Origin of the sequence: Corynebacterium poyangense, assembly GCF_014522205.1 — a bacterium.
Taxonomy (GTDB): domain Bacteria; phylum Actinomycetota; class Actinomycetes; order Mycobacteriales; family Mycobacteriaceae; genus Corynebacterium; species Corynebacterium poyangense.
Map to the genome: position 1 here is coordinate 1,613,768 of NZ_CP046884.1, position 115,343 is coordinate 1,729,110.

General features: G+C 52.9%; 104 protein-coding genes, 3 pseudogenes and 1 riboswitch (1 of these 108 cut by a window edge). Of the genes and pseudogenes, 33 read left to right on the plus strand and 74 right to left on the minus strand.

All coding sequences use genetic code 11. The features are described 5' to 3' along the window. Positions 1 to 131: 131 nt before the first annotated feature. From lgt to GP475_RS07600, 10 genes are all read right to left on the minus strand, one after another. Positions 132 to 1,094, minus strand: a complete 963-nt coding sequence (gene lgt / locus GP475_RS07555) for a prolipoprotein diacylglyceryl transferase (protein ID WP_187973822.1) — start codon at positions 1,092 to 1,094, stop codon at positions 132 to 134. A 33-nt stretch (positions 1,095 to 1,127) separates the two neighbouring features. After that, on the minus strand, positions 1,128 to 1,943 hold the full coding sequence (locus GP475_RS07560; RefSeq protein ID WP_187973823.1) for an indole-3-glycerol phosphate synthase TrpC: 816 nt from the start codon (positions 1,941 to 1,943) through the stop codon (positions 1,128 to 1,130). A gap of 110 nt (positions 1,944 to 2,053) precedes the next feature. Beyond that, positions 2,054 to 2,716 carry a TIGR02234 family membrane protein gene (locus tag GP475_RS07565; RefSeq protein ID WP_187973824.1) on the minus strand — a complete coding sequence of 221 codons (663 nt, stop codon included), beginning with the start codon at positions 2,714 to 2,716 and terminating at the stop codon, positions 2,054 to 2,056. A gap of 23 nt (positions 2,717 to 2,739) precedes the next feature. Beyond that, the gene (gene hisI, locus GP475_RS07570) at positions 2,740 to 3,102 is read right to left on the minus strand and encodes a phosphoribosyl-AMP cyclohydrolase (RefSeq protein ID WP_187973825.1); all 363 of its coding nucleotides are present in this window, start codon (positions 3,100 to 3,102) and stop codon (positions 2,740 to 2,742) included. Next, on the minus strand, positions 3,099 to 3,875 hold the full coding sequence (hisF, locus tag GP475_RS07575) for an imidazole glycerol phosphate synthase subunit HisF (protein ID WP_187973826.1): 777 nt from the start codon (positions 3,873 to 3,875) through the stop codon (positions 3,099 to 3,101). The genes hisI and hisF overlap by 4 nt, the downstream gene beginning before the upstream one ends. A gap of 46 nt (positions 3,876 to 3,921) precedes the next feature. After that, positions 3,922 to 4,710 (minus strand): inositol monophosphatase family protein, encoded by a 789-nt coding sequence (locus GP475_RS07580; protein WP_187973827.1) that lies wholly within the window; start codon positions 4,708 to 4,710, stop codon positions 3,922 to 3,924. A 10-nt stretch (positions 4,711 to 4,720) separates the two neighbouring features. Next, a complete protein-coding gene (priA, locus tag GP475_RS07585) occupies positions 4,721 to 5,479 on the minus strand; it encodes a bifunctional 1-(5-phosphoribosyl)-5-((5-phosphoribosylamino)methylideneamino)imidazole-4-carboxamide isomerase/phosphoribosylanthranilate isomerase PriA (protein ID WP_187973828.1) in 759 nt (252 codons plus the stop codon). A gap of 28 nt (positions 5,480 to 5,507) precedes the next feature. Further along, on the minus strand, positions 5,508 to 6,143 hold the full coding sequence (gene hisH, locus GP475_RS07590; protein WP_187973829.1) for an imidazole glycerol phosphate synthase subunit HisH: 636 nt from the start codon (positions 6,141 to 6,143) through the stop codon (positions 5,508 to 5,510). 39 nt (positions 6,144 to 6,182) lie between these two features. Beyond that, positions 6,183 to 7,613, minus strand: a complete 1,431-nt coding sequence (locus GP475_RS07595; RefSeq protein ID WP_187973830.1) for an MFS transporter — start codon at positions 7,611 to 7,613, stop codon at positions 6,183 to 6,185. A gap of 374 nt (positions 7,614 to 7,987) precedes the next feature. Continuing rightward, positions 7,988 to 9,529: an MBL fold metallo-hydrolase gene (locus tag GP475_RS07600; RefSeq protein WP_187973831.1), complete on the minus strand. Its 1,542-nt coding sequence runs from the start codon at positions 9,527 to 9,529 to the stop codon at positions 7,988 to 7,990. Between the two features lie 123 nt (positions 9,530 to 9,652). Here GP475_RS07600 and GP475_RS07605 point away from each other — a divergent pair, with 123 nt between their 5' ends. After that, positions 9,653 to 10,456 (plus strand): MerR family transcriptional regulator, encoded by an 804-nt coding sequence (locus GP475_RS07605; protein ID WP_187973832.1) that lies wholly within the window; start codon positions 9,653 to 9,655, stop codon positions 10,454 to 10,456. A 245-nt stretch (positions 10,457 to 10,701) separates the two neighbouring features. Here the strand turns inward: GP475_RS07605 and GP475_RS12355 are convergent, their stop codons facing one another. The 7 genes and pseudogenes from GP475_RS12355 to GP475_RS07625 all read right to left on the minus strand — a co-directional run bounded on the left by GP475_RS12355 (position 10,702) and on the right by GP475_RS07625 (position 14,455). Continuing rightward, the gene (locus GP475_RS12355; RefSeq protein ID WP_223144700.1) at positions 10,702 to 11,148 is read right to left on the minus strand and encodes a hypothetical protein; all 447 of its coding nucleotides are present in this window, start codon (positions 11,146 to 11,148) and stop codon (positions 10,702 to 10,704) included. Between the two features lie 45 nt (positions 11,149 to 11,193). After that, positions 11,194 to 11,397, minus strand: a pseudogene (locus tag GP475_RS12670) (zinc ribbon domain-containing protein); the annotation flags it as partial. Positions 11,398 to 11,416: 19 nt separating this feature from the next. Then, a pseudogene (locus GP475_RS12675) lies at positions 11,417 to 12,115 on the minus strand (recombinase family protein); the annotation flags it as partial. Between the two features lie 40 nt (positions 12,116 to 12,155). Continuing rightward, positions 12,156 to 13,091 (minus strand): site-specific DNA-methyltransferase, encoded by a 936-nt coding sequence (locus tag GP475_RS07615; RefSeq protein WP_187973833.1) that lies wholly within the window; start codon positions 13,089 to 13,091, stop codon positions 12,156 to 12,158. Further along, on the minus strand, positions 13,088 to 13,369 hold the full coding sequence (locus GP475_RS12365; RefSeq protein WP_223144645.1) for a hypothetical protein: 282 nt from the start codon (positions 13,367 to 13,369) through the stop codon (positions 13,088 to 13,090). Before GP475_RS12365 ends, GP475_RS07615 begins: the two co-directional genes overlap by 4 nt. 32 nt (positions 13,370 to 13,401) lie before the next feature. After that, a pseudogene (locus GP475_RS12370) lies at positions 13,402 to 13,848 on the minus strand (S-adenosylmethionine synthetase N-terminal domain-containing protein); the annotation flags it as partial. Between the two features lie 34 nt (positions 13,849 to 13,882). After that, complete coding sequence (locus GP475_RS07625) at positions 13,883 to 14,455, minus strand: terminase (RefSeq protein ID WP_187973834.1); 573 nt, start codon at positions 14,453 to 14,455, stop codon at positions 13,883 to 13,885. Between the two features lie 190 nt (positions 14,456 to 14,645). Between GP475_RS07625 and GP475_RS07630 the strand changes: the two genes are divergently transcribed. Next, positions 14,646 to 14,933: a type II toxin-antitoxin system RelB/DinJ family antitoxin gene (locus GP475_RS07630; protein WP_187973835.1), complete on the plus strand. Its 288-nt coding sequence runs from the start codon at positions 14,646 to 14,648 to the stop codon at positions 14,931 to 14,933. 2 nt (positions 14,934 to 14,935) lie between these two features. After that, the gene (locus GP475_RS07635; protein WP_224400536.1) at positions 14,936 to 15,310 is read left to right on the plus strand and encodes a type II toxin-antitoxin system YafQ family toxin; all 375 of its coding nucleotides are present in this window, start codon (positions 14,936 to 14,938) and stop codon (positions 15,308 to 15,310) included. On the opposite strand, the gene GP475_RS12510 is transcribed toward GP475_RS07635, so the two are convergent. From GP475_RS12510 to GP475_RS07670, 7 genes are all read right to left on the minus strand, one after another. After that, positions 15,223 to 15,411 carry an HNH endonuclease gene (locus GP475_RS12510; RefSeq protein ID WP_224400598.1) on the minus strand — a complete coding sequence of 63 codons (189 nt, stop codon included), beginning with the start codon at positions 15,409 to 15,411 and terminating at the stop codon, positions 15,223 to 15,225. The two genes, GP475_RS07635 and GP475_RS12510, sit on opposite strands and share 88 nt — an antisense overlap. A gap of 270 nt (positions 15,412 to 15,681) precedes the next feature. Further along, the gene (locus GP475_RS07645; RefSeq protein ID WP_187973836.1) at positions 15,682 to 15,879 is read right to left on the minus strand and encodes a hypothetical protein; all 198 of its coding nucleotides are present in this window, start codon (positions 15,877 to 15,879) and stop codon (positions 15,682 to 15,684) included. 391 nt (positions 15,880 to 16,270) lie between these two features. Then, a complete protein-coding gene (gene hisB, locus GP475_RS07650; protein WP_187973837.1) occupies positions 16,271 to 16,891 on the minus strand; it encodes an imidazoleglycerol-phosphate dehydratase HisB in 621 nt (206 codons plus the stop codon). Positions 16,892 to 16,908: 17 nt separating this feature from the next. After that, positions 16,909 to 18,018, minus strand: a complete 1,110-nt coding sequence (locus tag GP475_RS07655) for a histidinol-phosphate transaminase (RefSeq protein ID WP_187973838.1) — start codon at positions 18,016 to 18,018, stop codon at positions 16,909 to 16,911. Continuing rightward, positions 18,018 to 19,349, minus strand: a complete 1,332-nt coding sequence (gene hisD, locus GP475_RS07660) for a histidinol dehydrogenase (RefSeq protein WP_187973839.1) — start codon at positions 19,347 to 19,349, stop codon at positions 18,018 to 18,020. The genes GP475_RS07655 and hisD overlap by 1 nt, the downstream gene beginning before the upstream one ends. 100 nt (positions 19,350 to 19,449) lie before the next feature. After that, positions 19,450 to 19,950 carry a hypothetical protein gene (locus GP475_RS07665; RefSeq protein WP_187973840.1) on the minus strand — a complete coding sequence of 167 codons (501 nt, stop codon included), beginning with the start codon at positions 19,948 to 19,950 and terminating at the stop codon, positions 19,450 to 19,452. An 11-nt stretch (positions 19,951 to 19,961) separates the two neighbouring features. Then, positions 19,962 to 20,624, minus strand: coding sequence for a hypothetical protein (locus GP475_RS07670; protein ID WP_187973841.1), 663 nt, complete (start codon positions 20,622 to 20,624; stop codon positions 19,962 to 19,964). A 144-nt stretch (positions 20,625 to 20,768) separates the two neighbouring features. On the opposite strand from GP475_RS07670, the gene GP475_RS07675 reads away from it, so the two are divergent. From GP475_RS07675 to GP475_RS07700, 6 genes are all read left to right on the plus strand, one after another. Continuing rightward, complete coding sequence (locus GP475_RS07675; protein WP_187973842.1) at positions 20,769 to 21,356, plus strand: TetR/AcrR family transcriptional regulator; 588 nt, start codon at positions 20,769 to 20,771, stop codon at positions 21,354 to 21,356. A gap of 23 nt (positions 21,357 to 21,379) precedes the next feature. Then, entirely contained in the window at positions 21,380 to 23,575 is a 2,196-nt protein-coding gene (gene glgX, locus GP475_RS07680; RefSeq protein ID WP_187973843.1) for a glycogen debranching protein GlgX, read from the plus strand. A 71-nt stretch (positions 23,576 to 23,646) separates the two neighbouring features. Further along, positions 23,647 to 25,080, plus strand: coding sequence for an exonuclease domain-containing protein (locus GP475_RS07685; RefSeq protein ID WP_187973844.1), 1,434 nt, complete (start codon positions 23,647 to 23,649; stop codon positions 25,078 to 25,080). Between the two features lie 53 nt (positions 25,081 to 25,133). Further along, entirely contained in the window at positions 25,134 to 25,730 is a 597-nt protein-coding gene (locus GP475_RS07690; RefSeq protein WP_187973845.1) for a hypothetical protein, read from the plus strand. 38 nt (positions 25,731 to 25,768) lie between these two features. After that, positions 25,769 to 28,234, plus strand: a complete 2,466-nt coding sequence (gene treY / locus GP475_RS07695; RefSeq protein ID WP_187973846.1) for a malto-oligosyltrehalose synthase — start codon at positions 25,769 to 25,771, stop codon at positions 28,232 to 28,234. Further along, positions 28,227 to 29,249, plus strand: a complete 1,023-nt coding sequence (locus GP475_RS07700; protein WP_187973847.1) for a GTP pyrophosphokinase — start codon at positions 28,227 to 28,229, stop codon at positions 29,247 to 29,249. The genes treY and GP475_RS07700 overlap by 8 nt, the downstream gene beginning before the upstream one ends. A gap of 202 nt (positions 29,250 to 29,451) precedes the next feature. Here GP475_RS07700 and GP475_RS07705 read toward each other — a convergent pair whose 3' ends face one another. From GP475_RS07705 to GP475_RS07715, 3 genes are read right to left on the minus strand one after another with little or no spacing between them, the layout of a single operon-like run. Continuing rightward, complete coding sequence (locus GP475_RS07705; protein ID WP_187973848.1) at positions 29,452 to 29,841, minus strand: RNA-binding S4 domain-containing protein; 390 nt, start codon at positions 29,839 to 29,841, stop codon at positions 29,452 to 29,454. A gap of 19 nt (positions 29,842 to 29,860) precedes the next feature. Next, positions 29,861 to 30,085 carry a hypothetical protein gene (locus GP475_RS07710; RefSeq protein WP_187973849.1) on the minus strand — a complete coding sequence of 75 codons (225 nt, stop codon included), beginning with the start codon at positions 30,083 to 30,085 and terminating at the stop codon, positions 29,861 to 29,863. A 10-nt stretch (positions 30,086 to 30,095) separates the two neighbouring features. Next, complete coding sequence (locus tag GP475_RS07715; RefSeq protein ID WP_187973850.1) at positions 30,096 to 30,749, minus strand: YigZ family protein; 654 nt, start codon at positions 30,747 to 30,749, stop codon at positions 30,096 to 30,098. A 51-nt stretch (positions 30,750 to 30,800) separates the two neighbouring features. Here GP475_RS07715 and treZ point away from each other — a divergent pair, with 51 nt between their 5' ends. Next, positions 30,801 to 32,546, plus strand: a complete 1,746-nt coding sequence (gene treZ, locus GP475_RS07720) for a malto-oligosyltrehalose trehalohydrolase (RefSeq protein WP_187973851.1) — start codon at positions 30,801 to 30,803, stop codon at positions 32,544 to 32,546. Here treZ and ilvA read toward each other — a convergent pair. Further along, positions 32,543 to 33,820 (minus strand): threonine ammonia-lyase IlvA, encoded by a 1,278-nt coding sequence (gene ilvA / locus GP475_RS07725; protein WP_187973852.1) that lies wholly within the window; start codon positions 33,818 to 33,820, stop codon positions 32,543 to 32,545. The genes treZ and ilvA overlap by 4 nt on opposite strands. Positions 33,821 to 33,980: 160 nt before the next feature. Here ilvA and GP475_RS07730 point away from each other — a divergent pair, with 160 nt between their 5' ends. Beyond that, on the plus strand, positions 33,981 to 34,658 hold the full coding sequence (locus GP475_RS07730) for a YoaK family protein (RefSeq protein ID WP_187973853.1): 678 nt from the start codon (positions 33,981 to 33,983) through the stop codon (positions 34,656 to 34,658). 53 nt (positions 34,659 to 34,711) lie between these two features. Here the strand turns inward: GP475_RS07730 and GP475_RS07735 are convergent, their stop codons facing one another. Next, entirely contained in the window at positions 34,712 to 35,917 is a 1,206-nt protein-coding gene (locus tag GP475_RS07735; RefSeq protein ID WP_187973854.1) for a cobalamin-independent methionine synthase II family protein, read from the minus strand. Positions 35,918 to 36,026: 109 nt separating this feature from the next. Continuing rightward, positions 36,027 to 39,590, minus strand: a complete 3,564-nt coding sequence (gene dnaE / locus GP475_RS07740) for a DNA polymerase III subunit alpha (protein ID WP_187973855.1) — start codon at positions 39,588 to 39,590, stop codon at positions 36,027 to 36,029. A 61-nt stretch (positions 39,591 to 39,651) separates the two neighbouring features. Between dnaE and rarD the strand changes: the two genes are divergently transcribed. After that, positions 39,652 to 40,521, plus strand: a complete 870-nt coding sequence (gene rarD, locus GP475_RS07745) for an EamA family transporter RarD (protein ID WP_187973856.1) — start codon at positions 39,652 to 39,654, stop codon at positions 40,519 to 40,521. Here rarD and GP475_RS07750 read toward each other — a convergent pair. The 3 genes from GP475_RS07750 to lspA are packed head-to-tail and all read right to left on the minus strand — an operon-like array spanning position 40,460 to position 42,481. After that, positions 40,460 to 41,068 carry a hypothetical protein gene (locus GP475_RS07750; RefSeq protein ID WP_187973857.1) on the minus strand — a complete coding sequence of 203 codons (609 nt, stop codon included), beginning with the start codon at positions 41,066 to 41,068 and terminating at the stop codon, positions 40,460 to 40,462. The genes rarD and GP475_RS07750 overlap by 62 nt on opposite strands. Continuing rightward, positions 41,065 to 41,991, minus strand: a complete 927-nt coding sequence (locus tag GP475_RS07755; protein ID WP_187973858.1) for an RluA family pseudouridine synthase — start codon at positions 41,989 to 41,991, stop codon at positions 41,065 to 41,067. Before GP475_RS07755 ends, GP475_RS07750 begins: the two co-directional genes overlap by 4 nt. After that, a complete protein-coding gene (gene lspA, locus GP475_RS07760; protein WP_187975852.1) occupies positions 41,981 to 42,481 on the minus strand; it encodes a signal peptidase II in 501 nt (166 codons plus the stop codon). Before lspA ends, GP475_RS07755 begins: the two co-directional genes overlap by 11 nt. A 133-nt stretch (positions 42,482 to 42,614) precedes the next feature. Here lspA and GP475_RS07765 point away from each other — a divergent pair, with 133 nt between their 5' ends. Together GP475_RS07765 and GP475_RS07770 are read left to right on the plus strand one after the other, a co-directional pair. Then, entirely contained in the window at positions 42,615 to 43,550 is a 936-nt protein-coding gene (locus GP475_RS07765; RefSeq protein ID WP_187973859.1) for a DUF6263 family protein, read from the plus strand. 59 nt (positions 43,551 to 43,609) lie between these two features. Further along, a complete protein-coding gene (locus tag GP475_RS07770) occupies positions 43,610 to 45,244 on the plus strand; it encodes an ABC-F family ATP-binding cassette domain-containing protein (protein ID WP_187973860.1) in 1,635 nt (544 codons plus the stop codon). Here GP475_RS07770 and GP475_RS07775 read toward each other — a convergent pair. Together GP475_RS07775 and GP475_RS07780 are read right to left on the minus strand one after the other, a co-directional pair. Then, positions 45,241 to 45,864, minus strand: a complete 624-nt coding sequence (locus GP475_RS07775; protein WP_187973861.1) for a hypothetical protein — start codon at positions 45,862 to 45,864, stop codon at positions 45,241 to 45,243. The two genes, GP475_RS07770 and GP475_RS07775, sit on opposite strands and share 4 nt — an antisense overlap. Before the next feature lie 269 nt (positions 45,865 to 46,133). Next, a complete protein-coding gene (locus GP475_RS07780) occupies positions 46,134 to 47,528 on the minus strand; it encodes a DNA polymerase IV (protein WP_187973862.1) in 1,395 nt (464 codons plus the stop codon). A gap of 271 nt (positions 47,529 to 47,799) precedes the next feature. Here GP475_RS07780 and GP475_RS07785 point away from each other — a divergent pair, with 271 nt between their 5' ends. Next, positions 47,800 to 48,030: a hypothetical protein gene (locus GP475_RS07785; RefSeq protein ID WP_187973863.1), complete on the plus strand. Its 231-nt coding sequence runs from the start codon at positions 47,800 to 47,802 to the stop codon at positions 48,028 to 48,030. Here the strand turns inward: GP475_RS07785 and ileS are convergent. The 22 genes from ileS to GP475_RS07895 all read right to left on the minus strand — a co-directional run bounded on the left by ileS (position 48,019) and on the right by GP475_RS07895 (position 73,189). Further along, positions 48,019 to 51,228 (minus strand): isoleucine--tRNA ligase, encoded by a 3,210-nt coding sequence (gene ileS / locus GP475_RS07790; RefSeq protein ID WP_187973864.1) that lies wholly within the window; start codon positions 51,226 to 51,228, stop codon positions 48,019 to 48,021. The two genes, GP475_RS07785 and ileS, sit on opposite strands and share 12 nt — an antisense overlap. Before the next feature lie 296 nt (positions 51,229 to 51,524). Continuing rightward, positions 51,525 to 51,689, minus strand: coding sequence for a hypothetical protein (locus tag GP475_RS07795; protein ID WP_187973865.1), 165 nt, complete (start codon positions 51,687 to 51,689; stop codon positions 51,525 to 51,527). Between the two features lie 86 nt (positions 51,690 to 51,775). Beyond that, entirely contained in the window at positions 51,776 to 52,717 is a 942-nt protein-coding gene (wag31, locus tag GP475_RS07800) for a DivIVA-like cell division protein Wag31 (RefSeq protein ID WP_187973866.1), read from the minus strand. Positions 52,718 to 52,877: 160 nt separating this feature from the next. Then, positions 52,878 to 53,174, minus strand: coding sequence for a YggT family protein (locus tag GP475_RS07805; RefSeq protein WP_187973867.1), 297 nt, complete (start codon positions 53,172 to 53,174; stop codon positions 52,878 to 52,880). Positions 53,175 to 53,303: 129 nt separating this feature from the next. Further along, positions 53,304 to 53,744 (minus strand): cell division protein SepF, encoded by a 441-nt coding sequence (locus tag GP475_RS07810; protein ID WP_187973868.1) that lies wholly within the window; start codon positions 53,742 to 53,744, stop codon positions 53,304 to 53,306. A 74-nt stretch (positions 53,745 to 53,818) separates the two neighbouring features. Continuing rightward, positions 53,819 to 54,529 carry a YggS family pyridoxal phosphate-dependent enzyme gene (locus GP475_RS07815; RefSeq protein ID WP_187973869.1) on the minus strand — a complete coding sequence of 237 codons (711 nt, stop codon included), beginning with the start codon at positions 54,527 to 54,529 and terminating at the stop codon, positions 53,819 to 53,821. Between the two features lie 4 nt (positions 54,530 to 54,533). Next, positions 54,534 to 55,262, minus strand: a complete 729-nt coding sequence (gene pgeF, locus GP475_RS07820; RefSeq protein WP_187973870.1) for a peptidoglycan editing factor PgeF — start codon at positions 55,260 to 55,262, stop codon at positions 54,534 to 54,536. A gap of 9 nt (positions 55,263 to 55,271) precedes the next feature. Continuing rightward, a complete protein-coding gene (ftsZ, locus tag GP475_RS07825) occupies positions 55,272 to 56,552 on the minus strand; it encodes a cell division protein FtsZ (RefSeq protein WP_187973871.1) in 1,281 nt (426 codons plus the stop codon). 178 nt (positions 56,553 to 56,730) lie between these two features. Further along, on the minus strand, positions 56,731 to 57,414 hold the full coding sequence (locus GP475_RS07830) for a cell division protein FtsQ/DivIB (protein WP_187973872.1): 684 nt from the start codon (positions 57,412 to 57,414) through the stop codon (positions 56,731 to 56,733). Further along, complete coding sequence (murC, locus tag GP475_RS07835) at positions 57,414 to 58,799, minus strand: UDP-N-acetylmuramate--L-alanine ligase (protein ID WP_223144694.1); 1,386 nt, start codon at positions 58,797 to 58,799, stop codon at positions 57,414 to 57,416. The genes GP475_RS07830 and murC overlap by 1 nt, the downstream gene beginning before the upstream one ends. A gap of 135 nt (positions 58,800 to 58,934) precedes the next feature. Next, positions 58,935 to 60,029: an undecaprenyldiphospho-muramoylpentapeptide beta-N-acetylglucosaminyltransferase gene (gene murG, locus GP475_RS07840; RefSeq protein WP_187973873.1), complete on the minus strand. Its 1,095-nt coding sequence runs from the start codon at positions 60,027 to 60,029 to the stop codon at positions 58,935 to 58,937. Continuing rightward, complete coding sequence (locus GP475_RS07845) at positions 60,026 to 61,477, minus strand: peptidoglycan glycosyltransferase FtsW (RefSeq protein WP_316932476.1); 1,452 nt, start codon at positions 61,475 to 61,477, stop codon at positions 60,026 to 60,028. The genes murG and GP475_RS07845 overlap by 4 nt, the downstream gene beginning before the upstream one ends. 3 nt (positions 61,478 to 61,480) lie before the next feature. Continuing rightward, the gene (gene murD, locus GP475_RS07850; RefSeq protein ID WP_187973874.1) at positions 61,481 to 62,881 is read right to left on the minus strand and encodes a UDP-N-acetylmuramoyl-L-alanine--D-glutamate ligase; all 1,401 of its coding nucleotides are present in this window, start codon (positions 62,879 to 62,881) and stop codon (positions 61,481 to 61,483) included. Then, the gene (mraY, locus tag GP475_RS07855) at positions 62,865 to 63,986 is read right to left on the minus strand and encodes a phospho-N-acetylmuramoyl-pentapeptide-transferase (RefSeq protein WP_187973875.1); all 1,122 of its coding nucleotides are present in this window, start codon (positions 63,984 to 63,986) and stop codon (positions 62,865 to 62,867) included. The genes murD and mraY overlap by 17 nt, the downstream gene beginning before the upstream one ends. 38 nt (positions 63,987 to 64,024) lie before the next feature. Next, positions 64,025 to 65,563, minus strand: coding sequence for a UDP-N-acetylmuramoyl-tripeptide--D-alanyl-D-alanine ligase (locus GP475_RS07860; RefSeq protein ID WP_187973876.1), 1,539 nt, complete (start codon positions 65,561 to 65,563; stop codon positions 64,025 to 64,027). 3 nt (positions 65,564 to 65,566) lie between these two features. After that, positions 65,567 to 67,087: a UDP-N-acetylmuramoyl-L-alanyl-D-glutamate--2,6-diaminopimelate ligase gene (locus tag GP475_RS07865; RefSeq protein ID WP_187973877.1), complete on the minus strand. Its 1,521-nt coding sequence runs from the start codon at positions 67,085 to 67,087 to the stop codon at positions 65,567 to 65,569. Between the two features lie 44 nt (positions 67,088 to 67,131). Next, complete coding sequence (locus GP475_RS07870; protein WP_187973878.1) at positions 67,132 to 69,132, minus strand: peptidoglycan D,D-transpeptidase FtsI family protein; 2,001 nt, start codon at positions 69,130 to 69,132, stop codon at positions 67,132 to 67,134. A gap of 18 nt (positions 69,133 to 69,150) precedes the next feature. After that, the gene (locus GP475_RS07875) at positions 69,151 to 69,981 is read right to left on the minus strand and encodes a hypothetical protein (RefSeq protein WP_187973879.1); all 831 of its coding nucleotides are present in this window, start codon (positions 69,979 to 69,981) and stop codon (positions 69,151 to 69,153) included. Positions 69,982 to 69,983: 2 nt separating this feature from the next. Next, complete coding sequence (rsmH, locus tag GP475_RS07880) at positions 69,984 to 70,988, minus strand: 16S rRNA (cytosine(1402)-N(4))-methyltransferase RsmH (protein WP_224400567.1); 1,005 nt, start codon at positions 70,986 to 70,988, stop codon at positions 69,984 to 69,986. A gap of 154 nt (positions 70,989 to 71,142) precedes the next feature. Further along, the gene (gene mraZ, locus GP475_RS07885) at positions 71,143 to 71,577 is read right to left on the minus strand and encodes a division/cell wall cluster transcriptional repressor MraZ (protein WP_187973880.1); all 435 of its coding nucleotides are present in this window, start codon (positions 71,575 to 71,577) and stop codon (positions 71,143 to 71,145) included. Between the two features lie 575 nt (positions 71,578 to 72,152). Beyond that, a complete protein-coding gene (locus GP475_RS07890) occupies positions 72,153 to 72,548 on the minus strand; it encodes a DUF3040 domain-containing protein (protein ID WP_187973881.1) in 396 nt (131 codons plus the stop codon). Between the two features lie 164 nt (positions 72,549 to 72,712). After that, positions 72,713 to 73,189 (minus strand): SAV_6107 family HEPN domain-containing protein, encoded by a 477-nt coding sequence (locus GP475_RS07895; protein WP_187973882.1) that lies wholly within the window; start codon positions 73,187 to 73,189, stop codon positions 72,713 to 72,715. 133 nt (positions 73,190 to 73,322) lie between these two features. On the opposite strand from GP475_RS07895, the gene GP475_RS07900 reads away from it, so the two are divergent. The 3 genes from GP475_RS07900 to GP475_RS07910 are packed head-to-tail and all read left to right on the plus strand — an operon-like array spanning position 73,323 to position 76,518. After that, positions 73,323 to 73,904 carry a GNAT family N-acetyltransferase gene (locus tag GP475_RS07900; RefSeq protein WP_187973883.1) on the plus strand — a complete coding sequence of 194 codons (582 nt, stop codon included), beginning with the start codon at positions 73,323 to 73,325 and terminating at the stop codon, positions 73,902 to 73,904. A gap of 44 nt (positions 73,905 to 73,948) precedes the next feature. Continuing rightward, positions 73,949 to 75,025 (plus strand): polyprenyl synthetase family protein, encoded by a 1,077-nt coding sequence (locus GP475_RS07905; RefSeq protein WP_187973884.1) that lies wholly within the window; start codon positions 73,949 to 73,951, stop codon positions 75,023 to 75,025. Positions 75,026 to 75,027: 2 nt separating this feature from the next. Continuing rightward, on the plus strand, positions 75,028 to 76,518 hold the full coding sequence (locus tag GP475_RS07910) for an alpha-(1->6)-mannopyranosyltransferase A (RefSeq protein WP_187973885.1): 1,491 nt from the start codon (positions 75,028 to 75,030) through the stop codon (positions 76,516 to 76,518). A 3-nt stretch (positions 76,519 to 76,521) separates the two neighbouring features. On the opposite strand, the gene GP475_RS07915 is transcribed toward GP475_RS07910, so the two are convergent. Further along, positions 76,522 to 76,872, minus strand: a complete 351-nt coding sequence (locus GP475_RS07915) for an Rv2175c family DNA-binding protein (RefSeq protein ID WP_394367430.1) — start codon at positions 76,870 to 76,872, stop codon at positions 76,522 to 76,524. Between the two features lie 92 nt (positions 76,873 to 76,964). Here GP475_RS07915 and GP475_RS07920 point away from each other — a divergent pair, with 92 nt between their 5' ends. Continuing rightward, on the plus strand, positions 76,965 to 79,208 hold the full coding sequence (locus tag GP475_RS07920) for a protein kinase domain-containing protein (protein WP_187973887.1): 2,244 nt from the start codon (positions 76,965 to 76,967) through the stop codon (positions 79,206 to 79,208). Between the two features lie 14 nt (positions 79,209 to 79,222). Here GP475_RS07920 and GP475_RS07925 read toward each other — a convergent pair whose 3' ends face one another. Together GP475_RS07925 and GP475_RS07930 are read right to left on the minus strand one after the other, a co-directional pair. After that, the gene (locus GP475_RS07925; RefSeq protein ID WP_187975856.1) at positions 79,223 to 80,611 is read right to left on the minus strand and encodes a class II 3-deoxy-7-phosphoheptulonate synthase; all 1,389 of its coding nucleotides are present in this window, start codon (positions 80,609 to 80,611) and stop codon (positions 79,223 to 79,225) included. 76 nt (positions 80,612 to 80,687) lie between these two features. Next, positions 80,688 to 81,182 carry a polyadenylate-specific 3'-exoribonuclease AS gene (locus GP475_RS07930; protein WP_187975857.1) on the minus strand — a complete coding sequence of 165 codons (495 nt, stop codon included), beginning with the start codon at positions 81,180 to 81,182 and terminating at the stop codon, positions 80,688 to 80,690. Positions 81,183 to 81,597: 415 nt separating this feature from the next. Here GP475_RS07930 and GP475_RS07935 point away from each other — a divergent pair, with 415 nt between their 5' ends. After that, positions 81,598 to 82,329 (plus strand): glycosyltransferase 87 family protein, encoded by a 732-nt coding sequence (locus tag GP475_RS07935; RefSeq protein WP_262485261.1) that lies wholly within the window; start codon positions 81,598 to 81,600, stop codon positions 82,327 to 82,329. Positions 82,330 to 82,535: 206 nt separating this feature from the next. Here the strand turns inward: GP475_RS07935 and GP475_RS07940 are convergent, their stop codons facing one another. From GP475_RS07940 to ctaC, 11 genes are all read right to left on the minus strand, one after another. Beyond that, the gene (locus GP475_RS07940) at positions 82,536 to 83,276 is read right to left on the minus strand and encodes a lysophospholipid acyltransferase family protein (protein ID WP_187975859.1); all 741 of its coding nucleotides are present in this window, start codon (positions 83,274 to 83,276) and stop codon (positions 82,536 to 82,538) included. Between the two features lie 18 nt (positions 83,277 to 83,294). Next, positions 83,295 to 84,287: an ROK family glucokinase gene (locus tag GP475_RS07945; protein WP_187973888.1), complete on the minus strand. Its 993-nt coding sequence runs from the start codon at positions 84,285 to 84,287 to the stop codon at positions 83,295 to 83,297. A 129-nt stretch (positions 84,288 to 84,416) separates the two neighbouring features. Next, positions 84,417 to 85,544 (minus strand): glycosyltransferase family 4 protein, encoded by a 1,128-nt coding sequence (locus tag GP475_RS07950; protein ID WP_187973889.1) that lies wholly within the window; start codon positions 85,542 to 85,544, stop codon positions 84,417 to 84,419. Between the two features lie 22 nt (positions 85,545 to 85,566). Continuing rightward, positions 85,567 to 86,622 (minus strand): C40 family peptidase, encoded by a 1,056-nt coding sequence (locus GP475_RS07955; RefSeq protein ID WP_224400574.1) that lies wholly within the window; start codon positions 86,620 to 86,622, stop codon positions 85,567 to 85,569. A gap of 215 nt (positions 86,623 to 86,837) precedes the next feature. Further along, positions 86,838 to 87,452, minus strand: a complete 615-nt coding sequence (locus GP475_RS07960; RefSeq protein ID WP_187973890.1) for a C40 family peptidase — start codon at positions 87,450 to 87,452, stop codon at positions 86,838 to 86,840. 12 nt (positions 87,453 to 87,464) lie between these two features. Then, positions 87,465 to 87,641, minus strand: a riboswitch (cyclic di-AMP (ydaO/yuaA leader). A gap of 520 nt (positions 87,642 to 88,161) precedes the next feature. Next, entirely contained in the window at positions 88,162 to 89,790 is a 1,629-nt protein-coding gene (gene qcrB / locus GP475_RS07965; protein ID WP_187973891.1) for a cytochrome bc1 complex cytochrome b subunit, read from the minus strand. Continuing rightward, positions 89,790 to 91,022, minus strand: coding sequence for a cytochrome bc1 complex Rieske iron-sulfur subunit (qcrA, locus tag GP475_RS07970; RefSeq protein ID WP_187973892.1), 1,233 nt, complete (start codon positions 91,020 to 91,022; stop codon positions 89,790 to 89,792). The genes qcrB and qcrA overlap by 1 nt, the downstream gene beginning before the upstream one ends. After that, positions 91,019 to 91,912 (minus strand): cytochrome bc1 complex diheme cytochrome c subunit, encoded by an 894-nt coding sequence (qcrC, locus tag GP475_RS07975; RefSeq protein ID WP_187973893.1) that lies wholly within the window; start codon positions 91,910 to 91,912, stop codon positions 91,019 to 91,021. Before qcrC ends, qcrA begins: the two co-directional genes overlap by 4 nt. Before the next feature lie 63 nt (positions 91,913 to 91,975). Beyond that, complete coding sequence (ctaE, locus tag GP475_RS07980; protein ID WP_187973894.1) at positions 91,976 to 92,590, minus strand: aa3-type cytochrome oxidase subunit III; 615 nt, start codon at positions 92,588 to 92,590, stop codon at positions 91,976 to 91,978. A 478-nt stretch (positions 92,591 to 93,068) separates the two neighbouring features. Beyond that, positions 93,069 to 93,500, minus strand: a complete 432-nt coding sequence (gene ctaF, locus GP475_RS07985; RefSeq protein WP_187973895.1) for an aa3-type cytochrome oxidase subunit IV — start codon at positions 93,498 to 93,500, stop codon at positions 93,069 to 93,071. A gap of 22 nt (positions 93,501 to 93,522) precedes the next feature. Next, the gene (gene ctaC / locus GP475_RS07990) at positions 93,523 to 94,617 is read right to left on the minus strand and encodes an aa3-type cytochrome oxidase subunit II (RefSeq protein ID WP_187973896.1); all 1,095 of its coding nucleotides are present in this window, start codon (positions 94,615 to 94,617) and stop codon (positions 93,523 to 93,525) included. 354 nt (positions 94,618 to 94,971) lie between these two features. On the opposite strand from ctaC, the gene asnB reads away from it, so the two are divergent. Further along, positions 94,972 to 96,894 carry an asparagine synthase (glutamine-hydrolyzing) gene (gene asnB, locus GP475_RS07995; RefSeq protein ID WP_187973897.1) on the plus strand — a complete coding sequence of 641 codons (1,923 nt, stop codon included), beginning with the start codon at positions 94,972 to 94,974 and terminating at the stop codon, positions 96,892 to 96,894. 144 nt (positions 96,895 to 97,038) lie between these two features. Here the strand turns inward: asnB and GP475_RS08000 are convergent, their stop codons facing one another. Further along, a complete protein-coding gene (locus tag GP475_RS08000; RefSeq protein WP_187973898.1) occupies positions 97,039 to 97,383 on the minus strand; it encodes a HesB/IscA family protein in 345 nt (114 codons plus the stop codon). 139 nt (positions 97,384 to 97,522) lie between these two features. Here GP475_RS08000 and GP475_RS08005 point away from each other — a divergent pair, with 139 nt between their 5' ends. Together GP475_RS08005 and GP475_RS08010 are read left to right on the plus strand one after the other, a co-directional pair. Further along, a complete protein-coding gene (locus GP475_RS08005; RefSeq protein ID WP_187973899.1) occupies positions 97,523 to 98,257 on the plus strand; it encodes a DUF3043 domain-containing protein in 735 nt (244 codons plus the stop codon). 2 nt (positions 98,258 to 98,259) lie between these two features. Continuing rightward, entirely contained in the window at positions 98,260 to 99,276 is a 1,017-nt protein-coding gene (locus tag GP475_RS08010) for a nicotinate-nucleotide--dimethylbenzimidazole phosphoribosyltransferase (RefSeq protein WP_187973900.1), read from the plus strand. Positions 99,277 to 99,318: 42 nt separating this feature from the next. Here GP475_RS08010 and GP475_RS08015 read toward each other — a convergent pair whose 3' ends face one another. Beyond that, a complete protein-coding gene (locus GP475_RS08015; protein WP_187973901.1) occupies positions 99,319 to 100,431 on the minus strand; it encodes a branched-chain amino acid aminotransferase in 1,113 nt (370 codons plus the stop codon). A 137-nt stretch (positions 100,432 to 100,568) separates the two neighbouring features. Here GP475_RS08015 and GP475_RS08020 point away from each other — a divergent pair, with 137 nt between their 5' ends. The 9 genes from GP475_RS08020 to GP475_RS08060 all read left to right on the plus strand — a co-directional run bounded on the left by GP475_RS08020 (position 100,569) and on the right by GP475_RS08060 (position 113,486). After that, the gene (locus tag GP475_RS08020; protein WP_187973902.1) at positions 100,569 to 102,062 is read left to right on the plus strand and encodes a leucyl aminopeptidase; all 1,494 of its coding nucleotides are present in this window, start codon (positions 100,569 to 100,571) and stop codon (positions 102,060 to 102,062) included. Positions 102,063 to 102,233: 171 nt separating this feature from the next. Beyond that, positions 102,234 to 104,240: a 2-oxoglutarate dehydrogenase, E2 component, dihydrolipoamide succinyltransferase gene (gene sucB / locus GP475_RS08025; RefSeq protein WP_187973903.1), complete on the plus strand. Its 2,007-nt coding sequence runs from the start codon at positions 102,234 to 102,236 to the stop codon at positions 104,238 to 104,240. Between the two features lie 284 nt (positions 104,241 to 104,524). Beyond that, the gene (gene gcvP, locus GP475_RS08030) at positions 104,525 to 107,302 is read left to right on the plus strand and encodes an aminomethyl-transferring glycine dehydrogenase (RefSeq protein WP_394367431.1); all 2,778 of its coding nucleotides are present in this window, start codon (positions 104,525 to 104,527) and stop codon (positions 107,300 to 107,302) included. Between the two features lie 28 nt (positions 107,303 to 107,330). Then, a complete protein-coding gene (gene gcvT / locus GP475_RS08035; protein WP_187973905.1) occupies positions 107,331 to 108,443 on the plus strand; it encodes a glycine cleavage system aminomethyltransferase GcvT in 1,113 nt (370 codons plus the stop codon). 44 nt (positions 108,444 to 108,487) lie between these two features. After that, positions 108,488 to 108,880: a glycine cleavage system protein GcvH gene (gene gcvH, locus GP475_RS08040; protein ID WP_187973906.1), complete on the plus strand. Its 393-nt coding sequence runs from the start codon at positions 108,488 to 108,490 to the stop codon at positions 108,878 to 108,880. A gap of 144 nt (positions 108,881 to 109,024) precedes the next feature. Then, positions 109,025 to 109,783 carry a lipoyl(octanoyl) transferase LipB gene (gene lipB / locus GP475_RS08045; RefSeq protein ID WP_187973907.1) on the plus strand — a complete coding sequence of 253 codons (759 nt, stop codon included), beginning with the start codon at positions 109,025 to 109,027 and terminating at the stop codon, positions 109,781 to 109,783. A 64-nt stretch (positions 109,784 to 109,847) separates the two neighbouring features. Then, positions 109,848 to 110,915: a lipoyl synthase gene (lipA, locus tag GP475_RS08050; RefSeq protein ID WP_187973908.1), complete on the plus strand. Its 1,068-nt coding sequence runs from the start codon at positions 109,848 to 109,850 to the stop codon at positions 110,913 to 110,915. Between the two features lie 28 nt (positions 110,916 to 110,943). Then, positions 110,944 to 111,741 carry a DUF4191 domain-containing protein gene (locus GP475_RS08055; RefSeq protein ID WP_187973909.1) on the plus strand — a complete coding sequence of 266 codons (798 nt, stop codon included), beginning with the start codon at positions 110,944 to 110,946 and terminating at the stop codon, positions 111,739 to 111,741. 125 nt (positions 111,742 to 111,866) lie between these two features. Further along, the gene (locus GP475_RS08060) at positions 111,867 to 113,486 is read left to right on the plus strand and encodes an aspartate:alanine exchanger family transporter (protein WP_187975861.1); all 1,620 of its coding nucleotides are present in this window, start codon (positions 111,867 to 111,869) and stop codon (positions 113,484 to 113,486) included. A 6-nt stretch (positions 113,487 to 113,492) separates the two neighbouring features. Here the strand turns inward: GP475_RS08060 and GP475_RS08065 are convergent, their stop codons facing one another. Continuing rightward, positions 113,493 to 113,969: an RDD family protein gene (locus GP475_RS08065; protein ID WP_187973910.1), complete on the minus strand. Its 477-nt coding sequence runs from the start codon at positions 113,967 to 113,969 to the stop codon at positions 113,493 to 113,495. Between the two features lie 132 nt (positions 113,970 to 114,101). Here GP475_RS08065 and glnA point away from each other — a divergent pair, with 132 nt between their 5' ends. Further along, positions 114,102 to 115,343, plus strand: partial view of a type I glutamate--ammonia ligase gene (glnA, locus tag GP475_RS08070; protein ID WP_187973911.1) — the 5' portion only. Its footprint extends 195 nt past the window's final position; only the first 1,242 of its 1,437 coding nucleotides appear in the window; the start codon lies at positions 114,102 to 114,104; the stop codon falls past the right edge of the window.

The window sequence follows — 115,343 nt, forward strand, 5'->3', positions numbered from 1 at the left end:
AAATTCATCACCCTTGTTACTTCATTCGACATCAAACCGGCATTCTCTGCCCGATTATGTTGGCTTTCGCCCGTTCGGGAACGAATCTTAGGGGATTTTCCACGTGATCCCGAATGAGCACGCTTCAAAGGCTACGCGCCTTCGTGCTTATCCTCTATTCGAACCGGAGAAGAATCACTATTTTCTTCACCCACCTGGGCTTTTTCAGATGAATCAATGACCTTCGCCCTATTTTCCCCTCCAGTGACCTGTTGCTCACTTTCTCGTCCCCGAGCTAAAAGCAGGAAGACAATTACCGCCCCGATAAACACCACTGCCGACACAATGGTGTTAATCCGAAGCCCCATCACCATGGTTGCCTCATCAGAACGCATTCCTTCCACCACAAACCGACCGGCGGTATAGAGCGCTACGTACAAGGCGAAAACCCGACCATGCCCTAAGCGATAATGGCGATCTGCCCAGAGGAGAATAAAGAACACTAAAACATTCCATAGCAGTTCATAAAGGAAGGTGGGGTGGACCGTCGTTAATACCTCACCGGTGGAATGACCAGTCAAAGGAGCTATCCGACCATGCGCATCGACTCGCTGGTATATCTCTAAAGCCCACGGAACATTCGTGGGACGACCATAAAGTTCTTGATTAAACCAATTTCCTAGCCGCCCGATGCCTTGGGCCAGAATAATGCCGGGGGCAATGGCGTCTGCGAACGGGGCAAGTGGAAGGTTTTTTCTTCGGAAAAAGATCCACGTCCCCACTCCACCAAGAGCCACGGCACCCCAAATCCCCAAGCCACCGTTGGTGATTTTGAGTGCATCAATAGGGTGTGCGCCGGGACCGAAATATTTAGGATAGTCCGTGATGACGTGGTACAGTCGCCCGCCGATGATGCCGCAGGGGATAGCGACTATAGCAGCATCCCACACGACGTTGGGGTTGCCTCCACGAGCGACATAACGACGAACAGTGATCCACAAAGCAACGACAATCCCAGCAATGATGCAGAGGGCATAGGCCCGGATGGGAATAGGCCCCAGATACCAAACTCCCTGGGGTGGAGAGGGAATAGCAGCTAAGTTTTGAAGATGCACTCCCCTAGTGTGCCTTACATTACGCAGGTACCGCTAATTCTCGGTGCCGATAGCCGGATGCTGACCGGCTGCCACCATTTCTCGGGTCAAGGAGCCAGGCGTCCTGGTGGTAGACATCCCGCGACTGACTATCACAGCATCTGCCCCAAGCCGGGCACACGCTACGACATGAGCTGGAGTTGTCACCCCACTTAACACCACAATCGGTTGATTCCCACGCCGGACCAACGGTATCAATTGGAAAATCAATTCTCGGTCTATCGAAGCCTTGCCCCACAGCTGAGGATTGATACCGATAATCCCGGTTCCTAGTGACACCGCCAATTCGGCTTCTTTGGGGTTACGGACTTCAAGAACCGGAGTCATTCCCAGGGATCCAATTCGATCTACCAAGGATTCACTGTGCCGAGTAAGTAGAAGCCCTAAGGATACAGTGAGCATATCTGCACCATAGAAGCGAGCTTCATGAATTTGATAGGGGTCAATAATGACATCCCGACACAACAGAGGAATATTGACGGCACCTTTGGCTCGTCGCATATCCTCATGGGACCCACAAAATGGCGGCAAATCAGTGTGACACGAAAGCGCCGCAGCACCGCTAGCTTCGCACTCTTGGGCGATGCTCTTGATCCCGGTGTATTCCCACGGGTCACTGCCTTGTGGCTGGCAACATTGCAGCTCGGTAATAATAGAACACCCCGGCGCCAGGAGAGGTGAGGTCGGATCCAAGGGCGCCGGGGTTTGTGCTGCTAATTCTTTAATCTCAGGAAAAGGAAGGGCGGCTTCCCGCAGCGAAACTCGGCGACGCACTTGCGCCACGAGGTAGTCTACGACCACCGGTACCATCAGCCCTCACCTCGCTTTCTTCCACCATCCCACACCCCTGCGGAAAGTGAATTAGAGCACGACGCTCCTTGTAGCTGTATAGGTTATCCGGAAAGCAAGCAAGAAAGAAATCAGCAGGAACGTGAATCCGCATCTGTGGGATCGATATCTGCATCCAAGGCGTCCCACATCACCCGGTCGGAATCAGAGTTTTCGGCTAATTCTTGCTGGATAGTGTGTTCTCGTTGTTGTTTTCGTTGATATTTATCCGGGGATGCGGAATCAGATCCAGGCCTAATCATCAACAGCACCCCAGCAAACAAGGCGAGAGCACATCCTCCTAGGGCAACACCTGGCCATAGCGGATGAAGCTGCATGTCGGTGAGCTGGGCCCATTGTGACAAGCTCACTGGGTCGGTCAGCCGGGCATTATTGGCCCCGGAGGTCAAAATAGATCGAGCCCGCTCCGGGTCTCCGCCGGTTAATAACAGGTGCATCGGCGCCCAGGAAGCACCCACGGCAGCAAGAGCAGCAACCAACCCGATGATGCGTCGACCCCATCGGCGCAACACCAAAGCGGCAATACATCCAGCAATGAGCACCAAGGCAAGAGCAGTCATCTCGGTAGACCAGGATGCGCCAACCAGATTTTCATGGTGCTCTCCGGATTTGTCATCAAAGGCTGAAATACTGACCCAGGCCATCCGAGAGCTGAGCCAAATCACTAAAGCTGATATTCCTAAAAGAAGAGCGGCAAAACGGGCCCGAGTTTTATCCTCTTGTGCCTTGTCCACGTCAGTTTTCCCTTTTAAATCTGTCACAGTAGCTGGTCACCATCGAAACATGTCCGCGTCCCCGTGTGACACGCTGCGCCTTGTTGATGCACCTTGACCAAGACGGTATCCCCGTCACAATCCAGCCGTACCTCAGTCACCTCTTGGGTATGCCCGGAGGTCAACCCTTTAATCCAGTATTCTCCGCGAGACCTGGACCAATAGGTTCCCCGTCGAGTAGCCAGAGTAAACGCCAAGGCATGACAATCCATCCACGCCATCATCAGCACTTCAGATTCTTGATCGGCTGATTGCACAATAGCTGGCACAAGTCCAGCCTCATTAAATTTCACGCGTTCCTGAAACTGGGGGTCTAAATCATAGTCAGCTGGGTTATCTGAACTCACGTGCGCACCTCATATCCACCCTTACTCAGTGCCTGTTTTACCTCAGAAATTGCTACTTCCCCAAAGTGGAAAATACTGGCCGCCAGCACTGCATCAGCTCCAGCTGCTACCGCCGGAACAAAATGCTCTGCATGTCCAGCCCCACCCGAAGCAATAATAGGAACATCCACCGCCGCGGCAACTTTATCAATGAGTTCGACATCAAATCCTGTCTTTGTGCCGTCCCCATCCATAGAGTTAAGGAGGATCTCCCCCACCCCAAGTTCCTGACCACGGCGAGCCCACTCAATGGCGTCTATCCCAGCACTTCGGGTGCCACCATGAGTGGTTACCTCAAAGCCTGAAGGCTGGGGTTCGGCTCCGTCTGGAACACGTCGGGCATCAACGCTTAACACCACGCATTGGGCACCGAACCGCCGGGAAAGCTCACCGAGAAGTTCGGGCCGAGCAATTGCTGCTGTATTGACGGAAACTTTGTCTGCGCCTGCGCGAAGAAGTTGGTCAACGTCTGCTTCGGTACGCACACCTCCACCCACAGTCAGGGGGATAAATACTTGCTCGGCTGTGCGTCGAACTACCTCCAACATCGTGCCTCGGCCGTGTCGCGAAGCAGTAACGTCTAAAAAGGTAAGTTCATCAGCTCCCTCTTTGTCGTAGCGTTTGGCTAATTCCACCGGGTCACCGGCGTCTCGGAGATTTTCAAAATTAACCCCTTTGACAACACGACCATCATCGACATCGAGACACGGTATGACACGAACTGCCACAGCCATGAGGCAACCGTCCTTCCAAAACAGGGAACCAGGTGAGAGAGGCTTCTTAGGTGGGTAGGTTTCTACTCATGGTAGCCATGATGGCGGAGTGAGCTTGAGGGGACCCCACTACACAGCTATCGGAGTGAATAGTCCAGGGTTGTCCGCTGGTGTCAGTGACGTATCCTCCAATAGCGCGATTAAGCACGACGCCCGCAGCGTTATCCCAAATATGGGGTGAAAAGGATACCGCACCGCCGAAGATTCCTTGAGCGCTAAAAGCTAGGTCTACCCCCACTGATCCGGTGATTCGAGGGCGCAAGTAGGTATCCGCTAATTCTGAAAGGAGACCCTGGCGAACCATGGAGGGGAATTTTGAGGCGGCGGGGGACGATACTGAAGAAAATCCCACCTGCCCAACTAGGGTGGAAGGGCGAGACTCCGGGCGGAAAGGTGAGCCGTTGATGAGGAGCGGACTGCCGCGGTAGGCGCTCAGGCGTCGCCCAAGAGTGGGCAGAGATGTGATACCAATGACCGGTTTTTGGTCGATAATAAGACTCATCAAAATAGCGCATAAGGGGTTGCCAGCAGCATAGTTAGAGGTTCCATCAACCGGATCAACTACCCAGACCGCTTGATGGTTGAGGCTGCCGCCTTGTTCTTCTCCGAAAACCGGGATTCCGGTGAGTTGATTCAGCCGGGTGCGGAGGAGTTCTTCAATATGAACGTCAACGTCGGTAGCAAAATCCCCGGGCGCCTTAAAGGTAGTGGGATCTGCCCCTAACCCATCAAGGAAAATATGTTCTGCCTCGGTACAGATTTCCTCCGCCTGAGAAAGCAACTGTGACAGATCCATTGTCTAACCCCTAGCCCTGGGTGTGGGGACGCGTCTGAGTCTCAACGGCGGCTAAGGCTTCTGCCAGGGTGAACTTATGCTCATAGAGAGCTTTACCAATAATGACGGAATCAATCCCCTCATCGTGGTAGCGAGAAACCTCACGGACATCTTCCAGGGTGGAGATCCCACCAGAGGCTGTTACCTGGGCATCAGTTGCTGCGGAAACTTCCCTCAGCAAGTCAATATTAGGGCCGGTCAGTGTGCCGTCTCGTGACACATCAGTAACAACGAAACGGCGGCAGCCGGCAGCATCTAACCGCTCTAATACTTCCCACACATCTCCCCCATCAGATACCCAACCATTGCCCCTGGCACGCCACTCTCCGTTTTCTTGGCGAAGAGCTAAATCCACGGCCACTTGATCCCCGTATTCCTTCAGAACCCGGGCAATCCACTCTGGTTTTTCTAATGCCGCGGTACCGATATTTACTCGGGCGGCACCTGTTGCCAAGGCCCGTTCCAGAGACTGATCATCCCGGATTCCTCCGGTCAATTCCACCTTAATATCCAGGTTACGAGTGATTTCTGCCATGAGCTCATGGTTAGAACCACGGTTAAACGCAGCATCCAAATCGACGAAATGCAGCCACGCAGCACCTTGGTCTTGCCACTCCTGGGCAGCTTCCATGGGAGAACCATAAACCTTTTCGGTCCCAGCCTCCCCCTGATCAAGGCGAACCGCTTGGCCACGTACAACATCCACCGCAGGAAGAAGAGTAAAGCTCATGGCTGTTAAGTGTAATCGGAACTACGCCTTAAAGTGTTCGCACCCAGTTTTCTAGCAGGGCTAAACCTGCGTCCCCAGACTTTTCAGGGTGAAACTGGGTAGCCCACAAGGGCCCGTTTTCAATGGCCGCAATAAACCGATCTGATTCATGATCAGCCCAGCTCACCAAGGGTGGTGTGGTAGGCCCATCGGTCGGAAAATCCCACTTCCGAACCCCATAGGAGTGCACGAAATAAAATCTTTCACCGGGAGACAACCCTTGAAACAGCTCCGAATTTTCTGGATGCTCAACGGTATTCCATCCCATGTGGGGCAAAGTCTTAGCCGCTAGACGTTCCACCACACCCGGCCATTCGCCGCAACCTGCGGCGGTGGAGCCGTGTTCTACTCCTCGTTCAAAAAGTACTTGCATCCCTACGCAGATGCCGAAAACCGGGCGATCTCCAGCTAGGCGTTCACCAATCATTCGGGGCCCGTGTACTCGTTTGAGCCCATTCATGCAAGCCTCAAAAGCTCCCACCCCGGGTACTAATAGCCCATCAGCGTTAAGAACAGTGTGCGGATCAGCAGTCAACGTGACCTGTGCTCCGACCTTTTCCAAGGCGCGGTGGGCAGATCTTAAATTCCCAGATCCATAATCGAGGAGGGCAACGGTGGAGCTCATGGCCGAAAGTTTAGTGGGTTAGGGTTCTTGACCCAACAGTTAGCCCTCATCCTGGTTCGGCGGAGTCACCGCGCCACGATTCTTCCAGCCGGGCCGAGGTGGGCGTCGGACTAATAACTTGGTCACCTCTACTGGGCGCGTTGCTACCCGTCGAGCTTTCCGGACCCCATAGACGGCTTTGCGCGCTACCGGCACCTGGCGCAGCCGGGCCCGCATATTTGAATGCTCCGTAATACGGTGCCTACCAACAACATGGTCCGCGATGGTGATGACAAGCCCCAAGGCAATAATCGCTGCTCCTAGGGTGTAAGCCCCGCTATAGCTCAACGAGGCCGCCACCACCCCAAGGAGGACGGAACCAATGCCGGTACCGGCATCATAAGAGATGTTCCACAAGGTCGAGGCATCGGAAACTCGTGATCGCGGCAACCGGAAGAACATAGAAAGCAGCGCCTCGTTTTGCACCATACCGAAGGCGCCGCCAAATAACACTGCTGCTAAAACCAGGAGCCATAAGGGCCAGTTCCAGGCGAGGACGGCTGCTATCAATAACGTCCCGAGCAAAGAAGCCAGCTGGGAGGGAATCATGGTTAATCCGGGCATTCCGCGACGATCTGCAACCATGCCGGAAAGGAAACGAAAAACCATCATCGACGCCCCGAGGATGGAGAGCATGAGCCCGCCGATGATGGAGCCGGACACCGGATCCACTTGGTTTACCGCGATGGGGAGAAAAGACGATACTGCCCCGAATGTCATTGAGAGGGAGGTTACTGCCAGGGCAGGAACCGTGATCAGTTTCCAGGTGGCTGGTGGAGGAACCTCCTGTTCATCCATATGTTGATATTGCGAGGGTGTAGTTGGTGGGGTGGGGCGAAGCCGGGGGATGGACAGACACATGAGAGCCGAAATCAAGGCCACTGCTGCTGCGAGCAGGTAGACGACGTGGAAACCAAAGTTTCGGCTGACGCTTAAACCGATGGGGAGAAAGAGCATTTGAGACAAGCCCACTGCCACGCCGAGTAGGCCGGAGGCTTTTCCTAGCCATCGCAGCGGAACAAGTTCCGCGATCAATGCTGATTGGGCCACAGTCAAAGCTCCGAAGCCAACACCACGGAGGGCTGAAAAACCTAAGACGTTCCAGGGGTCAAGTCCCAAGAGGTGACCTAGGGCTGGAAAACCGAGCATAAAAGCAGACCCCACCATCACCGGGTTATACCCCATAGCGCGCAGCATGGTGGGGGTGAGTATCTGGGTCAACACAGTCGCTGCCATAAATACTCCCGTAGCCGAACCAGCAAGAGACTCTGATTCCCCGGCATCCACCACAGCCAGGGGAATAACGGGAAGAAGCAAAGCGTAGCTACCGAAAGCGGCAGCCACCGCTATCAGCGTGGCAATAAAACCAGGACTCTGCCATACGCTGTTGATCTGATTGATCTTCTCCGGTGTCAGAGCCCGTGGCGCCACTTAGGTCATCACTCCCATCAACAAAACAATTGCCAAGGCTAAAAAGGCGGCCGCTAGGATTGCCGTCGCTATGCTCAGCGCCTTCCTATCAGCCTGATACAGTGACCAGCTTCCGCCCACGAGGAGCCCAGCGATAAGAAAAGCAACCTAGATCAACCACGGTGGGTTTGCCGCACCCTGAGCCGCCGAATCCTGAGCCACTATAGCAAGCTGGTTCCATTTTCCTACTGTTAAGAATACAATCTAACGCCTACTGGCTGTCGTACGAAAATCTTGCTAGCCGTGCGAAAAGCTGACTGCTCCCGTGTGGTCGGCAGTTCAGATGGCTGGGTATAGAGAATTATTTTAAATGTTCGGGGCACATATTCCTTTGCTTAGTTATCTTTCCGGGTTCTAAACACAGGAAATCCTGGCAGGTACTCGTTCATACCCAAATACTTGACATGCCGTTCCTGTATTCGCTGTTTTCCTGCTTCGATATAGGCCAGCACTTCGCTATGCGTCAGCACCTTTTCGTGTACGGTGGTGACCTTACTCACTTGCAACTCGTACCGCTCCAGATTATCCAGATAGCTATCTGGCCAGAACTGCCAATCGAATCCTGCAGTTGCGATATCGCTGTCCATAAAAATCTGCTGCTGTGGAAGGTAGGCAAAAACAGCATCCGCCATATGGCTATTTGAAATCACACGGTAAATATCTAGGATCGTTTTGGAATCCTCAAGCCTTATGTGCTCGTCAATCGGGACAAACTCAAAGTTACGGTCTGTGGTGGGCGTAATGATATCTTCAAAATCCGGTGTCTCGCGTTGCGCCATCTCGCGCAGGATACCTTCGTTTTCACGATTCGCATAGATACGAAGCCCTTGGGCCACCGCTGCCCTAAATCCGCCTGTGTGGTCAAAATGATGATGAGAAATGATAAGGTCGGTTGCTTTCTTCCCTGGGACGAGCGTATTGGCCAAATCGATGATGGCTTTTGCCTGGGTCTGATTCCAATATAGTTCAAAGAGAGTGAGATGGTCGTCAAACTCAATGACCGTTGTACCTCCTATTCCCGCAATTCGCCATACGCCGTCGTCAACCCGTTCAACGCTCAAAGGCGGCAAAAACTCCTGGGGAATATCCGCGCTGGCGATATGTTCTGGGGCCTGGACGCTTTTGACGTCTCGGTTTACTCGGTAGCCATCGACATAGACCTTAAAATATACGATGTCTCGAAAGTTTATTTTGGTGCTGTATCCCATGGGGAAATGCAGGTCATCAAAGGGCATGTAGCCGGTAAACGTCGTCGTAAATGTCACTTCTCCCAAATTGGTCTGCGCGGTATTCCATTTAATCTGTTCAGGAAGGAGCGAACGTTTATCCACTAAAAATTTCAGCTTATCTCCAGCGGCCGTAGCCAACGCTAATTCTACCAAATCTGTCTTTTCCTGAATATGCTCAACTGTCAGCTTATGATTTAGCAGTTCATGTAAGACGACCACCGGGTTTGTAAGTGACCATAAGCGCCTGATTCTTCTTCCATCGACTGTGAGTGGATCCTGTAAAAACTCAGCAACTCGTTTCATCGTGCCATCGGGCAAAATATCGTAGGCAATCTCGCCATCCAATACTTGGTTAAGAGGGTAGAAGGCATGTCCGAACTCAGCAGCAAAGGGAAACAGCATGTTGCGCCGCTCTTTCATCTGGAAGGTGTCCTCTTTGAAGTTCCAATTCCGTTGCAATTCATTTGCCGCCATATACTTTTGTGGGGCGTCTGGTGAAGCGGAGATGTTACCTCCACCCCACATATAGGCATACTGTCCATAACCAAACATCTGCAAGGATGTCATCTCTTTGATACTGTTTGCGCCACCTAGTTTTTCTGCTACTTTTTCTACAAAAGTCATAGCATTTTCTATTGTTAAGTTCATTGTCGTACTCCTCGTCATCTTTTTTATGGTTGAACATACGCTATCGTTGCCTCCGCAAAGGTGCGCTTACAACAATTGCTTTCTTGTGTTATCGTAAACCTTACTATTATAGGAAGGTCAAAAATGGAAATCGAAGAACGAGATTATCTGACGATTGGCGAATTTGGGTCTTTGCGTAATGTCGACAGTAAAGCACTTCGGTACTACGAACGGGTGGGGGCACTGATACCTGCGTATATTGATCCGCATACCCAGTACCGCTACTACACGGTGAGCCAGCTAGTTGATCTGGACACGATTTTGCTGTGCCTAGAAATGGGTATTCCGCTCAAAGGAACATCCAAATACCGAGGTAAAGATGGGGTATTAGCTGTCAAAAAACTCTTTGAGGATGGGAAACGGATTACGCAAGACAAAATTGAAAAATACAAAACGACTCTGATGCGACTTCAATATGCTCTTGATTGCATTAGCAACAATGACAGGTACAAAGATCGACATGACTATTACGTTCGGCGCATCAACCGACGATATATTCTTAAAAAACCGTTGGAGGATCCAAAGGATTTCGCCAGTTTTTCAAAACAATCGCTTGCCCTCTTTACGCAGGCAAAAGAACGGGGCTTTGACTCAGGATACACTTTCCCAATCGGCATTTTGCTCGAGCGAGGGCTCCAATCATCAATTAATGCCAGTATTTTCTTGGAGGTACTCAATCCGCCAACCGATGATGAGCGGATTTTTGTCCTGAAGGAAAAGGAATACTACTGCTATCAAGAATCTCAGACCGCATTATTCTATTCTCATAACGTATACGAAAGCATATTGGCAGAACAAGAAGACGCCGATTTGGTAGTCATCACCAATATGACACTAGATACTTATAGGCATGACATCTTCCCCATCGAGGTACAGATTTCGACCTAAACCTATCACGAACATAAAACGTGTACCATCCAACAAAATTAGCACTATTTTTAGGAGAAATGCTCATAAGAATTCACCAGCTTAGCGCCTGCGGCAAGCCATGTGTAGTCTAACGCCTACCGACTGCCGTGAAAATCTTGAGCACCGTACGAAAACGGGAAAAGCGCTAGCAGATCAGGGTTTACGAGCATGAGAAAAGCCGGCCGCTTATGTGCAGCCAACCTCGGTCGTTTTAAGTTTTGCCTCTAGATTTCCATTCCGTTTTTAAACGTCACGCGGATGTCGTCTTTGGCGTAGACGGTGACGTGTTCGACCAATGCGTAGAACAGTATGGGGTCGAACTCGGCGAGCAGGTGGTCTTGTTGTTCGAGCCGTTTAAGGAATGCGTCGACTTGGTAGCGTTTGTGCTCGAGTTCTACGAGTTGCTGTTCTGCCTTTTTGGCTTCGCATTCTTGGGTTTCGTAGGTGGCAGCCAGTTGTTGGTAGCAGGTCTCGTAGGTGTCTTGGTCTTGGCTGATGCGTGCGTTGGATTCGATGAGGTCTTTCAGGCAGGTTTCGGTGACTTGTAGTTCACCTTGGGCTTTTGCCAGATCGGCTCGTGCTTTATCGACGTCGAATAGTGTGTCGCCCACCTCCCTGAAGTGGCTGATGATTTCATTTTTGTTTTCAAGCACTCGGTTGATGGCGTTCACAACGATGGTTTTGAGTTTTTCGTCAGAGACGTGGGGTGTTTTACAGCCGAGTTTCTTACCACGGTATCTGTTCGAGCACTGCCAATAGTCCTTTTCGTATTTGCTTCCTGCATGCCAAATTACTGCTCCGTAGAATCCACCACAGTTGCCGCAGCGGATTTTGCAGGAGAAAAGCTTGTTCGGTTTTGCGTCCGTAGCTTTTGCGCAGCTCGATGTAGCGTTGTACCTCGTCCCAGATCTCAGGATCAATGATGGCTTCGTGCTTGTTTTTCACGTAGTATTGCGGAATTTCACCTTCGTTGATCTTCTTCTCTTTGGTCAGGAAGTTCACGGTGAAGGACTTCTGTAAGAGTGCATCGCCTTTGCATTTCTCATTAGTGAGGATGGACTTAACGGCTCCTTGACACCAGTTAGATTTACCGCTGGCTGTACGGACGCCCTCTTCGTTGAGGATGGTGGCGATGCAGTAGAAACCTTTACCTTCAAGGTAGAGCGCGTAGATGTGTTTCACGATCTCGGCTTGTTCTTTGTTGAGGATAAGTTCGCCTTTGGGTCCTCGGTCGTATCCGAGGAAGCGTCGAAAGGGAACGGTGACTTTTCCGTCTGCGAAGCGTTTACGCTGTCCCCATGTGCAGTTTTCAGAGATGGAGCGGGATTCTTCTTGGGCAAGGCTGCTCATGATGGTGATGAGCAGTTCGCCTTTAGAGTCAAACGTCCAGATATTTTCTTTCTCGAAGAAGCACTCGCATCCTCTTTCTTTGAGCTGACGGATGGTAGTGAGACTGTCGACGGTATTGCGTGCGAAACGCGACACGGATTTGGTGACGATGAGGTCTATTTTGCCGTCGAGAGCGTCAGCGATCATGCGTTTGAAGCCTTCGCGGCGTTTGGTGTTCGTGCCAGTGATGCCCTCGTCTGTGTAGATTCCGACAAACTCCCAGTCCTCTCTGGATTGGATGTAATTTTGGTAGTAGTCGACTTGCGCTTCGTAACTGGTGTACTGCTCGTCAGAGTCGGTGGACTCGCGCGTAGGCGGCGACCTTGCGTCGTTTTACGGCGTTGATGGGTGACTTGGTGAAGAGCTTGATTTTGAACTTCCAGTCGGTGCGCATCAAGGGTGCGCGCTCTTTGCGCCAAATATGGCCTGCTCCGAGCTTGAAGCCGGCATCTTCAAAGGCATCCAAAAAGATGCGCGATTTGCTTGTGGCATAAAACTCGTAAATCGACGCATCTTTAGCCATTGCCTGTTTGAAGCAGGTGAAGACCTTGAGTAAGAACTCGTAGGCTTGTTTGTCATCAAGGTCGTCGTTTCGGATCTTGCCCGATGCGGACTCAAGATTGACGAAATAGGGCGCATCAGTACACACCAGATTCACCTTTATATCCCCAAGTAAGGTCTGGTAGGTCTCGGGCAGCGTGGAGTCTGCGCAGATGACCTTGTGTTTGCCTATCTGCCACACATCACCGTTTCTGGTAATGGCAGGCTTTTCAAGCTCCTCGCTCTCATCGAAACCATCATCCGTGGCTTCTGTACCAAGGTCGAATAAAGCAGAAAGCTCGGCATCATCAAAGCCCATAAGCGACAGGTCAAAGTCTGCGCCTTGTAGGGCTTCGATCTCAATGCGCAGCAGTTCTTCGTCCCAGCCCGCATCAAGGGCAAGGCGGTTATCTGCAAGAATGTAGGCTTTCTTTTGCGCCTCGGTGAGATAGTCAGCGATCACGCAGGGCACCTCAGTGATACCTTCTTCTTTGGCGGCTTGTACACGTCCGTGACCAACGAGGATGTTTTTGTCCTTGTCGATGATGACCGGCGAGACAAAGCCGAACTCTCGAAGCGAGGCACGCAGTTTCAAAACCTGCTCCGGCGAATGCGTGCGGGCATTATTCACATACGGAACTAGCTCGGAAATAGAGATCAGCTGCATGTCTTTGGTCGTGTTCATCGGATCAACCCCCATTCGGCAAACTGCTCAAAACCGCCCAGACGGTTGATGTAGTCGCGGGCGATCGCAACAATCTCAGCGTAGGGTTTGCCGTCAACCTCGGTGTCTCCAATAGCACAGCAAAGCTGCTGCACTTCACCGGTCTCTTGCGCTTTCAGGTGTGCGTAGATGTTGACCGACACATCAGCCTTGGAGAGGTCTTTGCCATGCAAACCACCACCGGTTACGGCGCGTCCCATATCTGAGCCGAGTTTTCGGTTGGTCGCTCCGGTATCCACATCCGTGCCACCGGCCCAATCACCCAGCGGATTCACGACAGCACCGGGAAATCCGAGCGAAGTTTTTCTGTGTTGGCGCAGGATTGGCAAATAATCAGCTTGTCGCCATCGAGGATGAACTTGCCGTCACTGGGATAGATAGCGTAAAGGTCGCGGGCAATACGCGCGAGTTTTTCTTCCTCAGCATTCACCGGAACACCGGTGAAGATGCCGTTATCACCACAGCGAAACTCGTCGGCTTGATTCGCCGCCAAATAGATATCTTGAGCGACCTGCTCGATATGCACAGACACATTCCCAGCAATACGCTTGACCACAGCATCAATCTCTGCCGTGTCGATATGTGTGTTGGTTTCCATGATTACATGACAGCTCCCATGCCCGATCAACACTTCAACCGCAATCTTCGGATCTGTCTCAGCTTTATAGGCCAGATCAACAATGGCACCGGCGATGCGGTCAGCGATTTTATCGGGATAAGCGGGATTTACTTTTCAAACATAAGCGTTCACCTCATTTCTTGGTTTGCAAAAGCCGTTCCATCAAGTCATCGGCTGGTGTTGAACCGTCGTAAGAGACGATGGAGTTTTGTTTGACGATGTCGAAAATCTCGTACCACAGCACGTTGGCTTGTTTTTGAAAGCTTTGACTCATCGTCACAAACGGACTGGTCACCACCCCGCCCGTAGCGGGGTGTTTTCCGAGCAAGCCAAAGTGCGAGATGGCGTTTTCACACTGGATATAGCGGGCGAAGTTTTGTGCATACGCCTCAATCAGCCGAGGAGATACCAGATGCGAACAACCTCGCCCATGCAGCCAAGCCCATGTTTCTCGGTAGAGCTCATCGGCACCAAGCGGTGTGCCGTCTTTCTGCTTCGCCGACAAATACTCAGAAGGCTCAGGCATATCTGCACCCTCTAAATCCGCACCCTCGCCAATGTCAGAACCCACAAGGAGGGTCACATCGGGCAAGGTGGGATCAAGCACTTCAGCGGGTTTACCTTCGGCGATCTTATCGATTAAGGGTTTTGGCTTTGTTCCGGCACGGGTGCGCCTGCCGCCACGGTGTGTTCCGTCTTGTGCCATGAGCGTTTCCTCCTTTCTGTAGGCATTGTGGGGTTAATCGGGTGTTTGAATCCGCGTTTTTGCACGCGAAACCCCGGCACCGTTCCCCGAGGACCACATGGTAGAGATTTGACCTCCCCCCTAACACATCAAAAATGATTGCATTTGTTTCACTTTTGCGTTACAATACGAGCAATAGGAGGTGGCTAAGATGGCTAAAACAGCAAATATCAATCTCAGGATCGAACCTCAGGTCAAACGGGATGCTGAAGCAGTTTTTGAAAGCTTTGGAATCTCTGTTACCGATGCGATCAACATCTTTTTGCATCAGTCCATCATGGAGCAGGGCTTTCCGTTTGCGATTCAGCGTCCCCGATACAACGCAGAGACCGAAGCAGCTCTGCAAGAAGCGCGCGATATTCTCTCCGGAAAGATTCCGGCTAAGTCCTATGGTTCGGCCAGAGAGCTCTTCGCTGACTTGGATCTGGAAGCTGAATAATCATGTTAGAGCTTCGCACGACTTCCAAGTTTCGCAAGGACTACAAGCGCATCAAGAAACGCGGCTATGATTTGGCTTTGCTTGAAGCGGTTCTGGAAAAGCTTCTCAACCAAGAACCCTTAGAAACAAAGTATAAAGACCATGCCCTAACCGGTTCTTACGCAGGGTTTAGAGAATGTCATATCCAGCCTGACTGGCTTTTATCTATGCGATCGAAAAAGACCAGCTCGTTCTTGTTGCTGCCGGCACGGGTACGCACGCAGATCTATTCAACACGTAAGCCAAAAAGTCACTCGGAAACGGGTGGCTTTTTGTTATGCCTGCGATCACCCACCTGGGCGGTAATTCTCGAATGGCACTCGTGGCATAAGGCCTGATGGTTTGCTTCATCGTGGCTGCCACCCCACGAGAGTGGCACCTTGTGGTGCACCTCGGTAGCTTTCGTATATCTGCCTTGCTCCAGACAGAGCTCACACATCGGGTGTGCGGCAATGTAGCGGTCACGGATGCGTTTCCACGCCGTCCGTATTTGCGTTTGGCATTCTTGTCTCCGCCGTAGCGTTCGTAGTCTTGGTTGTATTTTTCAAATGCTCTTCGCAAAACCTGCCCTCAGTGAGACGCGGGCATCCTGGATACGAACACGGCCTCTTGGGTTTCCTTGACATGTCCGCCTCCTTTCCTTTGGACATAAAAAAGACCTCGCAAGAACGTATGCTTGCGAGGTCTTAGTCTTTAGTTTTATCGCTGATTATATCAGTATCAACTGGTGGTGGACATTCTCGGACATCTTGGGGCGAAATTGCTGGCTCGGTAAAAGAATCGGGTCATCCGGCATCACGACGTGAAGAAGTGCTCGTCCGTGCCAGCGTCGAGCGGTTCGCTCATCGACGTAGAGTACCGTGCCGATATCTTCCCAGGTTCTGCCTTGCAGGTAGCGATACGACAAGGTCAGTCGCTCATCGGGGTTTTCAACTGTTATTTTTAATTCTCAGACAAATTCTATGAGTTTGTTCAGTCTTATGGAAGGGCGTTTTCTAATAATTCTGAGACTAGATAAAAAGAGCTTTACGATGAGTCGTACCGTATAGAAACACTTGAACCTTTTAACGTCACCCCACACAATTTAACGCCCACTACGAGCCGTACAAAAAAGCCGAGCTTGAACAACCAGACTCGGCTTTTACTCTCTTATTTCACATGCGGTTATCCCCGCTGAGACTTCTGTCAACACACTCTTCATGCGGCTAACCCCCTTGATAACAGGCTATTTTCGCCCTCGAAGCACATTTCTGAACCGCCGTTAGATTGTATAGAGTGTGGACGTGCCTTCTCATGGCTTATAGTGACCCCTTCGTGGAAGGGATTCCAGTTACTTTCTCATCACGCTGTACAGCTTGGGACAGCGCCCTAGCCACTGCTTTGTACTCCGCCTCAGTAATGTGGTGCGGGTCCCGGCCATAATGGCACAATACATGCAAGGTAATGCGTGAATTCAGAGCTAAGGTTTCGAAGAAGTGCTGGTTGATGACGGTCGCATAATGCCCGCCAATAATAGCGGTTCTCATCTCATCCGGTTCCCCACGCATCACGCAATAGGGGCGCCCGGAAATATCAACAATTGCTTCCGCCAGGCTTTCATCCATGGGTAATTGTTGGGACCCAAAGCGCCGAATACCAGACTTATCTCCCAGCGCTTCCAGCAAGGCCTGCCCTAGCACAATAGCGGTGTCTTCCACAGTGTGGTGGGCATCAACGTCAATGTCACCGTCGGCATGGATCTTTAAATCAAAATTCCCGTGTACCCCGAAAGCAGTAAGCATGTGATCGAAAAAGGGTAAACCGGTTTTGATGTCTACTTTGCCGGAACCGTCAAGATTAAGTTCGACGCTGATAGCGGATTCACTGGTAGCTCGGGTGGCTTGTCCGATCCGCTCAGTGGTGTTTGTGGGAGAAGTCATGACTTGGTGTTCCTCTCTCAGAGATTCTTGGCCGCAATGTCGTGGGCAGCCGCCAAAAATGCATCATTTTCCTCGGCTAGACCGATGGTGACTCGTAGGTATCCTTTCACCCCTACATCCCGGATGAGGATTCCGCGGTCCAAAAATTCTTGCCAGACTGCGTGTTGATCGTGGAATACACCGAAGAACAGGAAATTAGAGTGGCTTTCGGTGAGTTGATAACCATAGCTGCGCAACGCAGCAGAGACTCGTTCTCGTTCGGAAACCAGTTCAGCAACAGTAGCTAGGGTGTCAGCGCTGTGGCGAAGCGCAACGATAGCGACCGCTTGCGATATGGCGGAAAGATGATAAGGCAAACGGACCAGCATTACCGCCTCGACAAAAGCCGGGGCAGCGACGAAGTACCCTAATCTTCCGCCGGCAAAGTCAAAAGCTTTAGACATGGTGCGTGACACCACTAGTTTCGTGGGAAACTCCACGAGAAGTTCACATGCGCTGGGGGTATCGGCAAATTCTTGATAAGCCTCATCAACAATGACTATCCCCGGTGCTGCTGAGATAATTCTTCGTATGTCCTGAATATCAGTGATATTGCCGGTAGGATTATTAGGGCTGGTAACCATAATGATATCCGGCTGTTCTTGGTCAATGGCAGCCAAAGCAGCGTCCATGTCAAGATCAAAGTCTTTATTTCGGGGGCAATTAACGAAAGTGGTCTGCGTGCCAGCGGACAAAATGGGGTGCATCGAATAGCTGGGTTGGAAACCCAACACTTTTCGGCCCGGTCCTCCGAAGGCCTGAAGAAGTTGCTGCAGCACTTCATTAGAACCGTTAGCAGCCCATAGGTTTTCTCGACTGAACTCGATGCCGGTTTGTTCGCTGATATAGCGAGCTAATTCAGCACGAAGCTCCACACAGTCTCGTTCTGGATAGCGGTTTAAGCTAGAAGCGAGTTCCTCAACCTTTGATACCAGATCAGCGCTCAATGCCGGCGAGGGAGAATGCGGGTTTTCATTGGTGTTGAGTTGTACCGGAACCTGTAGTTGAGGTGCCCCGTAAGCTGATTGTCCGCGAAGTTCCTCGCGTAGTGGAAGTTGAGCTAAAGAAATATCAGCGGCAATAGTCACTAGTTCTTCTCCTGGGCGGTAGGTAGTTCTTCAAAACGAGCACGCACTGATTCACCATGTGCTGGAAGGCGTTCCTCATCCGCTAAAGTCACGACCGTCGGCGCAATCTCGGCAAGAGCATCACGGTCATAGTTAATGAGGTGGATTGCCCGGAGGAATGTCCTCGTGTTGAGCCCAGAATTAAACCGCGCCGTCCCGGACGTAGGTAGAACGTGGTTGGAACCAGCCGCATAATCCCCTAAGGGGACGGGCGAATAGGGCCCCACAAAGATAGCTCCCGCATTGTGGATGCGTCGGGCTACATCCTCTGCTTGGCGCATATAGATTTCTAAGTGTTCTGCGGCATAAGCATTAGCTGCGGCGATCATCGCCTCAGCATCATCAACCAGGACAATTCCTGATTGCCGCCCGGTCAGTGCCTGGGCTACCCGCTCATGGTTTTGAGTCTCCTGGTATCGCAGCGCAATTTCTTTATTAACACTTTCTGCCAACTCAACGGAATCCGTGATTAATACTGACGCTGCCATCTCATCATGCTCAGCTTGGCTGATCAGATCATAAGCTACCGCTACCGGATCAGCAGTGTCATCGGCAATAATTGCGATTTCTGTGGGGCCAGCTTCAGCATCAATGCCCACCACCCCATTGACGATGCGCTTTGCCGCGGTCACAAAAATATTGCCCGGCCCGGTGATTTTATCCACTGGCGCTAAATCTGCTGCGTCATCCCCATAGGCCAAAAGAGCAATAGCTTGCGCTCCCCCGGTAGCCCAGACTTCTTCAACCCCAAGCAAGGAACACGTGGCCAAGATGGTGGGGTGCGGCCAACCGCCGAACTCCTTTTGTGGCGGCGACGCCACCACCATGCCTGGTACTCCCGCTTCCTGGGCTGGTACCACATTCATGATGACGCTGGAAGGGTAAACTGCTTGTCCCCCAGGAACATATAACCCTACTCGCGCTATCGGCTGAAAGACTTCAGTGACGACGGCACCTGCTGCTAATTCCGTTCGATGCTCTTTCGGCATCTGATCCGCGTGGACTTTCCGCACCCGAGCAATCGCTTCTACTAGAGCTTGTTTCACTGCCGGTTGAAGCTCTGCGGCACATCGATCCATCACCTCGCGCGGCACCCGCAAGGAATCGGGCCGGACCTGATCGAATTGTTCGCCGAAAGCTAAAGCAGCCTCCGCGCCACGCTCCTGTACTTCAGTAACAATAGGCATGACAGTAGGCACCATTGAGGTCACGTCAACCCCTCCTCGGGGTAAAGCGCGACGTAGTTCACTGACCGAAGGGTGGCGTCCCCGAAGATCAATCAGATTAAGCATGGTGGATAAAACTCCCGATCCAAGGTGTATTCGCTCAACGTAAGTGCTCCCCTATTGTAAAAGGCGGCTTGGATCCGGACTAGACCAGGTGGTCCAATACTTAACTATGTGCCGAGGGGAGACTGCGGGGGGCGGGCTCAAGAAGAAGACCGGACCAATAGCTCAATGCCGCAATAAAGGGCGCGCCAAGGTGCGCACCTAATCCGGGAGATGCTGCGGGAAGGAGCAGAACGTCTTCGCCTTCGGGGATGGAGTTGAAGTCACCGAGGGGATATCTCAGGTGGCCGAAAAAGTCGCCAGCGAGAACGAAGATGTATCCACCGAGGAAAGTGAGCACTACCAGCCAGCACATCAGTGCCAAACTTGGACGTGCCCGGGAAAAGGTGATGAAGGTTACCACTCCTGCGATGAGGATGCTAAGGCCGGTGAAGCCCAAGAAACCAAGGAATTCCGGGCTTGATCCGACGGTGCTATGAATAGCAATACCGTCAGCCTCGCGAGTACCGTGCAGCGGCGGCCGGAGCACAAGGCCCCAGATAATCCCGCCAATAAGGTAGGCGCTAAAAACACCGGCGAGGCTCAACGAGAATGGACGCAACACAGAGATAGACACTAATTACAGAAAGTCCATTTTCCGTTTTCTCGTTGGAAACGCATGGTGGAGGTGTGGGTTTGACCATTACCTGACGCAGAGGTCACCACCGCCGATGCGGTATCTCCTTTGACGCGCACATCATCAATAGCTCGAATTCCAGATCCCTGGAATCCCGGCATTTGATTGATCGGGATATCGGGAACTTCACCCCGGTCAAAAGCAGCATCTCCACCATTTTCGGCGACCACGCGCTGGCAGGCGTTCACCAGCATGTACTCGGCGAACTCCCGTGAAGTGTTGACCTTGTACTGCCCGTAGAGTAGATCTTCAATGGCCTTGCGATCTTCCGGAGAAGCTGGGCTTCCATCAACGGGTTCGACCGTCCCTAATTGAGCTTTCCCAATTTGTCCCGTCAAGGGGTCAATGGAATCAACTTGGTTGCTATCCACCGGAGGAGCTGGCTTTGCAGGTTCCTGAGAAGACTCTGAACTACTTTGCGGGGAACTACTTTCTGAGGTAGTCACCGTCGTCGACGCACTAGTCTTGGTCGTCGTGGTGGTAGAGCTTGGGGAAGCTGTCTGGGCTTCATCAGCCTTATCACTTCCGCATGCAGCTAATCCCAAGGGCAGGACCAGTGCAACTGCACAAACACTAGTTTTGAGAGCGGTTAACTTCGGCACAGAATTTGTCTCCTGATCTGACCGCGCACACGCCGGTCATGGTTCTCTTGCGCAGTTGACCATACCAAGTTTGTTCTAGAAGTCATTAGATAGCTCCTGAGAATTCCCGTGTCTTTCCCAGTCAATAGCGTTAAGGTTGGTGACGTGCAGCTTAATCGCGAAAGAATTTTAGAGGCAGCTTTAACCATCCTCGATGAGTATGGGTTATCCGATCTCACCATGCGACGTCTCGCCCGCCACCTCGGGGTTGCCCCAGGGGCGGTGTATTGGCACATTGCTCACAAACAAGAACTGTTATCCCTGGTAGCGCGGGAAATTCTTAGCGACCTGCTGAAAGATTCTACGAGCACTCCTCGAGACTGGTGCAATCATTTGCATGAGTTACTCACTGCGCACCGAGATGGAGCTGAAGTTGTAGCTGCAGCCGTAGCGATGTCTTCCTTGCGCCTAGATTTAACCAAAGCTTTGGTTTCTAGCCTCCGCGCGAGTTATCCCGACTTGTCGGCGTCGGACCTTAATCAAGGTGCCGCGACCATATTGCATTACTTGTTGGGGGCTATTGTTCTTGAGCAATCAGCCCAACAAGCTGGGGAATTTACCTCCCAACCTGGGGAAATTGACTTCACTGAAAAGATAGACACTGACCGCGGAGTAGAGATGATTCTCACCGGTTTAAGGGCGCTGTCACAGATATCACGCGACGAAGAGCGAAAAGAATGCGGGGAAATGTAAAAGAACAGGTATCCTGGACCACTATGTCTGATACCTCTTCCTCACCCATGCAGGTTTGGCCTGGCGACCAGTATCCGCTTGGCTCAACCTATGACGGAGCTGGAACCAATTTCGCTATTTTTTCTGATGTAGCGGAGAAAATCGAATTATGTCTCGTTGATGAAAATTTCAACGAGGAAAGAATTGAGCTCACCGAGGTTGATGCGCACGTCTGGCATTGTTACCTCCCGGGAGTGCAACCTGGACAGCGCTATGGCTATCGCGTTTATGGTCCCTATGATCCCGCGCAGGGGAAACGGTGTGATCCCTCAAAGTTCCTGGTAGATCCCTATGGCAGGGCATTTGATGGCGAATTTGACGGACACCCCTCCCTATTTAGCTATGACATCAATGACCCGGAGAATCCTCACTCCCGAAACACGGAGGATAGCCTCGGTCACACAATGACCTCGGTCGTTATCAATCCTTTCTTCGATTGGGGCGATGAGCGCTCCCCCCGCACCCCCTTCCATGAAACCGTCATCTACGAAGCCCACGTTAAAGGCTTAACGATGACTCACCCGGATGTTCCGGAAGATCTTCGGGGCACCTACGCAGGTCTCGCTCACCCAGCGGTAATCAACTACCTCAAAGACCTGGGCATCACGGCCATCGAACTCATGCCAGTCCACCAATTCCTCCAAGATGATCGACTTCGGGAATTGGGCTTAAGAAACTACTGGGGTTATAACACTTTCGGTTTCTTCGCCCCGCACCAGGACTATGCGGCAGCCCGCAACCCCGGCGGCGCGGTCAGCGAATTCAAAGGCATGGTTCGCGCCTACCACGAAGCCGGTATCGAGGTGATCCTAGATGTGGTGTATAACCACACTGCCGAAGGAAACCACATGGGCCCCACCATTGCCTTTCGTGGTATCGATAATGAAGCTTATTATCGCCTGGTAGACGGAGATCCCTACCACTACATGGACTACACCGGCACCGGGAACTCCTTTAATGTGCGGCACCCGCATTCCTTGCAGCTGATTTTGGATTCCCTACGCTACTGGGTCACCGAGATGCACGTCGACGGTTTCCGTTTTGACCTCGCCTCCACCCTGGCCCGCGAATTCCATGACGTTGACCGCCTGGCTACCTTCTTTGACCTTGTGCAACAAGACCCTGTTGTGAGCCAAGTCAAACTCATCGCTGAGCCGTGGGACGTCGGAGAAGGCGGCTACCAAGTAGGTAACTTCCCTCCGCTGTGGACTGAATGGAACGGAAAGTACCGAGACACGGTCCGTGATTTCTGGCGCGGAGAAGCTGCTACCTTGGGAGAATTTGCCAGCCGTTTAACGGGGTCCTCGGATCTTTATGCCAATAATGGCCGACGCCCCACCGCCAGCATTAACTTCATCACCGCTCATGATGGCTTCACCCTCAATGACCTGGTGAGCTATAACGAAAAGCACAATTCCGCTAATGGCGAAGACAATCGGGATGGGGAAAGCCATAACCGTTCCTGGAACTGCGGTGAAGAAGGCCCTAGCGATGATGACACGGTCTTGGCCTTGCGTGCCCGTCAGCGTCGAAACTTTTTAACCACGCTGTTGTTAAGCCAGGGAACTCCCATGATTTGCCATGGCGATGAAATGGCCCGCACGCAAAACGGTAACAACAACGTCTATTGCCAAGACAATGAGCTTTCCTGGATGAATTGGCAGCAAGCTGAAGACAATGCTGCCCTGGTCGGTTTCACTCGTCGACTATTGAAGATTCGGGCAAACCACCCGGTATTTCGGCGTCGACAATTCTTTGCCGGCGGCCCACTGGGCTCCGATGTCCAAGATCGTGACATCGCCTGGCTCGTCCCTTCAGGCAAACTCATGACCCAGAATGATTGGGGTTTCGCTTTCGGCAAAGCACTCATGGTGTATCTCAATGGCACCGCCATTTCTGAACCAGATCTTCACGGACAACCGGTGCAGGATGACTCTTTCCTCATGATTTTCAACGCTCACTATGAGTCCATTGACTTCACCCTGCCCACTGAAGATCTGGGTCAGCGCTGGCAGCTCATGATTGACACCACAGAGGATAATGGTTATCCCGCTGATCCGGTGGTTATTCCAGCACGCGGAACTATTTCCGTTCCAGAGCGCTCTACCCTTTTACTCAAGCAAGTAGAAGGACCAACCCATAATGAATCAGCTCCGCGTTCAGGTGGGGATTTAGAGTAGCCGGATCACGGTACAGTGAGAGTCACGACATACCCTGGAATTGGTATCCCCGTGAGGAAAGGATAAATGCTGTGATCTCCGCGCAGGGAGCTGAACTTAGCGTAGATACGCAAGAAGTTCGGGTTCACTATTCACCTCTCTATGCTGCATTATATGGACCTGACCTGCGTTTCCCGGTGTCGGAGATCACCTCAGTAGACCTGCGCTCCCCAACATCCCGCCTACCTGGCGTGGTCACTATTGAGCGTGAGTCACGCGATACTCTTCAGATCACGTTCGCCCCTCAACAACACACAGAAGCCGAGGCTTTTATTCACGCCTTGTCGGATGCTCGCTCCGGCCACACCCCAGCGGGAGTCAGCCATCCCGTGCGCTCTTCCTGGAAGAACTTAACCTTCTGCGCTATCGATGTTGAAACCCTTAATGCGGAATTGGGGTCAATTTGTCAACTGGGTCTGGCTATCGTTCGCAACGGACAGGTTGTTGAGACTTACTCATGGTTATGCCAGCCGCCGGAACAGGTAGCTGACCCTGATCCCCGCATGGTCGCAATCCATGGGATTAGCTCTGAAGCTCTAGTCAACCAACCACCTTTTTCAAAGGTGCTGAGCGAAGCTCTCCGCCACTGCGAAGATCTTCCATTAGTAGCCCACCATGCTGATTTTGATATTGCCCATGTCATCGCAGCGGCTAAAGCGTCGAACGTTGATGTTCCGGACATTCATTTCGGGTGTTCCTTGATTTTGGCGCGAAATAGCGAACTACCCCTTCGCCACTTCACTCTAGCCGCCCTGTGTGATTATTTTGGGATCCACATATCTGACCCTCATCATGCGGAGGCTGATGCCCGAGCCTGTGCCGAATTAGTGCTTGCTCTAGCTCAACACTGTGCGCAGTTCTCTGGCGACAACCCAGCCCCGCAGTGGGATCTACCAGGATTGTTCCGATTCCGGAACCTCCTCTTGGGGATTTACACCGCGGACACAATTTACCCGGTGTTGGCAGACCGGTTTGACCGGGCTGGACAAGATCCTTCGGCGGATTCTCGGGCTATTGCTCAGCCAATGGATGACGCAGGTGGAGCAGGGACCGATTTTCGTTCATCTCAGCAAACTCACCCACAAGCCGCTACGTCATCCGCACGCCCCGCACAACCGCGTTGGGCTCGTGTGGCCCAACCGGAGACTATTCCTGACCCAAACCCGGAAGCCGATCCTCACAACCCGTTATATTCCCAGGTAGTGACTCTAAGCGGAGATTTTTCCCCCTTTGATAAAGGTGAATTGTGGCAAAAGATTGCCGACTGTGGCGCCACGATTGCCAAGAATGTCACCAAGAAAACCACTCTTTTGGTGGCCGGCCCGTGGGATAGGAAAACTTCGAAACAAAAACGAGCTGAGGAGCTTCAAGCCAAGGGACAAGAAATTGACATTTGGGATGCCCAACAGCTGTATCACGCTTTAGGCCTGGTGGATCCCAAGGACGGTGAGCAACCGCCGTTTTAGGTGGTGAGAAAGTGCGACGGAACCAGGTGGGCGGTAGCCGAGTCTGACATGATATGAGCACTGTCCTTTCACCTTCGTCTTCATTGATTCCCGTTATTCATCCATCTTCGTGGGCCCGGCCAGGCCTAGCAGGTCACCACCGGGTTTTTATTTCCCTATCTCCCTACTTGTGTGCTGGAATTCATCGCGTCGAAACCGGTACCAATAACGACATCCACATCTCTCACCCACTCAGTTTTAGTGAGGTTCACAACTGTGGTCTCAGTGTTCACCGGGCGTGGGATCTTTCTGCTCAACATCTCATTGAACTGGCTCGGGGTGATGCCGGTATTGGGCTTAAGACCCGCCCTGCCCAGGCGCTGAGCGGATTACCTTTACCCGGCTTACAGATAGCCCCCCATGGAGCTCCACCAGGATCGTGGCTATCACATCCGCAAACTTTTAGTCTGTTAGATAGTCATATCACCGAACTGCTTGATACCCACTGCCATTATCTTCTTCCGCGAGAAGAGCTTCTCCTAGCATTTCCTGCCTATCATCCGGAACTGGGAGCCACCCAACGATGGCTGAGACGACAAAACCCGACCTTGAGCTTAGGGGCGATAGAATGTCGGGATGGCTTCCCGGCACGGGTCGAGCAACATAGCTAGGCTAGGGGGCTGAACAATAGATAAATTAAGGAGTTTTTATGCCTTCCTCCACGCGCCGTGCCATCACAGCTACCTACCGGTTACAAATGCGTGGCCCAGCTGCTGATGAATCTGGCGCCCAACGGGCTTTTGGTTTCGCCGAAGCTGAAAGCATTGTTGATTATTTGGCAGATTTAGGAATTAGCCACTTATATTTATCCCCCATCTTTACCGCCCCAGTAGATTCCTCGCACGGGTATAACATTATTGATCCCACCGAGGTTAATCCGGAATTAGGAGGCCTTGAGGGCTTAAGGAAACTGTCCCACAAAGCCAAGTCCAAGGGATTAGGCATCATTATCGATATTGTTCCTAACCACGTCGGAGTGGAAAAACCGGAGCTTAATTCCTGGTGGTGGGATGTCCTGAAATTCGGAAAGGACTCCGAGTTTGAACCCTTTTTTGACATCGACTGGCACGAGGATAATGGTGCCGGTGGCAAACTAGGGCTGCCTATTTTGGGGGAACCCGGAGATGAAGAGAAACTGGAGTTTTCCGAACATAATGGTGAAGAGGTGCTGACCTATTTTGATCACCTCTTCCCTATCCGGCCTGGCACTCGCGGCCCAGAAGACAGTCCCCTCGACGTATATCGCAAACAAAGCTATCGCCTAATGTTTTGGCGCGATGGCATCATTAGCTACCGTCGTTTTTTCTCAGTCAACGAACTAGCTGGTATCCGGCAAGAAGACGCCCGAGTTTTCGAACATACCCATGGAATTATTCGCCAGCTCATTGCCGAGGATCTCATCGATGGCGTTCGGGTAGATCATCCCGACGGTTTAACTGATCCCTTCCGATACATTCGCCAACTTCGTGATCTTGTCGGGCCTCACCGTTGGCTTGTTATTGAAAAGATTCTCGGTGTCGATGAGCCTCTCGATCCTCGTCTCCCGGCTGATGGCACAACTGGGTATGATGCGCTCCGCGAATTCGACGGGGTGTTTATTAGCCGGGAGGCTGAGGATTCTTTCAGCATGTTAGCCTTGCAGCACACCGGCTCCACGTGGGATGACACGGCCATTCGTGCTACCGAAGAACAACTAAAACGAGAAGTTGCTAAAAGCGAGTTAGCCGCTGAGGTTGAACGTTTGGCTCGAGCTATACGTCGGGATAACTTCTCTACCGCCGGAAGTTCGGTGAGCGACCAGTTACTCAGAGACACCATCGTGGAACTGGTAGCAGCTATTCCGGTGTACCGGGCGGATTATATTTCTCTCTCGCGAGTCACCGCGACGGTGGTCTCTGAAATGTCTCGACGCTTCCCTTCCCGACGCGATGCCCTTGACTTGATTGTTGCAGCACTCTTAGCCAACTCCGAAGCGAAAACCCGCTTTGCACAGGTTTGTGGTGCCGTCATGGCGAAAGGGGTAGAAGACACCACTTTCTACCGCGCTGCCCGGCTCGTCGCACTCCAAGAAGTCGGTGGAGATCCAGGCCGATTCGGAGTTCCTGCCGCAGAGTTCCATCTTCTTCAACAGGAACGCAGTACGCTATGGCCGCTAGCTATGACCACCCTGTCTACCCATGACACCAAACGAGATGAGGATGTCCGGGCCAGAATCATTGAGTTAACAGAGATGCCCAATGAATTCACAGAGTTTATCCGACGCATCTTCGCCCTGGCGCCGGCACCTGATTCCGCCACTGGCTATTTCCTGATCCAGAACTTGCTGGGGATTTGGCCGGTTGATGGTCAGGTCACAGATACCATCAGGACCCGCTTCCATAACTACATTCTCAAAGCAGTCCGCGAAGCGGGATTACATACCTCGTGGGTAGATAACAATACGTCCTATGAACAATCGCTCCTCGATTGGTGCGATAATCTCATTGATGGACCTGCCGGTAGCCAAATTACTGAGCTGGTTAAGGTACTTCACCGTGGCCAAGTAACCATTAGCGTGGGGCGTAAATTGCTTCACATCATCGGGCCAGGTATTCCCGATATTTATCAGGGCACAGAATTTATTAGTGATTCGCTGGTAGATCCGGATAATCGACGCTTTATTGATTACACTGCTCGTGCCCAAACACTTGGAGCCATGTCCGGAACTCTCGATGCCGAGGTCGACCTATGTGCTAGCCCGGATCGCTACAAGCAAAAAGTGCTCACGACTGGTTTGCGCCTCAGGCAACGTCACCCGGAAATTTTCCTCGAGGGGGGATATGAAGCGGCTTTTGCCGAAGGGCCAGCAGAATCCCATGTACTCGGTATTGCTCGTACCCATCCGGATCAAGAAGGACCGGAAGCCGTGAGCGTTATCGCTCTTGCTACACGTCGGCCCTTATTATTGGCCCGACGCGAGGGATGGGTAGATACCACTTTCACTCTTCCTCCAGGTCAATGGCATGAAGAAATTACGGGAGAAGTTTTTGAAGGCACAGTCCCCATGGATCGCCTACTCGGAACCCTCCCAGCTGCTCTTTTAGTGAAAAGCGAGTTTGCTGCCAAGAATGAATGATCCACACATCGCCACTTTGGGCAATCATTATCACCTGTGGGTCCGAGAACACCCACAGGCCGCCGATGATATCGCCGCCGACGTGGAAGATTTACTCGTGGATGCCGGCGTAACTTTTGATTCTGTCACGGCACGACTAAAAACTTGGCCGTCGTTGAAGGCGAAGGCTAAACAAACTCGCCCAGATGGGTCTTTAGCATATCCAGATCCGTGGAATGACATCCATGATTTAGTTGGGGTTCGGGTCACTACCTATCACTCCACTGAAATTCCTCGTGCAATCTCAGTCTTGCGAGACTCCTTTCAGGTTGTTAAAAGCGTCGATAAAACGGAAGAAACTCGGGTTTCTGGAAGCTTTGGATATGGATCCCACCACCTGGTTCTACGCGTTCCTCACAACACTTTGGATCTCGCCGAATATCGCGGGCTCAGTTTTGAAGTCCAGGTAAGAACAGTGCTGCAACACGCCTGGGCGGAGTTCGAACATGATATCCGCTATAAACGCGGAGATCAGGAAAATAATCACCTGGATCCACAGGTTGATCGGGCTTTTACCTTGGCGGCAGGACTCATTGAACTGGCGGATCAACAATTTGACCAGATAGCAGCTATCCAATCTGGGTCGGCAGATACTTCAGACAACCTCGAGCTTAAAGCTGAAACATTACCTGGCGTTTTGGCTGTTTTATTGGGAACTAACTTCCCGCTTTCTCGTTTCGAACACTACCGTTGGCTAGAAGAGTTACTTTCAGCCCATGGAATCACCCGAGTAAAACAATTACGCGGACTTTTAGACAAGTCGAGAATTGATGCGGTAACCGTTGCCATGAAATATCGATTCCGGCCAAGTCAAGTCCGGTTAATTGATGATCTGCTCTTAGAAAAGTTTGGACGTAGTCATATTCAAAAAACCGGACGCACCGGAAATAGAGCTGAACATCGACTCGCTCGCCTACGCCATCGGTGGCACCTGCTTCGGGATGCGGGGTTAGTAGTCGAGGACTCGGAGCACTAGGCTGATCCCCCCGACCCTATTCCACACAAGGGTTTCTGAAGTAGATAATTCACCAACTCTTACGGAGTTGATCACTGGTATCTACGCCACTATTTTCCACGCTCATGGCAATGTCTACGTCCTCAATAATCCACCATAGTGATCGTCGAGCAGTCGCCTACCCTGGTTATCCATCCCCCCCAGGCCTCACATCTTTAGCCGATTATTGATTGGAATAGCCTCGAAGACGATCAAGTTCTCGTCGCTCCCGCTTCGAGGGCCTCCCGCTACCTCGATCCCGGACTGGGAGTGCCGCCAGAACTTCTCGTGGCGGCGGGGGTGGGGTGTGATCGATATAGCAGGTCCGGGCCACTGGCGCCCCCACTCTTTTCCGCGGCGTATCGACTACTTCCACATCGTGTTCGCGATGATTCACCCACACCCGAATCCGATCTCCAGGCACTACCTGTTGGGCAGGTTTCACCGATACTCCATTAACTTTCACATGGCCGGCTCGACATGCTTGAGCAGCCGCATTCCGGGTTTTCACCAATCTCACTGCCCAGACCCACGCATCAACTCGAACCGGGTTTCCACCAAACCCTGCAGCCATTGTTCCCCTAGCGTTAATACTAATCCCGGTGGTTAATAATCTCTTTCACTTTCATCCAGTTCCACGTTCCTCCCACCACAGCAACAATAAGCCCTAAAAGAAGGAAAACGTGAGATGACATCAGCGCTAAAATCGCGCCTCCTACCACACCAGCGCCAACGCAGATAATGCCGTTGCGGGTGTAGCGGCGAACGGCTGCTTTTCGTCGGGCTATTGGATTATTGGAATAGTTTTGCAGACTCATGTCCTTAATTCTAACCACGGACTGGGGTTTCTTCTGGAATGTCAACCCATCGTTGTCCGGCTTCCACTACATCATGTTCGCCCTGAGTCACGGCGGCCACAAGGTTTCTGACGTAGTCTTCTTCCTCTGGCGCACATGCCAATAACAGACGAACCGCTTCCTCATACTTCACCTCAATAATGTTGAGTCCTCGCGCTCGGAATTCAGCCTGGTATTTCCCCGCCGAAGCGTGAGCTATCTCCACGCGATACAGATTTTGACGGCTACGAATCACCCTGGGCACTAATTCCAATCCCAACGTCACGGAATGGGAATAAGCCTTTACTAGCCCTCCGGTTCCTAGCTTGATGCCACCGAAGTATCGAACAACCACCACAACGACGTCTTGTAATCCACTGCCCTGGAGGACATCTAACATAGGCCTACCAGCAGTTCCGGCAGGTTCCCCATCATCACTGGAATATGCGCGCGGCTGGGCGTCGGTACTGTGCACGATGAAGGCATGACAATGGTGACGAGCGTCCGGATATTCTCGGCGAACAGTATCGATAAACTGTCGCGCTTCTTTTTCACTCTGTATCCGACCTATCACGCAAATAAAACGGGAACGCTGAACCTCCCATTCACAGCTTCCACGGAAATTCTCTGCAGGACAGCTATACATGGCCCAGTAGTCTAGTGGCATGCGAACACCAACTGTCTTACGGTAGACCCTATGACTAAAAATTCTGTGATAGATGTTTGGGCACCACGTCCACAGCTCGTGGAATTAGTTACCGAAGATTCGCAGGGGGAACGTCATATTCACCCCATGCATAAATCGGGCCAGTGGTGGAGTAGCACAGTTCCCGCCACGCCTGGATTGCGTTATGGGTTTAGGATCGACGGCGAGGTGGTTGCTCCTGACCCTCGCGCCACATCCTTACCTGATGGCCCTCACGGCTTAGGTGAGATTATTGACCCAGACTTCTCTTGGCAGGACCATGACTGGCACGGACGCCAATTACCTGGCAGCGTCATTTATGAACTGCATGTCGGAACGTTTAGCAACCAGGGCACCTTCGATGGTGTTATTAACCATCTTGATTATCTCGTTGATCTTGGAGTAACCACTATCGAACTCATGCCGGTACAGCCTTTTGGCGGCAACCGTAATTGGGGATATGACGGCGTGTCCTGGCACGCCGTTCACGATGGTTACGGCGGACCTGATGGTCTCAGGCGCCTAGTAAACGCCGCGCACCTCAAAGGCTTAGCTGTCTACCTCGACGTGGTCTACAACCACTTTGGGCCAGACGGAAACTATACCGGCCTTTTCGGCCCCTATGCTCTTCCCGGTTCGATGACTGGATGGGGCGAGGTTGTTAATATCTCAGGCCCAGACTCTGATGAAGTCCGACGCTACATTCTCGATGCCGTCAAATTATGGTTCGAGGTTTATCACATAGATGGCCTTCGCTTAGACGCAGTACACGCCTATGATGACACCGGCGCATATTCCATTATGGAAAATATTCAAAACGTCGCTGACGAGGTCTCAGAAAAGTCCGGGATCCCGCGTCAGGTTGTTGCGGAATCGGATTTGAACGATCCCCGCCTTATCAACAAGGTCGAAGCCGGTGGTTATGGTCTTGCTGCGCAATGGGCGGATGATATTCACCATGCATTGCATACCTTAGTTTCTGGTGAATTACACGCTTATTATGCCGATTTCGGTTCTCCTTCGGATCTGAAAAAAACTCTGCTTGGGGCATATAAATTTGCCGGCGATTATTCTTCATTCCGAGGACGAACCCATGGTCGCCCCGTTGATACCTCTGCGGTTCCACCGTGGAAATTCATCACCTACACCACAACTCACGACCAAACTGGGAATCGAGCCAGAGGTGATCGCCCGTCTATGAACCTCATTCCTACCCAGCAAGTCCTTAAAGCAGCAATTATTTATTGTTCTCCTTTTACCCCCATGCTCTTTATGGGAGAAGAATTCGGGGCCCAAACACCGTTCCCTTTCTTCTGCTCCCATACGGATCCTGAATTAAACCGGCTCACCAAAGAAGGGCGATATCATGAATTTGCCCGATCTGGCTGGGATGAATCAGAAGTTCCAGATCCGGCCGATCCTGAAACCTTCCACTCCGCGGTGTTAGATTGGAATTTCACCACCACTGAGCAGGAAATTTTCAACGCCTACCGTCAATTGCTTCAGCTGCGCAAAGAATATCATCTGGACCGAGACACGTGGCGCTCATTAAACGTGGAGATCGGAGACGAGGACACGCCGTGGATTGCGTTCGGCTATTCAGACGTCGCTCTTATTGCCAATTTATCCACACAGCCGTTAACTGTCCCGGTGGGAGGAAACCTGCGATATTCCTTTTCTGAGCCCACGGTATCTTCCCACTCTACGGATCTGGGGCCGTGGGAATTTGCTCTTGTCACGGAGCCTTCGTGGGGTTAGGTCAAAAAGTCGTATTCGGGGGTTCCCGGTTTGAGATGCCGGCAAGAAATCCGGGACGCCTCCATACGCTGTACTAGCGGATCAAAGTCACTAGCTTTCCCTAATTGCAACCCCACTAAAGCAGTTCCCGTTTCCCGGTTATTGCGCTTGAGGTATTCAAAGAGAGTCACATCATCATGAGGGCCAAGAATATCTTCCAAGAAAGAACGCAACTGACCCGGTTCTTGAGGGAAATCCACGAGGAAATAATGCTTTAGTCCACGGTGAACTAGTGATCTTTCTACAATCTCCGCATATCGCAGTACGTCATTATTCCCCCCGGAAATAATGCACACCACAATCTCCCCCGGGCTTAACTTTAATTCCCGTAAAGCGGTTACTGAGAGGGCACCGGCTGGCTCAGCAATAATGCCCTCATTTTGATAAAGATCGAGCATTTCAGTACACACCGCACCCTCGGAAACATCCATAATATGAAGCCGACCTTGGTTCTTTTCCACAATGTGGTAGGTCAAATCACCAATACGCTTCACTGCTGCACCATCGACGAAGGTATCCACGCTGGTCAACGTCAACGGTCCTCCATGAGCCAACGCAGCTTGGAGCGAGGCCGCTCCACGAGGTTCTACTCCCACCACAGTAGTTCTCGGAGACATATCCGCCACGTAGGAGACCACTCCGCTGAGCAGTCCTGCCCCACCCACGGGAACCACAATGGTATCGGCGGATTTACCTTGACTAGTCAACTGAGAAATAATCTCAGCTGCGACGGTCCCCTGACCGATGATGGTATCCCGAGCGTCGAAAGGCTCAATAATTGTCGCCCCGGTCTCCTCTGCATCGGCTTGCGCTGCCGCGGCAGCTTCGGTGAAACTAGCTCCGGTGACGACCAAGGTCACATAGTCTCCGCCATGAACCTTAATCCGGTCCCGTTTCTGCTTAGGGGTCTTATCCGGAACATAGATCCGCCCGGTAATCCCCATGGTGCGACAAGCATAAGCGACCCCTTGGGCGTGATTTCCCGCTGAAGCGGCCACAATACCGCGCTGTCTTTCCTCTTCGCTCAGTTGCCGGATGGCGTTATACGCTCCGCGAATCTTATAAGAGCGAACATCTTGCAGATCTTCACGCTTTAAATAAATCTCCGCCTCGGTTTGTTCACTCAACCGTGGGCAGTATTGCAAGGGGGTTTGAGCAATCACCGTCGAAATCCGCGCTTGGGCTTGTTGAATATCGGCAGCGTGAACTTCGATGGTGGATTGCTGTGTGGTCATGAATTCAAATCCTAATACTGGACGCCCAATTTCTCGAATCTCCACGGCAGAAAATACCTATTTTACTTTTCTTCACGGTGGCACCAACTGTAGTTAAATGGAAAACACCAACCAGTAAGAATGATCGACGATCCACTCTTCTAGAAAGGTCTTTTAAGAAATGACTGAGTACCGCTTAGGAGAACGTCTCTTGGCATGGTATCTTTCCTCGATCACTGGTTTCATCGACGCAATCGGTTTTATTTATCTAGGAGGTTTCTTCCTCTCCTTTATGTCAGGCAACACAACCCGAATGACTGCCTCGGCAACGGAACACCTGTGGGGTGCAGCGGGCAAAGCAGCCGGTTTAATGGCGTTATTCCTCATGGGGGTGATGCTAGGGTCAGTCATCCGAAGAACCAGTGAACGCTTCCTCACCGCTGATCGCTCCATGGAGATAGTGTTAGGCTTCGTCGTTGTCACCAGCGTCATCTCAGCTGTCTTGGTCTATTATGACTACCCAAGCGCCGCTATTTTAACGCTGTCTTTTGTTGTCGGTTCCATGAATAGTGTCTTTGAAAAAGACGGAGAAGTGTCTATTTCTTTGACCTATGCCACCGGAACCCTCGTGAAAACGGCCCAAAGGTTTATTGGCGCCTTATTCGGCGAAAATCATAAAATATGGATTCATCATCTGCTGTTGTGGATGTCACTAGCATGCGGTTCCATTCTTGGTGGAATTAGCTATATGCACCTGAATCTCAATTCGGTATGGATTGCCTGCGGCCTTATTTGTTTAGGTTTTATTGTCACCATTATCACGAGACAATGGCGCAGATATACCGGATCAGAGCTCTAGATTGTCATATATAAAGGGTGCACCTTGATCTGGTGGTGCACCCTCTTCTCCACCTAGAACAGCTCCTTAGTGGCAAGGCGAGCGCCTTCGACTAATGACTCCAATTTTGCCCAGGCAATTTGATGATGAAGTCGTCCTCCCAAACCACAGTCGGAGGAGGCTATAACACGCTCAGGACCTACCAATTCAGCGAATTGGATAATCCGGTCTGCTACCAGACGCGGATGTTCGATGGCATTCATAGCGTGAGAAACCACCCCAGGATAAATGACGGTATCCTTCGGCAGCTCATGGTTTTGCCATACTCGCCACTCATGAGCGTGCCGCGGAGACGCTCCTTCAAAGGAATAACCGCCCACGTTACAACGCAGAATCTCGTCAATGATGTCTTCAAAAGGTACATCGGTACTATGCGGCCCATGCCAGGAGCCCCAACAAATGTGAAGCCTGGTTCGCTCTTTCGACAACCCCTCCAAGGCGTCATTGATAGCGTCTATCCGGATCCGAATCCACGCCCGATAATCCTCAATCGAGGGTTCTGGATTGATTTGATCCCATGCCTCAGCTAAATCTGGGGCGTCCAACTGCACGGTGAACCCAGCGTCAGTGATGGCCTTATATTCATGGTGCATGGCCGAGGCACAGGCTTTCACCACAGCAGTATCGTCACCATAGTATTCATCAGTCAAGCGGGCCGCCGAGCCGGGTGAAATCGCCGCAACAAAGGCGTCGTGCACATTGTATTTCGTCATGGCGTGACGTAGCAGTTGCAGATCAGCAGCCACCTGGTCGTGACCGACATAGGTAATCTCCCCAGTAAATTTAGGGTTACCCACCTGAGCTCGACCGCTAAAAATACCAGAGGTGGGGTCTTCATAGGCTTCGCGGAAGCGTTCGCGGTCCCGGCGGTCAGAAAAAGATGTGAGCTTGATATTTCCCGGAGTAGAACGCACCACGGATTGATTTGCCCACCGATCTTCGTCGGTCATGGTCAATCCACCTAGCCGAGTAAAGACGTAGTTCCACCAGGCGCCGTAATCAACTTTTCCGGATGTTACGTGGCCATACTCGCCCTCGTTAATAATGTCGATACCCAGATCAACTTGGCGTTTGACGACTTCGTCGACGGAATTTTGCAGGATCTCAAAGAATTCTTCGTCTCCGATTTCTCCTGCTGAACGTCGAAGATTAGCCTCCAACAATTCCGGAGTGCGTGGTAACGACCCCACATGGGTAGTCCGGATTTTATTGCTGCTCACAAGTTATCCCTTCATGATCTTCTGGTGTTGTTAGTACCATCCAAAATAGACCATGCGGTTCATAGACCTCCAGCAGGGGTCCTCAAAGTTCGACGCATCGAGCATGAAGCTAACCGATAATTTCCTTCCCTAAGTTCGCTTTAAGGTCCCCCATCAGTGCCCCGCCACGATGAACTCGAAGATGCTCACCAAGTATCATCACCTGCGATTTCTCCCCAGCAACAAGGTTCAAATACACATCGCTTTCGCCTGGATTTCGCTCAAGGACAGCCTTTAATCGGGCAATGGTTTGAGGACTGCACTGCTCGGTACGCATGGTGAGACGAAGCGGTAATCCGGCACCATTTCCCGGCCCCAGATCTGGCATCTTCATATCATCGCAGAAAAGGCTCGTCCGATCTTCTCGGATGGACACATGTGCTTTCGCCAGGATGATATTGTCCTCCACGATTTGCGACGCCACCAAGGCGTAGACCTTGTTAAAGACGAGGAGTTCTACCTGGGCGCCGTTGTGGTCTTCCACGGTCACGATAGCCCAGGGCGAGCCATCTCGTTTAGAGAAACGACGATCAACCCCTGAGATAATCCCGCCGATGGTTACTTCTGCCTTGTCTCGAAGTTCACCTGACAAGATTTCTGTCAATGCTGTATCTGTTTGGGCTGCTAGAGCTTCTTCATAGCCATCGAGCGGATGTCCGGAGACATAGAGACCCAACATTTCTCGCTCCAAGGCCAGCTCGTGTTTGCGGTCCCACTTCTCATCAGGGATCTCTACTTGGAAAACACTATGAGCCTCGTTGGCGTCATCGCCACCGAAACCAGCAAAAAGATCAAATTGCCCCTTGTCGGCAGCCTTCTTCGTCGTGATCACGCTATCGATGGCGTCTTCGTGGATGAGAGCTAAACCGCGTCGAGAATGCCCCAAGGAATCAAAGGCACCTGCCTTAATCAAGGATTCGGTAATTCTCTTGCTGCACGGCAATGTGTCGATTTTGTCCAAATAATCCGAGAAAGAGTTAAATTCACCCTTTTTCTCACGGCTTTGGATAATAGATTCCACCACTTCATCGCCGACATTCCGGATTGCTCCAAGTCCAAATCGAATATCTTTGCCCACCGCCATAAAATCATGCCGAGATTCATTAACATCTGGAGACAACACTCGAATACCCAGATGGCGGCAATCAGCTAAATAAATGGCCGACTTATCTTTTTTATCCGACACAGATGTCAACAGCGCCGCCATATATTCTGCGGTGTAATGAGCCTTAAGGTAAGCCGTCCAAAAAGATACCAACCCATATCCCGCAGCATGGGACTTATTAAACGCATAGGAAGCGAAGGGCAAAATCGTATCCCACAGGGTTTTAATAGCATCCTCGGAATACCCGTTCTGCTTCATCCCGCTGGAGAATTTCTCATATTGCTGAGCCAGCACTTCAGGTTTCTTTTTCCCCATTGCTTTTCGGAAACCATCAGCTTCACCGGCGGTGTAATTAGCGACCTTCTGAGAAATCCTCATGATCTGCTCCTGATACACAATCAGACCATAGGTTTCATCCAAAATGTCCTTAAGCGGTTCTTCAAGCTCAGGATGAATGGGTGTAATGGGTTTACGACCATTTTTCCGGTCAGCATAATCCCAGTGAGCATTAACTCCCATAGGGCCAGGGCGATAAAGCGCTAAAGAAGCCACAATGTCATCAAAACCGGTGGGCTGCATTCGCTTTAGTAGCTCCTGCATACCACCACTATCGAGCTGGAACACACCAAGGGTTTCGCCCCGACCAAGCAGCTTATACGTTTCGTCATCAACCACGCTGAGGCCTTCAAGGTCCAATTCCTCATCGCGGTTTTGCCGAATATTTTCTAGGGCGTCACCAATGACAGTGAGGTTGCGCAAGCCCAAAAAGTCCATCTTCAACAGACCGATGGCTTCACATGCCGGATAGTCCCAGCCGGTGATGATGGCTCCGTCATTGGGCCGCTTCCACATCGGTATATGGTCTAGCAGCGGCACCGAGGCCATAATGACGGCGCAAGCATGGACACCGGCTTGACGAACGACGCCTTCCAAACCGCGGGCGGTCTTATAAATCTTCGCGACGTCAGGATCAGATTCAATCAGTGCCCGCACATTAGCGGCTTCTCCATAGCGGGGGTGTTCTGGATCTGTGATTCCAGAAAGTGGAATATCTTTCGCCATGATGGCGGGAGGTAATTCCTTGGTGATCCGATCGGCAATCTGGTATCCGGGCTGACCATACTGCACCCGAGCAGAGTCTTTGATAGCCTGCTTGGTTTTTACCGTACCGAAGGTAATAACTTGGGCAATTTTATCCTCACCCCAGCGGTCGGCTGCATAACGAACCATTTCCCCACGACGGCGGTCATCAAAATCGATATCAATATCAGGTGCTGATGGGCGTTCGGGGTTAAGAAAACGTTCGAAGAGTAACCCGTGGCTCATGGGATCAATATTGGTGATAGTAAGCGCATAGGCCACCAGGGCACCGGCGGCTGAGCCACGACCGGGCCCCACCCTGATACCCACCGATCGGGCATGTTTAATCAGTTCCGCCACGATTAAGAAATATGAGGGGTAACCCTTCATATCAATAACATTGATTTCATATTCAGCACGATCAATATATTCCTGAGGAACAGTGCCATTCGGGAAGCGATCTTGAAGGCCCTCCATCACCTCATGCCTTAACCAACTAGTGGGAGTGTGGCCCTCAGGGACATCGGCAATAGGCATCCGATCCATCGGATGTGATTCCCACATCTCTTCGTAGGATTCCACCCGTTCCGCGATTAAAAGGGTGTTATCACAGGCTTCGGGTACCAGATTATCCCACATTTCCCGCATTTGTTCCGGGGTCTTGATGTAATACCCGGTGCCGTCGAACTTAAAACGGTTTGGGTCACTCAGAGTTTTCCCGGTCTGCACGCACAGCATTGCCTCATGCGCTTCAGCCTGAGATTCCAGAACATAGTGGCAGTCATTGGTCACCACCGGGGGAAGGTTAAGCTTCCGGCCAATCTCGAGAAGTTCGCTGCGAACTCGCTGTTCAATGGACAAGCCGTGGTCCATCAGTTCCAGATAGTAATTATCTTTCCCGTAGATATCCTGCCACATCGCTGCCGCCTCGAGCGCTTTATCAAATTGCCCCAAGCGCAGGCGGGTTTGGACATCACCAGAGGGACACCCGGTCGTGGCGATGATTCCTTCGGCTCGTTCGGCAATAAGATCAGCATCCATTCGCGGCCATTTGCCTAATTGCCCTTCATAAGAAGCCATGGAGGATAGATAAAAAAGATTCTTCAACCCGGTGGAGTTCAAGGCCAACATGGTTTGGTGTAGGTAAGAACCTGAACCGGAAACGTCATCCGACTTTTGATGCGGTTCACCCCAGCGAACTCGCTGCTTATTGAATCTACTGGAAGGGGCTAAATAAGACTCGATACCGATGATTGGCTTAATACCTTCAGCGACCATCTTTCGATAAAAAGCATCTGACCCATACATATTGCCATGGTCAGTAATGCCCACCGCTGGCATGCCTTGGCGCTTCACTTCTTCAGCGAGCAGGTCAATCTTAGCCATCCCGTCGAGCATCGAGAACTCGGTGTGATTATGCAGATGAACGAAGGAAGACTTTTTTGCCATGTCGGCTAGTCTAACCCCTCCATGAACCATGCTCGAATCCCCATGAAGTAAGGTGCTTGCCATGGTTTACGGCCTGCTGACATATTTGCTCTGGGGATTATTTCCGGCCTACTTCCCCATGCTAGAGCCTGCCTCCCCGCTCGAGATCCTCAGTCACCGGATCTTATGGGCAATGGTCATCATGGTGATCTATCTCAGCCTCATCCGAGGCTGGCGGGAACTGACCAAGGCTTCTGTCCGAACCTGGGGAGTCATGGGTTTAGCTGGTTTTCTCATCGCCATCAACTGGTTTATCTATATCCTTGCCGTCAACTCCGGCCACGTCGCGGACGCTGCCCTAGGATATTTCATCAATCCACTCGTCAGCGTGGCCTTAGGCATGTTCCTTCTCGACGAAAGATTAAGAAAACTCCAAATTACTGCTGTTGTGGTGGCAATTGTAGGGGTTTTATATTTAGCCCTTCTAGGCGGACACCCACCCTATATTTCCCTAGCGTTAGCGCTAAGCTTCGGTTTTTATGGCTTATTAAAAAAGAAGATCAATATTTCTGCAGCGGGATCACTAACAGCTGAAACCATCACCATCACCCCTTTTGCTCTCGCCTACATCATGTATCTCAGCGAATCCGAACAAGCAACCTTTTTACATCTAGGTCTTAGCCACGACCTTTGGCTCCTGTCCTCGGGGCTAGTCACCGCCATTCCCCTCCTCCTCTTTGGTTTAGGTGCCAAAGAATTAACACTGTCCACCATCGGAATGCTTCAGTACCTGACTCCCAGCCTCCAGCTTCTCTGGGCGGTCTACTACACCCACGAAACCATCTCTCCCCAACGATGGTTAGGGTTCCTTATCATCTGGCTGGCGGTAGCTATCTACCTTCTGGATTTACTTCAGCACCGGCCGAAGAAGAAACCTCAGCCGACTGGTTAGTCCACAAAGGTGGGCGTATCCCAAACCGGCCCCACGAAGCATCCGGGAGTAAAATTTCGACGCTTGCTACTCGGGCATCAGACTTCAGAGCGGCTAACGCCGTAGGGGTGTCCCACACGATCACAGCACTAATCGGGTGGTCTTCATTCCCCAGGCCATTGCTCAAGAACACGTCGGCTCGGCTGTGACCGTCAGTTGGTTCGGGGATTTCTCGTGCTGCCTCGGCCCCGCTAATTACCGCACTGACTCTGTTCAGTGGCGCCGTGATGTCTGAAACGTCCTGGGCTAATAATGCCGGTTGGAAAACCACCATTGACCACGCATTCTGGTTAGGTGCCTCGTCTTGAGCAGTAACGAAACTGGCGTCAGCTCGAGCCCGGTAGTGCTCCCATGATTCGTCATAGGCTGGGCCGAGGGTATCCCCATTCGGCGGCATGGGTTTGCTGGTTCGATCACTTTGCCCCAACATCCATAACCCCGCAAGACCAAGTACCAGGATGATAAGAAGTACAAAAGCTATTCGTTGAGAACGCGCCTGAGAAGTCATTGTCTTAATACCTCCAGGGCGTGACTGAGGTCCTCCGGATAGGGCGCAGTGATTTCCATAAAATGACCGTCAGCCGGATGATGAAACCCGAGCGACGTCGCGTGCAACCACTGTCTGATCAGCCCCAAACGCTGAGACAACTCAGGATCTGAGCCGTACATGGGGTCGCCACAACACGGGTGATGAATAGCCGACATATGGACCCGGATTTGATGAGTACGCCCAGTTTCTAGACGAACTTTCAGCAGTGTTGCTTCCTGAAATGCTTCCAGAGTTTCATAGTGTGTAACAGCATGTTTTCCCTCACTAGTAACGGCGAAACGCCAGCCTGCTGAAGGATGGCGACCAATAGGTGCATCAATAGTTCCGGAAAATGGATCGGGATGGCCTTGAACCAAAGCGTGATAGGTTTTTGCCACGCTTCGGTCTCGAAATGCTTGCTTGAGAATGGAATATCCGCGCTCGGAGGCAGCCACCACCATGACGCCTGAGGTTCCCACATCCAACCGCTGCACAATACCTTTGCGTTCTGGAGGCCCTGAGGTAGAGATGCGGAAACCTGCGGCCGCCAGACCCCCCACCACGGTGGGACCCTCCCACCCGATTGTGGGATGAGCTGCAACGCCTACTGGTTTATTCACCGCAATGAGATCAGAGTCTGAATACAGGACATCCATGCCCTCGACTAATTCTTCTTTGGGGACTAACGGGGCCTCTGGGAGAGGAAGTAAAACTTCAAGCCACCCGCCTTCATAGAGGCGTTCCGACTTCGCTACAGCTTTGCCATCCAAATGAACATCACCGGCAGCGCATAAATCGGCTGCTTGGGTACGGGAAAACCCGAGTAATCGTGCCAAGGCGGCGTCGGCCCTCATGCCGGCAAGCCCCTCTGGGACCGGTAGGGTGCGTAGGTCACGGCTCATTAACTACCTCCTGGTCTGTGGCTTGGCGATGACTCGCGCGCCGCTGTTCGGTTAACGAGGCGATAAGGAAAACAATAACCCCACAGGTAATTGCAGAATCTGCGAGGTTAAAGATGGCAAAGCTCCCGACCGAAATAAAATCCACCACGTGCCCTAGAAAGAATGTGGGTTCACGGAATAAACGGTCAATAAGGTTTCCTAGTGCTCCTCCTGCGACCAAAGCTAAAGCTAATACTGACCACGAGTCTTTGATTCGGGGGATGACAATAGCCGCCAGAATAAGAAAAGCGATTTGGATGCAGGTGAAAACCCAGGTTGCTCCGGTGCCGAAAGAAAAAGCTGCGCCGGGGTTATAGACGAGGAGGAATCGAAACCAGTTTCCCACCAGGTAGAGAGGCTGGCCAGGAGCTAGGTTGGCGACGATCACAGATTTAGAAAGCTGATCTAGCAACGCCACAAGTGCAATCACAATCGGCGCAGCGCGTTTCATCCTCTGGAGTCGCACTGAGGTTGCTTCTTCCACAATCACGGTTTCTATCTTTCCGTATTCACTTAACAATTCTCCACTTTGGGCCGGTAGATTATTGCGTGTGCGAATTTCCTCTTGTATATCCCGCGTTGGTGTGCTGTTTCTAGTCGGTGTGTGCGGCCCGGTCTTATTAAGTGGATGTGAATCCACACCGCCACCCCCAGCTACTGAACAAGCGGTAGCTCTGACCTTGGATGCTCCTAAGGTCACGGTGCTGTCAACCGGACAAGCTCCGAAGATGACTGCAGCCTACGAGGATAAGGGGGAAAATCGCTCCACCAGGGGCGTCGTAATCAGCAAAGGATTTCAGCAAAAGACTGTTGAGGCCGCTTCCCTGGATGACAAGGCCCCCAGTTCCCCTGGTGGGGAGATGGAAAAAACTCGACTGGACCTGGAGGTGGACACCACTGATCCTAGTTCCAATGAGGAGCAATCGCGAGCCCCAGCAACCCGTGCCGTAGAACTTCGACTGACCTCTGAGCCAGATACCGGAGATTCAGAAAGCACAAATCAGCTATCCAGTGCAAAAGGATTTCGCTATGGATGGCGCGCCCAAGATAACGGCCAGGTCTCCGAGGTACAAATTGCAGCACCTGTAGAGGCCACCCAAGAAGCACGCGAGCACACCGAATCTCTGTTCAAAATCATCAGCGCCTATCAAGTGGTTTTCCCCACCGAAGATATTGGAGTGGGCGCCCAATGGCAGGTGGAAACACGAGTGGCGCTTGATGATGCGTTCCTCCAGACCACAACCTACACCGTGAAAAGCATGTCAGGAGATACCATCGAACTTGGGGTCCAGGTGCAACAGCGCCCGACTCTCGGTGCTCTTCACGCCGATAATCACACGCTGAATGTGTTGCATTCGACCAGCAATATAACCGGCACCGTAAGCGTCAATCTTAAAACTGCCCTGCCGACGTCAGGGAGCTTCGGCGGAACAACTCGCGTTATCTATGGTGAAGACTCCTCCCCCATCCGCATTGTCCAGGATTCCACAACCCGCTTAGAATTTAACTCCGCAGAATAGTGTGAGAGAATTATCAGTAACTTTGTCCGCAGTATGGTTTTCTGTTAGGGGAATTCGCCATGCCCTCCCCACTACATATCAATATTGATGGGGTAAGTTTTTCTTACCCGACTCACCGAGTTTTAACCGATATTTCCTTTAGTGTTTCAGCAGGTAAAGTTACCGGGTTAATCGGGGAAAATGGTGCTGGAAAATCCACTCTTCTCAAAATCATTAGCGGAACACTTACCCCCGATGCCGGCGTCATTTACACCCCGCCAATTACCGGTTTCATAGCTCAAGAAATTTCTCTTCCCCCAGAAGCCCCCGCGGCTGATGTCATTGAGGAAGCCGTCGCTGAACTGAGAGCTATCGAAAGTAGAATCGAGGATCTCTCTGGGAAACTAGACAATCCAGCTGCAGCGGAGGCGTTTGATCGTGCCTTAGCCCAGGCGGAAGAATCTGGGTTATGGGATCTTGATGCCAGGATCGCCACTGTCTTATCTGGTCTTGGTTTAGCTGAGGTATCGCTACATACCCCGCTGAGAGAAATGTCAGGCGGTCAACGCCGACGTTTTGCTTTGGCGTCACTCGTTCTTCGACCCACCGATGCTTTGGTCCTCGATGAACCTACCAATCATCTCGACGATGCCGGGGTGGATTTTCTTATCGGAGAACTTAACGCCTACTCTGGCCCAGTCCTCGTAGCAAGCCATGACCGCTACTTTTTGGATCAAGTAGCCCAATCTCTTGTCGATTTAGACCCGGCATTAAGCCCCGAAGGCGGAGACGGGCTCCCGATCCACCAGGGAACCTCATTTTCTGGTTCTTTTTCTCACTATTTAAAAGCCCGAGAAGATGCTCGACACCGCTGGCAAGAACGATATAACTCGCAGAAGCAGGAAAAAGAACGGCTCGAATCTCGGGCGCGCCAGCAAGAAAGCGATATTTTTCACCACAACACATCGAAGAGTGAAACGAAGTCGGCCAAGAAATTCTTTGCGGACCGAGCAGCAAGAACTCAGGCGCACCGAGTTAAAAGTGCGCTAAATAGGTTGGACGTTCTTGAGCGGCAGGCGGTACCGCCGCCACCCCAACCACTGCGGTTTCAGGGAATACCTGATACCCCCATCACTGCGGTAGGTGAACCGATTGTATGGACCCGGGGGCTGGGCGTAGACCAACGACTAGAACCGCTATCAATGAAGGTTCAACCCGGAGAACAACTGCTAATCCTTGGCCCCAATGGGGCGGGAAAATCTACTCTGCTCAGCGTCATCGACGGGAAACTACCGCCAGATCGAGGGGAAATCCGAATTCCTGAGGATATCCGCATCGGACGGCTCAACCAAGATGATTATTGGCCTAATCTTGCCAAAACTCCGCTTGACATCGTCGGACCTATCATTATTGAATTGGGACTCCTGAGCGAAGCCCAAGCCACGATGCCGCTCCACGACTTGTCTTTGGGGCAACGCCGCCGAGTTTCTTTGGCACAGTTATTAGCCCAGCCACCGGATTTATTATTGCTCGACGAACCTACCAACCATCTATCCTTGGCGCTCGCTGAGGAATTAGAACATGCGTTGGATTCTTACCAGGGCACTGTTGTACTCGCCACCCATGATCGCTGGATTAGAAAAAGATGGCTGGAGCATCCGCGAGCACGGATACTCCAGCTAGAACCAATCAACGCTTCGCTACGGCAACCTTAGTGAGCGGCGGGCTGCTCTGGCGCTGGCGCCTCGCTACCTGGCGCAGGAGCCGGGGCGGGTTGCCCATCAGGAGCCGGTTGGCCACCGGGGGCAGGTTGCCCATCAGCCGGCGGTAACGAGTCCTTACACATCGCCGGAACCTGCTCCGGAGGGAGTGCGCTGGTAATCAAAATACAGGCATCAGCCTTGCTGAGTTTCCAATGTCCGTCCTCATGGACAAAGGTAATGCCCTGGATTTCTTCGTGACGCTCCCCCTCGGTATAAATCAACGTCGCCAGCACACTGTCATTGGTGTATCCCGGGAGAACTGGGTCTTGAACTTCAAAGTTGGACCCGAGTTCGGCTTTGCGGGCAGCAAGAACACTAAAGAGATCGGTCGCGGTTTCCCCCTCTTGAACTGTCTTTGCTTTTTCTTCGACTGGCAAATTCGGATCTGTCGCCGCAGCAATCACCGCATTAAGATCAGCGGCAGAAGGCAGCTCCGGCATGGCAGCAGCAGACGACGAGGAGCTAGCAGCGGAAGTGCTGGATTCCTCGCTCCCCTTATCTTGGGAGCACGCGGTCAGCGTGACGGCGGTTGCCAACACGGCGGTGGCAGCGGCAATTCGGGTTAGCTTCACGGAAAACTCCTCTATTCGACACTTGACTGGCCTATGCTACCAACCACCACAACCTTGGGGTAGTTCGCACCAGGAGGATGACCCAGCGTCCAGGGAAAATCTAAGCTTCTTTTTTACCCTAGATCAATGCACTTTCCACCCATTTGCCCTGTACTTCGGGGATAAAATACGCCAGCCCACCGCAAGAACAATGTACCCACTGTGATTTTTCCCTCCCCGAGCCTGAAAAGATCTCTAGGGAAAATATCAGGTGTTCAGTAGACTATTCTCTAGTTTTCTTGGGTTTTCATCCAGTTATGCCAATCTAAACTTTCAATGGGATCTCCAGGACGCAGCTCCGGATCATCCTCAGTAAAGGTGCGAGTTTTCCCAGGTCCTGTGGTTCTCGTTTCAAACCGCACCGAGATCACCCCATGTCCGACCCCCTGGATCCAGCCATGTCCAAACACCGGATGGGTGACATCTTGAGTAGGAAACCATGTGTCGTGCTGTGTTTCCTGAATCTCCAAGCGAGCTTCAGCCGCTGCTTTTTCTTCCGGAGTACTGCGAACCCCTATTTCCCAATCAGTGTCCTGAAATACGCGACGCGGCATATGCCGATCAAGCTCAGGGAAGAGAACATCCTGTCGAGCTTCCTCCAGGCCAGAGAAACTGACTCCCACAAGACGGATGGGCCCGACTTCATCTGGGTAGCGAATAAGGGTTTTGGCCATAGCGAGGAGAGTGTCGACATCATCGGTGGCATAGGGCAAAGTTACTGACCGAGACTCGATCCGAAAATCCGACATTCTTAGCTTCACCGAAATGGTTCGTGCACCGCGACCATCGTCCTTTAGCCGGCGATGTGCCCCTTTCCCGGCACGGAGGACTGCTGCATCGACCTGGTTATGCGTGGTGAGGTCCTCAGGATAGGTGTGCTCTGTCGATACCTGTTTAGCAACGGCACGTGGTGCAACTGGTCGGTCATCAATACCTCGGGCTAAATCCCATAGCCCTGGGCCAATAGTGCTTCCCAAGGTGGAGATAATCTCACGACGGCTTAACGCAGCAAGATCAGCGATGGTGCTAACTCCTAGACTCCGAAGTTTCGCCTGAGTCATAGGACCCACCCCCCACAGCTTCCCCACCGGCAACGGCCCTAAAATTTCGTCATGAAGCTGCGCTGGAATTACCCTCGTCCCATCCGGTTTTGCTAATCCCGATGCGATTTTCGCCGATTGCTTTCCTGATCCTGCACCAATAGAAGAAGGTAGCCCGGTTTCCTCACGGATTTGTGCTCTGAGGTTATTGGCCCATTTCTCCACCTCGTGAGCATCCCATCCCACAAGCTCCGCGGGCTCTATATATCCTTCGTCGATACTGAGCTGCTCAACTAGACCGACTTCTCTGCGAAGGATGTCAAAAACCCGACGGGACGCAAGACGATACACCTCCTTGCGAGGTTGGACCACTACCGCCTGGCTACCGACTAAGGCTCGAGCTCGAAGCATGGGCATCGCAGAGCGGGCACCATATTTGCGGGCTTCGTAGGAAGCTCCGGCCACGACGCCTCGCCCTCCGCGTCCACCGACTAGCACGGGGCGACCTCGAAGAGTGGGGCGAGTCAGCTGCTCACACGACGCAAAAAACGCGTCCATATCAATGTGCAGCACCCAGCGAGACATAGTGTGAAGTTTATCGAATATCTGTGCCCATGATGGAATATAGCTAAGCTAGTCAACCATGGATCAGATTCATCTTATTGAATAAGCAGTCACCTTAGCGCGCGAAGAGCACCACAATCAGCTCGACCATACCGGTGGCCCCCTCCTTGATCACCTCACCAGGGTTAGTGGTTTAGTTCGGGAACAAGGCGGCACCCCGGAAGCTGTAGCATCCAGTTGGCTTCACCATATCTTCCGTGACACCGATATCAGTGCTGTTGATCTCCAAGAAATGGGGTTTACCCCGCCGCTCATCGAAGCGGTGCAGTTGATGACCCCCTCCTCTGACCAGACAGAACAGCAATGGCTTGAGGCTATAGCTGCGCATGACCTAGCTCGGATCGTGAAAATCGCCGATGTGGAAGATCACACAAGAGACGGGGTTCTCGCACAGGTTGAACCTCAAGAGCGCGCTCGCTTAGAAAACTTCCGCGAACGCGCTTTATCTCAGCTAGCTAGATAACTCTGTTTTCGCTAAGTGGACCTGTACTCCTTGGATAACCTGGTAAACGCCAGTATCACCCGAATCCGGCTGGTCGGTGGATACCTTAAACTCCACGGCCAAGGTTTCGCCGGCAATTAGCTCAGCATGGCGTCGCGCCCATTCAGCCTTGTCCTCAGGAACATAGAGGACAACAGCGATCCGATCCGAAACCTCTAAACCGGCGGCTTTGCGAGCATCTTGAATCCCACGGATAACATCCGCTGCCCAGCCCTCTGCTTCTAGCGCCTCATCGACATTCATGTCAAGCACCACCAAGCCATCCAGGCCAACAATCTGGGCGGTAGATTCAGGGTCCGCAGCTACTAGACGTTCACTAAATTCATCCGGTTCTAATACCACACCGCCGGCGTTAACCTTGTCCCCTTCCCGGTTATAGTTGCCTGACTTCACCGCTTTGATGGCGGTTTGAACATCTTTACCTAAGCGAGGACCAGCCACCCGAGCATTCACGACCACCTCAAAGGTGCCGACAGAATCCACGTCGTCGGTGAGCACGACGTCTTTGACATTCACCTCATCCCGGATGATATCCGCGAAATCGGCCAGCTTGTTGACTCCCGGCAGGGCGATGGTTAACCGGGGAAGGGGTAACCGGTTACGGAGTTTATGCGCCTTACGCACCGAGGAAGCCGCAGAACACGCTGCTCGCACCGCATCCATGGTGGCAACCAGCTCATCATCAGCAGGGAAATCCTCCGCATGAGGGAATTCGGTCAAGTGCACAGACCGACCTCCGGTAAGCCCCCGCCAAATTACCTCGGACACATAGGGCAAGAGCGGAGCTGTCACCCTAGTCAGGGTTTCGAGCACGGTAAAGAGGGTATTAAAAGCGTAAGCGTTCTCCTGCTCACCCTCCCAGAACCGATCTCGAGATCGACGCACATACCAGTTGGTCAGGACATCGCAGAAACGTCGAACCTCATCACACGCCGATGCAATGTCCATCGCCTCGAGACTGTCTCCCACAACCTTCACCACGTTGTGAAGTTTGGCAAGAATATAGCGGTCCAACACCTCAGGAGAATCCGTGGACCAGGTTGCCTCACGCGCAGAATAAAGCTGAAGGAAAGTGTAGGCATTCCACATGGGCAAGAGAGCTTGGCGAACCCCTTCCCTAATCCCTTGTTCGGTGACGATAAGGTTCCCGCCACGAAGGATCGGAGATGACATCAGGAACCAGCGCATGGCATCTGAGCCGTCTCGGTCAAAAACCTCATTGACGTCAGGGTAGTTGCCCTTAGACTTAGACATCTTTAGTCCATCATCACCAAGGACGATGCCGTGTGCGACCACTCGCGAATAAGCCGGGCGGTCAAATAGGGCTGTGGCGAGCACATGCATGGTATAAAACCACCCACGGGTTTGCCCAGAGTATTCCACAATGAAATCTGCTGGAGAGTGGGTTTCAAACCAGTCCCGATTCTCAAACGGATAATGCTTTTGCGCAAAGGGCATTGAGCCTGATTCAAACCAGCAGTCCAACACCTCCGGCACCCGACGCATGGTGGACTTTCCGGTGGGATCATCAGGGTTAGGACGAGTGAGCTCATCAATGTAGGGCCGGTGCAAACTGTGCGGCCGTACGCCGAAATCGCGCTCTAGTTCATCCAAGGATCCATAAACATCTACTCGGGGATATTCCTCCGAGTCAGAAACCCACACTGGAATGGGTGAACCCCAGTAGCGGTTACGGGAGATATTCCAATCGCGGGCACCTTCCAGCCATTTCCCGAATTGCCCGTCGCGGATATGAACTGGAATCCATTCCACCTCTTCCCTATTGAGCTCCACCATTCGATCTCTGAACTTGGTGACTGCGACGAACCAACTAGGCAAAGCCATATAGATCAGCGGCTCTCCAGACCGCCAGGAATGTGGATAGGAGTGTTCGATGGTCCGATGCCGCACCACCCGGGAGGCCGCTTTAAGGTCTTTGATGATGTTTCGATTAGCGTCAAAGACAAGCTGGCCTTCGTAGGGAGAAACCTGACTGGTGAATTGCCCATCCATATTGACCGGAATGACAGGTTCAATGCCGTTTGCACCGCAGGTGTTCATATCATCTTCACCGAATGCCGGTGCTTGGTGCACTATGCCGGTGCCGTCCTCAGTGGTGACATAGTCAGCAACGAGGACCCGGAAAGCATGAGGATGATCCGCAAAGAAATCGAAGATTGGCTGATAGCACAACCCTTCAAGATCCTTTCCAGGGATCTGTGCCACAACCTCATGGTCCTTACCTAATTCCGCGGTGTATTCCCCACGGAGAGAATCCGCTAACAGGAAAAGCTGGCCACGAAATTCCGGAACAGTGGTGTCCTCGCCGACTTTTACTAAGGCATAGTCGACGCCCGGGTTGACAGCCAAAGCCAGGTTTGACGGCAACGTCCACGGCGTCGTCGTCCAGGCCAGAGCAGCCGCCTCAGCTAATTCCGGATACTGATCTAAAGCTGCGCTAGCAGGAGAGTTTTTCTCAGCTCCAGTGATCGGGAACGTCACTGTCAGCGTAGGGTCCTGGCGCATCTTATAGCTATCATCCAACCGGGTTTCCTGGTTGGATAAGGGAGTGTGTTCCGCCCAGGAATACGGTAGAACCCGGAATCCTTGGTAGATCAAACCCTTGTCATAGAGAGTTTTAAAGGCCCACATGACTGATTCCATGAAATCCAGATCCATGGTCTTATAGCCATTCTCGAAATCCACCCACCGGGCCTGCCGGGTGACATATTCCTTCCATTCCTCGGTATAGCGCAAAACTGATTCAGCGCAATACTCATTGAAGGTGGCCAAACCCATGTCTTCGACTTGGCCTTTATCTTTAATCCCGAGTTGCTTTTCAGCTTCTAATTCAGCAGGTAAACCGTGAGTATCCCAACCAAAGACCCTGGGTACTAATTTCCCACGCATGGTTTGGAAACGAGGGATGATGTCTTTTACGTAACCAGTCAACAGGTGCCCGTAGTGAGGCAGCCCGTTAGCAAAAGGAGGGCCATCATAGAAGATAAATTCATCTGCCCCCTCCCGTTGCGTGAGAGACTCCTGGAAAGTGTTATCGCGCTCCCAGTATTTCAGAACTTCACGTTCCATATCAGGAAATCGGGTTGACCCCCCGGTCACATCAACTTTGGGATAAACTCCGCCAACTTTATCGCTCAATTTTTACTCCTTCACTCGCTTTAGCAGTCACAGAGATGCAGGGACGCGAAGCTAACCGCGCGGTACCACCCTGCTTGAGTTCCTCATGTCTCACGGGCACGCGCCCCATGAGAACTCCACTTCATTGCGGTGAAGGATGATGACGGATCCACCCGTCCGGTTCTAGTAAGTTCAGGGCACAGCCCGTCACCGTTCTTCCGGAATGCTCCCCGGTGATTGCCGGATCATCGCAGTGGTGCTTCCCCACCTCCATCGCAGGCGAGAAAGCGAATGAGTAATAGTATAAACCTGCGGTTTTATCGGCGCGAATTCTGCTTTCGAAAAATATCAATACCGAGGAAAATTACCCCTAATACGGCAAAACTGATGGTGCCGATGATCCAGAGGATGAAACTGGATTTTATTGCTAGCGCCAGGAATATGAAGGCCAGAATGGCGCATAGGAGTGCCAGGCTAAGCACGGGTTCCTCTTTTCACGGGATGAACATAGAACAACACTCCCCACGCGGTTTGGGAAACTACGTGGGGAGTGCGCATCCGCAAAGGATTAGTTGGTCTTGGTTTCGGTACGACCATCCGGAGCGGCGCTGCCACGGGCATCCAGTTCTTCCAGCTGGGTTTCCAGCAGGGTACGCAACCGGGTCCGGTATTCGCGTTCAAAGGTCCGCAGCTCGCTAATACGGTTCTCCAGGGCGCTTTGCTGACGCTTAACAGTAGCCATGATTTCAGAGTGCTTCCGCTCTGCATCGGCTTGCAACGCTGCCGCTTTTTCTTCAGCGTTACGAACCTGGACTTCGGCCCGAGCATTAGCATCAGAAACCGTCTTCTCAGCGCGCTGTTCTGCCTGAGAAACAACACTACGGGAGCGACTATCCGCCTCAGCCAGCTGCTTTTCAGCGGCGGCACGAGCTTCCTCGATCATCGAGGTGGACTCAGCCTGAGCATCGGAGGTAAGCCGGTCAGCCATCTCTTGTGCCAAGCCCAGTACCTTAGCGGCCTGCATGTGAGTATCCGCAGTAGCCAGTCCAGAAGCAGCCGAAGGAGCAGCCTGCTGCGGCTGGCTAACAGCGGCGGCCGGCTTCTCAGAGCGAACCTTATCTGCTTCAGCACGAGCCTTCTCAGCTTGCTGTTGAGCTTCGCGAGCAGCAGCTTCCGCCTTCTGCGCCTGGGAGCGAGCCTCAGCTAATTGCTTCTCATAGTTTCCACGTAGCTCAGCTTCAATCTTGCTACGCAGAGCTTGCTCATCCTGGGCACTGCTACGTGCGGCCGCGGCTGTGGCGGCACCAGCACCCGACTTGCGAGCGTCGTTTAATTCAGCCTCCAGCTCCTCAGCACGCTGACGCAGCTCATCATTTTCATCTTGGAGCTGGCCTAGGGTGTCTTCAACGAGATCAAGGAATTGGTCTACCTCATCCTCGCTATAGCCCCGCTTGCCGATCGGCGGCTTGCTGAAAGCCACATTGTGCACATCTGCTGGTGTCAGCGCCATTGACATTCCCTTCGCTTGGTCTGCCCAGTCAACCGGCGTAAACCGAGTGACAGCTTATTCCCTAACGTTATCGTACGGACTTTCGTTGACAAGTCTAGCCTGTTGCACCCCAACATTGGTGTATTGGGATGCAATTTTTTGAAAGTGTTTTTAGAGATTATCACTTAATCAGCAATCCACCCACTAGCATCTGCAGAATCATCAACAAGAAGAATAAAACAAGTACCGCTACGTCGAGTGCAATATTGCCCATCCGTACTGGCGGAATAATTCTTCTCAGGAGCTTTAGGGGAGGATCGGTTGTCATAAAGAGAATCGGTTCAGCTAAACGGATAAACCAGCGAGGTGGCTGAGGATTACGCGAAAAGCTAAAAATCATTTCCACCAGGACCCGACCAATGACCAAATAGAGATACACCCGGATCAGAAACAACAGAATCAAGCCAACGTTAGTCACGCCATCAAAGCCTAATAAAGGTGCGTAAAATATGCGAAAACCCGTGGGTTGAACCTCACGGGTTTGCTGGACCTGCGGTGGGCGTCGAACCCAGTTATCCGCTCAAGCCCGGTTCCACAGTTTATTGTTCTAACGCAGGCGCAGAGCGCGATCCAGCTCATAGGTAGAGACTGTCGCACCTTCGGGAATGATAGCAAAAACCAGGCGATCCAGTTTCTTCATCTGACCACGTAAACCAAAGCACAGCCCAGCGGCGAAATCAATGACTCGACGGGCCTCTCCGTGTTCCATCCGAGTGAGATCAAAAACAATGGCATCGCCATCGCGGAACGGTTCCCCAATGCGGGACGCTTCGGTGTAGCTGTGCAGCTCCATAGCTAACACCGAGGGAGTATAGCGACGCGGCTCGGCCACCCGAGGAGCGTCATACTCGCGCTCCCGGCGGGAATCATAATTCATCGGATCGTCTGACCGACGGTAATCCGGCTCATCATCGTAATAAGCATCATCAACATCGACCGGAGCAGGACCAAGCCCAAAGAATTCCTTGGTGCTCTGGATGAAAGACATGTTCTTCCCCTTTTGTATGGCTTGACTTCACGGTGGAACCGGGGACTTTTTACTCCCCATTTATGTATTGAGATTCAGGCTAGCGGCCGTTGTCCAAGAATAGCTGTACCGACACGCACAATATTTGAACCTGCCGCAATTGCGTCATCGAGATCTGCGCTCATTCCGGCTGATAGTTGTAGGTCTTGGTGAAATTCTTCAGCCAACTCCATCCGCAGTTGCTGGGCTTGATCAAAAACGGATCTGGCGGGCACCTCACGAGGAGGCACAACCATCAACCCAGAAAGTTTCAGATGAGACGTCTGCATAATAGCTTCGGCAAGATACCGCAGATCAGTTGTTGGCGCTCCGCCACGGCTGGTGTCACCGTCCGCGCTCCATTGCACGAAACAGTTTAACTCGGTGTGATTTTCCGAGCGCTCGCCAGCATCAATGGCACGCTGAACTCCGCGATCTAAACCCTCAACGAGTTTAAGCGAGTCAAGACTGTGGACGCTATCTGCCCAACGGGCTACAGCGTTGCACTTCTTTGATTGGATGTGACCAATCATGGAGAAACGCAAGCTCGGAAGTTCGCTGGCTTTTTTCCGCGCTTCTTGTTCCCGATTCTCCCCTACCTCAGTGATCCCCAGCTGCTGGAGAATTGCAATGTCGCTGACGGGGTGGAACTTCGTTACTGGTAGTAACGTCACACTGTCAATGTCACGCCCAGCCTGCTGGCAGGCCCTTGCTATTTGCGCTTGGACAGCCCGTAGTCCTTGCTCAATTTCTTCATATCGACTCATGCTTTTACTCCGGTAACCACACCACACCTACTTGCCGACCAGTGGTTTTTTCTCGGCGATAGGAGAAGAACTGATGATCAGCGATGGTGCATCGGGGATCGACATCAATGGCTCGCACTCCCATGTGGGCTAATTGATGGACTAACCCAGCTCGAATATCTAATCCGGGTGTTCCGCGCCGCGTCGTGCACCTGGATCCTGGCAGGTGTTGTTCGACGTCAGCAGCCAGTGCCTCGGGCACTTCATAGTTTTCCCCTGAAGCAGCTGGGCCGAGCAAAGCATGAACATCCTCCGGCCGGGCCCCTAGCTGACACATGCACTCAATAGCGTTTTTCACAATGCCATTTCGAGCGCCTGGCCGTCCAGCATGGACAGCGGCGATAACTCCAGCCTCATGATCAGACAACAACACAGGGACGCAGTCGGCCACCATGACGCACAGCGCTAACCCCCGTTGGGTAGTCACGATTCCATCTGTGGCCGCTACCGGAGTTTCCTGGGCTTCTTCTACCACGCTGATCCGGTTGGTGTGGAGTTGTTCCATCCACACCAACTGTCCTGGTTCCAGTCCAAGAACCGCGGCGAGACGAGCACGATTAGCGCGAACTGCTTCAGGGTCATCACCAACGTGGTCGCCTAAATTAAAAGAATCATAGGGGGCAGCGGAAACCCCGCCCGCACGATGAGTAAAAACCTTGCGGACGGGGCGGCTGCACGGATCAACCGAGCTCATTATGGTTCCTTAACGCATCATAGGAGGAAGATCAATGTCAAAATCATCCTCATCGTCACGGCGAGACGGTCGATAATCATCGGCTGAGGTAAACATTCCTCCTCGTCGTGAGCGCTCTTCTCGGGGACGCTCATCAAGGTGATGGCGGCCGCTCAAGCTGTCTCGATTATCTCGATAACTTTGACTGTCCCGACGCTCCTCTGGCTCCGCATGTCCAAACAGAGAGTCATGGCTATGGGCAGGCGCTGGGGTGGGATTATCCCGTGGAGTTTCTCGCTCAGACTCCGTTGCTGGGGCCGCAGACTGCTCTTTTCGGCTTGGCTCCGGTGCCGCATTACCAGCATTAGATTCATCAAACCCAGTGGCAATAATGGTCACGCGCACTTCATCGCCCAAATTGTCATCAACGGTAGCACCGAAAATGATGTGGGCGTCTTCATCGGTCTTTTCCTCGATCAACGAGGTCGCCTCACCCACCTCGTTCATTCCCATGTCGGAACCACCCGCAACTGAGAGGAGCAGTCTGGTAGCCCCATCCATGCTGGATTCCAACAGCGGAGAATTAATGGCTTGCAGTGCAGCATCCACAATTCGGTTATCAGAACTGGAACTTCCCACACCCATTAGGGCTGAGCCGGCACCCTCCATGACAGAGCGAACATCAGCGAAGTCCACGTTAATTAACCCAGGGTTGGTGATAAGGTCTGAGATACCTTTCACACCGTTGTGTAGCACTTCATCGGCGGCGTGGAAGGCGTCCACCATAGATAGGTTTTCATCACCGAGCTGCATGAGTCGATCATTGGGAATCACCACCACGGTGTCACACACTTCGCGAAGTTTCTCAATTCCCTCCATCGCCTGACGGTTACGGCGTCGCCCCTCAAACTTGAAGGGACGGGTAACAACCCCGACGGTCAAAGCCCCTTGCTTCTTCGCAATACCGGCAACCACTGGAGCTGCACCGGTGCCTGTTCCACCGCCTTCCCCCGCGGTCACAAAAACCATGTCGGCGCCTTTGAGAATCTCCTCAATTTCCGCCTTATGCTCTTCGGCGGCAGCTCGCCCAACCTCCGGGTCGGCTCCGGCACCTAAGCCGCGAGTTGTTTCGCGGCCAATATCGAGTTTGACATCTGCATCAGAGAACATCAGCACCTGGGAGTCGGTGTTTACTGTGATGAACTCGACGCCCTTGAGGCCTTCCTCGATCATGCGGTTAACAGCATTGCCGCCGCCGCCACCGACACCGATGACCTTGATGACGGCGAGGGATTGGTTCGGGGAATTCATTGCTGGCTCTCTCGCCTTTCCGATGAAAAGTCTTGATAAGGATTGATATGAATGGTTACGCCGAAACGTAAAACCGATCCCCTCCATCATGGAGGAACGAGGACACATTTGTCGGGTATTTCCTACGGCGTGTCGCTACCCTAAACCTTTACTTTAAGGTTGTGGCCTGCGGTTTTAGCTAATTTCTGCGGGTGATGAGTCCCGGATTCGAGATATTCCAATTCCCATCTGGAAAAGTCAACACAGATTCCAAAGCAATAGCTTTATTCTGATTATTTTCTGGAGCTCCCCAATATACGGTGCGATTATCTTTGAGATACAAGGTGATACTGCCATTGTCATTAATATCCGCATGTCCGATATTGCCACGAAGGTTCTCCGGAATGGTGGATATAGCCTGTGCTAAGGATTGAAGAACCTCCTGGTTATGGGAACCAGATCCAGTAACGGCGACCGAACCTTGCGGTGGTTCAGCAGTGAAAAAAACATCACCGTTTTCGTCAATAAGATTGTGCTGGCCGTTGTCATCTCGGTAAAGCGGAGCTTGCCGCTCGGTGATGTCAATGCGGGCCGTACTGGGAAGTACCCGAGATACCGTCACTGAACGCACCCACGGTATCTGCGCCACAGCCTGAGCAGCCTTCGAGGTATCAAGTCGCAGGAGATTATCTCCCACTGTGATTCCGCTTTGGTTTTGGATCTCAGCAACATCACTATGCTCAGCTCCATTGACCTCGATGGTGCGAACCGCCAGTATCGGGGTAAGTAACAAAACCCCGGCAGCGATAAGGAGAACCGCAACGAGGCTTCCCACTATCAGGAGGGTTTTTCGCAACGACGGCAGCGCGAAAGGAATGTTCATTATTCTTCTTCGAACTCCCGCAAAATAGCATCAGCAAGAAGCGTCACCGTTCCTGCCCCGATAGTCAGAATAAGGTCACCCGGTTCGCTGAGTTGTTTCACTACCTTGGGTACTGCCGAAAAATCCGGCTCATACCTAACGGTGGCGGCTGATACCTGATCGGTAATCACTCGAGAGGTTATTCCTTCTATTGGATCCTCCCGAGCTCCGTAGATTTCCAGAACCACAACATTATCGGCTAGTGATAGTGCCTCGGCAAACTCTCGCGCAAACTCGATGGTGCGAGAATACAGATGCGGTTGGAAAATCGCAGTGATTTTTCCACCACCCTCCGCAGCTAATTTCTCCCGAGCCGCATCCAGCACCGCTTTAACTTCAGTGGGATGATGAGCATAGTCATCGTAGACTTTTGCCCCCTGAGCGCTGGCAGCAGTAACCGTTCCGTGGTATTCAAACCTGCGCCGCACCCCGGTGAAGCTAGTGAGACCAGCAACCAGCCGCTTGAGGTCTCCACCAGCTAAAGCCCCAGCCAATAACGCCGCTGCCCCATTGAGCACCATATGCTGACCAGGGATCTGCAGCCGAACAGTAACTTCTTCGCCTAACACCCGGAGCTTTGCTACGGTGCCGGAAGTATCCACCGCCTGCTCTAGAACTTGAGCGCTATATGTCAGCTCTGGATGTTGAGCAGCTGCGGACGTCGTGCCATACCCGTGGACAGTAATTCCACGCGCTTGGGCACGTTCACCTAGAGCTGCGGCGCGAGGGTCATCAAGACACACCACAAGATGTCCATCCGGGGTTAATCTTTCGCTGAACTTCTCAAAAACCTCGAAATAGGCTTCTGGCGTGCCAAAGTAATTAAGGTGATCTGGCTCTATATTCGTAACCACCGCAATGTCTGGGGAGTAGCGCAAAAAGGAACCATCAGACTCATCGGCTTCGGCTACAAAGCAGGTTCCGGTGCCGTTATGCGCATTGGTACCGGCGCGATTTAACTGCCCTCCGATAGCGAAACTAGGGTCCATACCGGCTTCTTGCATAGCCACTACCGCCATCGACGTGGTGGACGTTTTCCCATGAGTTCCAGCGATAAGGATCTCTGTGGACCCCGACATAAGCTCGGCAAGTAAATCAGAACGGCGAATCACCGGGATACCAGCCTGGCGGGCAGCCACCAATTCTGGGTTGTCGTCCGGAATAGCAGCAAAGGATGTGGCAACCACACTGGGAAGCTGTCCGCTTAAAGTGAGGTTCGACGCATCATGACCAAGTGCGATTTTCGCTCCCATTGAGCGTAAAGCCAACAACGGACGAGATTCCTTGGCATCTGAGCCGGAGACTACTGACCCTCGGTCAAGAAGGATGCGAGCTACCCCGGACATTCCTGAGCCGCCAATTCCTACTAGGTGTACTCGGCTCAAATCGATGTGTTGGCTCAGGGGGTTAGGGGTGGTAGTCACGCGCGAACTCCTTAATCGATCGGCAAAACATTCTTGAGTCTAATTGAGACTGAGCATCTAGGTTGAGGAATCCACAGCACTGATAATGCGATCGGCTATCTGGGCAGCGACATCGCCTGCCCCTACTCGCCCAGCAGCCGAAGCCATCGCGTTATAAACCGAAGCATCGTTGAGAATGCCTACGACTTGCCGTTCTAATTCAGCAGAGTCAAAATCTGCGTCTCGGACCACCCGGGCTGCCCCAGCGCGAACCGCGTCTCTAGCATTTAAGCCCTGTTCACCGTTACCGTGCGGCAACGGAATATAAACCGCCGGCAGATTTGCGGCAGTAACCTCGGCAACTGTCATAGCCCCAGCCCGGCACACAATAAGATCTGCCACGGCATACGCTGCCGGCATGTCATCGATATAAGGAACCGCAACATACCCATCAAGTTTCTCCTTCGGCGCGTCATTTCGCGGCCCATAGGCATGAAGCACCTGGATTCCCTTGTCGACCAACGTTTCCACCGCACCTGCCACGGCGTCGTTAATCCTTTTTGCGCCTTGGGACCCACCAGTAATCAACAACGTCTGCCGCTGCTCCGCTAAACCCCACTTTTCTCGTCCGCGCTGAGCATCTCCTCCGTCGCGGCGGCCACCCAAATTGGAGCGAATAGGGATTCCGACCACATCACCTGGCATACCGGAGCCGGGAACAGCGTTTAACCCCACTCCTCCTAATCGAACTCCTAGCTTGTTCGCTAATCCAGCGCGGGCATTAGCTTCGTGGACAAAAAATGGTAGTTTCTCGCTTCGAGCTGCCAGATAGGCTGGGGCGGCAACATAGCCGCCGAAACCGATCAGCGCGTCAGCATTCACGTCTCGCACAATCGCACGAGTCTGGCGAACTGCCCGCCCTACCTTGGCTGGCAAACTCAGCATCCGGGGGGACAGTTTCCGAGGTACAGGAACCGGATCAATGAGGCGCAGATCATAGCCACGCTCCGGAACTAAGGTCACTTCTAAACCCCGATGAGTGCCCAAAGCAGTAACCGTGGCATCGTATTTTTCCCGCAAAGCATCGGCTACAGCTAAAGCTGGTTCAATATGGCCGGCGGTTCCGCCACCAGCTACGACAATGGAAGGCTTCGTCTTTCCCACTGTGGTCATCTCCTTCCGCGCGGTTCGCGGTAGCGGTCATCTCGACGTTCCGTCCTGACGCTACCACCGCGAGCCGGGGTTTCCCGTCTCCGGGTCACTGGACGAGGTCGGGGACGCTGAGCTCCCCGTCGAATACTATCGGCAGCGCCTTCTCGGCGTCCTTCCTTGTGAGATCGGCGCACCACCGGGCCTTCTGCTGCCGGTTCAGGAATTCGGAATAGGCGATCAAAAAAGGGCCGACCATAATTCTGCATGGATGATACGGCTTCGGGTTCATGACGGGCACAATTAGCTAACACACCCATCGACACCAGGGTGACAATGACCGACGTACCACCAGCCGAAATTAAAGGAAGCTGAATACCTGTCACGGGGAGAATGCCGATCACATAACTGATATTGGTAAAAGCCTGAACAACGACACCAGCACTCAGCGTGGCTGCAGCCAAGGCACGAAAGTCATCGTGGGAGCGACGTGCAACCCGAAGCCCGAAATACCCCAAGAGCCCGAATAACAGGATGACTAAGGCTCCTCCCCACAACCCCATTTCTTCGCCGATAATGGCGAAAATGAAGTCATTTTTTGCTTCGGGAAGATAAAACCACTTGGCTCGAGATTGTCCCAGGCCTACTCCTAATAAGCCACCATCTGCCAGGGAAAGAAACCCTTGGTGTGTTTGATAGCCATTGGTTTGGGTGTCATCGAAGTTCCCAAAGAGTGCAGCAAAATATACCAGGAACCGTTGGGAGCGGTAGCCACCCCCAAGCAAGACGCCAACCATCCCCAGCAGGCCAACCACAATCATGCCTAGGAGGAAGGAACGCTGCAGTCCCACAAAAATGAGCAATAAAATCACCACGACGGTGAAAGATAAAGCCATGCCAAGGTCTCGCTCAGCCAGGATCAACAAACCCATGCCAAAACCGACTCCGCAAAAAACCACCATGCGTTTGCGGCGTTCAGCGGGGTCTTGTCCGGCACCGGCTAAGTAGTGAGCTCCCCACAAGGCGATGGCGACTCGGGCTACCTCCGAGGGCTGAAGACGCAATGATCCCAGTGCAATCCAGGATTGGGACCCCACCTCTTCTAAACCGGTGCCGATTCCGGGGATAAGTACCGCAACCAATAGCAATACGGAGACTGCTAAAAGGGCCCCGGACAAACGGCGAATCATCGTCATCCGAAGACACAGGCATACCCAAAACAGCACCAAGCCCACAGCCACCATGGCGCACTGACGTAGTGCTGAGGTCCACACCGAATCTCCCCCAATCACCGACCACGTCATTGAGGAGGAAAAGACCATGACTACGCCGATAGCGGTCAACGTAAAGACCATAATGCGGATCATCAAGTAGTCGATGGTCGGTGAGGATTCTATCCATTGCCGCAGGCCGTGAACGAGCCCGGCGATTCTTCCTTGCTGTGGACGTCGCGTGACACTTGCGGTGCTCATGGTTTAGCTCCCTGAATAAACATCGTAGACAGCTTGGTGGAACACATCTCCGCGATGCCCCATTCCCTGAAACATGTCCAGGGAGGCCGCGGCCGGCGCCAAAACCAACGTATCGCCCGGTTGCGCTATGGTCGCGGAGGCAGCCACCAGTTCCTTCATGGCAGCTTCTGGATCAGTGGATTCACTAATAACGACAGGCAGATCAGGAGAGATCTTCCTCAATACTTTGGCGATGAGATGTCGATCTGCTCCTAAGAGGAAGGCGGCTCGGATCCGAGGCACATGCTCAGTGAGCAGCGGCTGGACGTCAGCCCCTTTTAATTGCCCCCCGCCAAACCACAGGATATTGTCTACTCCAGACAAGGCCGAATGAGCAGCATGGGGGTTGGTGGCCTTTGAATTATCAATGGCTCTGATGCCGTGAGAATCAAAAATAACTTGTCCCCGGTGACTAGCAACCTGGAAATTCTGGAGACCTCGCTGAATATGTTCCGGCTGAGCACCACATTGGTAGGCCATTGCTGCCGCAGCAACCGCGTCAAGGACACCAGCCGGACCGGGAGGATCAATTCCTTCTGCCGAGGCTAAAACTACCGGCTCAGACCCGGTGTAATCAATAATTCTGCCGTGCTCTACCCCCACTTGACCTGGTTGTGGCGGGTGGGCGCTAAAACCTATCACATCATGATCATGGCCGAAGCGATGAAGGTATTTCCGTACCGTGGGATCATCTATCCCGGCGATTCCGATTGTGGAATTCAATAAAAACATTTTCGACATGGCGTAGTTGTCCATTCCGCCATGCCAATCAAGATGGTCTTCAGCCAGATTCAGAACCGCACCGCAGTCCGGGGCAAGCGTGGAGCACCAATAGAGTTGAAAACTTGATAGCTCTACCACCAAAGTGTTAATTCGCTCGGGAACACGTAGAGCTTCACTGACTGCCATGCCAATATTTCCCACCGCTAAGGTGGCAGGATCTACTTCCTTCATAATCCCAGCCAGCATGGCAGTGGTGGTGGATTTCCCGTTCGTACCGGTTATCCCCAGCCAACGACGCGGCTCACCAAAAGTCCCGGCGCGATCCAACCGCCACGCAAGTTCGACGTCGCCAACAATTTCTATCCCTTTCTCAGCAGCCGCCTGAAATAAGGGAGTATCTGGCCGCCACCCAGGTGAGGTAATAATTAACCCGATATCGTCTAGCTGCTGCACAGCTTCAGTAGAGTCCACTGCGCTGACCTGGTGTGGAGCTAAAGCCTGACATTGCTCACGAATCAGCGGATCGTTATCCACCACAACCAGGGGGTGAGAAAAGCGGGTCAAGAGTTCAAGGCAGCTGCGTCCGCTCACACCCCCGCCGACAATCATCAGGGACTGACCGCTACTAACCAGCGATTTCATTAATCATCACTCCTCCGGTGCTCAGCCATTCCCCGTAGAAAATGCTGGTCCCAATGATCACCGCCATGGCAGCAATAAGCCAGAATCGGATGACCACAGTGGTTTCCGCCCAACCACCGTTTTCAAAGTGATGGTGGATAGGTGCCATCCGGAAGAAACGCTTGCCTGTTGTTTTAAATACCGCCACCTGAATGACTACTGATGCGGCTTCCATGACGAAAAGCGCTCCAATGATAATCATGAGTAATTCGGTGCGCGTCGTTACCGAGAGTCCAGCAACTAAGCCCCCGAGTGCGAGTGAACCAGTATCACCCATGAAAATCTTCGCAGGTGCCGCATTCCACCACAGGAAACCTAGACAAGCCCCCAGTCCGGCAGCAGCTAAGACGGATAGGTCCAGTGGGTCACGAACCTGGTAGCACCCTCCGACTACTTGATGAGCACAAGAGTTTCGGAATTGCCAGAACGTGAGAACGGCATAGGCAGAGAGCACAAAGGCGGTAGTTCCCGCGGCTAATCCATCTAAGCCATCGGTGAGGTTGACCGCATTAGACCAGGCACTAATCAGAATATAAATAAAGACGAGAAAAATAATCATCCCGATTATTCCGCCACCTAGCGCCAGGTCAAAGGTTTCCATATCCCGAATAAAGGACAATCTGGTTGACCCAGGGGTGAGGTCGTGGGCATCAGGGAACTGGAGAATAAGAATCCCGAATACGATGGCGACCACGAATTGGCCGATCAGCTTCGCTTTTTTATTCAGCCCTAGATTCCGGTGGCGGAACAGCTTAATGAAATCATCCAGGAAACCTAAGAAGCCCAGTCCAAGAGTCAAGCCCAAGACTAATAACCCGGAGGCGCTAAAGCCGCCGCCTCCAATGACTATTCCGTATAGTCCCACCACCACATAGGCCACCGTGATACCGAGTAGGATCGCAAGCCCGCCCATGGTGGGTGTGCCACGTTTTCTGAGGTGACTTCGTGGACCGTCATCCCGGATTTCCTGCCCGAAACCTTCCGCAGAAAACCACCGAATCAGCATCGGGGTAACGAATATCGCCACCAGGAAGCTGACCATTCCGGCGATAATAATTTGGGTCATGGGGGTTCCTGACTCTCCTTGCCACTGTCTCTAATTCGCTATTTTCCTGGATTATGGGGCCCAGGATTGGCGCCATGAGGAGTTGCTGCGGGGGCGGGGCAATCTGCCATCAAGGCTTCAGCAACTTGCCACAGTCGCTGCGCGTTGGAAGCCTTGACCAACACCACATCCTTGGGATTGAGTTTGTTCCGCAATATTTCCATCGCTTCATCCACGCTCAAGGCAATCTCAGTATTTATACCCTCTCGGGTTGCTGCCTCACACATTGCCCTACAGCATTCACCATCATTCGGATCCACCGCGATGAGCTCCGTGATGTGAAATCTCGCCAGTTCGGTGGCCAGCGCCACATGTTCTGCCACGGATTCTTCGCCGAGTTCACCCATTTCTCCTAAGACAGCAAAGCTGTGAGCGTCTGGGCGGGCGCTAGCGGTATAGGCTAGTGCCGCGATTCCGGCGCGCATAGACTCCGGGTTTGCATTGTAGGAGTCATTGATGACGGTGACACCATCGCCTCGAGTGTGAACATCCATGCGGTGTGCTGAGGCAGGCTTTGCTTCCTCTAAGGCCGTCACAATGTCGGCCATCCCCAAGCCGCAATATTGTCCGACGGCTGCCGCCGCCAAGGCATTGGATACCTGGTGGGCACCAAAAACTCCCAGGTGGACTCTGCGGGTTTCTTCCCTTGGCAGGTGGAGGTCAAAAGCGGCACGAGCGATATCATCGAGATCAATGTTGCTGGCGTAAATATCAGCGTCGACAGCCGGTGGAGTAGCTACGGAGTAGGACACTACCTTTGCGGTAGTCCGGGCGCTCATGCCGATAACAAAGGGATCATCGGCGTTGAGGATCGCTATTCCGTCCTCAGGTAGCGCAGCAACTAATTCCCCTTTTGCTTGGGCGATGTTTTGGCGTGATCCAAATTCCCCCAAGTGAGCGGAACCCACATTGAGTACGACGCCGATGTGGGGTGGTGCGATGTGCGCGAGATGAGTGATATGCCCTAAACCACGCGCAGACATTTCCGCGACCAGGAATTTCGTGTCCTTAGTGCAGCGCAATGCAGTGTAGGGATGGCCCAGTTCATTATTAAAAGAGCCCGGTGGTGCGATGGTGGGTCCGGCGTGGGATACCACTTTGGCTACTAGATCCTTCGTGGAGGTTTTGCCGGCTGAGCCAGTAATCCCGATGATTGTTAATCCCTCTTTCACTAGTCTGCGCATAACTTCGCGAGCTAGTGAAGATAACGCCCCAATGACCGCGCTTGCTGAACCGTCCTCGTCGTGAGCAAAAGCTTCCGCGTTTCCTGAAGCTGGGCCGCGGGGTTCAACAATAATGGCCGGTACTCCTACGGGTCGAGCCGCAAGTACCGCCGTCGCCCCTGCTTGGTGCACCGCTTGGGCGGCAAAATCGTGCCCGTCTACTCGAGCTCCGGGTAAGGCAATAAAAAGATCCCCGAGCGAGATTTTTCGGGAGTCAAACTCCACTGCCCCGGTGATGACGTGGTCTGGGTCGGTGACCTGATCTAGCCGGCCACCAACGATGTCTGCAATTTCTTTTAGACTCAGCTCAATCATGGACTAGTCCTCCTTCCCTGTTGCCGCCTGAAATCCTCGCAGCTCCAAAGCAGTGCGCATTTCTTCTCGGTCATCAAAGTGATGTGTAGTTGTGCCTATAAGCTGTCCGGTTTCATGCCCTTTGCCAGCAACAATTACAGCGTCGCCGGGTTGTGCCCACGCCACTAATTCCCTAATGGCCTTATGTCGATCCCCGATAATCCGAATTTCCGCACCTTGGTGTACTTGGCGAGCCCCGGCGGCCACCGCCTCTCGAATGGTTGCTGGATCTTCCGTTCGAGGATTGTCATCACTAATAATCACAAGATCGGCGCGCTGAGCTGCTGCCTCCCCCATCATCGGTCGCTTTGCTTTATCCCGATCCCCTCCGGCCCCGAGAACTATTCCGATTCTTTTTTCCGTTTGTTTCCGAAGAGTATCCAAGACTGCCGCTACCGCAGCGGGTTTGTGAGCGTAGTCAACAACGGCAATAAAGTCTTGCCCCTGGTCTATTCTTTCCATTCGGCCGGGTACTGCTACTTCAGCAATACCGGAGGCTACCGCCGCTACATCCGCTCCCACCGTGGCGGCTGTAGCTAGGGCCAATGCTGCGTTCGTGATATTGAAAGCACCAGGTAATGGCATGTGAACAGGAAGTTCTTGAGCACCTAGGTGGAGTAAGAAATTTTGTCCGCCCTGTGGTTCAACCTCCACATCGGAAACCCAGATATTTGCTTCGTGATGCTGCGGACCCCCGGACACCCGGAGTGGGTCTATCGCAATATCGGCCATACGCTGCCCCCAGTCATCATCAACACAGATGATGCTGTGCTGAGCTCGCACACTGGATGCGGGGTGGAAAAAACGTGCTTTCGCTTCGAAATAATCCTCCATGGTGGGGTGAAAATCGAGGTGATCTTGAGATAAGTTGCTAAAAACCGCCACGTCAAATGCGCTACCATCTACTCGGCCGAGGGCTAGAGCATGGCTAGATACTTCCATGACTACGTGAGTAACTCCGGAATCTGCCATGTGTCGGAAGAGATGCTGCAGCATAGGTGCTTCCGGGGTGGTTAATGGGGTATCAACCGGATTTCCATTAATCCGAGTTCCTGTGGTCCCAATAAGTCCGACGCTACAGCCCGCTTTTCTTAACCCGGCTTCTAAAAGATAGCTGGTCGTGGTTTTTCCTGAGGTGCCGGTAATCCCAATCAGCGTGAACTCTCGAGAAGGGTGCTGATAGATCTCTGCAGCGAGCACACCCAAAATAGCGCGAACGTCCTCAACGATGATTACTGGGCGAGTGTCCCCTTGCTCCCGAAGAATCTTCGCCCCAGTTTCATCGCTTAAGATCGCCGCGGCTGGGGTGTTATGAGCATAGCGAGCACCATGGGTGCGCGTGCCTGGCAGGGCCGCGAAAAGGCCACCCTCTGGTAGCCGGGAGGAGTCTAGTCCGATGTCATGGATAAGCAAATCTTGGCTGCGGTCAGCGTTCTCGAGCCTACCGCCAGCTAAGTCCACCAGGGTGGAAAGTTTTGTCGCCATCGTACTGATCTCCTTGGGTAACAGATATTTTTGAGGACAGAGTATTAATTCGCTTGCAACACCAATTGCCCCTCCATCGGTGGTGACGGCGGCACATTATCTCGGTCTAAAAGCCAGGATGCGATATCGGTAAATAGTGGAGCTGCAGACTGTCCCCCTTCTCCGTGAACTCCGCGATGAGGTTCATCAAGCATGATAGCTATGACATAACGGGGATCATCAGCCGGTGCGATACCAGCAAACGTAATCCAGAACTGATTTTGAGAATAGGCCCCCGTCTTGGGATCTACCTTCTGAGCCGTTCCCGTCTTTCCCGACAGTTGATAACCCGCAAGCCCAGCATTACCCGCCGTTCCGCTTTGCACACCCGTCGGATCATGCTGCAACACAGCTCGGAACATATCCACTACAGTGCGCGCAGTCTTCGCGCTGACCACCCGCGTCGTTTTCGGTTTATCCAAGGGCTGCTGTTGGCCGTTGGGTGAGGTAATAGATTTAATTATTCGAGGCTCGACCCTTTCTCCACCATTTGCCAAAGTTTGATAAATCGACGCCATCTGCAAGGTGGTCCATGACATGCCCTGACCAATCGGCAGATTGGCAAAAGTACCTCCACCCCACTGCTCTGGGGCAGGATACAGTCCCTGGGATTCGTTCGGTAACTCAATACCGGTACTTTGCCCTACTCCAAATCGTTGAAGATAGTCAGCAAATTTTTTCTCCCCTAAACGCTGCGCCAATTCCAAGGTCCCCACGTTGGAGGATTTTCCAAAGATGCCGGTAGTGGTGAGATTCAGCGTGCCGTGCTGCCACGCATCATTCACCCGCACCCCAGACATTTCTATGCTGCCAGGTACTTGATGAACTTCATCCGGTGTTGTCAACCCTTCCTCAATAGTGGCGGCCGCGGTAATCACCTTGGCTACCGAGCCCGGCTCAAAAGGATGAGATACCGAGGTGTTATCAAAGGTGTGCCCTTGTTCTAGCTGTTTTTGCACCTCGGAGTTGGGATCAATGGTATCTGAGTTCGCCATCGCCAACACCTCAGCAGTCTTAGCATCAAGCACCACGGCAGAGGCATCCTGAGCTCCGGAATTTCGCTTCGCTTGTTCAAGCTGCTGCTGCACATAGGTTTGTAAATCAAGATCCAAAGTCAGGTCAACATTTGCTCCATCTACAGCCGGCACCTGGTCTCTCAATGTTCCAGGAATTACTTGGCCGTTGACCGACACGTCCTCGGTTTTGCGCCCATTGATTCCTCCGAGAGTAGAGTCTGCCCAGGCTTCAAATCCAAACTGACCTTGGCCGTCCATAGATACTTTGCCAATAACGTTTTCCCCAACAGCGCCGTTCGGATACTGCCGAATGTCTTGGTGATCTGCCGCCACCCCGTGATATTCGGAAGCGATTTCTGCTGCCACATCGGGGTCGACATTGCGCACCAACACCTCATAGGTGGAATCCTCTTTAAGTTTCTTGAGGATGTCATCGCTTTTTACTTGATCTTGAGCAGCATTGGTGGCACCTTTAATTTTCTCCGGAATACCTTTAGCCATATCTTCGAGTTGTTGCTCAACTCGTTGGTCCCGCTGTTGATCCCGGGCAGCGCTATTTAACCCTTCTGCGGCCATCTGCTGATCAGCTAACTCCCCCAACTCTTTCCGAAGCAAAGTGGGAGACACCGTTAGAGAACGAGCTTGCATGGTGTAGGCCATCGGACGCCCATCACGATCAGCGATTTCCCCACGACGAGCTGGTTCGGTATATACCCGGGAGCGCTGTAGTTCTGCCTTGTTGTGCAAATTGGGACCCCACACCAGCTGAACCCAGGCGAGTCTCCCAATCAGCAGTCCCACCACAACAATGACCACCGTTACGACTACAGCTACACGTCTAGAAGTGCCAAAAGTTTGAATTTCGGGTTTGACTCGCGGCCCGAGGCGTCGAGCCTTGTCCTGAGGACGTGGTTGTTGCTCTCGATAAGGCGAACGACGGGACGAGCGCCCTCGTCCCGCTGGACCTCTGCCATCCTGTGGAGGCGTCACGACCTACGCTCACCAACCTTACTGTCGACGTGGCGAATAGGGAGCTTGAGCAGGATCTTGGGAATTCTGCCCAGTGACATTGTTCTGCGTCTGAGCATTCTGCTGCGGTAACCGTTCACCCTGAGGCACAGCGGCCAACCGATCAGACATATTACGGGTGTCTTCTGGGCGGCTGCTTGCCGTTTGCTGAGAATTTGATTGGCTATTGATATCAATAACCGGCCGTGTGGTGTTGTCACCTGGACGCTGTTCCACCATCACACCATGCGCATCGGGCCCTAGCACCGTAGGTTGCACTGGAACCACCATATTCATCTCCGCAGCCTGCTTAGCCAGTGCCGACGCAGAAGACTTATCCGCAAGATCCCGATGCAAGGTTTCCAGCTGATTTTCTAATTGAGATTCCTGGGACGTGAGATCTTGCAGCGCAAAGGCCTGCTGCGTGGTGACTCCAGAAAGGTACATTGTTAACCCGATTGCACTGATTAACATGGCGACTGCTGCACCAGCTATTTTTACCCAGCGGTGCGCTACTCGAACAGAGCCAATCTGTCGGCCCCGAATGGACACCACCTGACGGCTCCCAAGCCGTCCTTGCTTACGCGACGGGGTTTCTCGCTGACGCCGAGACGGACTCGACGGCTGGCGAGAGGGAGCTGGCGCAAAAGCTGTCCCGGTCGACCAATTGCGGGTAGCTGTACGACTTCGCCCTGGCGCCGTTGTGGAACGCGCCCCTACATGTGAGCGACGTTCAGTGCCCCGCACGGTGCCACTCGGACGAGAGCTATTTCGCTCCCGTTCCCGACTACGGGCACGGGTGCGGGTGAAGCGATCGCTTCCAGTTGTCATAGTCATCGCTGACCTCCGTACTCTGTGCTCGTTTTCTCAATTGCCCGGACCCTCACCGGCGCAGCTCGTGAATTATCAGCAATCTCTTGCGGCGAGGCTTTTTCAGAACCACGGGTCAGCAACCGAAATTGTGGAGCTGTTCCAGGCAAATCCATCGGTAATCCCGGTGGCGTCGCCGACGCTGTTAGCTCACTAAAGGATCGCTTGACGATGCGATCCTCTAATGATTGATAGGACATAAAAACCATGCGTCCACCCGGCGCTAGCAGGTCTGCCATAACCGGTATCACCCGCGTCAGAGAATCCAATTCCTGGTTAACTTCCACCCTTAAGGCTTGGAAAGTTCTCTTCGCGGGATGTCCGCCACTGCGCCGAGTAGCCGCCGGAATCGTGGCATAAAGCAATTCCACGAGACGCGCCGAAGACTCAAAGGGGGCTTTTTCTCGCTCCCGAACAATAGCGCTGGCTATTTTTCCAGCGAAACGTTCTTCACCATAGGTTTTGAAAATCCGCGCCAAATCCCCATGCGCATAGGTGTTCAGGACATCAGCTGCGGTGATCCCGGAACTAGGATCCATCCTCATATCCAACGGAGCATCGGCCCGATAAGCAAACCCTCGGTCCAGCTGGTCCAACTGCATGGAGGAGACTCCAAGATCAAAAAGCGCAGCGTGAATGCCCGACGCACATATCTCGTGAAGATGACTATCATCCTGGATTGCTTCAGCAAGGTCATCAAAGCGCGCATGCACCGGGAAGAACCGATCTCGATAGGGCTGGAGACGATCAGTAGCTTGACTAAGAGCAGAGGGGTCTCGGTCTACCCCCACCACAATGGCATGAGGAAATCTCCGCAGAAAGTTTTCACTGTGCCCACCAGCCCCCAGGGTGCAATCGACGATGGCTGCCTTATCACCTGCCCTCGTAATCGCCGGGCTAAGAAGTTCGGTTACCCGATCTTTGAGCACTGGGACGTGGCCATAATCGGTGGTGGTGTGGTCCTCCAAGGCGATGCCCCCTGTGTTGTCTTAAGCCATTCATTGCTTCAAGTGCGCGGGGCGCATATAGGGCCCTGTCCGAGGGGCAATCTGATATCGGGGAAGTACACCAGAGTGTCAACCTCGAACAGAGTCCATATACGCACTCCGTGGAGGTGAGCCTTTATAACAGGCCACCGAGCACGTCGTCCGAGTCAGCTGATGAGAAATCAGCTTCGGTTTCTTCCTGGTAACGAGACCAGGATTCTGCATCCCAGATCTCCAAGAAATCCACTGAGCCGATGACTACGCATTCCTTGACTAAGCCGGCATATTCGCGATGCGCTGCCGATAAGGTGATGCGCCCTTGACTATCAGGCCGTTGCTCATCCGCACTCGCTGCGAGGTTTCGAATGAAAGCTCGAGCCTGAGGGTTTGTCCTCGAGACCGCTGCTGCTTTACGAGCGCGAGCTGCGAACTCCTCCCGGGGATAGACCGCAAGACTGTGGTCTTGCCCCTTCGTGACAGTAAGGCCCCCAGCTAATTCCTCACGGAATTTTGCTGGAAGAGTCAGTCTTCCCTTGTCATCAAGCTTCGGGGTGTAGGTACCCAAGAACACAGTCGGTACCCTCCTCCTCCGCTCGACGACACGGATCGACTTTCTCACGCTATGGCGTGATGGCCTCTCCCTAACAAGAGAGCATCACTCCACCGCTGCGCCCCACAATACCCCACTTTCCCCCACAATCAACCTCGACACACCCCTTAATTTTGCCGAAAACTATCATTTTCCCAGGTTAACCAGGAAAAAACAGCAAATAATCTCGCTAGGCTGACACACCTGGAGAAGGCGCTATACCCCCATCAAATACCTCTTTAGGCACAGTACTGGTATTGCGACTCATCAATACCAATAATCACAGACTACACAAAAACCCTCTTGACCTGGGCCATTTACTATAGTCTCCCCTCGCAAACTGGCCGGGAGGTATGTCAGTGGGGAGGAGTGGGGATTGAAAGTGGGAGAAAGTGGGGGATCCGAAGATAAAAGGCTCGGCACACGTGGCGAAGCCTCTCGACGACGATAGCTGGAGCAAAGAAAACCCTGGTCCCCCTTATCAGGGCAAGACCAGGGTTGATGATGTAAAAGTCTACCGGAAGTTAGTGTGGACTAGAAGTGGTACGGATAATGGTTTAGGGATTGTCGAATCGTCTCCGAAAGTTATCTTCTAAACGGTCCCCTAGACTAGAACCACGTGATGGTGATGGTTTCTTCTGTGGTTTGTGCCCAAAATTGATCTCCGATGCACTGCGTCCACCGCGCAACATCCAAATGCCCGACCCTAGCATCAGGGCAAACCCACACACGCTTAGAGCTACCCACCATAGGCTGGTTTGAGCTAAGGCCACTCCGCCTAGCAGGAGGACGAGCCCTAGTACGGTTAAGGCTACCCCACGCAAGGTGAGCCCACTTACCGGATTGCTATAGCTATCATCGTGCCCCACGCGTGCCCCGAATCGAGGATCATCAGCAAGCAAAGACTGCTCAATCTCGCGAAGCATCTGACGCTCCTGGTCTGATAATGACACAGCATTCCTCCCGGCGATATGCGTTTCACTATCACATCAGCATGGTCTGTGATTTTAGCGGACGTGATAAGAACCCTTACAGCTCTATTAACGTTTAGGCTAGCGCGATTGTTCCGTAGGCGCCGCCAAAAATATAGAGAACGATCATGAGCGCCGAAAAGAAACTATGCTGCGGAAGAGTAGATACCCCCGTTTTCTACTTCTTCGAGGAACTGTTCCACCTGTTCGATTAGCCGATCTACCACCTTCGAGTCTCGCAGATCCGGCGCTCCTGCCAGGAGCCGTTGACGCTGAGACCGGTAGCTCCGAAAAACTTGCGCCCAATATTCACCTTGGCTGTCAATAAGCGCTAACTTGTGCCAAGCATCTTGAGTCCCCGCACGGCGCTTTTTTGGAGCTGACTGGGATATCCGGGATCCCGCCACTCGAAGAGCTGCTTGATAAGCACTTTCGAAGGCTTGGGCATAGTGTCCCCCCGCGCGCTGCTCAATGGCTTGAGCAAGCAGAAAATGCGCACGACTAAGGAAAGAGGACCGCCCCTGCCATGGTTGACTAAAACGAGTAGTTGCTGAAATTACCTGAGCCACGATCTCCACATCCTTTCCCAAAATAATCTTTCTGCGTTGCTGTGACTTTGACACTAGATAGCGCCTCGGACATCACCACTTAAAAAATCGAACTTTTGTTCTAATTTTAGCATCTTGAGCAACCCCATCGGAAGGTTTTTGCCTTATTTAGTCCCACCACGCAAGGTTTCATGGTTCGATAGAGATTGTGACTGTGGAAATTCGGCGCCTAAGTATCCCTGAATTTTCGGTGCATTGTCCCGCCTTCGTAGACATCTACCTGACCGCAATGGGATATAGTCCGTCACTTCGGAATCGCCAGATCGAGAATTGGCGTCGTGACACATCCCGCCCCGCCTTTACCGCTCTCTGCGCGATAGAACAGGACTTCATCATCGGGGTGGCATACGGTTTCCTAGGAACTCCAGATCATTGGTGGTATCGCCAACTTGAGCATGGTCTCGCCCACCACTCTCCCCCCATCACCCACTACCGAAACATTTTGTCCAGTTTCTTTGAAGTAGCTGAGCTTCACGTCGCGCCTTCTCGACAATCTCGAGGAGTAGGGCGAATGCTCATATCTCAGCTTCTCCACCACGTGCCCGCCGACTATGCCGTGCTCTCTACCCCCGAGGTCCCTCAAGAATCTAACGCCGCCTTTCACCTCTATCGTTCGCTAGGATTCCAAGATCTGCTCCGCAACTACTATTTTTCTGGGGACTCACGGCCTTTCGCCGTGCTGTATTCCGCTTTGCCAGTCAATTCCAGCATTGTCAGCAACGGTCGGTAATGTTGGGAACGGTCCCATCGTCATGTCCCAGAGGTCCGCGTCCCATGAATATTCATCAAGAAATCCCTGCCGAGGTCACTAAGGCTCTGGCCGACTATATCGATTCCCGGCACGAGGAAGTCCGCACCATTGGGGCACCGGTCGACAAGGCTGTCGGTCACCTATCTCGCTTCATCCTCGAAGGCGGCAAAAGAGTCCGACCTCTCTATGCCTGGACTGGTTTTTTAGCAGCGCGTGGACTGTCCGGAGAAGAAGACCCCGACGCCGTAATTCGCGCAATCTCCTCCCTGGAATTTATCCAAGCCTGCGCCCTCATCCATGACGACATAATTGATGCTTCCGATACCCGCCGGGGCAATCCCACCATCCACCGAAGCGTAGCCCGGACCCACCAGGAATCACGTTGGTGCGGATCAGCAGATCATTTTGGTGAATCAGTGGCTATTTTAGTCGGAGACCTCGCCTTAGTTTGGGCCGAAGACATGTTTTTGGAATCGGGTCTATCCCCGGCAGCATTAACCCGCGCCCGAGCACCCTGGCGGGGAATGCGCACCGAAGTCATTGGCGGCCAGTTGCTCGATATTTCCTTGGAAGCCGCCGGAACCGAGGATATTGCTGCAGCCAATTCAGTCAATCTCTATAAAACTGCGGCCTATACGATCGAGCGCCCCTTACACCTGGGCGCCGCTATCGCCGGAGCCGATGACACTGTCATCTCCGCTCTTCGTCATTATGGGCGAGATATTGGCGTCGCATTCCAACTCCGTGACGATCTTCTTGGGGTCTTTGGAGACCCAGCTATCACCGGCAAACCCGCTGGCGATGACCTGAGACAAGGGAAACGTACGGAATTATTATGCACTGCCTTAACCTACGCAGATCGCCATGACCCTGCGGCCGCTGCCGAACTTCGCCGGCACGTGGGACGAACCAAAGATGATGCCATCATCCAGCGACTCACCAGCATCATTCAAGACACCGGCGCTGAAGACGTCATCGAGTCCAGGATCAGTGACTTAAAGGCCTCTGGCATTGATTATTTATCTTCAGCGCACATTCCCGACGAGGTATTCACCCTACTCAAGGAATTAGCGCTCAAAGCTACCGAACGGCGGTATTAATTGTGAGAATTTCTGCCGCGACACTCCCCTCGTGTTTTTCCCTCACCATCGGTTCTACTCTGTTACTTTCCTTCAGCTCCTTTGGTGCCGGAGCTACCCGAAACCGCGGTGGCGTCCTCGACGCTCTTCATCTCGGATTCCTCGCCTACGGGCACGGTGCAGCCCTCTCGAATATAGGTTTCTTCCTAGGTCTGGTACTTATTGTCGGCACTTGGGCTTTAGCCGGACGCCGCTATGTTTTCTGCACTCTCGATAGCGAATCTGAACGTCTGTATAAGATACGACGTCTACTTCTTGCCCAGATTCTCTGCCTTATTCCAGCCGCCCCGATGTTATCGAGGGATGTGTATTCCTACCTCATGCAAGGGGCTATGATCCGCGACGGATTTGACCCCTATACCCAGGGAGCAGCAATTGATCCCGGCCCCATGCTGCACGAAGTCTCCTTTGACTGGCGAAACACCACGACCCCTTACGGGCCCTTGCATTTATGGCTCGGCGATGCCATCACCAAAATAGTTGGCGATAACGTCACCCTAGGGGTTTTACTCTATAAATTCGTCTCCATTGCTGGGTTCTTCGCCATCATGTGGGCAATTCCCCGCATTGCCGTCAAACTCGGCGGAGACCCGATCATGGCTCTTTGGCTCGGTGTCGCCAACCCCGTCATGGTTCTCCACATGGTGGGGGGAATGCATAATGAATCCGTCATGGTCGGGCTCGTAAGCCTCGGGATCTATCTCTCCTTAAAAAAGCACTTCTTCAGCGGAATCGGCCTCATTGGGCTGGCGGTGTCTCTCAAAGTTACCGCAGCGATTGCTGTTCCCTTCATCGTGTGGCTCGCAGTACGCACCTACGGCGGACAATTAGGCGACCCCTGGGGACCTAGAATCATAAGTTTCTTCGTGTCAGGGGCGATAGCTCTCAGCGAAACAATTGCAGTAGTGAGCCTAGTAACCTGGCTATCTGGTTCTAGCTGGGGTTGGCTATCACAAATCAGCGGGAATTCTAAGGTCATTAACCCCCTGGCACTTCCCTCATTACTTGCCAGCCTGATCACCCCCTTCTTCCAACTAGGGAATGAAGACTTTTCCTTTAACACCCCCCTCGCCATTTTCCGCACCGTCAGCATGGGGTTCATGCTGCTTGGACTAGTTATAGTGTGGTGGCTCTTCCGCAAAAACGCACGAACTGCTGTCGCCGGCACCGCCGCCGCCTACCTTGTAGCATTCATCTTTAACTCGGTGACCCTGCCGTGGTACTACGCCAGCGTGATTTCCTTGGTGGGAACCGTCAAACCACCGCATCTTCTGGTTCGCTGGGTTATCGGTCTCTCCATCGTCGTTACCATGGCGTTCTCGGGTTCCGGAAACCACATGCTTTATAACTTGGCGTGGATGGTCGTGTCCGGACTCGCGGCTTGGGTGATGAGCGATCTTTGCGTCGGCCCTCGCCGAAGAGTCAGCCTCACCCATACCCCAGCAGTGAGCTAAGTCTTAAAACGCCATCGCCTGTGCTCGACGCATGACTTCCCTCGCTAAATGACCGTGAAGTGCGTCAACGGGACGGCCCGGCAAAGAATCATCCTCGCTAAATAGGTAGCGCAAAATTTCCCCATCCTGGTATCCGCCGTCGGACAACAAGGTGATAACGCCGGGTACAAAACGATTGATTCCCTTTTCGCCCAAGAACACTGCCGGGATTTTGCGCACTCCATGATCCCACACCGCAATCAACTTACGCTCCTTGACCATATTGATGATGTGGGTTACCGGAACATCCAGGCGCTCTGCTACAGCCGGCACGTCCAGTAAAGGTTCGTCAGCAGACAAAACTGAAGATTTGATGTTATCAGCCACGCAGCTACCTTAGCACTGTTTAACACCTCTTCGCGGGGGCTTGTGGCACGTCGACCCCCATATCGTCCATACTTATAGCCATGGTTGAACTGAAGGTCGGGGATATCCTCGAAGCACGCTACCGGATCGATCGACCGATTGCCCGTGGTGGAATGTCAACTGTGTACCGCTGCGTTGATTTAAGGCTAGCGCGAGCGGTTGCGGTCAAAGTCATGGACCAACGCTTTGCTACCGACCCAGTTTTCCGTACCCGGTTTCGCCGAGAAGCCCGAGCTATGGCTCAACTCTCTCACCCCAATTTGGTGAACGTCTATGACTTCGGCTCCGACGGAGACCATATTTTCCTCGTCATGGAATTAATTACCGGCGGAACTCTCCGGGAGCTTTTGGCTGAAACTGGACCATTACCCCCGTATGCCGCCGCAGGAGTAATACGAAGCTTGCTCACTGGACTGTCAGTAGCCCACAACGCGGGTATGGTCCATCGCGATATCAAACCCGATAACGTCTTAATCAACAATAACCACCTGGTGAAACTCGCCGATTTTGGGTTGGTGCGGGCAGCTTCGCGCAATACCGAAACCGGAAAAATCGTTGGCACAGTGTCGTATTTGTCTCCCGAACAAGTAAGTGGCGGGGAAATTACCACAGCTAGCGATGTCTATTCTGCCGGGATCTTATTTTATGAGTTATTAACTGGACACACCCCCTTCCATGGCGAAACCCAGCTTGATCACGCTTATCACCGCTTAAAAGAGGATGTTCCCTCGCCTTCCGCTGCGGAGCCTGGCATTCCGCATTTGGTTGATGAACTCGTCGCCACTGCAACAGCGCGGGAACCCTCTCAGCGTTTCACCGACGCCGAGGAATATTTAGCCGCTCTCGATGATGTGTCCCGGGAATTGAAATTCCCCAACTATATCGTGCCGATTCCACAAAACGCAGCGGCTCACCGTGCCGCGGAAATCCCCCCTGATACTAGCGGTTTAACTGGACCTTTAGAGCCTACCGGCATTATTGATCATCCGGATAATTCTCGATCCGAGGATCTCACTGAGGTGATTCGACAAACTCGTGTGGCTGAACCAGATCCAGCGTGGGCACCCTCTTTCAATGACAATCCTGCTGCCCACGAAACAAGTATCCTGGCTCAGCCTAACGTCCCCGGTGGTGCCATTGCTCCCGCACGTCAACCAGTTTCTCCAGATGCTCCCCCTCCTGGAGAAACGCACACTCATTCAGCTCCCATGTCTAATAGATCTGGCTGGACTTTGGCTTTATGGCTCGTGGTCATCGCAGCGTTAACTGCGGCAATCGCCTTAGGCGGATGGTGGTTTGGATCAGGTCGTTATGGAGAAATACCTCAGGTTTTCGGGATGGGGGAACAGGAGGCTACCCGTGTTTTAGAGCAAGCGGGCTTTAGCACTGAAGTCCGCGAAGTTTACGATAACAACACGACGGTCTCTTTGGCCGCTGGGACTGATCCAGCCGCCGGAGAAAAGGAAGTGCGCGGCCGCAGTGTTACCTTGTTAATCTCGCTAGGGAAACCAGTAATCCCGGCGCTACCTGATAATCGAGATCCCGAAACCTATCGACAGGCTCTCACCCAGCATTCTCTGGTATATCAGCGCGCTGAGCAAGAGTTTTCCGATAGCATCCCGGAAGGGAAAATCGTTCGGGTGGACCCAAGTCCGGGTCAAACCGTCAATGTCGATACTCAGATTTCCGTGCACCTAAGTAAAGGGCCTGCCCCGGTCAAAGTTCCTGACGTGAAGAAAATGGAGCTCGATAAGGCCCAGGAAGTCCTAGAAAAGGCGGGCCTTAAACTCGGAGATATCCGCCACCAGTTTGATGCCAACGCCGAAAGCGGGCTTGTTTTTGCCACCGATCCACTCCCGGGGGTCGAGCTAGCTAAAGGCTCAGCGGTAAATGTCAGTGTCTCTACCGCCATCAAGGTCCCCGATGTCGTTGGGTTAACCAGAGATAAGGCCGAGGAGAAGCTTCGAGCTGAAGGAATTCAGGTGAAAAGCGTAGAAGTTGCCCCTAATACTGTTGCTGATCGTGCAGATACCGTGGTGGAAATCAGCGCTGAACAGGGGCAATACTTAGATCCAGAAAATGCCTGGGTGATTCTTAAAACACCGGAAAAGGTTAAGGTACCCCGTCTTCTCGGATCGAAAATCTCCGACGCCCGCCAGAAACTGGAAGCAGCCGGCTTAGGGATAAGAAGCAGCGATGAGGATTCTTCCCGGATATATCATCAAAGCCCGAAAGCCGGAGAAGAAGTATCCCCGTCTACCGTTGTCACGGTCGACGGGCTCTAGCCGAATCACCAGCGTTAACGGCGCAACATTTCTGCTACGAGGAAAGACAATTCCAGCGCCTGCTGGGTATTTAGCCGTGGATCACACGCAGACTCGTAGCGGCCTGGCAGATCGACGTCGGTTATATCCTCAGCACCCCCTAGACACTCAGTGACGTTCTCACCGGTGAGCTCAATGTGAATGCCACCGGGGTGTGTCCCCAAGGAACGGTGTACTTCAAAGAAACCTTGAACCTCATCGAGAACCTTGTCGAAATGACGGGTCTTATAGCCATTCGATGAGGTAAAGGTGTTCCCGTGCATCGGATCTGTTTGCCACACCACTTTGTGCCCGGATTCTGTCACCGCTTGGATAATTCCTGGCAAGACGCTGCGCACCTTGTCATGCCCCATCCGAGCCACCATTGTTAGGCGCCCTGGTTCGCACTCGGGGTCTAATCTATTGGCGTAGGCGACGGCTTCTTCTGGAGTGACCGTCGGGCCAATTTTAATGCCCACCGGGTTGGCAATCATTGCTGCGAAGTTGACATGGAAGTCTTCGAGCCCACGGGTTCTTTCCCCAATCCAGAGCTGATGGGCAGAAAGATCATAGAGCTTAGTGGCCCCGTTTTCATCTTGACCTAAGCGAAGCATTGCCCGCTCATAATCCACCAGTAGGGCCTCATGGGAGCAGAAAATATCAGCGGTCCGCAAGTTCGTGTCATCAATTTGACAGGCATGCATAAACCGAAGACCACGCTCAATTTCTTGAGCTAAGGCCTCGTAGCGAGCTCCGGCTGGTGAATTAGTAACAAATTCCCGGTTCCACTCGTTTAACCGGAATAAATCAGCAGTACCTGATCCAGTCAATGCTCGGACAAGATTCATCGCCGCTGAGGAGTTCGCGTAGGCCCGAATCATTCGCGCCGGATCGTGCCGTCGAGCCTCCGGAGTGGCTTCTACCCCATTAACAATATCTCCGCGGTAATTAGGTAGACCATGGGCATCGAGATCTGCGGATCGAGGTTTAGCGTATTGCCCTGCAATACGCGCCATTTTTACCACCGGGGTTGAGGCCCCATACGTCAACACCACAGCCATTTGCAACAAGGTCTTAATATTTGCCCGAATATGCGGCTCTGTATTGGATTCAAAGGTTTCTGCGCAATCTCCGCCCTGGAGCAAAAATGCACGACCTTCGGCTACTTCCGCAAGTTGATGCTTAAGGGCATAAATCTCCGGAGGCAAGACAATAGGCGGAACTGATTCTAAAATCTTTCGCACCGTATCTGCCTGGTCCTTGTCCCAGGAGGGTTGCTGCTTAGCGTCACGGGCAATAACGTCTTCAAATACTTCGTGAATCCCGTCCGGTAACGGCGGAAGATCAGGAAGCGCTTCTTTAGGGATATCTACAGTCCAGCTCACCCCTCCATTCTTATCATGGCTGATGGACGGGATATCTGCCAAGGTGCTCGATTAGCCTTAAAACGCTGGTGACGTGTCAGCGACGTGGATGCATTGTTGCTGCTTCACACACCTTGAACTTTTCTAAATTATGGCGCGCATCCACTAAAGCGTCATGGTTTCCACTGGGGGTTTTCGGTAAAACCGGTTTACCAACCATTTCCCAATACTGCTTGAGTTCATGAGTAAACCGAGGAATAGCTTGGGGTAGATCACTCATGTCCCCGAAAAGCTGCGCAAGAACCACATGGTCATAGGCCCCTACCCACGCCCAGAGCTCAGGTCTAGTTTTTCCGACGGTGAGGAACTCAAGGACCTCATCCCGGATACGTTCTTTTGAACGCCACGCCTCAGTGCCCGGACTCGGTAGCTTAGCGAGAACATTTTCCGCCACCCAAGAATTAGCTTTGGCGGGATCGAATTCTGTGGACACGGCATAGTATTCCCGGCCATCTTCAGCAACAATCCCGATAGAAATCAATTCAATGGTGTGCCCATCTTCGATGAACTCGGTGTCGTAGAAGTAGCGCACGACCAGCCTCGTCCTTCCCCATCGCTTTAGCTGAAGCGACATTCGTTTCTCATGCCTAGGACTATTAGCCTAATGCCTTCTCAATTGATCTGCTCTTCGACCCCCTTGATACATTCTCCTTCATGCGCAGTGAAGGCCGACTCAGAGGAATCAACTACGGTGTCGTAGGTGTCCTCGCTATAGTTTTCGGTATCGCATCAATCCTGCCGGGGTCCCTATTCAGCCAGTTCCGCTTTCCCCTTATCCCCGTTGACCTGCAAGTATATCTGGCAGGCGGGCACAGCCTCAGCAGAAACGTCGATCTCTATCGCCAGTACTTCGCCACCAACGGTGGGCTATTGCCTTTCACCTATCCCCCCCCTTCGCTGCCCTACTCTTCTTCCCGCTCTCCCTCCTCCCGGATTATCTCGCCGCCATTCTGCTTGCCGCTTTCTCACTGCTCATCACCTTCATCGTCCTACTGCGACTTTTTCTCCTACTTGACCGGCTTCCTCTTCGCCATCGCAAAAACCACAGTGGTCACCATTATTCCCCGTCAACCCGGGCAGTGATCGCGCTTCTTATTCTGTTACCCAGTGAACCAATCTGGCGCACCCTCAGCTATGGACAAATTAACCTCATCCTCGCCGGCCTGGTGATCTGGGATCTGTGGGGACCGTGGCAACGCCATCGTGGACTTCTCGTTGGCTTCGCCGCCGCAATAAAACTCACTCCCGCAATTTTCTTGCTTTATTTTTTCTTCATCCGGGATAAGCGCGCTATCCTTCGCGGCGTAATAAGCGCCGTGTCCTGTTCCCTCTTAGCTGCTGTCCTATTACCTCATCAATCGGCAGATTACTGGCTACGCACCCTAGTCCAGGTAGACCGAATTGGCCGGGCAGGTATCCCAGATCAACAATCCCTTCGAGGTTTCCTGACTCGCCTCCACGTCGATGGGGATACCGCCCTCCTGCTCTGGATCTTCGCGGTACTGCTCATCACCATTGTTACTGGGTGGGTAGTCCTACCGCTAAGGCCTAAAAAACAGCCGTTTCACAGACCTCCTGCATCAGCCCAGTTCCTCGGCCTCTACGCTTGCGCGTTATTCGGACTACTCGTATCTCCAGTCTCGTGGACGCACCATTGGGTATGGCTATCTTTCCTCTAGATAGGACTGTTGTCTTGTAGGTCCTACTGGCTCAGTTTCATCACCGGCATCGCCCTTTATTCGCGTCTCCACTTTTGGGGATCTGCGTTGGCTTCGCCGGTCCTTTCCTGGCTCAGCAGCAATGACTACGTCTTCTTAGCGATCCTCATCTTGTTGTGGTTCCGACTACGCTATCCAGCGATTGTCTCCGCCCACGACCCTCAAACTTATCTGCCGGAGGGCTCAGCTCCAGGAGGGTAACCATGACCCGCCTCGAGGGAGGCTTTAACATCCGACGCGTACTGGTCCACATAAGGCTTACCAGCAAGTTCTGCTAGCCGGTGCATCACATAGTCGGTAATAGCCCGCGGCGCTTCTCGATCCTCAGCTGTGATTCCCTGCTCAGCGAGAATATGTGCCGGGTAGATAGGGCTATCAATAATCATTCGGACTTTCTTCGGGCGCGGGATCCACGATCCAATCGGATTGGCCTCCCGACTGCCGATCATTGCTACCGGAATAATGGGTAGGCCGCTACGCAGGGCAATTCGAGCCATCCCGGTGCGTCCCTTGTAGACCCGGCCGTCGGGACTACGAGTGCCTTCGGGGTAGATACAGAAAAGATCACCTCGTTGAAAAACTTCTTCTGCGGCGGCGACGATGGTGTCTCCGGCGCGGGCGTCATTTCTATCCACCGGGATTTGTCCTACCGCGGTAAAAAACCACTTTTGCATTCTTCCGACCACACCAGGAGTGGTGAAGTATTCGCTTTTTGCTGGGAAGGTCATTTGCCGTGGCACCATCAACGGAAAGTAGAAAGAATCCATGACGGCTTGGTGATTGGATGCAATAAGCCCCGGCCCTTCGCTGGGGATGTTGTCTAGGCCGGTAATCGTGGGACGATTCCACACTCTTAAAAAGGGACCAAAAAAGACATTCTTAAATGCCCAATACCATCTGTTGTGCATCATCGTCCTTAACCGTTTTTAGGAATTTTCACATAGGGCAGCCCGAGCACGGTGCCGAGCTAAATCAGCAACCCCAATCATACCGGCGTCGGCCCCTAATTCGGCACGCACCACCCGAGCTAGGGGACGGTAGCCAGCGCCCACAATCCGTTGGGAAAACTGCGTCGTTGCTGTGTCTAGGTAGAGGTCGGCTGCCGCAGATACTCCCCCGCCGAGGACAATCAACTCAGGATCAATAACGTCAGCTACCATCGCAAAGGCTTCACCTAACCAGTAGGCAAAATCCTCCATGACAGCCAAAGCCAAGGGGTCACCGGTATAGGCGGCTTCGGTCACCGAACGCCCGGTAATGGGCTCTCCCCGGCAAATTCGATCATGCAGCTTGCTTGCGCTCCAGTGCTGAGCAGGATCGTGGGCCATGTCTTTGGCGGTATCTACTAAGGCTGTTCCGGAACAATAACGTTCTAAACAACCAGACTTTCCACAAGCGCAGGGGCGACCATTGGGAACCACGCAGACATGGCCAAATTCTGGCGCGGTGCCGTAGGCGCCACGAAAAATCTCACCATTAATCATAATGGTGGCACCAATTCCAGTGCCGATGGCAAGGAGAACCCAGTTTCGCACTCCCTGAGCCGCCCCATATACATGCTCGCCCCACGCCGCTGAATTCGCATCGTGTTCCAGACGAACAGGAAGACCGAGCAAATCCTCCAGGAGTGGTCGCACCGCGGTGTCTCGCCACGGCAAATGAGGAGCAAAGCGAACAATTTCACATTCCGGATCTAAGAAACCTGCCACAGCAAGACCCACGCCGCTAATGCGATGCTTAGCTGATAGCTCGGCTACCAGCTCAGCTATTCCCTCTTCCATTCCCGACGATGACCGCGGCGTGGGAACCGAAATTTGCTCAAGGATTTTCCCATCGGCAGTCACCACTCCGGCGCGCATATTCGTACCGCCAATATCAAAACCAATGGTGGAGGTCCCCGCCGTTGAGGCTACTGCCATGTCGCTATCTTTCCCGCCACAGGTGTAGGCGCATCATAATGGTGGATTAGTAGAAATTCGCAAGTCTAATGGCCCGATTATACCTGCAAGTCCCAACATCACTGAGAGTGGCTGCACTGACTTTGCTTGCTATAACAAGGCCTGTAGCCGTTGACCCATCACGTCCCAAGTCCAGTTCTGGCAGACATGCCGGCGTCCGGCCTCTCCCATGAGACGACGCCGCTGAGGATCGGCTAGAAGGTCAGTTAAGGCCACATAGAGAGCATCTTGATCTTTGCCCGGAACCACAATGCCGGATTCAGGAGTGACCGTTTCCGGAGCACCCCCGGAGTCTCCTGCAATCACTGGCACTCCGCTAGCCTGAGCCTCAAGATACACAATGCCAAGCCCCTCGACGTCGAGCCCTCCACCGCGGGTTCGCACCGGTACTGCGGCTATGTCTGCGGAGGCTAGAAGGGCACGCAAGTGATCAAAATCTAGGGATCCGAGTAGATGAATTTGTTCTGAGGCCCCGCTTTGGGATGCCAACTTCGCTAAGCGACGGCCATCTCTCCCTGAGCCGATGATCACTAAACGAGCTCGCGGAAACCTCTGAATTACTCTGGGCCAGACGCGAATTAGTTGGTCCTGACCTTTGCGGGGCACCAAACGAGACACGCACACAACTAACGGATCGGAACCAAATCCATGCTCCTGACGAACCGCCTGGCGCTGCTGTGTATCGAGGGGATGAAAAAGCTCGACATCAACCCCGGAAGGTAGGTGTCGGTAGCTGGGATGATTTCCCATGGCCGGGCGGAATCTACCTAGAGTGTATTCGGAGATATAGGTCACCACATCAGCGCTATTACCAATCCGGCGAAGCACATGACGAGCCCCCGGCAGCATTGACCAGCCCACTTCATGTCCGTGAGTAGAAGCAATAATGCATCGAGCGCCCGCAGCGCGAGCATGTGGAGCCAGCAACCCTAAGGGTGCTGCTGCACCAAACCACACGGTTTCGATCCGCTTTTCCCGGATAATTTCTTGCATCCGACGGGCGGTTGCCGGAGTAGGGAGCATGATTTTATGCGGCCACCGAATAACTTCGATCGGAAACTCAGCGTCGTGTTTGACTGCCGCCGATGGGTCTTGGACGGATGCGAAGACGCAGATGTCCGCAGGATTTAAGGTGAAAAGAAAATCCCGGAGATAAGACTGTATCCCACCGATCCGAGGCGGAAAATCATTGGTCACCAGCAGAATGCGTTGAGACATAGAAATAGGTAGTCAGCGAACCCTAGTAGCGAGCTGCCCCATAAAAGGGCATGGAATCCAGCGGAACTACCTGCACCGGAATACCATAATCAGAAGCATGAACTATCTGCCCGTTGCCGATGTACATGCCAACATGGGTGGCTCCCGGATAGAAACCGACGATGTCACCTGGCTGTAGGTCAGACTTTGCCACGGGAGTACCACCGGCCATTTGAGCCTGAGAAGTACGCGGGATAGTTTTTCCTTGTTGCTGATAGGCCCAAAACATCAGCCCTGAACAATCGAAGACGTCGGGGCCCGCGGCACCCCAACCATATGGTGCGCCTTGCTTACTCATCGCCGCTTTTACGGCCGCCAAGCCGCTCTCCGAGCCAAAAATTCCGGCGAGATTAACGCCTTCTACGGGGTGGAACCGCGAAATCCACCGTTGACGGGCTTCTGGGCTTAGACCATCAACCTGAGCCTTGATCTGCCCAATCCGATCATCAAGTTTCGCCTTTTCCGCGTCAAAATCTTTGCGCTTTTGTTCTAGATCCCCAAGGCGCAATACCTCTGCAGCGCGATTAGCCGAGGCGTAGGAATGAGCTTCGGCAGCTTCTCTCGTCGCCTTATCTAACTGCTCATAAGCCTCTGAGGCCTGTTTTGCCAGTACCCCCATGTAAGCAGCGCGGTCAATGGCGTTTTGTGGATTCTCGGCTGAAATAGCGTTGGTAATCGGATCAATAGTGGCCCCACGGTACCGGGCCCCGGCAATCCGATTTACTACTACCTGCTGCTCTTTTTGCACCGCTTGAGCCTGGGTTGCCCGAGCTACCGCTTCATCAACTGCAGTACGACTTTGATCAACCGCAGTTTGGGCCTGTTGGATATCCTCGTTGAGTTTCAGAACCTCATCGTTGAGCTGCCCAGCCTCCCGAGATACGGTTTCCATCTGAGCAATGAGATCATCAACTTCATCTGCCTGTGCAGCTCCTGGATTCAGCAAAACTGCTGCGGCACAACTTACCGTACAGATAGCCAAAGAATGCTTCCAGCGAGAGGAGATTCTCCCAGAAATACTCCCCGACATAACTGACATGCGCTACTCCCCTATTCTCACAGGCTCAGGTATCAGGTAACAGGCTAATTTTCATTTCACTATAGAATTACTATAGAACGACGCATATCGGATTACCGAATCCCGCGATCGTCCGTGACCAGCGTGAATATTGTGATTAAAGTTAATAAGAAAGACAGAATGAAACCCATCTGCTGATCCTGTGGGGTAGCAGATGGGTTCACGCATTCTTTGAGTTAGAAGCGAACCGCAGAGTGAATGGGCATGTAGTTCAGCGGACGCTCACCGACCGGAGTCCCAGACTGCAGCGCGTCGATGATGGTGTTGTTTCCAACGTAGATTCCCACATGGGAAGCTCCACCATAGAAAGCCACAACGTCGCCGGGCTGAAGATCAGAGAGCGGCACGGGGGTTCCGGCAGCAGCCTGAGCTTGGGAGGTACGCGGGATGTGCTTACCAACTTGCTGATGTGCCCAGTAAACCAAACCAGAGCAATCGAAAGCGTCAGGGCCAGCTGCGCCCCACGCGTAGGGAGCGCCGATCTTGGAACGTGCTGCATCCACGATGGCATTTCCGGAGGAGGTCTGCGAAGCAGCGTTAGCAATGGCTCCCTGAATATCTACCGGAGCAGCCTGACCCTGGAGGGCAGGAACAAATTGCTCAACTCCGGGGACGTTGGCAACGCCCGGGATATTTTCCACATCGGCCTGGAAGTTAAGGCCGGTGCCCGGGATGGTGATGTCAGCAGCGTGAGCGGCTGGGTTAGCGAGAACGGTAGCGCCTACAGCGAGAGCGGAGGCGGCAGCCACCCGGCGGGTGTTGTTCAGGTTCTGGCGACGGTGCTTAGCCACGAGAGAAAACTCCAAATCTTCCTGTTCGCCTACCGGGTTAGCTGTCGGGTTGAAAGAAGGAAGACTTCTCTGCCTACTCCACGAACGTGCCTTCGCTCTCGTAGGAGACAAACCCCAGAAAACTATTCGGTTCCCCGGTTCCTATCCCCAGCTGTGTTTCCAGGGAATCAGATTCGGCTTTGTAGTTGTCGGTTCGATCAGCACGGCCCGGACCTGACGCTGTGGGACAGCTTCGGTGCCGCAATGTCTCGAATAGATTACGAAATCATTACAGCCTTGTCCAATCCCCACGCTAAAAAATTTCCCCCGCAAGCCTGTAATAAAGAAGAAATCGGTTCGATACCCAACTTTTTTCAAACCGTTATCATACCGTTACAGAAAGGGTGAACCTCAGGGCGTAAAGCAAAAAACCCAGATCTACCTGGGATGTTTTCACGCAACAACCCCAATATACAGTCATAGTGGCTGGCAGAAAAATCCTCATGCGCCTAATCCATCATTTAGGAATGTGACATTTAACACACTCCGATTTATGCACGGTGTATCGCACTTTAAAGCGCTAAAAAGGGTCCTCGACTCGATGCTTTTCCTTATCTCTATCACGTGAGTTCTCTACCCCATTTATCTACGCTAAGAGAAGAAGGCAAAAGAAAAACCCGCCCGGATCCTCTCCGCGGCGGGTTCCTTGTGACGAAGCGGGATGCTTCTTTTAGTCTAGATGACCGGATTTCCGATCGATGTCGCGATTCTGCTCTTGGAGCCGCTCGTACATCGCCTTCTCCTCGCGATGATTCTCGTGCTCAACATCTGCAGCACGGCGGGCAACATCCTCAGAATCTGGCTTCAGCAAGCTGCCACGTCCAGGCGCACCAGCGTAGCCTAGCTGATTCATTTGCTTCGGTACCGCTGCACCAGCATAGGGCAGAGGAATTGGGTGTCCATGGTCATCGACGGGCCCTAAGGGCTGATGGACCTCAATGAATGCACCATTAGGCATCTGCTTGATGATGCCGGTCTCAATACCGTGCTCCAGCACTTCCCGATCAGAACGCTGCAAACCAATGCAGATCCGATAGGTGATGAAGTAAGCCAATGGCGGAACAATAATCAAGCCAATGCGTCCCACCCATGTCATGGCATTCAACGAAATCTGGAAGTGGTAGGCGAACAAGTCGTTACCACCCGAAAGTGTCACCAAGAGGTAGAACATAATGGCCATAATGCCGATGCTGGTCCGGACCGGAACGTCGCGCGGACGCTGCAGCAAGTTGTGGTGGGCATCGTCACCAGTGATCTTCTTTTCAATGAAGGGATAGCTGATGAGCAGAATAACCATCACACCGCAAAGAAGAGCAACCCAGAATGCTGACGGTATGGTGTACCGGCCTAGATAAAGCTCCCACGCAGGCATAACACGGGCAACACCGTCAGTCCACAGCATGTAAATATCCGGCTGGGAACCAGCAGATACCTGAGCTGGATTGTAGGGACCTAGGTTCCAGATGGCGTTGATCGTCGTAACGCCAGCTAATAGGGCCAGGAATCCGGCGGTGAGGAGACCGAAGGCGGCACCTTTCAGCGCGAAGACCGGCATAATCCGTACGCCAACCACGTTGTTTTCAGTACGGCCAGCGCCAGGGAACTGGGTGTGCTTTTGATACCAAACCAACGCGAGGTGCGCGGCAATTAATCCGAGGATGATACCGGGAACAATCAGCACGTGGGCAATGTAGAAGCGGTCGAGCATCAAGTCCGACGGGAAGTCTCCACCGAAGATCATCCAGTGCATCCAGGTACCCAGAACCGGGATACCGATGATGATGGCGGACATAATCCGAAGACCGACACCGGAGAGAAGATCGTCGGGCAGGGAGTACCCCATGAAGCCTTCAATCATGCCGAGGAGAAGAAGTACCACACCGATGATCCAGTTAGCTTCACGAGGACGCCGGAAAGCGCCGGTGAAGAATATGCGAGCCATGTGCACAGTCATGGAGACCATGAACATCAAAGCGGCCCAGTGGTGCATTTGTCGGATGAAAAGCCCACCTCGGACTTCGAAAGAGAGATTCAGCGCAGTCTCATAGGCTCGCGACATCTCCACACCACGCAGGGGTAGATAGTCCCCGTCGTAGATGACCTTCGTAATTGAAGGATCGAAGAAGAGGGTCAGGTACACACCAGTCAGTAGCAGAATGATGAAGCTGTACAGCGCAAGCTCACCAAGCATAAAGGACCAGTGAGTGGGAAAGACTTTATTAATCTGACGACGAATGCCAGCAGATGCTGTATATCGGGAGTCGATATTTTCGCCAATTTGCGCGAGTTTAGTGCTCATTAGGATTCACGCTCCCAGAAAGCCGGGCCCACAGGCTCAATGAAGTCGCCTTTCGCAACCAAGTAGCCTTCCTCGTCTACCTCAATAGGTAACTGTGGAAGGGCACGGGCAGCCGGGCCGAAGAGTGGCTTTCCGTACATCTTGGCGTCAAATTGCGACTGGTGGCAGGGGCAAAGAATACGGTTTGTTTGGGCCTCGTACAGCGAGGTGGGGCAACCGATATGGGTACAAATCTTGGAATAAGCGTAGAAGTCTCCGTAGTGGAAGTCCTCTTGTCCCTTACGCTCCACCACTTCTTGGGCATCCTTGTGACGGAGCCTAATTAGCATGACGGCGTTGCGAGGACCATGAATGGAGTGCATGTGCTCGGTATAAACATCGCGCTTAGGATCATGACGATCTTTATCGTTGACTAGTTCATCAGGAAGCGGGAATACCGTTTCCATTGACCCGGCGTCGAGGTCTTCCGGACGCATCCGAACCAGGCGAGCAATACCAGCAGTAGAAGCATGGGTCACGGCGTTGGGGTGATCCTTGTCGCCCTTTTCCAAAGCAGCAATCGCGCCGGTGTCGCGCCCCAAGTAGAGCTTGACGTTCTTGGACTTCAGGGTCCACCCGGAGGTCCACAGAGTGCCGTCGCCCTGCAGTCCTAACACACCTGGTTTCCAGGGATTCCGAATCATTCCACCCATCGGAAGAATAATGGCCAAACCAGCCAGGATGCCGGATGCACCCAACATACCGGCTAGAACCTTCCGACGTCCGAGGGTGGAGGTGGTCCAGGAATCATTCAGCAAGGCTGTGATAGTCCGACGATCAACTTCATCCGACGGGCCATCGTGGCGTCGCTGAACGGAGATTTCCTCCGGAACGATCTTCTTCACATAGGTCACCACTGCTAGACCAAGGCAGCCTATTGCTAAGGCACCGCAGACACCAAGCAATGGTGTGTAGAAGGTGTAGAGCCACATGCCATCAGCGCCGAGTCCCTTGTAGCGCCAGGGCCAGAATAGGTAGACGCCGAGGAATCCAATGGCACCGATGATGGAAAGAACTAGAAAAGTTCCGACGGCACGGGAAGCACGTTTGGAAGCCGGGTCATTATCTACCGGGAAACGCTCTTTCCGATAGGCAACCGTCACACCATCTAGTTCGGTGCCGAGCCGAGCAAGTTCATCATTGCTCATGCTATTTAGCTCTTGGGGGGTATAGTTTTTCTTCTCGTTGCTCATGAACGGGTTCCAATCCACATCGCAGCGGCGATCATGACGACAATGCCGACCAGCCACATAAACATGCCTTCGGCCACTGGGCCGAGTCCACCGAGGCTCCAACCACCTGGGTTCGGGGTCTCCTTAGAAGCCTTAATGAAAGCAATGATGTCTTTCTTCTCGTCTGCCGACAACTGGCGATCAGAGAACTTCGGCATATTCTGAGAGCCATTAACCATTGCTTGGTAAATCTCCTGCTCATTAGCAGGATCAAGGTAAGGAGCATACTTACCGGAGGAAAGAGCACCGCCACGTCCAGTGAAGTTGTGGCAGGATGCGCAATTCAAGCGGAAGAGGTCGGAACCGCGAGCAACGTCTGCCGGGTCAATGCCGTCTTTTTCACTGTAATTAGCACCGCGCAGAGACTCCATAGCTACTTGGCCGTTCTTGTCCCAAACAATGTCAGGACCGTTACCGTTTGCGGCCACATAAGCAGCGAGAGCAAGGGTTTGCTTCTCGGTGTAGCGAGGATCTTTCCGCTCAGCCTGGGCGTCATTCGACATCATCGGCATACGGCCGGAGTGAACCTGGAAATAGGTGGCTCCGGCACCCACCCCAATAAGGGAAGGGCCGCGCTGTTCTACACCCTGCAAATTAGCACCGTGGCAGGTAATGCACGCAGTGTCATAAAGGTCTTTACCTTCTTGGATCAAGCTCTGGTCATCCAGCTTCGCGTTGGCTACCTGAGGATCCGGAGTTAAAGCAGTAGCAAGCACGCCAGCACCAGTCAGACCGATGGTGAGAGCTACAGCTCCAGCAGCGGTCCGACGCGCCTTATGACGTGTCCTCGTCTTCTTCGCGTCCCGGGCGGCTGAGGATTCCGCCTTTCGGAACTTCCATGTGATATCCATCTTTTACCTTTGGATTTCGAGGTTGATTCTGGCTAGTTTTCGGGTCGATCGGATCGAACTGGTCTAGTGGATGATGTAGACGATGAAGAACAGGCCAATCCAAATAACGTCAACGAAGTGCCAGTAATAAGAGGTAACCATCGCAGCGGTTGCTTGTGCTGGCGTAAACTTCGCCTTCGAGATACGAAGCAGGAGAACCAGGAACGCTAGCACGCCGGCAAGGACGTGAGCTGCGTGGAACCCTGTCGTAATGAAGAAGACTGAAGCAAACACAGAGCTTGGAATAGTAACTCCGTGCATAACTAGCTCGGTGTACTCATACATCTGCATTGCCAGGAAGATCACACCAAGCAGAATGGTTAACACGTACCATCTACGAAGTCCGAATACGTCACCCCTTTCAGCTGCGAAGACGCCGAGCTGGGAAGTAACTGAGGAAGAAACCAACACGACCGTGATTACGAAGGCGTACCACGGGTTCAAGTGTTCGGTTTGCTTCGCCCAATCGCCTTCCTGACCATTGGCGCGAGAGGTAAACCACATCGCGAACAGCCCGGCGAAGAACATCAATTCCTGAGACAGGAACACGATTGTCCCCACACTGACCATGTTCGGTCGGTTCAGTGCGGCGACACGTCGTGGTGCTGCCATACCTTGGTTTGAAACTGCGCTCGTCACGTGTTCTAGTATGACCGTCTTCGTCGTGGAAGTCACTTCACCACCCCCTTAATTCACAGCATTTTTTGAACTGTTTACCTGGGCTTTTCTCTTTCTCCCTAAGAAACTTTAAAAATTTTGATCTTCTTGGGAACTTTTATCCGTGTTTATCCGACGGGGTATCCATGCAGGTCATAAGCATCTTCTCTATCACCCCTGCTATCTACCCCCAAAAGTAAAGCTTCTTCCTTCCGGTGAACTGCTCTTTTAGGGCAAAACTCAATGAGTTCCAGGAAGAGATGTATTTCACATTTTCACCGCTTTGCTTTTACCCAGGTGACATACTTTCGGTTGACCCCTCCCCTATAACCCACCCCGCCCTGCGCGGACATGGTCTCACAGGGTTTTCTTAACCCCGTCATGTGAGTGGAACGACAAAAACGCTGCCTCTCTTCACATTCAGAGAGACAGCGTAATGCGTGGACAGGTCAGGAAATACTTAGTGCTTTTCCTTGGGGAGACCGTACTGAAGGTTCAACATCGTGGTGGTGTAGATCAACAACACAGCACCCAGAATCAGCAACCACCAGTGCAGGAAGGCGATTCCTAAGCCCAGCACCATGATGGCACCAGCCATAGCTGCGGGCCAGATGGAGTGAGGACTAAAGAATCCGAGGGTTCCAGCCTTATCGGCAACTTCAGCTTCCTCCCAGTCTTCCGGCAAAACATCGCTGCGATTCGAGGTCAAGTGAAGGTAGCCGCCAAGCATAATCGCTAGGACGCAGGCAAGGATCAGTGCGACGGTGCCAGCCCATTCCAATCCACGCGGATTACCGCCGTCGCTAACCATGGTGGTTGCGAAGATGTAAATGACAGACATCAGCGCCAGGAACACCGCGGTTCCGTACATAATTTTTGCGCCAGGATTCATGAGTATTTACTCCTTCGCTTTTTTACTTGACCCCAGTTGGGTCGTTGATGTTGTTTCCATCCCTAGTATCCCGCAAGGAGCTAAAGGGATGAGTAGAGGTTGCAAACTTTGGCTGCCCAATGGCACCTAGAGCCTCGGAGTTCGGAGCATCTGGATGAGTCCTTCGATACTCAATGTAATCCTTGAACTTCTCCGGGCTTACGACCCGAACTTCGAAATTCATCATGGCGTGGTAGGTACCGCACATCTCCGCGCACCGACCTACGAATGCACCTTCCTTGTCAATCTTTTCAATTTGGAAAGTGCGCTCAGAGGAGTTCGCTTCCGGGTGAGCATAAGCGTCGCGCTTAAACAGGAATTCCGGCACCCAGAATGCGTGGGTTACATCAGCCGAGGCGAGATTAAACTCAATCGGAGTGTTGCTGGGGAGTACCAATACCGGCACTTCTTCGGTGCTTCCCACAGTCTCAATCTGGTCATACTTCAGATAGGACTTATCAGACATAGCCTTACCGTGGATGGGATTAACCGCATCTTCACCGGGGTTCACCGAGGCTTTTTCTGCCTGCTTGGTCCGAGTCTCGTCTGTACCTTTATAAACTTGTCCATCTGTGGTTAAGCTGCCGGCTACTTCTTCATAGCCAAACTTCCAGTTCCACTGGAAAGCGGTGACATCCACCTTAACCTGCGGGTTCTTATCTCTCGCAGTGACCTTATCTTGGGCCTGGACGGTGAAGAAGAACAGTCCCATGACAATGAGAATCGGGAGAATGGTCAGCACCATTTCCAAAGGAATGTTGTATTGAAGCTGACGCGGAAACTCTCCGTCGCCGCGCTTTTCAGCTTTCTTAGCATTCCACTTACCGAAGATGGCGTAGAGGAAGATCCCCCACATGATGATTCCGATGATCCAGGCGGTGACCCAGGTCCAGACCCAGAAATTGCCCATGCTGTGAGCTTCGGGGGTTATACCTTCGGGCCAGCCCATCCTGATGAAGTGAAAAAACTTATTGTCGGGCGCAGAGACATCACATCCCGTCATGCCCATAGCGGCCAGCGCAAAGACCCCGCCGAGGGCCATTGTGCGACCAACGCCACGCTTAGTTCGCTGTTCCACGTGTGTCTGCCTTCCTGTCCACACAAGAGTCTCAGAAACCCGAAGGTTCCTCCTAACTAGGGAGGATAGCTTATGTACCTGCATTTCCCATGATCACTCCCCCTAATTCGACGCCTCTTCTATCGCCTAATCTCACTGTTTTTTAAGGATCCTACAGCTAAATGGACGTCGCCCCGATATGCCTACTTCTTTAAGGTGTAATTCAACTCACAGCGTATCCATCGAAGGTTTACACCCATTTGTTCCCCCTCTTCTACCTACGCCTTTTCACTTGCGGTTTCCACACTCCTGGAAAACACCGTATCGTTAAAAGATCATTTCATCTTTCCGACCTCAAGGAGGAGCTGCGCAAGTATGTGCGGGTTTCTAGGAATTTTGACCGCCCATGGCAATGCGGAGGAGTTTGTATCTACAGCTCAATCTGCATTACCCATGATGCGCCATCGCGGACCGGATGATTCTGGAACCTGGCATGACCAGGACACAGTTTTCGGATTTGCTCGGTTGTCCATTATCGATATTGAGCATTCTCATCAACCCCTACTCTGGGGTCCTACCGATAACCCCGAGCGATATTTGTTGACTTTTAACGGGGAAATCTACAACTACGTGGAGCTGCGTGAGGAGCTTCAAGCTGCCGGGCTTGAATTTAAAACCTCGGGCGACTCTGAAACGATTGTCGCAGGTTTTCACCACTGGGGCGAGAAGGTCGTTGACCATTTGCGCGGAATGTATGCGTTCGCCATCTGGGACTCGGAAACTAAGGAACTGTTCCTCGCACGGGACCGTTTTGGCATCAAACCTCTGTATTTTGCGACGACTTCCGCTGGAACTATGTTCAGCTCCGAGAAAAAGTGCTTATTAGCCATGGCTGAGTTGATGAATCTAGGACTTGACCTTGACCGGCGAGCGATCGAGCACTATGTGGATCTGCAGTACGTGCCCGAGCCGGAAAGTCTTCACAGCCACATTCGGCGTCTGGAATCGGGATGCACCGCTGTGGTTCGTCCCGGGGAGACAGTCACGTCACGGCGATATTTCCGACCGCAGTTTCACACCTCCCCTGTCCCTGCCGATAAGGAACAGGCTTTATTCGACTCAATCGCGGACGCACTGCGAGACAGCGTGGAAAAACATATGCGCGCCGACGTCACCGTCGGTTCCTTCTTGTCCGGAGGAATAGACTCGACCGCTATTGCCGCCCTTGCGAAGACGTTCAATCCTAACTTGCTGACATTCACCACAGGTTTTGAGCGGGAGGGTTACTCCGAGATTGATGTTGCTGCAGAATCAGCCGAAGCCATCGGTTCAGAACACATAGTCAAGGTGGTCTCCCCCGAAGAATATGCCGAGGCTATCCCCCGCATCATGTGGTATCTGGATGATCCGGTAGCTGATCCCTCACTAGTCCCCTTGTACTTTGTGGCTCAGGAAGCCCGAAAACACGTCAAAGTAGTTCTCTCTGGTGAAGGCGCAGACGAGCTTTTTGGCGGTTACACCATCTATAAAGAACCACTTTCCCTCGCTCCTTTTGAGAAGATCCCAGATCCGCTCCGGCGCGGACTAGGGAAGCTTTCCACGGTCTTACCTCAAGGAATGAAAGGGAAATCCCTTCTTGAGCGCGGTTCCATGAGCATGGAAGAACGGTATTACGGTAATGCTCGTTCATTCAATTTCCACCAGTTGCAGCGGGTTCTTCCCTGGGCGAAAAAGGAATGGGATCACCGAGATGTGACTGCCCCTATCTACGCTGAATCTGCGCACATGGATCCGGTAGCTCGGATGCAGCATCTGGACATGTTCACCTGGCTACGCGGAGATATTTTGGTGAAGGCAGATAAAATCACCATGGCTAACTCCCTGGAGCTCCGCGTCCCCTTCCTTGACAAGGAAGTGTTTAACGTCGCTGAAAGTATCCCTTATCAGCTAAAGATTTCGCACGGTACTACGAAGTACGCCTTGCGGAAAGCGATGGAACAAATTGTCCCACCACATGTTCTTCACCGACGTAAGCTTGGTTTCCCCGTCCCGATGCGCCATTGGCTCGCTGGCGATGAACTTTTTGGATGGGCCCAAGACACCATTCGAGAATCTCAAACCGAGGACATCTTTAATAAAGCTGCGGTAGAAGAAATGCTCAAAGAACACCGTGACGGGGTTAGTGACCACTCTCGCCGGTTATGGACAGTTTTGGCATTTATGATCTGGCACGGGATTTTTGTAGAAAAGCGCATCAACCCAGCCATCGAAGAGCGCGACTACCCGGTCAATATCTAAGCCAAGGGATACGTCGAGCTTCCTCATTAAGAAAACCCGGCCCTAGCCCTGCAGTCTATTCGACTGGGGCACAGAAGCCGGGTTTTATCACTGCATACGGACTCGGATAGCTGAGCCTATGCGTTAACGTCACCTCAGCAGGATTTAGTTAAAGGAATCACCACAAGCACAGGATCCGGTTGCATTGGGGTTATCAATAGTAAAGCCCTGGGATTCAATGGTGTCGGCAAAGTCAATGGTGGCTCCCATCAAATAGGGTGCGCTCATCTTGTCGACGACAAAGCGCACACCGCCGACCATTTCGGCAATATCTCCATCAAGCTCGCGGTCATCAAACAGCAATTGATAGCGCAGGCCAGCGCAGCCTCCGGGCTGGACGGCAATCCGCAATGAAAGGTCATCGCGGCCCTCCTGATCCATCAGCGCCTTAGCTTTGGCTGCAGCTGCTTCGGTGAGAATAACGCCGGTGCCCGTTGAGGGAGCAGTCATCTGGTTCTCCTTCTCATCACAAGTTCCAACAAAAATTGCGCAAAAGCATCGTGTTGAGACGATGGTACTCTTTTCCTTGAGACAACACGGGGAGGGTGTAGCTTATTCCCCCGCATCGTGGTTATGTAGCCTATATAGCGTGAAATTCCCCTGGCAAAAATCTCAAGATTCTGAATCCGTCGCAGACGGAAGCTCTTCTGCGGCTTCAGCAGCGCATGATAAGCATTCTGCCAATGAAGCAGCTACACCGGAAGAATCCGGAAAATCTGTCCCCAAGGGTTATACCCCGCCGAAAGGCCGTCCCACTCCGAAGCGCCGCGACGTCGAAATCCAACGAGGTGTCCGTCGCTCCTCTGAGCGCACACTGAGCCCCAAAGCGGCGAAGGAGCAGCGCAAGAAGCTCAAAGAATCCATGACGAAAGAGGAGTGGAAAGAATACCGCGCTAAAGAACGAGAAAAGTCTCGCACGGCTCGGCTGGAAGCTCAGCAGCGAATGGATGCCGGCGATGAACGTTATCTTTTGGCCCGAGACAAAGGGGAGGAACGTCGCTTCACCCGTGACTGGATTGATTCCCGGCGTTTCCTCAATAACTTCTTTATGCCTTTTGCCCTGTTGATCCTTATTGTTCTTTTTGTGGGAAACTGGGCCCCCAAATTCGCCTCCGTTATCTCTACCCTCACCATGGTTGTCCTGGTGATTTTCTTTGTCGAGGGCATGGTTACCGGCAGGCGCGTTAATAGTGCGGTGCGTCAGAAATTCCCCGGAACAACTGCTACTGGATTTGGGCTAGGTTTCTATGCCTTTAGTCGAATGACTCAACCCCGACGTTGGCGTTCTCCCCGCCCACGGGTCAACATTGGAGACAAGGTTTAATCATGTCTGACCTGGAATTTCCCCGCATTCCAGAACTGGACTCCTCGGCCATGACCGCTACCGCCGAGGCGTTACGTCACCGCCCCCGCCGACTAGGCCATCTTGGCTTTCTTTCTCAAGCACTAACCTGGTGGGCCGGATGCACCTCCGCTATCCCCCTTAACCTGATACAACACCCAGCCCTGGTAGTTTTTGCTGGAGCCACCGACATTGAGCCCCAACAAGTGTCAGACCAACCGGCTGGAAGTGTGAATGAATCTCTTGCCGAATTAGAGTCCGGGGCAGGCCCCTACCAGCTACTGCGGGGAGATACCCAGCTTGAGGTAGTGGATTTGCAGGATCACCCGGTTCCAGATTTCACCCGCGCCGATACCTTAGGGCCACACAATTTTTCCGACTTCTTTCGCAGGGGCCAAGATCAAGCTGACGCTCTTATCGATAGCGGCTGTGACTTGTTAATCCCCGGATCCGTGGGCGAATCTGACCTGGCTGTGGCGGCGACACTCATCGGTGCTTTGTCTCGCCGAGAACCGGTGAGTCTCTTTCGCCTCGGCGATGATCCCGAATTGTGGAAACGCCGGGTCGAGGTAAGCCGTAATGCCCTATATCGGGTGTTTTCCAAAGGTCTTCGGGCAACCCAGCGTCCACCCGCAACGACCCAAGCACAGTGGGCGAAGTATCTGTGCGAAAAACTAGGCTCTGCTACCACTGCGGCTCTTAGCGGGTTTTTCTGCCAGACGGCCGCCCGACGAACCCCGGTGCTTTTCGATGGCCCACACTGCGCGACTGCAGCGCTGATCGCGGAACGGTTATGCCCGGGTACTCGACTGTGGCTCCAGCTAGCTCAGTCTTCTGCGGAACCCATGATGGAGAGCGTTGCTGAGGAATTAGAACTCCAGCCGTTGATGATTACTGGCACTGATTTACCGGAGGGGGCAGCCTCGCTCATGGCGTTGCCTCAACTCCAAGCGGGTATTTCCTTAGTCCGAGGTGATCGGATAGATCAACCCCAGGTATAGCCCCAAGCTCAGTCACCAGCTTGAGGCTAGGTATCGGTAGTCTTAGTTTCCGGCTGGGACCAAAGTTTTCACCCAGTTATGCGGGTCTTCGGCTTCTCCCCGCTGGATAGCGGTGAGCTTCTTACGCAGATCCATGGTGACCGTTCCTGGCTCATTGTTATTAATGACAAATTCACCATGAGCTGAGCGAACCACTCCGACCGGGGTGATAACCGCAGCGGTGCCGCAGGCCAAAGCCTCAGTCATCGCTCCACTGCGTACGTCTTCTTCCCACTCGGACACTGAAATGCGACGTTCTTCAACTTGATAGCCCTGGTCTTCAGCTAATTCAAGAAGCGAAGCTCGAGTCACTCCGGCCAATAGGGACCCGGAGAGTTCCGGAGTCACGACCCGAGCACTATCCCCGTGGCCGTAAACAAACATGAGGTTCATGCCGCCCATTTCCTCGATATAGCGATGCTCCAAGGCGTCGAGCCACACCACCTGTTCACACCCTTTTTCCTGGGCCTGCGCTTGGGCTTGTAAGGAGGCGGCATAATTGCCGGCGCATTTTGCCGTACCAGTACCTCCGGGTGCGGCACGAACGAAATCCTCGCACAACCACACACTGACCGGTTTTATTCCGCCGGTGAAGTAGGCCCCCGCCGGTGAGGCAATGACAATAAATCGATAAGACACGGAAGGGCTGACACCCAACGTGGCCTCGGTAGAAATCATCAGCGGGCGAAGATAAAGTGATGCTTCCCCACCAGCCGGCGGAACCCATTGAGCATCAACGCTTACTAGTTGGCGCAGAGATTCGATAAACAAGTCCGTGGGCAATTCCGGCATCGCTAAACGTTGCGCTGAGCGTTGCATCCGCTGAGCATTTTGCTCTGGCCGGAATGTGGCAATATCGCCATTCGGTTGCCGATAGGCTTTGATTCCTTCGAAAATTGCCTGACCATAATGGAACACACTGGTTGCCGGATCCAACACCAAGGGCGCATAAGGCTCAACGCGCGCATTATTCCAACCATGCTCGCGATCCCAATCAATCATCACCATGTGGTCGGTGAAGTATCGACCGAATGCTGGGTTAGCCAGAATCCTCTCGCGTTCCTCATCACTCGTGGGGGTGGGGTTTGTCGTGATATCGAAGTTTAAGGAAGCCATAAACGAACGATACACCCAGCCGTTGAGCTTCCACTCGGCGTAGGGTGCCTAATGAGGCGGTGACACACATTTCATCCAACACCGCTATCCTTGGCTCCACAGAAACATAGTTAGGATTTTTGGAGGTCTTTGCTTTTATGAGCCCATCGGTTTCCTTGCCAGTTCGCACTGAATTGCCGGATATTGAACTAGTAAAAAAGCTCCCCAAGAATGCTGATGCATTACTGGTTCCTATTTTTTCCGAGAACGAAGGCGTCGAATTTCCCGTTTGCCCTGCTATCGATAAGAAAACGACAAAGGAATTACTGTCGCAGTTCAAAGCTGTAGGGGCGAAAGCAAAAGCGGGAGAAATCACCAGAATTCCGGGGGTGGAGTTGCCGATCATCGCGGTGGGGCTGGGCGCCGCAGACGAGGTTGACGACGAAAAAATCCGTCGCACAGTGGGAACAGCAGCTCGGAGTCTCAAAGATCTTGAGCACGTGGTGGTGGCTTTCGGGGCTTTAAGCACACGTGCGCTGGTGGAAGGGTTGTTATTAGGTTCATATAGCTACCCTGGGTTCCGGGGCGCTAAAGCAGACGATCAACCAACGAGAGTTTCTTCGTACAGTGTGATTGCAGATCCCAAAACAGCGAAAGAAGAGTTTGTCGCGGCGCATATTACGGCGGAAAGCGTCTGCTTGGCTCGCGACCTCGTCAATACGCCTTCTTCTCACCTGTACCCGGAAACCTATGCGGCTTTCCTGCAATCAGAGGCCAAGAAATGTGGAGTCGACGTCGATGTCCTCGATGAGAAAGCTCTGGAGAAAAAGGGGTTCGGCGGGATTCTTGCCGTGGGGCAAGGTTCTGCTCGTCCTCCTCGGTTAGTCCACTTGCGGTGGAGCCCCCGCCATGCCAAGAAGAAAGTAGCGATGGTGGGTAAAGGAATCACTTTTGATACCGGCGGAATTTCTATTAAGCCCTCACTCCACATGGAAAACATGATTTCAGATATGGGAGGGTCTGCCGCGGTGGTAGCCACCGTTTTCGGTGCTGCTCGACTCAATCTCAATGTTGAAATCAATGCTTTTGTTGCGTTGGCAGAAAATATGCCCGACGGTAATGCGATCCGACCTGGGGACGTTATCACCCACTATGGCGGTATTACGTCGGAAATTCTTAATACCGATGCCGAGGGACGCTTGGTTCTGGCAGATGCGTTGGCTCGAGCCAGTGAAGATCACCCGGACTACCTCATTGAAACGGCAACCCTAACTGGCGCCCAGATTGTGGCTCTGGGTGTGCGTACCAGTGGGGTGATGGGCAGCGACGAATTCCGTGACCGGTTAGCCGAAACTGGGCGGAAGGTTGGAGAACCGGCGTGGGCTATGCCGCTTCTGGAAGAACACGAAAAAACTATTAAGACCCCGGCCGCTGATATCCGCAATGTCGATAACACTCGTCATGGTGGAATGCTGTACGCCGGTACCTATTTGTCTAAGTTTATTGGCGATGGGATTGAATGGGCGCACGTAGATATTGCCGGCCCCTCCTTTAATGAGGGGAGGCCCGACGGCTATCTGCCGGTCCGAGCCACCGGTGTTCCAGTACGCACTTTCTTGGCGGTACTAGCTGACATCGCTGAGCAAAACTAGCCCATCGTTGTGCATGTGGACTGTGATCCATGTGCACCGCCCACACACCTAAACTTCCGCAGCACAATAGTATGGTGTAAGGATGCGCACTCCCCGTTCGCTGCCGACGGGTAGGCTCGTGGGAAAAGCAACCATATAAAACTTACGCGATAATCTGAGGAGTCTTCTATCATGGCGTTCTCCGTTGAGATGCCCGAGCTGGGCGAGTCTGTCACCGAGGGTACGATTACCCAGTGGCTCAAGGAGGTCGGTGACACAGTAGAGCAGGATGAACCCTTGCTCGAAGTCTCCACTGACAAAGTTGACACCGAAATCCCTGCCCCTACCTCTGGTGTTTTGCTTGAGATTAAAGCCGAGGAAGATGACACCGTCGACGTCGGTGAAGTGATAGCCATTATTGGTGATAAAGACGAAGCCTCTCCTGCTCAGAAGGACTCTCAGGAACCTCAAGAAGAGGAGGAATCATCCGAGGATTCCGCTGATAGTTCCGCTGCTGACGACTCCGGTGACGCCACCGACGTCGAAATGCCTGAGCTCGGCGAGTCCGTCACCGAAGGCACCATTACCCAGTGGCTTAAAGAAGTAGGCGACAAAGTCGAGGTTGACGAACCTCTCCTGGAAGTTTCCACCGACAAAGTTGACACCGAAATCCCGTCCCCCGTCGCCGGTACTCTCCTCGAAATCCTCGCCGACGAAGACGACACCGTCGACGTAGGCGAAGTAATCGCCCGCATCGGATCCGGCTCCGCCCCCAAGAAGGAAACCCCCAAGAAAGAAGAAGAGCGGGATATTCCTTCTGAGGAAGCTATCAAAGAAGCTGAGTCCAAAGACAGCAATGACACCGTCGACGAGGCTAAGGATTCAGCTGATAGTTCCGCTGCTGACGACTCCGGTGACGCCACCGACGTCGAAATGCCTGAGCTCGGCGAGTCCGTCACCGAAGGCACCATTACCCAGTGGCTTAAAGAAGTAGGCGACAAAGTCGAGGTTGACGAACCTCTCCTGGAAGTTTCCACCGACAAAGTTGACACCGAAATCCCGTCCCCCGTCGCCGGTACTCTCCTCGAAATCCTCGCCGACGAAGACGACACCGTCGACGTAGGCGAAGTAATCGCCCGCATCGGATCCGGCTCCGCCCCCAAGAAAGAAGAGGCCCCGAAGGAGGAAGCCCCGAAGGCTGAAGAGCCGAAGAAAGAGCCCAAGGAAGAAAAGGCTGAGCCGAAGGAAGATTCAGCACAGTCTGCCAAGGTCCCTTATGTCACCCCCTTGGTTCGTAAATTGGCCGATAAACATGGGGTTGATCTCACTACTATTAAGGGCACTGGGGTTGGCGGACGCATCCGTAAACAAGATGTCCTTGCTGCGGCTCAGGGAGAAGACGCTGAGAGTGCGGCTCCGCAAGAATCTGCACCGCGGTCTGCTGCTTCCACTAAGTCGGTAGATCCGGAGAAAGCTAAACTGCGTGGAACCACCCAGCGAGTCAACCGAATCCGCGAAATCACAGCGAAGAAGACTGTGGAGTCTTTGCAAACTTCCGCTCAGCTCACCCAGCTGCATGAAGTAGATATGACTCGGATTGCCGAACTGCGTAAGGCTCATAAGCCAGCCTTCAAAGAGAAGCATGGTGTGAATTTGACTTACTTGCCTTTCTTTGTGAAGGCTGCAGTTGAGGCTTTGGTTTCTCATCCCAACGTCAATGCGTCCTATAACGCAGAGACCAAGGAAATGACCTACCACGAGTCAGTGAATATGGCGATTGCCGTGGATACCCCGGCTGGATTATTAAGCCCAGTTATCCACAATGCTCAAGATATGTCTCTTCCTGAACTAGCTAAGGCAATTGTGGATCTGGCGGACCGGGCGCGCAATAGCAAGCTCAAGCCGAATGACTTAGCGGGCGGAACTTTCACCATTACCAATATCGGTTCGGAAGGAGCACTATCCGATACCCCGATTTTGGTTCCACCACAGGCTGGAATTATGGGGACTGGCGCTATCGTTAAGCGACCGGTAGTTGTCACAGATGATGGGATCGATTCCATCGCTATCCGTCAGATGGTGTATTTGCCGCTGACCTATGATCACCAAATTGTTGATGGTGCTGATGCTGGCCGGTTCATGACCACGATTAAAGATCGTCTAGAAACTGCCAATTTCGAAGGAGATTTAGAGCTTTAATCGCCTTATCTCATGACTAAATGCCGTGGCCATAAGTTCTGTATAGGGGCTGTGACCACGGCTTTTTCAAGCCCTATTCGGAAAAATGCGGACTAGAACACCAAAGCACGTCTTCGTGGCTCCTCACACACTAAGGTGGAAGGAGCAATCATCCACTTTCGGATCACAGACATGTCCGCTGAACGCACAAAGGAGCTTTTGCGCTCATGACTCTTAGCCCTATCCAGGACCCCGCATCCTACCTCGCTCGGCATATCGGCCCGGACCAACCCGAGACCGAAAAGATGCTATCCGCACTTGGGTATAAGGATTTAGATTCCCTTCTCGACGCCGCCGTCCCCGCTGGAATTCGAGAAAATGGTATCCCTCACTTAGCCCCTGCGCTCAGCGAGGCCGATGCCCAACAACGCCTGCGAGCATATGCTGATCGCAATAAAGTTCTTCGGTCTTACTATGGACAGGGCTACTATGACACGATCACGCCTCCGGTGATCCGACGTGGCATTCTCGAAAATCCTGCCTGGTACACGGCCTATACACCGTATCAGCCAGAAATCTCTCAAGGCCGCCTTGAAGCTCTCCTGAACTTTCAAACGATGGTTAGTGAACTTACCGGCCTGCCCATCGCCAACGCCTCGCTACTCGATGAAGCATCCGCCACGGCAGAGGCCGTTGGGCTCATGTCTCGCGCCAAGCGAAAGGGACGTCGCGTTCTTCTTGATTCCCGACTTCACCCTCAGGTACTCAATGTGGCGACAAAACGCGCCCAGGCTCTAGAACTTGAGGTCGTCACCGAAGACCTCTCCGCAGGTCTTGTGGGTGAAGATCTCATTGGTGTGGTCTTAGCTTATCCCGGCACAGAAGGCGATATTCAAGACCTCCGCCCCATTATCGACGCCGTACACGAACGAGGCGGATTAGCAACCGTCGTCACCGATCTCCTAGCATTACAGCTTCTCGAATCACCCGGTGCGCTAGGAGCAGATATTTCGGTCGGTTCCTCTCAGCGCTTCGGCGTACCGCTCTTCTTCGGCGGCCCCCATGCCGCCTTTATGTCAGTCACTGAACAATTAAAACGCCAATTACCTGGCCGTTTAGTTGGCGTTTCGGTTGACGCCGAAGGAAATCCAGCGTATCGCTTAGCCCTTCAAACTCGGGAACAACATATCCGCCGCGAACGGGCTACCTCAAATATCTGCACCGCTCAAGCTCTTCTCGCAGTCACCGCCTCCATGTATGCGGTGTATCACGGCCCTTCCGGTCTTAAAGCAATTGCCAAACGAGTTCATGATCTTGCCGCTTCTTTCGCGCAGGCCCTAGAAACTGTCCCTGGGGTTTCTCTTCGCCATGACTCCTTCTTCGATACCGTCACCGTCAACGTCCCAGGGCGGGCAGAAGAAATCCGCGCTACTTTAGCTCAAGCTGGGTACTTGATTCGAATAATCGACGCAGATACTGTCTCAGTGTCCTTTGGGGAATCAGCAACCTGGGGCGACGTCAGCGTCTTGGCTGATGCCTTCGCCTCTGGTTTAGTGGTCCCGACGCCTTCCTCCGCTACTAGCTCGCGGATTCCAGAAAATATCCAGCGCTCCACCCCCACCTTGGAACATCCCATTTTCTCCTCGGTACATTCAGAAACACAGATGTTGCGCTACATGCGGCTACTTTCTGACAAGGATCTAGCTTTGGATCGCACCATGATTCCGCTGGGGTCATGCACCATGAAATTGAACCCCACCGCAGGTATGGAACCTATTAGTTGGCCTGGTTTTGCCGACATTCACCCCTACGCTCCAGAAGAGTACACCCAAGGGTGGCGGGAACTTATTGTAGAGTTAGAAGGGTGGCTAGCCGAGGTTACCGGCTATGCCAAAGTATCGGTTCAACCAAACTCTGGTGCCCAAGGAGAGTTGGCTGGACTATTAGCCATCCGCGCCTATCATGTCGCCAATGGTGATAGCCAGCGAGATATTTGCATTATTCCGCAATCTGCCCACGGCACCAACGCCGCCTCGGCTGCCCTAGCGCATTTGCGGGTCGTCGTCGTTGCGACAGCCGCCGATGGCAGCATAGATCTTGATGATTTGGAAGCCAAGCTAGCAAAGCACGGCGATCAAGTTGCAGCCGCTATGATCACCTATCCTTCCACCCACGGTGTTTTCGAAGACACGGTTCAGACTGTGTGCCGTCGAATCCACGAAGTTGGCGGACAGGTCTATATCGATGGGGCAAACCTGAACGCCTTAGCTGGCCTTGCTCGTCCTGGTGTTTTTGGCGGCGATGTCTCTCACCTCAATCTCCACAAAACCTTCACCATCCCTCATGGTGGTGGTGGACCCGGTGTTGGGCCGGTTTGCGTGGCAGAACATCTCATCCCCTTCTTGCCTGGGGATCCTAATCAAGCTAACTCTGGGGCAATCTCTGCTACTCAATTCGGCAGCGCCGGAGTGCTTCCTATCACCTGGGCATACTTGGCAATGACAGGTGCCGAGGGATTAGCCCAAGCCACCGCCCATGCCATCTTAGGAGCCAATTATTTGGCACACGGTCTCAAAGATTCTTTCCCGATTCTCTATACCGGAGCACAAGGCCTCGTAGCCCACGAATGCATTGTGGATCTGCGAGAATTAACGAAACAGTCAGAGGTCACCGCCGCTGATGTTGCCAAGCGGTTGATTGACTTCGGTTTCCACGCTCCTACCCTAGCGTTCCCCGTTGCCGGAACCTTGATGGTGGAGCCCACGGAATCAGAAGATCTCGCTGAACTAGATCGTTTCATCGAGGCCATGCGCACCATCCGGAAAGAAATTCAAGACATCATCGACGGCGCAGTGGCCTACGAAGAATCAGTAATCCACCACGCCCCATTTACCGCAGCCGCTATTGGTGCTGATGAGTGGAACTACTCTTTCAGTCGGCAAGAAGCAGCCTGGCCAGTTCCAGGGCTATACCGGGCGAAGTACTTCCCTGCTGTCCGCCGTATTGATGAGGCCTACGGAGACCGTAATTTGGTGTGCTCCTGCCCACCGCCTGAGGCTTTCGAGCTAGATCATCAAGACTAACTATTTTTACTTAAGGAGGACGACCTAGATGAGTCGAATCACCGCGCTTTATCAAGAACATGAAGCGGCTGGGGCAACTTTCACCGATTTCGGCGGCTGGACTATGCCCCTGAAATACGGCAATGAGCTTGATGAACATCGAGCAGTACGTACGGCAGCAGGTTTATTTGATCTCTCCCACATGGGAGAGCTCCGAGTGCGTGGACCAGAGGCGGCACGCTTTTTAGATCGGGCACTTATTTCTCAGTTGTCCGCTTTGAAAGTAGGCCGAGCTAAATACTCCATGATCTTGAATACCGACGGTGGGATCATCGATGACTTGATTACCTATCGTCTTGGCGAAGAAGACTTCCTGGTAGTACCCAACGCTGGAAATAAAGACGCGGTCTTGTCTGCTTTCACGGAGATAGCTGAGGGACTCAATGTCAGCATCGATGATGAAACTGAAACGACCACGCTTATCGCTGTTCAAGGTCCTTCCTCCGCGGAGTTACTCAAGCAACTCCTAGACCAAGACAGCGCCGCAGAAATTGATTCCCTTCGCTACTACGCATGGACAAAAGTGAGCTTCCTAGATGCCAAGCTCTCAGGGATGCACATTCTTGCGGCTCGCACCGGATACACCGGTGAGGACGGCTTCGAGCTGTATATCGCCGATAACGCTGAAGCCGCTCGCACCATTTGGTCTCTATTCCGTGAACTCGATGTGACGTGCTGTGGCTTAGCTGCACGCGATTCTCTTCGCCTAGAAGCCGGAATGCCACTGTATGGCAATGAGCTGACAACGACGACCAGTCCTGTTGATGCTGGGTTGAAAGTGCTCATTGCGAAAGAAAAGGATGAGCCGTTCCAAGGCCAAGAAGCAGTATCGGCACGGCCAGAACCACAGCGGGTACTCGTCGGACTTCAAGGGGAAGGTCGACGCGCGGCGCGCCACGGCGCAATCCTTTATGATGCTGCGGGCACTAAGGTTGGTGTGGTAACTTCAGGTCAGTTATCCCCCACCCTGGGGTATCCCATTGCCCTTGCTTACCTGGATAAAGAGCTAAAAGATCCGGGAAACAAGCTTGAAGCAGATATTCGTGGTAGGCGTTACCCATACGAAGTTATCGCGACGCCGTTTTATCGTCGTGATAAATAGTGTGAGTCTTAACCCCCTTCTCCCCGACCAGGAAGGCTGAAATTATGGCTACTTTGCCCGACAACTACTCTTATTCTGAGGACCACGAGTGGATTGACGCTCGGCCAGATGATGCAGCTGGAGCCACCGTCAAGGTGGGAATCACCTCGGTAGCAACCGAGCGCCTCGGCGAGGTTGTCTTCGCTGAACTCCCGGAAGTAGGAGACGAGGTGACCGCCGGTGAACCCTGCGGTGAAGTGGAATCCACCAAATCAGTATCGGACATTTTCTCACCGGTCAGCGGAACCGTCACCGCTGTTAACGATGCCATTCATGATGACTATTCGATCATCAACTCTGATCCCTACGGAGAAGGCTGGCTGTTTGAGGTCGAAGTTGAAGAACCCGGCCCCCTGATGGATGCCGATGACTACGCCGAAGCTAACGGTGTTGACTAAAACCGGCCGAACACCATCCGCCACAACCACATAGGCCTTAACTCCTCTCCTCCGGACAACTCAGGTTTCACCCCTGAAACTCCGGAGGATTTTTTACTTGTTATTCCCCCTTTATGCGCGCGATTGGCGTAGTGTAGGTGCATCATGACTGCTCCAAGAAAACCTTTCTTTCCAGCAGAGGAATGTATCCGCGCTGTAGGCGACGCCGAACTGGACATTCAGAAGCTGGGAATAGTTGATTACCTTGATGCCTGGCACCTCCAAGCTGATTTAGCTGCTCAACGCGCTAAGGATGACATCCCCGACACAGTCTTAGTATTGGAACATCCCAATATCTATACTGCCGGCAAACGCACCCAACCAGAAGATCGCCCCACTAATGGGTTACCGGTCATTAATGTTGACCGCGGAGGAAGAATAACTTGGCATGGCCTAGGCCAGATGGTGGTTTATCCCATTATTAAACTTGCTGACCCCGTTGACGTGGTTGATTATGTCCGACGCCTGGAAGAGGCGTTGATTTACGTGTGCCGCCAGGTCGGCCTAGACCACGCTGGACGAATTGACGGCCGTTCCGGAGTGTGGCTACCGGCTGACCACGACCGTCCTGACCGCAAGTTAGCTGCAATTGGTATTCGTATTACTCGCGGCGTGACAATGCACGGTGTAGCGCTGAATTGTAATAACACCTTGGAGTACTACCACCATATTGTGCCCTGTGGGATTTCCGACGCCGGGGTGAGTACCCTCAGCGAAGAACTACAACGAGAGGTCAAGGTAGATGAGATTGCGGATATCTTCCTTCACGCTCTCCGGGAAGTGCTGAGCGGCCGGATGACAGTGGCCGATCATACGTTAGGCTGTGCCCCAGATCCCTGTAAGGGACTGCCCCGTCGAACCTAGATCCTGTGGGTGAGACCACCCCCAGGACGTAATATCAAACAACAAGGTAGGTAGGCTGTCGGACGTGACTATCGCACCGGAAGGACGAAAGCTGCTAAGAATTGAGCAGCGTAACTCCCAAACCCCTATTGAAAGCAAACCACGCTGGATTAAAACTGCAGTGCGGACTGGGCCTGAATACCGGGATATGAAAAACCGGGTTTCCGGGGCGTCGCTGCATACGGTATGTCAGGAGGCTGGCTGCCCTAACATCCATGAATGCTGGGAGTCTCGTGAAGCTACGTTCTTAATCGGCGGCGCCAATTGCTCCCGGCGATGCGATTTTTGCCAGATTAACTCCGCGCGGCCAGAACCCCTTGACCGGGATGAGCCTCGACGAGTAGCCGAAAGCGTCAAGGAGATGGGGTTAAACTACTCCACTATCACCGGGGTCACTCGAGATGATTTAGAAGATGAGGGCGCTTGGCTTTATGCCGAAGTCGTCCGCCAGATCCATCAATTGAACCCACACACTGGGGTGGAAAATCTGGTCCCGGACTTTTCCGGCAAACCCGACCTCTTAGCGCAGGTTTTTGAATCTGAGCCTGAGGTTTTTGCGCACAACCTAGAAACAGTTCCGCGGATTTTCCGACGTATCCGCCCGGCATTCCGCTATGAACGATCACTTGATGTCATCCGCCAAGCCCGAGACTATGGCTTGATCACAAAATCCAACCTCATTTTGGGAATGGGAGAAACCGCGGAGGAGATCCAATCCGCCTTGGTGGACCTTCACGACGCAGGCTGCGACATCATTACCATCACCCAGTATCTGCGCCCTGGTCCGATGTATCACCCCATTGATCGGTGGGTGAAACCCGAAGAGTTTATTGAACACCGGGATTTTGCGAAGGAAATTGGCTTTGCTGCAGTCATGGCTGGGCCTTTGGTTCGATCTTCCTATCGCGCCGGGCGGCTTTATGCTGAAGCGATGGCGTTTCATGGACGCCCGCTGCCGGATCATCTTCAGCACTTGGAAGAGACATCTCGGCAAGGAACGACCGCCCAGGAGGCTTCTACCCTGCTCGATAAATATGGACCTTCTGCGGAAACTCCGGTGAGTCCCGCAGGTCACGGGGCCGGACGTTCTTAACTAATTCTTATCACCTATCCTTAGGATCATGGCAGACGCGAAGAAGGCAAAAGCGGCCGATAAGGCCGCACGTAAAGAGGAACGTGCCGCAAAGAAGGCACGTCGCAAGCAAACCCGTAGTCAACTGTGGCAGGCCTTCAAACTGCAAAAAGAGCATGACAAAATGCTCATCCCGCTCATGCTGCTCTCAGTCATTGGCGTGGCTTTGGTGTTCTTCCTCGTGGGATTGTTGTGGAACGGCCAGTGGTTCATGCTCATTATGGGTATTGCCTTAGGTGTCATGCTGGCCATGTTCATCTTCTCCCGGCGGTTAGAAAACTCCATGTATGACCGGGTAGGAAATGAACCTGGTGCCGCAGCGTGGCGGCTAGAAAATCTCCGCAACAGCATGGGCGTGGTATGGCGCACGAAGACTGGTGTTGCTGCTACCACCCACATGGATGCTGTACACCGTGTGATCGGAATTCCAGGTGTAGTGCTAGTCGGAGAAGGCGCTCCCCACCGTCTCAAGCCGCTCATGCAGCAACAGCGGAAACGGTTAACCCGGTTGCTGGCTGATGTACCTATTCACGAGATTTATGTGGGTGATGGAGAAGACCAGGTTCCAGTAAAGAAGCTCCAAAATGCGCTCATTAAGTTGCCGCGGGTATATCGCAAGGACGATGTGTACGCTATAGCGGCGAAAGTAGAAGCCATGGACCATGTTGGGGCTAACCCGAACTCCCCAGCCGGTTTGCCTAAAGGCCCACTCCCTAAAGGCGCGAAAATGTCTGGGATGAATCGGCGAGCACGACGGATGAGCCAACGCCGAGGTGGCCAAAGTTAGCCGCTAGCGTCGTCTGAGTGTCCTAGCCCGCAGTATATACCCCCTTCCAGGAGGTAATGCGGGCTTTTTTTATTGGCTCAGTGACCGAATTGAGTAATGCAAAAAAGTTCTGGAAGATAAAGTATGTGGACTTCCTGATCAACAATGAGTTACTGGCGCTCACCGCCGTGATGGCAGTGGGGCTGGCACTGGGCAGAATCAAAATCTTCGGCCTTCGCTTAGGCGCAGCAGCCGTATTATTCGTGGGTTTGGGTCTTTCTACCATCGAACCTGAAATCTCTATTCCCGCAATTGTCTACGTCATTGGACTAGCGCTTTTCGTATATGCCATCGGTTTAGCGTCCGGTCCGGCGTTTTTTAGTTCTCTGAAGAAGACAGGCCTCAGGAATAATGCCCTGGCCTTATCGGTTATCTTTCTTACCGCGGTGGCAACTTTCGGCCTCGTAAAGCTGTTCGGCATTAATGCTTCCGCCGGTGCCGGTGCTTTTACTGGCGCTATGACAAACACCCCGGCGATGGCAGCGGTAGTAGATACCTTGCCGTCCTTAATTAAAGACACTGAGCAGCTTCATATTGTCTCAGAAATCCCGGTCATTTCCTATTCTCTGGCGTATCCGCTGGGCGTTTTGATTGTCATTGTGTCGGTGGCCTTAGGTGCGAAGATTTTCAATATTGATCACCGAAAAGAAGCAGAGGAAGCCGGCGTCGCTGAACAAGCGTTGTATAGCCACCTCTTGAAAATCACTCACCCCAACCCTCCTTCAGTTTTTGACATTCCCAAAGTGTTGGGGGTGGAAGTCATTATCTCCCGGGTTGAACGCAATGGGGTTCAGTTTGTCCCTGGCGCAGGTGAACGCCTTGATGTGGGCGATATTGTTACTATCGTTGGCCCTCAAGCTGACTTAGAAGTAGCCCAGCATGAACTTGGCGAAATCATCGAAGGAAACCCCTATCATGATGGGTCATTGGATTATCGACGTATCTTCGTCTCCTCCCCGGAGGTGGTCGGAATTCCGCTTCGAGTCTTGAGCCGAATGAAACCCGGGATGCTAATAACCCGGGTCCGCCGGGGCGATGATGATTTGGTAGCGAGCTCCGACATGACCCTACAGCTAGGTGACCGGGTCCGTGTTGTCGCTGAGCATGATCAGATCAAGAATCTCACTAAGTTTTTTGGCGACTCTTACAAGCGACTCTCAGACGTCAACCTTCTCCCACTAGTTCTGGGTCTGGTGCTCGGGATTTTACTGGGCATGGTGGCTATCCCCCTTCCGGGTGGAGCTGCGCTGAAGTTGGGTAATGCTGGGGGCCCGCTCGTCGTCGGACTAATCCTTGGCGCTATGACCCGGACTGGAAAGTTTCTTTGGCAGATCCCCTACGGGGCTAGCTTGACCATCCAACAGCTCGGTATGACGCTTTTCCTCGCCGCTATCGGAACCACTGCTGGTGCTGGGTTCCGCCAGGCGCTATCTGATCCTTCGTCGCTATCTATCATCGCGGCGGGAGCCATCATAACCCTTATAGTTTCCCTTTTTACGCTGGTCCTAGGCTACAAGGTTTTCAAAATCCCCTTTGGTGAGGTTTCGGGCATTTTAGCTGGAACGCAAACTCAACCGGCGGTATTAAGCTACGTATCTGAATCGGCTCGGAATGAACTCCCAGCCCGAGGATATACGTCGGTTTATCCCATCTCGATGATCGGCAAAATTATTGCTGCGCAGATGCTGGTGTTCTTGTTGATATAGCCCACCTCAGCCCAGGATGACGCTCGTTCCGGTGGCTCGATCATGAAGGCCACGTCCATCAGAATCCATAATCAAGGGTGGGAAGAGGAAGCTGGTGAACACCGAGCGTGCTAAGGCTCGGAGGAAGCCGACCCGAGTTCCGGGGACATCGGTGCGCGCAATCCCCATACCGAACAGGGCTTGGCCGGGAGTCCGAGCAAAAAGCCACCCGGTAAGGGTTCCCAGGATCGGGAAAAGAAGCCAGGTCGTTGTAGCAATGTCGCCGAAGAAATCGGTGTAACGAGTGATGATAAACGCCAGAGCCCAACAGATCCATTGATCAATGAAAATCCCCCCTACCCGTCGCATCACCGAGGCCAAAGATCCCGGTCCGGTTTTGGGGAGACCAAGTTTTTCTCCCGGCCACCGCCCTGGAGAATGGGGATCCTCATTTTCTCCAGGAATCTGTGGCCCTTCAATCCAGCTCCGCTTCCGATTTGCCATGTACCTCAATCTAATGGGTGCTCTCAATTGGGGCCCAATAAGGGGTGAGATGAGGGAAATATTGATCGAACTATAGAAAATGGGTTACACTGAATTTCGTACTTCATACTACTCGCCCTACAAGGAGAGACCATGGCCTTCACTAGCGCCGACGATGTACTTAAGTTCATCAAGGAGGAAAACGTCGAATTCGTCGATGTGCGATTTACTGACGTTCCTGGCATCGAGCAGCACTTCTCTATCCCAGCTTCTACGCTGGACGAAGACACCCTGGAAGAGGGCCTTGCTTTCGACGGCTCTTCTGTCCGCGGATTCACCACCATCGATGAATCTGATATGAGTCTGTTGCCGGATTTGGCCACAGCTCGGCTTGATCCTTTCCGTAAGGCGAAGACTCTTAATATTAAGTTCTTTGTACACGACCCTTTCACCCGCGAGCCTTTTAGCCGGGATCCGCGCAATGTAGCTCGGAAGGCAGAGGAATACCTGGCTTCCACGGGTATTGCTGATACGTGTTACTTTGGTCCCGAAGCTGAGTTTTATCTCTTTGATTCGGTTCGCTATTCAGCAGACATTAACCAGGCTTTCTACCACGTGGATTCCGAAGAAGGCTGGTGGAACCGTGGGAAAGAAACAGCTCTCGATGGCACTCCTAACTTGGGCTACAAGACCCGTCTCAAGGGCGGCTACTTCCCTGTTCCGCCTTATGACAAGACCATGAACATCCGTGATGACATGACTCGCAACCTCATGAATGCAGGTTTTGAGATCGAGCGCTTCCACCATGAGGTGGGCACTGGCGGTCAGCAGGAGATCAACTACAAGTTCAATACTTTGCTCCATGCAGCGGATGACTTACAGTCCTTCAAATACATCATCAAGAACACCGCAGCTCAAGCAGGTAAGGTCGCAACCTTCATGCCGAAGCCGCTAGCCGGTGACAATGGTTCGGGTATGCACGCCCACATGTCTCTGTGGAAAGATGGGCAACCACTATTCCACGATGAAGCTGGCTATGGTGGCCTTTCTGACTTGGCCCGCTACTTCATTGGCGGTCTGCTTGAACATGCTGGCGCAGTGTTGGCCTTCACGAACCCGACCCTGAATTCTTATCACCGCTTGGTTCCTGGTTTCGAGGCTCCCATTAACTTGGTGTACTCGCAGCGTAACCGCTCTGCTGCGGTTCGTATCCCGATCACCGGATCCAATCCTAAGGCCAAGCGCATCGAATTCCGCGCACCCGACCCCTCAGGAAACCCCTATTTCGGTTTCGCCGCAATGATGATGGCTGGTCTGGACGGCATTAAGAACCGGATTGAGCCACACGCACCGGTTGACAAGGATCTCTATGAGCTTCCTCCGGAGGAGGCCAAG

Coding starts and splice junctions, on each gene's coding strand:
- GP475_RS07560 (WP_187973823.1), bottom strand. CDS start 1,943: ATGGTACCGGTGGTCGTAGACTACCTCGTGGCGCAAGTGCGTCGCCGA.
- hisF (WP_187973826.1), bottom strand. CDS start 3,875: ATGGCTGTGGCAGTTCGTGTCATACCGTGTCTCGATGTCGATGATGGT.
- GP475_RS07580 (WP_187973827.1), bottom strand. CDS start 4,710: ATGGATCTGTCACAGTTGCTTTCTCAGGCGGAGGAAATCTGTACCGAG.
- priA (WP_187973828.1), bottom strand. CDS start 5,479: ATGAGCTTTACTCTTCTTCCTGCGGTGGATGTTGTACGTGGCCAAGCG.
- hisH (WP_187973829.1), bottom strand. CDS start 6,143: ATGAGCTCCACCGTTGCCCTCCTCGATTATGGATCTGGGAATTTAAGA.
- GP475_RS07600 (WP_187973831.1), bottom strand. CDS start 9,529: ATGAACTTAACAATAGAAAATGCTATGACTTTTGTAGAAAAAGTAGCA.
- GP475_RS07605 (WP_187973832.1), top strand. CDS start 9,653: ATGGAAATCGAAGAACGAGATTATCTGACGATTGGCGAATTTGGGTCT.
- GP475_RS07615 (WP_187973833.1), bottom strand. CDS start 13,091: ATGAACACGACCAAAGACATGCAGCTGATCTCTATTTCCGAGCTAGTT.
- GP475_RS07625 (WP_187973834.1), bottom strand. CDS start 14,455: ATGGCACAAGACGGAACACACCGTGGCGGCAGGCGCACCCGTGCCGGA.
- GP475_RS07630 (WP_187973835.1), top strand. CDS start 14,646: ATGGCTAAAACAGCAAATATCAATCTCAGGATCGAACCTCAGGTCAAA.
- GP475_RS07635 (WP_224400536.1), top strand. CDS start 14,936: ATGTTAGAGCTTCGCACGACTTCCAAGTTTCGCAAGGACTACAAGCGC.
- GP475_RS12510 (WP_224400598.1), bottom strand. CDS start 15,411: ATGTGTGAGCTCTGTCTGGAGCAAGGCAGATATACGAAAGCTACCGAG.
- hisB (WP_187973837.1), bottom strand. CDS start 16,891: ATGACTTCTCCCACAAACACCACTGAGCGGATCGGACAAGCCACCCGA.
- hisD (WP_187973839.1), bottom strand. CDS start 19,349: ATGCTTAATCTGATTGATCTTCGGGGACGCCACCCTTCGGTCAGTGAA.
- glgX (WP_187973843.1), top strand. CDS start 21,380: ATGTCTGATACCTCTTCCTCACCCATGCAGGTTTGGCCTGGCGACCAG.
- GP475_RS07690 (WP_187973845.1), top strand. CDS start 25,134: ATGAGCACTGTCCTTTCACCTTCGTCTTCATTGATTCCCGTTATTCAT.
- treY (WP_187973846.1), top strand. CDS start 25,769: ATGCCTTCCTCCACGCGCCGTGCCATCACAGCTACCTACCGGTTACAA.
- GP475_RS07700 (WP_187973847.1), top strand. CDS start 28,227: ATGAATGATCCACACATCGCCACTTTGGGCAATCATTATCACCTGTGG.
- GP475_RS07705 (WP_187973848.1), bottom strand. CDS start 29,841: ATGGCTGCAGGGTTTGGTGGAAACCCGGTTCGAGTTGATGCGTGGGTC.
- GP475_RS07710 (WP_187973849.1), bottom strand. CDS start 30,085: ATGAGTCTGCAAAACTATTCCAATAATCCAATAGCCCGACGAAAAGCA.
- GP475_RS07715 (WP_187973850.1), bottom strand. CDS start 30,749: ATGTATAGCTGTCCTGCAGAGAATTTCCGTGGAAGCTGTGAATGGGAG.
- treZ (WP_187973851.1), top strand. CDS start 30,801: ATGACTAAAAATTCTGTGATAGATGTTTGGGCACCACGTCCACAGCTC.
- ilvA (WP_187973852.1), bottom strand. CDS start 33,820: ATGACCACACAGCAATCCACCATCGAAGTTCACGCTGCCGATATTCAA.
- GP475_RS07730 (WP_187973853.1), top strand. CDS start 33,981: ATGACTGAGTACCGCTTAGGAGAACGTCTCTTGGCATGGTATCTTTCC.
- dnaE (WP_187973855.1), bottom strand. CDS start 39,590: ATGGCAAAAAAGTCTTCCTTCGTTCATCTGCATAATCACACCGAGTTC.
- rarD (WP_187973856.1), top strand. CDS start 39,652: ATGGTTTACGGCCTGCTGACATATTTGCTCTGGGGATTATTTCCGGCC.
- GP475_RS07750 (WP_187973857.1), bottom strand. CDS start 41,068: ATGACTTCTCAGGCGCGTTCTCAACGAATAGCTTTTGTACTTCTTATC.
- GP475_RS07755 (WP_187973858.1), bottom strand. CDS start 41,991: ATGAGCCGTGACCTACGCACCCTACCGGTCCCAGAGGGGCTTGCCGGC.
- lspA (WP_187975852.1), bottom strand. CDS start 42,481: ATGAAACGCGCTGCGCCGATTGTGATTGCACTTGTGGCGTTGCTAGAT.
- GP475_RS07770 (WP_187973860.1), top strand. CDS start 43,610: ATGCCCTCCCCACTACATATCAATATTGATGGGGTAAGTTTTTCTTAC.
- GP475_RS07780 (WP_187973862.1), bottom strand. CDS start 47,528: ATGTCTCGCTGGGTGCTGCACATTGATATGGACGCGTTTTTTGCGTCG.
- GP475_RS07785 (WP_187973863.1), top strand. CDS start 47,800: ATGGGGTTTACCCCGCCGCTCATCGAAGCGGTGCAGTTGATGACCCCC.
- wag31 (WP_187973866.1), bottom strand. CDS start 52,717: ATGGCGCTGACACCAGCAGATGTGCACAATGTGGCTTTCAGCAAGCCG.
- GP475_RS07810 (WP_187973868.1), bottom strand. CDS start 53,744: ATGTCTTTCATCCAGAGCACCAAGGAATTCTTTGGGCTTGGTCCTGCT.
- GP475_RS07815 (WP_187973869.1), bottom strand. CDS start 54,529: ATGAGTCGATATGAAGAAATTGAGCAAGGACTACGGGCTGTCCAAGCG.
- pgeF (WP_187973870.1), bottom strand. CDS start 55,262: ATGAGCTCGGTTGATCCGTGCAGCCGCCCCGTCCGCAAGGTTTTTACT.
- ftsZ (WP_187973871.1), bottom strand. CDS start 56,552: ATGAATTCCCCGAACCAATCCCTCGCCGTCATCAAGGTCATCGGTGTC.
- GP475_RS07830 (WP_187973872.1), bottom strand. CDS start 57,414: ATGAACATTCCTTTCGCGCTGCCGTCGTTGCGAAAAACCCTCCTGATA.
- murC (WP_223144694.1), bottom strand. CDS start 58,799: ATGTCCGGGGTAGCTCGCATCCTTCTTGACCGAGGGTCAGTAGTCTCC.
- murG (WP_187973873.1), bottom strand. CDS start 60,029: ATGACCACAGTGGGAAAGACGAAGCCTTCCATTGTCGTAGCTGGTGGC.
- GP475_RS07845 (WP_316932476.1), bottom strand. CDS start 61,477: ATGAGCACCGCAAGTGTCACGCGACGTCCACAGCAAGGAAGAATCGCC.
- murD (WP_187973874.1), bottom strand. CDS start 62,881: ATGAAATCGCTGGTTAGTAGCGGTCAGTCCCTGATGATTGTCGGCGGG.
- mraY (WP_187973875.1), bottom strand. CDS start 63,986: ATGACCCAAATTATTATCGCCGGAATGGTCAGCTTCCTGGTGGCGATA.
- GP475_RS07860 (WP_187973876.1), bottom strand. CDS start 65,563: ATGATTGAGCTGAGTCTAAAAGAAATTGCAGACATCGTTGGTGGCCGG.
- GP475_RS07865 (WP_187973877.1), bottom strand. CDS start 67,087: ATGGCGACAAAACTTTCCACCCTGGTGGACTTAGCTGGCGGTAGGCTC.
- GP475_RS07875 (WP_187973879.1), bottom strand. CDS start 69,981: ATGACAACTGGAAGCGATCGCTTCACCCGCACCCGTGCCCGTAGTCGG.
- GP475_RS07905 (WP_187973884.1), top strand. CDS start 73,949: ATGAATATTCATCAAGAAATCCCTGCCGAGGTCACTAAGGCTCTGGCC.
- GP475_RS07920 (WP_187973887.1), top strand. CDS start 76,965: ATGGTTGAACTGAAGGTCGGGGATATCCTCGAAGCACGCTACCGGATC.
- GP475_RS07940 (WP_187975859.1), bottom strand. CDS start 83,276: ATGCACAACAGATGGTATTGGGCATTTAAGAATGTCTTTTTTGGTCCC.
- GP475_RS07945 (WP_187973888.1), bottom strand. CDS start 84,287: ATGGCAGTAGCCTCAACGGCGGGGACCTCCACCATTGGTTTTGATATT.
- GP475_RS07950 (WP_187973889.1), bottom strand. CDS start 85,544: ATGTCTCAACGCATTCTGCTGGTGACCAATGATTTTCCGCCTCGGATC.
- GP475_RS07955 (WP_224400574.1), bottom strand. CDS start 86,622: ATGTCAGTTATGTCGGGGAGTATTTCTGGGAGAATCTCCTCTCGCTGG.
- qcrB (WP_187973891.1), bottom strand. CDS start 89,790: ATGAGCACTAAACTCGCGCAAATTGGCGAAAATATCGACTCCCGATAT.
- qcrA (WP_187973892.1), bottom strand. CDS start 91,022: ATGAGCAACGAGAAGAAAAACTATACCCCCCAAGAGCTAAATAGCATG.
- qcrC (WP_187973893.1), bottom strand. CDS start 91,912: ATGGATATCACATGGAAGTTCCGAAAGGCGGAATCCTCAGCCGCCCGG.
- ctaF (WP_187973895.1), bottom strand. CDS start 93,500: ATGAATCCTGGCGCAAAAATTATGTACGGAACCGCGGTGTTCCTGGCG.
- asnB (WP_187973897.1), top strand. CDS start 94,972: ATGTGCGGGTTTCTAGGAATTTTGACCGCCCATGGCAATGCGGAGGAG.
- GP475_RS08000 (WP_187973898.1), bottom strand. CDS start 97,383: ATGACTGCTCCCTCAACGGGCACCGGCGTTATTCTCACCGAAGCAGCT.
- GP475_RS08010 (WP_187973900.1), top strand. CDS start 98,260: ATGTCTGACCTGGAATTTCCCCGCATTCCAGAACTGGACTCCTCGGCC.
- GP475_RS08015 (WP_187973901.1), bottom strand. CDS start 100,431: ATGGCTTCCTTAAACTTCGATATCACGACAAACCCCACCCCCACGAGT.
- GP475_RS08020 (WP_187973902.1), top strand. CDS start 100,569: ATGAGCCCATCGGTTTCCTTGCCAGTTCGCACTGAATTGCCGGATATT.
- sucB (WP_187973903.1), top strand. CDS start 102,234: ATGGCGTTCTCCGTTGAGATGCCCGAGCTGGGCGAGTCTGTCACCGAG.
- gcvP (WP_394367431.1), top strand. CDS start 104,525: ATGCTATCCGCACTTGGGTATAAGGATTTAGATTCCCTTCTCGACGCC.
- gcvT (WP_187973905.1), top strand. CDS start 107,331: ATGAGTCGAATCACCGCGCTTTATCAAGAACATGAAGCGGCTGGGGCA.
- gcvH (WP_187973906.1), top strand. CDS start 108,488: ATGGCTACTTTGCCCGACAACTACTCTTATTCTGAGGACCACGAGTGG.
- lipB (WP_187973907.1), top strand. CDS start 109,025: ATGACTGCTCCAAGAAAACCTTTCTTTCCAGCAGAGGAATGTATCCGC.
- GP475_RS08055 (WP_187973909.1), top strand. CDS start 110,944: ATGGCAGACGCGAAGAAGGCAAAAGCGGCCGATAAGGCCGCACGTAAA.
- GP475_RS08065 (WP_187973910.1), bottom strand. CDS start 113,969: ATGGCAAATCGGAAGCGGAGCTGGATTGAAGGGCCACAGATTCCTGGA.